This is a genomic window from Arcicella aurantiaca (assembly GCF_003148625.1).
GTDB classification, from domain to species: domain Bacteria; phylum Bacteroidota; class Bacteroidia; order Cytophagales; family Spirosomataceae; genus Arcicella; species Arcicella aurantiaca.
Map to the genome: position 1 here is coordinate 1 of NZ_QGGO01000007.1, position 115343 is coordinate 115343.

The 115343-nt window shown below is 35.3% G+C and carries 104 protein-coding genes and 1 pseudogene (1 of these 105 running past the window's edge); 60 read left to right on the top strand and 45 right to left on the bottom strand.

The window, feature by feature from the left end; genetic code table 11:
- The 5 genes from LV89_RS07935 to upp all read right to left on the bottom strand — a co-directional run.
- Nucleotides 1-475 (bottom strand): transposase (locus LV89_RS07935; protein WP_146199048.1); only part of this gene is annotated, 475 nt, incomplete at its 3' end.
- A gap of 93 nt (nucleotides 476-568) precedes the next feature.
- Nucleotides 569-1123 (bottom strand): hypothetical protein, encoded by a 555-nt coding sequence (locus tag LV89_RS07940; protein WP_109742350.1) that lies wholly within the window; start codon nucleotides 1121-1123, stop codon nucleotides 569-571.
- Nucleotides 1124-1363: 240 nt separating this feature from the next.
- A complete protein-coding gene (gene mazG / locus LV89_RS07945; RefSeq protein WP_211321180.1) occupies nucleotides 1364-2182 on the bottom strand; it encodes a nucleoside triphosphate pyrophosphohydrolase in 819 nt (272 codons plus the stop codon).
- A gap of 163 nt (nucleotides 2183-2345) precedes the next feature.
- Nucleotides 2346-4790, bottom strand: coding sequence for a helix-turn-helix domain-containing protein (locus LV89_RS07950; RefSeq protein ID WP_109742351.1), 2445 nt, complete (start codon nucleotides 4788-4790; stop codon nucleotides 2346-2348).
- 204 nt (nucleotides 4791-4994) lie between these two features.
- The gene (gene upp / locus LV89_RS07955; RefSeq protein WP_109742352.1) at nucleotides 4995-5639 is read right to left on the bottom strand and encodes a uracil phosphoribosyltransferase; all 645 of its coding nucleotides are present in this window, start codon (nucleotides 5637-5639) and stop codon (nucleotides 4995-4997) included.
- 147 nt (nucleotides 5640-5786) lie between these two features.
- On the opposite strand from upp, the gene LV89_RS07960 reads away from it, so the two are divergent.
- Nucleotides 5787-6710 carry a CE1 family esterase gene (locus tag LV89_RS07960; protein ID WP_109742353.1) on the top strand — a complete coding sequence of 308 codons (924 nt, stop codon included), beginning with the start codon at nucleotides 5787-5789 and terminating at the stop codon, nucleotides 6708-6710.
- A gap of 34 nt (nucleotides 6711-6744) precedes the next feature.
- Here the strand turns inward: LV89_RS07960 and LV89_RS07965 are convergent, their stop codons facing one another.
- From LV89_RS07965 to LV89_RS07980, 4 genes are all read right to left on the bottom strand, one after another.
- Nucleotides 6745-7281, bottom strand: coding sequence for a hypothetical protein (locus LV89_RS07965; RefSeq protein WP_109742354.1), 537 nt, complete (start codon nucleotides 7279-7281; stop codon nucleotides 6745-6747).
- Nucleotides 7282-7290: 9 nt separating this feature from the next.
- Nucleotides 7291-8631, bottom strand: a complete 1341-nt coding sequence (locus tag LV89_RS07970; RefSeq protein ID WP_109742355.1) for an AAA family ATPase — start codon at nucleotides 8629-8631, stop codon at nucleotides 7291-7293.
- Nucleotides 8632-8710: 79 nt separating this feature from the next.
- Nucleotides 8711-9949 carry a DEAD/DEAH box helicase gene (locus LV89_RS07975; protein WP_229201489.1) on the bottom strand — a complete coding sequence of 413 codons (1239 nt, stop codon included), beginning with the start codon at nucleotides 9947-9949 and terminating at the stop codon, nucleotides 8711-8713.
- A gap of 160 nt (nucleotides 9950-10109) precedes the next feature.
- A complete protein-coding gene (locus tag LV89_RS07980; RefSeq protein ID WP_109742356.1) occupies nucleotides 10110-11171 on the bottom strand; it encodes a PorP/SprF family type IX secretion system membrane protein in 1062 nt (353 codons plus the stop codon).
- A gap of 368 nt (nucleotides 11172-11539) precedes the next feature.
- Here LV89_RS07980 and LV89_RS07985 point away from each other — a divergent pair, with 368 nt between their 5' ends.
- The 3 genes from LV89_RS07985 (at nucleotide 11540) to LV89_RS07995 (ending at nucleotide 17310) form a co-directional block, all read left to right on the top strand.
- Nucleotides 11540-15712: a T9SS type B sorting domain-containing protein gene (locus tag LV89_RS07985; protein ID WP_109742357.1), complete on the top strand. Its 4173-nt coding sequence runs from the start codon at nucleotides 11540-11542 to the stop codon at nucleotides 15710-15712.
- 257 nt (nucleotides 15713-15969) lie between these two features.
- The gene (locus tag LV89_RS07990; RefSeq protein WP_109742358.1) at nucleotides 15970-16422 is read left to right on the top strand and encodes a hypothetical protein; all 453 of its coding nucleotides are present in this window, start codon (nucleotides 15970-15972) and stop codon (nucleotides 16420-16422) included.
- A 6-nt stretch (nucleotides 16423-16428) separates the two neighbouring features.
- A complete protein-coding gene (locus LV89_RS07995) occupies nucleotides 16429-17310 on the top strand; it encodes a winged helix-turn-helix domain-containing protein (RefSeq protein ID WP_229201490.1) in 882 nt (293 codons plus the stop codon).
- A 415-nt stretch (nucleotides 17311-17725) separates the two neighbouring features.
- On the opposite strand, the gene LV89_RS08000 is transcribed toward LV89_RS07995, so the two are convergent.
- The 5 genes from LV89_RS08000 to LV89_RS08020 all read right to left on the bottom strand — a co-directional run bounded on the left by LV89_RS08000 (nucleotide 17726) and on the right by LV89_RS08020 (nucleotide 20276).
- The gene (locus LV89_RS08000; protein ID WP_109742360.1) at nucleotides 17726-18091 is read right to left on the bottom strand and encodes a DoxX family protein; all 366 of its coding nucleotides are present in this window, start codon (nucleotides 18089-18091) and stop codon (nucleotides 17726-17728) included.
- Nucleotides 18092-18093: 2 nt separating this feature from the next.
- Entirely contained in the window at nucleotides 18094-18486 is a 393-nt protein-coding gene (locus LV89_RS08005) for an iron chaperone (protein ID WP_109742361.1), read from the bottom strand.
- 119 nt (nucleotides 18487-18605) lie between these two features.
- On the bottom strand, nucleotides 18606-19028 hold the full coding sequence (locus LV89_RS08010) for a VOC family protein (protein WP_109742362.1): 423 nt from the start codon (nucleotides 19026-19028) through the stop codon (nucleotides 18606-18608).
- A gap of 2 nt (nucleotides 19029-19030) precedes the next feature.
- The gene (locus LV89_RS08015) at nucleotides 19031-19855 is read right to left on the bottom strand and encodes a VOC family protein (protein WP_109742363.1); all 825 of its coding nucleotides are present in this window, start codon (nucleotides 19853-19855) and stop codon (nucleotides 19031-19033) included.
- 4 nt (nucleotides 19856-19859) lie between these two features.
- Nucleotides 19860-20276 (bottom strand): SRPBCC family protein, encoded by a 417-nt coding sequence (locus tag LV89_RS08020; protein WP_109742364.1) that lies wholly within the window; start codon nucleotides 20274-20276, stop codon nucleotides 19860-19862.
- A 156-nt stretch (nucleotides 20277-20432) separates the two neighbouring features.
- Here LV89_RS08020 and LV89_RS25095 point away from each other — a divergent pair, with 156 nt between their 5' ends.
- The 14 genes from LV89_RS25095 (at nucleotide 20433) to LV89_RS08090 (ending at nucleotide 32227) form a co-directional block, all read left to right on the top strand.
- On the top strand, nucleotides 20433-20603 hold the full coding sequence (locus LV89_RS25095; RefSeq protein WP_158279537.1) for a hypothetical protein: 171 nt from the start codon (nucleotides 20433-20435) through the stop codon (nucleotides 20601-20603).
- Nucleotides 20604-21139: 536 nt separating this feature from the next.
- Nucleotides 21140-22294: an acetyltransferase domain-containing protein gene (locus tag LV89_RS08030; protein WP_109742365.1), complete on the top strand. Its 1155-nt coding sequence runs from the start codon at nucleotides 21140-21142 to the stop codon at nucleotides 22292-22294.
- Nucleotides 22295-22661: 367 nt separating this feature from the next.
- The gene (aspS, locus tag LV89_RS08035; RefSeq protein ID WP_109742366.1) at nucleotides 22662-24425 is read left to right on the top strand and encodes an aspartate--tRNA ligase; all 1764 of its coding nucleotides are present in this window, start codon (nucleotides 22662-22664) and stop codon (nucleotides 24423-24425) included.
- A 758-nt stretch (nucleotides 24426-25183) separates the two neighbouring features.
- Nucleotides 25184-25705 carry a class I SAM-dependent methyltransferase gene (locus LV89_RS08040; RefSeq protein WP_109742367.1) on the top strand — a complete coding sequence of 174 codons (522 nt, stop codon included), beginning with the start codon at nucleotides 25184-25186 and terminating at the stop codon, nucleotides 25703-25705.
- Nucleotides 25695-26639, top strand: a complete 945-nt coding sequence (locus tag LV89_RS08045; RefSeq protein ID WP_146199103.1) for a hypothetical protein — start codon at nucleotides 25695-25697, stop codon at nucleotides 26637-26639. Before LV89_RS08040 ends, LV89_RS08045 begins: the two co-directional genes overlap by 11 nt.
- Nucleotides 26640-26864: 225 nt before the next feature.
- Complete coding sequence (locus LV89_RS08050) at nucleotides 26865-27671, top strand: crotonase/enoyl-CoA hydratase family protein (protein ID WP_109742369.1); 807 nt, start codon at nucleotides 26865-26867, stop codon at nucleotides 27669-27671.
- 162 nt (nucleotides 27672-27833) lie between these two features.
- Entirely contained in the window at nucleotides 27834-28061 is a 228-nt protein-coding gene (locus LV89_RS08055) for a hypothetical protein (RefSeq protein ID WP_109742370.1), read from the top strand.
- Nucleotides 28062-28134: 73 nt separating this feature from the next.
- On the top strand, nucleotides 28135-28353 hold the full coding sequence (locus LV89_RS08060; protein ID WP_109742371.1) for a hypothetical protein: 219 nt from the start codon (nucleotides 28135-28137) through the stop codon (nucleotides 28351-28353).
- A 1-nt stretch (nucleotide 28354) separates the two neighbouring features.
- The gene (gene recN, locus LV89_RS08065; protein ID WP_109742372.1) at nucleotides 28355-30043 is read left to right on the top strand and encodes a DNA repair protein RecN; all 1689 of its coding nucleotides are present in this window, start codon (nucleotides 28355-28357) and stop codon (nucleotides 30041-30043) included.
- 2 nt (nucleotides 30044-30045) lie between these two features.
- Nucleotides 30046-30285 carry a DUF433 domain-containing protein gene (locus LV89_RS08070; RefSeq protein ID WP_109742373.1) on the top strand — a complete coding sequence of 80 codons (240 nt, stop codon included), beginning with the start codon at nucleotides 30046-30048 and terminating at the stop codon, nucleotides 30283-30285.
- Complete coding sequence (locus LV89_RS08075) at nucleotides 30286-30642, top strand: DUF5615 family PIN-like protein (RefSeq protein WP_109742374.1); 357 nt, start codon at nucleotides 30286-30288, stop codon at nucleotides 30640-30642. It begins immediately after the preceding gene.
- Between the two features lie 5 nt (nucleotides 30643-30647).
- The gene (locus LV89_RS08080) at nucleotides 30648-31043 is read left to right on the top strand and encodes a lipoprotein (RefSeq protein WP_109742375.1); all 396 of its coding nucleotides are present in this window, start codon (nucleotides 30648-30650) and stop codon (nucleotides 31041-31043) included.
- 71 nt (nucleotides 31044-31114) lie between these two features.
- Complete coding sequence (locus LV89_RS08085) at nucleotides 31115-31753, top strand: SCO family protein (RefSeq protein WP_109742376.1); 639 nt, start codon at nucleotides 31115-31117, stop codon at nucleotides 31751-31753.
- A gap of 57 nt (nucleotides 31754-31810) precedes the next feature.
- Nucleotides 31811-32227: a c-type cytochrome gene (locus LV89_RS08090; RefSeq protein ID WP_109742377.1), complete on the top strand. Its 417-nt coding sequence runs from the start codon at nucleotides 31811-31813 to the stop codon at nucleotides 32225-32227.
- A 48-nt stretch (nucleotides 32228-32275) separates the two neighbouring features.
- Here LV89_RS08090 and lptC read toward each other — a convergent pair whose 3' ends face one another.
- The 4 genes from lptC to LV89_RS08110 all read right to left on the bottom strand — a co-directional run bounded on the left by lptC (nucleotide 32276) and on the right by LV89_RS08110 (nucleotide 36424).
- Entirely contained in the window at nucleotides 32276-32773 is a 498-nt protein-coding gene (gene lptC / locus LV89_RS08095; RefSeq protein WP_158279539.1) for an LPS export ABC transporter periplasmic protein LptC, read from the bottom strand.
- Nucleotides 32774-33004: 231 nt separating this feature from the next.
- Complete coding sequence (gene bamG, locus LV89_RS08100; protein ID WP_109742379.1) at nucleotides 33005-34366, bottom strand: BamG family beta-barrel-assembly machinery protein; 1362 nt, start codon at nucleotides 34364-34366, stop codon at nucleotides 33005-33007.
- Complete coding sequence (locus LV89_RS08105) at nucleotides 34356-35075, bottom strand: type III pantothenate kinase (protein WP_109742380.1); 720 nt, start codon at nucleotides 35073-35075, stop codon at nucleotides 34356-34358. The genes bamG and LV89_RS08105 overlap by 11 nt, the downstream gene beginning before the upstream one ends.
- Before the next feature lie 98 nt (nucleotides 35076-35173).
- Complete coding sequence (locus LV89_RS08110) at nucleotides 35174-36424, bottom strand: MFS transporter (RefSeq protein ID WP_109742381.1); 1251 nt, start codon at nucleotides 36422-36424, stop codon at nucleotides 35174-35176.
- Nucleotides 36425-36548: 124 nt separating this feature from the next.
- On the opposite strand from LV89_RS08110, the gene LV89_RS08115 reads away from it, so the two are divergent.
- From LV89_RS08115 to LV89_RS08125, 3 genes are all read left to right on the top strand, one after another.
- Nucleotides 36549-37643 (top strand): mechanosensitive ion channel family protein, encoded by a 1095-nt coding sequence (locus LV89_RS08115; RefSeq protein WP_109742382.1) that lies wholly within the window; start codon nucleotides 36549-36551, stop codon nucleotides 37641-37643.
- 4 nt (nucleotides 37644-37647) lie between these two features.
- The gene (locus LV89_RS08120; protein ID WP_109742383.1) at nucleotides 37648-38658 is read left to right on the top strand and encodes an SMP-30/gluconolactonase/LRE family protein; all 1011 of its coding nucleotides are present in this window, start codon (nucleotides 37648-37650) and stop codon (nucleotides 38656-38658) included.
- 76 nt (nucleotides 38659-38734) lie between these two features.
- Nucleotides 38735-39106, top strand: coding sequence for a DMT family protein (locus LV89_RS08125; RefSeq protein WP_109742384.1), 372 nt, complete (start codon nucleotides 38735-38737; stop codon nucleotides 39104-39106).
- A 43-nt stretch (nucleotides 39107-39149) separates the two neighbouring features.
- Here the strand turns inward: LV89_RS08125 and LV89_RS08130 are convergent, their stop codons facing one another.
- Together LV89_RS08130 and LV89_RS08135 are read right to left on the bottom strand one after the other, a co-directional pair.
- Nucleotides 39150-39482: a type II toxin-antitoxin system RelE/ParE family toxin gene (locus LV89_RS08130; RefSeq protein WP_109742385.1), complete on the bottom strand. Its 333-nt coding sequence runs from the start codon at nucleotides 39480-39482 to the stop codon at nucleotides 39150-39152.
- Complete coding sequence (locus tag LV89_RS08135) at nucleotides 39472-39687, bottom strand: hypothetical protein (protein ID WP_109742386.1); 216 nt, start codon at nucleotides 39685-39687, stop codon at nucleotides 39472-39474. Before LV89_RS08135 ends, LV89_RS08130 begins: the two co-directional genes overlap by 11 nt.
- A gap of 220 nt (nucleotides 39688-39907) precedes the next feature.
- On the opposite strand from LV89_RS08135, the gene bioB reads away from it, so the two are divergent.
- From bioB to LV89_RS08190, 11 genes are all read left to right on the top strand, one after another.
- Nucleotides 39908-40927: a biotin synthase BioB gene (gene bioB / locus LV89_RS08140; protein ID WP_109742387.1), complete on the top strand. Its 1020-nt coding sequence runs from the start codon at nucleotides 39908-39910 to the stop codon at nucleotides 40925-40927.
- 78 nt (nucleotides 40928-41005) lie between these two features.
- Nucleotides 41006-41473: a redoxin domain-containing protein gene (locus LV89_RS08145; RefSeq protein ID WP_109742388.1), complete on the top strand. Its 468-nt coding sequence runs from the start codon at nucleotides 41006-41008 to the stop codon at nucleotides 41471-41473.
- A gap of 487 nt (nucleotides 41474-41960) precedes the next feature.
- On the top strand, nucleotides 41961-43793 hold the full coding sequence (locus LV89_RS08150) for a 3-keto-disaccharide hydrolase (RefSeq protein ID WP_109742389.1): 1833 nt from the start codon (nucleotides 41961-41963) through the stop codon (nucleotides 43791-43793).
- A gap of 239 nt (nucleotides 43794-44032) precedes the next feature.
- Entirely contained in the window at nucleotides 44033-45931 is a 1899-nt protein-coding gene (locus LV89_RS08155) for a hypothetical protein (RefSeq protein WP_109742390.1), read from the top strand.
- Nucleotides 45932-46125: 194 nt separating this feature from the next.
- Nucleotides 46126-46791 carry a hypothetical protein gene (locus LV89_RS08160; RefSeq protein WP_109742391.1) on the top strand — a complete coding sequence of 222 codons (666 nt, stop codon included), beginning with the start codon at nucleotides 46126-46128 and terminating at the stop codon, nucleotides 46789-46791.
- Between the two features lie 179 nt (nucleotides 46792-46970).
- The gene (rpsF, locus tag LV89_RS08165) at nucleotides 46971-47336 is read left to right on the top strand and encodes a 30S ribosomal protein S6 (protein WP_109742392.1); all 366 of its coding nucleotides are present in this window, start codon (nucleotides 46971-46973) and stop codon (nucleotides 47334-47336) included.
- Between the two features lie 27 nt (nucleotides 47337-47363).
- Nucleotides 47364-47615 (top strand): 30S ribosomal protein S18, encoded by a 252-nt coding sequence (gene rpsR / locus LV89_RS08170; protein WP_109742393.1) that lies wholly within the window; start codon nucleotides 47364-47366, stop codon nucleotides 47613-47615.
- A gap of 85 nt (nucleotides 47616-47700) precedes the next feature.
- Nucleotides 47701-48144 carry a 50S ribosomal protein L9 gene (gene rplI, locus LV89_RS08175; protein WP_109742394.1) on the top strand — a complete coding sequence of 148 codons (444 nt, stop codon included), beginning with the start codon at nucleotides 47701-47703 and terminating at the stop codon, nucleotides 48142-48144.
- 303 nt (nucleotides 48145-48447) lie between these two features.
- A complete protein-coding gene (locus LV89_RS08180; protein ID WP_109742395.1) occupies nucleotides 48448-51195 on the top strand; it encodes a T9SS type A sorting domain-containing protein in 2748 nt (915 codons plus the stop codon).
- A gap of 78 nt (nucleotides 51196-51273) precedes the next feature.
- Complete coding sequence (locus LV89_RS08185; RefSeq protein WP_109742396.1) at nucleotides 51274-54150, top strand: T9SS type A sorting domain-containing protein; 2877 nt, start codon at nucleotides 51274-51276, stop codon at nucleotides 54148-54150.
- 143 nt (nucleotides 54151-54293) lie between these two features.
- Nucleotides 54294-54707: a DUF983 domain-containing protein gene (locus LV89_RS08190; RefSeq protein WP_109742397.1), complete on the top strand. Its 414-nt coding sequence runs from the start codon at nucleotides 54294-54296 to the stop codon at nucleotides 54705-54707.
- On the opposite strand, the gene LV89_RS08195 is transcribed toward LV89_RS08190, so the two are convergent.
- The gene (locus LV89_RS08195) at nucleotides 54704-54913 is read right to left on the bottom strand and encodes a hypothetical protein (protein WP_109742398.1); all 210 of its coding nucleotides are present in this window, start codon (nucleotides 54911-54913) and stop codon (nucleotides 54704-54706) included. The two genes, LV89_RS08190 and LV89_RS08195, sit on opposite strands and share 4 nt — an antisense overlap.
- Nucleotides 54914-55043: 130 nt before the next feature.
- A complete protein-coding gene (gene ileS / locus LV89_RS08200; RefSeq protein ID WP_109742399.1) occupies nucleotides 55044-58433 on the bottom strand; it encodes an isoleucine--tRNA ligase in 3390 nt (1129 codons plus the stop codon).
- A gap of 266 nt (nucleotides 58434-58699) precedes the next feature.
- Here ileS and LV89_RS08205 point away from each other — a divergent pair, with 266 nt between their 5' ends.
- The 3 genes from LV89_RS08205 (at nucleotide 58700) to LV89_RS08215 (ending at nucleotide 66203) form a co-directional block, all read left to right on the top strand.
- Nucleotides 58700-63958, top strand: a complete 5259-nt coding sequence (locus LV89_RS08205) for a T9SS type A sorting domain-containing protein (RefSeq protein WP_109742400.1) — start codon at nucleotides 58700-58702, stop codon at nucleotides 63956-63958.
- A 130-nt stretch (nucleotides 63959-64088) separates the two neighbouring features.
- Nucleotides 64089-64523, top strand: coding sequence for a hypothetical protein (locus LV89_RS08210; RefSeq protein WP_109742401.1), 435 nt, complete (start codon nucleotides 64089-64091; stop codon nucleotides 64521-64523).
- Nucleotides 64524-64625: 102 nt separating this feature from the next.
- Complete coding sequence (locus LV89_RS08215) at nucleotides 64626-66203, top strand: glycerol-3-phosphate dehydrogenase/oxidase (protein ID WP_109742402.1); 1578 nt, start codon at nucleotides 64626-64628, stop codon at nucleotides 66201-66203.
- A gap of 108 nt (nucleotides 66204-66311) precedes the next feature.
- On the opposite strand, the gene LV89_RS08220 is transcribed toward LV89_RS08215, so the two are convergent.
- The gene (locus LV89_RS08220; RefSeq protein WP_109742403.1) at nucleotides 66312-66449 is read right to left on the bottom strand and encodes a DUF2256 domain-containing protein; all 138 of its coding nucleotides are present in this window, start codon (nucleotides 66447-66449) and stop codon (nucleotides 66312-66314) included.
- Between the two features lie 151 nt (nucleotides 66450-66600).
- On the opposite strand from LV89_RS08220, the gene LV89_RS08225 reads away from it, so the two are divergent.
- From LV89_RS08225 to LV89_RS08240, 4 genes are all read left to right on the top strand, one after another.
- Nucleotides 66601-67023, top strand: coding sequence for an acyl-CoA thioesterase (locus tag LV89_RS08225; protein WP_109742404.1), 423 nt, complete (start codon nucleotides 66601-66603; stop codon nucleotides 67021-67023).
- A 43-nt stretch (nucleotides 67024-67066) separates the two neighbouring features.
- Nucleotides 67067-69385: a T9SS type B sorting domain-containing protein gene (locus LV89_RS08230; RefSeq protein WP_109742405.1), complete on the top strand. Its 2319-nt coding sequence runs from the start codon at nucleotides 67067-67069 to the stop codon at nucleotides 69383-69385.
- Between the two features lie 110 nt (nucleotides 69386-69495).
- On the top strand, nucleotides 69496-69843 hold the full coding sequence (locus LV89_RS08235) for a LytR/AlgR family response regulator transcription factor (protein ID WP_109742406.1): 348 nt from the start codon (nucleotides 69496-69498) through the stop codon (nucleotides 69841-69843).
- A gap of 147 nt (nucleotides 69844-69990) precedes the next feature.
- A complete protein-coding gene (locus tag LV89_RS08240; RefSeq protein WP_109742407.1) occupies nucleotides 69991-70950 on the top strand; it encodes an AAA family ATPase in 960 nt (319 codons plus the stop codon).
- Nucleotides 70951-71272: 322 nt separating this feature from the next.
- On the opposite strand, the gene ribH is transcribed toward LV89_RS08240, so the two are convergent.
- The 5 genes from ribH to LV89_RS08270 form a co-directional block, all read right to left on the bottom strand.
- A complete protein-coding gene (gene ribH, locus LV89_RS08250; RefSeq protein ID WP_109742408.1) occupies nucleotides 71273-71749 on the bottom strand; it encodes a 6,7-dimethyl-8-ribityllumazine synthase in 477 nt (158 codons plus the stop codon).
- A 127-nt stretch (nucleotides 71750-71876) separates the two neighbouring features.
- Nucleotides 71877-72560, bottom strand: a complete 684-nt coding sequence (locus LV89_RS08255) for a tetratricopeptide repeat protein (RefSeq protein WP_109742409.1) — start codon at nucleotides 72558-72560, stop codon at nucleotides 71877-71879.
- 532 nt (nucleotides 72561-73092) lie between these two features.
- Nucleotides 73093-74325 carry a murein hydrolase activator EnvC family protein gene (locus LV89_RS08260; RefSeq protein WP_109742410.1) on the bottom strand — a complete coding sequence of 411 codons (1233 nt, stop codon included), beginning with the start codon at nucleotides 74323-74325 and terminating at the stop codon, nucleotides 73093-73095.
- 108 nt (nucleotides 74326-74433) lie between these two features.
- Nucleotides 74434-75288, bottom strand: a complete 855-nt coding sequence (gene lolB1 / locus LV89_RS08265) for a lipoprotein insertase outer membrane protein LolB1 (protein ID WP_109742411.1) — start codon at nucleotides 75286-75288, stop codon at nucleotides 74434-74436.
- A 64-nt stretch (nucleotides 75289-75352) separates the two neighbouring features.
- Complete coding sequence (locus tag LV89_RS08270) at nucleotides 75353-77092, bottom strand: tetratricopeptide repeat protein (RefSeq protein ID WP_109742412.1); 1740 nt, start codon at nucleotides 77090-77092, stop codon at nucleotides 75353-75355.
- Nucleotides 77093-77455: 363 nt separating this feature from the next.
- Between LV89_RS08270 and LV89_RS08275 the strand changes: the two genes are divergently transcribed.
- The 9 genes and pseudogenes from LV89_RS08275 to LV89_RS08315 all read left to right on the top strand — a co-directional run bounded on the left by LV89_RS08275 (nucleotide 77456) and on the right by LV89_RS08315 (nucleotide 84150).
- Complete coding sequence (locus LV89_RS08275) at nucleotides 77456-78919, top strand: aldehyde dehydrogenase (NADP(+)) (RefSeq protein WP_109742413.1); 1464 nt, start codon at nucleotides 77456-77458, stop codon at nucleotides 78917-78919.
- 194 nt (nucleotides 78920-79113) lie between these two features.
- Entirely contained in the window at nucleotides 79114-79662 is a 549-nt protein-coding gene (locus LV89_RS08280; RefSeq protein WP_109742414.1) for a hypothetical protein, read from the top strand.
- Nucleotides 79659-79910: a hypothetical protein gene (locus LV89_RS08285; RefSeq protein WP_109742415.1), complete on the top strand. Its 252-nt coding sequence runs from the start codon at nucleotides 79659-79661 to the stop codon at nucleotides 79908-79910. The genes LV89_RS08280 and LV89_RS08285 overlap by 4 nt, the downstream gene beginning before the upstream one ends.
- The gene (locus tag LV89_RS08290) at nucleotides 79907-80236 is read left to right on the top strand and encodes a type II toxin-antitoxin system RelE/ParE family toxin (RefSeq protein ID WP_109742416.1); all 330 of its coding nucleotides are present in this window, start codon (nucleotides 79907-79909) and stop codon (nucleotides 80234-80236) included. Before LV89_RS08285 ends, LV89_RS08290 begins: the two co-directional genes overlap by 4 nt.
- 11 nt (nucleotides 80237-80247) lie before the next feature.
- Entirely contained in the window at nucleotides 80248-81399 is a 1152-nt protein-coding gene (locus tag LV89_RS08295) for a 1-deoxy-D-xylulose-5-phosphate reductoisomerase (RefSeq protein WP_109742417.1), read from the top strand.
- Nucleotides 81400-81436: 37 nt separating this feature from the next.
- Entirely contained in the window at nucleotides 81437-81697 is a 261-nt protein-coding gene (locus LV89_RS08300) for a hypothetical protein (RefSeq protein ID WP_109742418.1), read from the top strand.
- Nucleotides 81698-81746: 49 nt separating this feature from the next.
- Nucleotides 81747-82070, top strand: a pseudogene (locus LV89_RS08305) (type II toxin-antitoxin system PemK/MazF family toxin); the annotation flags it as partial.
- A gap of 87 nt (nucleotides 82071-82157) precedes the next feature.
- Entirely contained in the window at nucleotides 82158-83504 is a 1347-nt protein-coding gene (gene rseP, locus LV89_RS08310) for an RIP metalloprotease RseP (RefSeq protein WP_109742420.1), read from the top strand.
- A 157-nt stretch (nucleotides 83505-83661) separates the two neighbouring features.
- The gene (locus tag LV89_RS08315) at nucleotides 83662-84150 is read left to right on the top strand and encodes a DUF6702 family protein (protein ID WP_146199104.1); all 489 of its coding nucleotides are present in this window, start codon (nucleotides 83662-83664) and stop codon (nucleotides 84148-84150) included.
- 115 nt (nucleotides 84151-84265) lie between these two features.
- Here the strand turns inward: LV89_RS08315 and LV89_RS08320 are convergent, their stop codons facing one another.
- The 10 genes from LV89_RS08320 to LV89_RS08365 form a co-directional block, all read right to left on the bottom strand.
- Nucleotides 84266-85273: a 5-methylcytosine restriction system specificity protein McrC gene (locus LV89_RS08320; RefSeq protein WP_109742422.1), complete on the bottom strand. Its 1008-nt coding sequence runs from the start codon at nucleotides 85271-85273 to the stop codon at nucleotides 84266-84268.
- Between the two features lie 14 nt (nucleotides 85274-85287).
- On the bottom strand, nucleotides 85288-86619 hold the full coding sequence (locus tag LV89_RS08325) for an AAA family ATPase (protein WP_109742423.1): 1332 nt from the start codon (nucleotides 86617-86619) through the stop codon (nucleotides 85288-85290).
- 122 nt (nucleotides 86620-86741) lie between these two features.
- The gene (locus tag LV89_RS25105) at nucleotides 86742-86924 is read right to left on the bottom strand and encodes a hypothetical protein (protein ID WP_109742424.1); all 183 of its coding nucleotides are present in this window, start codon (nucleotides 86922-86924) and stop codon (nucleotides 86742-86744) included.
- Nucleotides 86925-87062: 138 nt separating this feature from the next.
- Nucleotides 87063-87287: a PG1828 family lipoprotein gene (locus tag LV89_RS08335; protein WP_146199105.1), complete on the bottom strand. Its 225-nt coding sequence runs from the start codon at nucleotides 87285-87287 to the stop codon at nucleotides 87063-87065.
- A 246-nt stretch (nucleotides 87288-87533) separates the two neighbouring features.
- Nucleotides 87534-88022: a GtrA family protein gene (locus tag LV89_RS08340; RefSeq protein WP_109742426.1), complete on the bottom strand. Its 489-nt coding sequence runs from the start codon at nucleotides 88020-88022 to the stop codon at nucleotides 87534-87536.
- Between the two features lie 4 nt (nucleotides 88023-88026).
- Nucleotides 88027-89442, bottom strand: a complete 1416-nt coding sequence (locus tag LV89_RS08345) for an NADH-quinone oxidoreductase subunit N (protein ID WP_109742427.1) — start codon at nucleotides 89440-89442, stop codon at nucleotides 88027-88029.
- 148 nt (nucleotides 89443-89590) lie between these two features.
- Nucleotides 89591-91045 (bottom strand): complex I subunit 4 family protein, encoded by a 1455-nt coding sequence (locus tag LV89_RS08350; RefSeq protein WP_109742428.1) that lies wholly within the window; start codon nucleotides 91043-91045, stop codon nucleotides 89591-89593.
- Between the two features lie 14 nt (nucleotides 91046-91059).
- Entirely contained in the window at nucleotides 91060-92961 is a 1902-nt protein-coding gene (nuoL, locus tag LV89_RS08355) for an NADH-quinone oxidoreductase subunit L (protein ID WP_109742429.1), read from the bottom strand.
- 169 nt (nucleotides 92962-93130) lie between these two features.
- Nucleotides 93131-93457 (bottom strand): NADH-quinone oxidoreductase subunit NuoK, encoded by a 327-nt coding sequence (gene nuoK, locus LV89_RS08360; protein WP_109742430.1) that lies wholly within the window; start codon nucleotides 93455-93457, stop codon nucleotides 93131-93133.
- A gap of 66 nt (nucleotides 93458-93523) precedes the next feature.
- The gene (locus LV89_RS08365; protein ID WP_109742431.1) at nucleotides 93524-94339 is read right to left on the bottom strand and encodes a 3'-5' exonuclease; all 816 of its coding nucleotides are present in this window, start codon (nucleotides 94337-94339) and stop codon (nucleotides 93524-93526) included.
- 215 nt (nucleotides 94340-94554) lie between these two features.
- Here LV89_RS08365 and LV89_RS08370 point away from each other — a divergent pair, with 215 nt between their 5' ends.
- A complete protein-coding gene (locus tag LV89_RS08370; protein WP_109742432.1) occupies nucleotides 94555-95526 on the top strand; it encodes a polyprenyl synthetase family protein in 972 nt (323 codons plus the stop codon).
- 47 nt (nucleotides 95527-95573) lie between these two features.
- Nucleotides 95574-96200: a rhomboid family intramembrane serine protease gene (locus LV89_RS08375; protein WP_109742433.1), complete on the top strand. Its 627-nt coding sequence runs from the start codon at nucleotides 95574-95576 to the stop codon at nucleotides 96198-96200.
- 56 nt (nucleotides 96201-96256) lie between these two features.
- Here the strand turns inward: LV89_RS08375 and LV89_RS08380 are convergent, their stop codons facing one another.
- The gene (locus LV89_RS08380; RefSeq protein ID WP_109742434.1) at nucleotides 96257-97006 is read right to left on the bottom strand and encodes a copper homeostasis protein CutC; all 750 of its coding nucleotides are present in this window, start codon (nucleotides 97004-97006) and stop codon (nucleotides 96257-96259) included.
- A gap of 207 nt (nucleotides 97007-97213) precedes the next feature.
- On the opposite strand from LV89_RS08380, the gene LV89_RS08385 reads away from it, so the two are divergent.
- The 3 genes from LV89_RS08385 (at nucleotide 97214) to LV89_RS08395 (ending at nucleotide 100415) form a co-directional block, all read left to right on the top strand.
- Nucleotides 97214-97435: a DUF2795 domain-containing protein gene (locus LV89_RS08385; RefSeq protein ID WP_026997867.1), complete on the top strand. Its 222-nt coding sequence runs from the start codon at nucleotides 97214-97216 to the stop codon at nucleotides 97433-97435.
- A gap of 149 nt (nucleotides 97436-97584) precedes the next feature.
- On the top strand, nucleotides 97585-99036 hold the full coding sequence (locus LV89_RS08390; protein ID WP_109742435.1) for a leucyl aminopeptidase family protein: 1452 nt from the start codon (nucleotides 97585-97587) through the stop codon (nucleotides 99034-99036).
- Nucleotides 99037-99200: 164 nt separating this feature from the next.
- On the top strand, nucleotides 99201-100415 hold the full coding sequence (locus LV89_RS08395) for an ATP-grasp domain-containing protein (protein WP_109742436.1): 1215 nt from the start codon (nucleotides 99201-99203) through the stop codon (nucleotides 100413-100415).
- Here the strand turns inward: LV89_RS08395 and LV89_RS08400 are convergent.
- Nucleotides 100412-100789, bottom strand: coding sequence for a LytR/AlgR family response regulator transcription factor (locus LV89_RS08400; RefSeq protein ID WP_109742437.1), 378 nt, complete (start codon nucleotides 100787-100789; stop codon nucleotides 100412-100414). The two genes, LV89_RS08395 and LV89_RS08400, sit on opposite strands and share 4 nt — an antisense overlap.
- A 189-nt stretch (nucleotides 100790-100978) precedes the next feature.
- On the opposite strand from LV89_RS08400, the gene LV89_RS08405 reads away from it, so the two are divergent.
- Entirely contained in the window at nucleotides 100979-101830 is an 852-nt protein-coding gene (locus LV89_RS08405) for a hypothetical protein (RefSeq protein ID WP_109742438.1), read from the top strand.
- Nucleotides 101831-102017: 187 nt separating this feature from the next.
- On the opposite strand, the gene LV89_RS08410 is transcribed toward LV89_RS08405, so the two are convergent.
- From LV89_RS08410 to mutY, 4 genes are all read right to left on the bottom strand, one after another.
- Nucleotides 102018-102905 (bottom strand): hypothetical protein, encoded by an 888-nt coding sequence (locus tag LV89_RS08410; protein ID WP_109742439.1) that lies wholly within the window; start codon nucleotides 102903-102905, stop codon nucleotides 102018-102020.
- 10 nt (nucleotides 102906-102915) lie between these two features.
- Nucleotides 102916-104283, bottom strand: coding sequence for a gliding motility-associated protein GldE (gldE, locus tag LV89_RS08415; protein ID WP_109742440.1), 1368 nt, complete (start codon nucleotides 104281-104283; stop codon nucleotides 102916-102918).
- Between the two features lie 109 nt (nucleotides 104284-104392).
- A complete protein-coding gene (locus LV89_RS08420) occupies nucleotides 104393-104857 on the bottom strand; it encodes a single-stranded DNA-binding protein (protein ID WP_109742441.1) in 465 nt (154 codons plus the stop codon).
- A 45-nt stretch (nucleotides 104858-104902) separates the two neighbouring features.
- The gene (gene mutY / locus LV89_RS08425) at nucleotides 104903-105967 is read right to left on the bottom strand and encodes an A/G-specific adenine glycosylase (protein ID WP_109742442.1); all 1065 of its coding nucleotides are present in this window, start codon (nucleotides 105965-105967) and stop codon (nucleotides 104903-104905) included.
- A 361-nt stretch (nucleotides 105968-106328) separates the two neighbouring features.
- Between mutY and LV89_RS08430 the strand changes: the two genes are divergently transcribed.
- The 3 genes from LV89_RS08430 to LV89_RS08440 all read left to right on the top strand — a co-directional run bounded on the left by LV89_RS08430 (nucleotide 106329) and on the right by LV89_RS08440 (nucleotide 109991).
- Nucleotides 106329-106616 (top strand): HU family DNA-binding protein, encoded by a 288-nt coding sequence (locus tag LV89_RS08430; RefSeq protein ID WP_109742443.1) that lies wholly within the window; start codon nucleotides 106329-106331, stop codon nucleotides 106614-106616.
- Between the two features lie 125 nt (nucleotides 106617-106741).
- Nucleotides 106742-107596 (top strand): tetratricopeptide repeat protein, encoded by an 855-nt coding sequence (locus LV89_RS08435; protein ID WP_109742444.1) that lies wholly within the window; start codon nucleotides 106742-106744, stop codon nucleotides 107594-107596.
- A gap of 838 nt (nucleotides 107597-108434) precedes the next feature.
- Complete coding sequence (locus LV89_RS08440; RefSeq protein WP_109742554.1) at nucleotides 108435-109991, top strand: Rne/Rng family ribonuclease; 1557 nt, start codon at nucleotides 108435-108437, stop codon at nucleotides 109989-109991.
- Nucleotides 109992-110051: 60 nt separating this feature from the next.
- Here LV89_RS08440 and LV89_RS08445 read toward each other — a convergent pair whose 3' ends face one another.
- On the bottom strand, nucleotides 110052-110957 hold the full coding sequence (locus LV89_RS08445; RefSeq protein ID WP_109742445.1) for an Rpn family recombination-promoting nuclease/putative transposase: 906 nt from the start codon (nucleotides 110955-110957) through the stop codon (nucleotides 110052-110054).
- Nucleotides 110958-111080: 123 nt separating this feature from the next.
- On the opposite strand from LV89_RS08445, the gene LV89_RS08450 reads away from it, so the two are divergent.
- The 3 genes from LV89_RS08450 to porV form a co-directional block, all read left to right on the top strand.
- Nucleotides 111081-111686 (top strand): SprT-like domain-containing protein, encoded by a 606-nt coding sequence (locus tag LV89_RS08450; RefSeq protein WP_109742446.1) that lies wholly within the window; start codon nucleotides 111081-111083, stop codon nucleotides 111684-111686.
- 68 nt (nucleotides 111687-111754) lie between these two features.
- On the top strand, nucleotides 111755-115171 hold the full coding sequence (gene porU, locus LV89_RS08455; RefSeq protein ID WP_158279541.1) for a type IX secretion system sortase PorU: 3417 nt from the start codon (nucleotides 111755-111757) through the stop codon (nucleotides 115169-115171).
- Nucleotides 115172-115313: 142 nt separating this feature from the next.
- Nucleotides 115314-115343, top strand: partial view of a type IX secretion system outer membrane channel protein PorV gene (gene porV, locus LV89_RS08460; protein ID WP_109742448.1) — the beginning only. The gene runs 1152 nt beyond the window's last position; the window shows 30 of its 1182 coding nt (coding positions 1-30); the start codon lies at nucleotides 115314-115316; its stop codon lies off the right edge, out of view.

Below are 115343 nucleotides of genomic sequence, written 5' to 3' on the forward strand. Positions count from 1 at the left end.
GGTTGGCATTGGCTTCCCATTTAGAACCATCTATGTACAAAGTATCTAAATCAATATAGCCCAGTTCCAACAACATCAATAACACTTCTTTGAAAACCGTATCGACCATCGTTTCCATTTTATTACTCCGAAAATCACATAAAGTCTTGAAACAGGGGTGTTGATTACCTGATAACCAAATGAAATTTACGTTCTCTCGCAGGGCTTTGCATAATCTACGACTCGTATAAATACGCTCACAATAACCATATATCCATATCTTTATCATCATCTTGGGATGAAAAGCGGGACAACCAAAATTGCTGTAATAGTCCTCAAAATACGACATATCTAATTTTTCGATACAATCGTTTACAATTCTGACCAAATGACACGCTGGAATCAGCTTATCTATTTCAAGCGGTACTCGTAAAACCTGTAATTGGTCATAAGTCTTAAACCGTAGTATCGGTTTTTTTACTATATTTGTTCCCATGAGCGTCTGTTCCAACTTTTGTTTTCCAAATACAAAGTACAGAATTTTCGCTCATATTTCTTTTTATGGACTTTTTACACAACCCCAGCGAGATTATCTATTTGATTGTATTTTTTCCCTACAAATTTTCTCAACTTTTGAGATTGTATCAGGATTTTCTAAGATGTAAAGCATATATGGAACAACATATTTTGTCTTATATTTACCAACAAAGGTTCGACCTGATTTTAGTTGTAGGCTAAGTTCTCCCTTTGTTAGATTGGTTTCAATAATCCCAGAGAATTCACTCCAATGATAAGATTTTACTACTCCACCGAAATAATAAATAAGTCTGCTTGGCGTTCCGACAAAATATCCTCCTTTCTGATTCTTTAAATAAAAACCCAATATTGCCATTAATATTCCGCCTAAAAACGGGATGAATAACAGAAATAAAGTAAGTGTATCCAATACTTCGTCTTGCGATAGAGAGACAATCGAGTTAATGATGAAAAAAGAAGATATTGGTGCGATTATCATCATTATAGAAATGCCAAACACAAAATATGTTTTATGTGGAGGTCTATGTTTTGTAGAAATAACCGAAAATTCAATGGGTTCTTGATCAATAGTAGAGCGTAATTCTGATGGTAATAATATGTTGTTCATAGTAGATATGTGTTAAATAGTTAATCTGATTTAAAATGGTTCAAGTTTAACTGAACAATTTGTCGGTATAGGCTTAACAATTGCACCAGTTGAGGGTAAAAAAGCCATAGGCTTGACCAATTTTGTAGCGATGAGTTTCAACCCATCGATGAAAATATATCGTTTCCCAACGGATTAGAAATCCGTTGCTACAAAATCGGTCGAGCCTATGGCTCTTGTGGTATTTAAGCGTATAATCCCCTACAACCGCTTCGCCTCTTCCCAATACACATCCATTTCTGCCAAAGTCATTTTGGGAAGAGTTTTGCCTAATTCTTTGGCTCTTGATTCTAAATGATTGAAGCGTTTGATGAATTTTTTATTGGTGCGTTCCAAAGCCGTTTCTACGTTGATGTTGATAAAACGGGCATAATTAACCAATGAAAATAGTAAATCGCCAAATTCTCCTTCGGCTTTTTCTACATTGATAGCTTCATTTTCAACTACATTAAATTCATTTTTGAATTCTTCCATTTCTTCCTCTACTTTTTCCCAAACTTGCGTTTTTTCTTCCCAATCAAAACCCGCACCACGAGCTTTTTCTTGAATACGCATGGCTTTTACCAAAGCTGGTAACGAAGCAGGTACACCACCCAAAACCGATTTATTACCACCGCCTTCTTTCAGTTTAATGGCTTCCCAATTTTGTTTCACTTCTTGTTCGTTTTCCACTTTCACATCGCCGTATATGTGCGGGTGGCGGTGAATGAGTTTTTCGCAAATACCATTTAATACATCAGCAACGTCAAAAGTATTTGTCTCCGAAGCAATCTTTGAATAAAATACCAAATGAAGCATAATATCGCCAATTTCCTTCTTGATTTCCTGCATATCGCCTTCCATAATGGCATCCGAAAGCTCGTAAGTTTCTTCAATGGTCAGGTGTCTTAGACTTTCGATGGTCTGTTTTTTATCCCAAGGACATTGCTCACGGAGTTCATCCATGATGGTCAGAAGGCGGTCAAAAGCCATTAATTGAGACTGGCGTTTTTCGGGTAAATTATTGAAAGTTTCGTTCATTTTCTTGTTGAATATGCTGTTTGATTTTTATCCTAAAATGTTTGATTGGAGAACTTCCCAAAAGTTATAAACCCCTAACGGAGTTATTTCGGGAAGTTGAAAATTTATTAAACAGCTTGAATGTTATTTCACAAAGATAAAGCTAAAAATCAAGCATCTAAACTCAGTCAGCGTTGATTGAAGCACCCACCAAACGGATTTCTCCATAGCTATAATCTGCCCCCAAAGCCTCTTTTAAAGCAGAGCCTTTCAAGTCGGGATTTTCTAACATAAATTCTCTGATAATTTTAATTTTCTGAGCATCCATAATATCGCTCACTTCTAAAAGCCCTTTTTTTACGAATTCGCCAAGGTGTCCTTCAATCGTGGAAGCGGATAAATTCCGTATTTCGGCAATTTCTGTAATGGTTTTGCCTTCTTTAAAATAATTGAAACTCATCTCATGCGTCGAGCCTTTTACCAGAGCTTTTTTGACGGGTTTATTTTCTCGGATAATATTGTTTGTTTCAATGCCGTTTGTCTCACAAAACTCGTTGATGATGTCTAAAATTTCATCACCAAATTGTTGCACTTTGATTTTTCCCAAACCGCTAATTTTAGCTAAATCAGCTTTGTTTCGAGGCATTTCATCTGCTAAACTTTGCAGGGCTTTTTGTGCCAAAACCATATATTTTTCAATGTTTTTGTCGTTGGCAACGCTATCTCGCCAAACTCTCAATTGATTGAATAAATCGGTACTGCTTCCACTTGTTTCTGATGTTTTTTGTGCTTTAAATAATCTTGTTTTTTCAGTTTCAAAATCAAGAGAAATGTTGGCTTTTGTGGTTAGATAAACGGTTGAATCAAAGCCCTGTTGGTTACTTTTCAAAAGCATTAATTTTTCAAAAGTATTCTTTAAACTTTGCTCCCAAAGTTTGGCAATGTTATTTCTTGTTTCTTTATTGTCGCAAGCTAAGTCAATGTTTTTGAGAATGTTATAGACCGATTCTTGTAATTTATTGGCAATGTAAACGCTTCCTTTTTTAATTCTTTCTTGTAATTCTTCGTTTTCTTCGGGCAAGTCAGTTTGTGAAATTAATGATTCTAATTGCCTTCTGAATTTTTCAATGATTGTATCTATTTCAGTGTTATAATTTTCTAAAATAATAGCGATATTTTCAAAAGTGCTACTGGCAAATTGGTCTTGAATAGGTTCAAGATTTTGGTGAAGATAATGCAAGCCGATTTTAACAAATTTGAAATCAAATAAATCTAAAATCCAGTCGCCTTGTGTACGTTTTTTTGCTTCTAATAAAGCCAAATCGGATAAATCCTGTTTCTCTGCTTCTTGGTCGAAAACGGCAATGGTATTATCTGATTTTACGCTTTCGGACGTGATGGGCGTGCTGAGAACCAAACCTTCAAAGGTTTTGCAACGACTCAAAGCCACGTAAACTTGTCCGTGTGCAAATGACGAAGCAGCATCAATAATGGCTCTGTCGAAGGTTAAACCCTGACTTTTATGAATGGTAATTGCCCATGCGGTTTTGATAGGAAATTGACTAAATGTGCCAATGGTGTGTTCCTGCATAGTTTTGGAATCGTCCAAAATGTATTTGATATTGTCCCAACTGACTCTGGAAACGATGATTTGTTCTTTTTCATTGGGACATTTTACCCAAATTAATTCTTCATCAATATCTGTTATTTCGCCTAATTTTCCGTTGAAATATCGTTTTTCAAGGTTTGAATCATTTTTTACAAACATGACTTGAGCACCCACTTTTAGCTCTAAATTCAGTTCGTTAGGATACATACTTTCGGGGAAATCGTCGGTGATTTCAGCCGTGAAAGTGTATGTTTTCCCCTTCAATTCACCCAATTTTATGGCATTGATATTAGCTGCGGCTCGGTTGTGACTGGTCAGGGTAATGTATTTTTCATCGTCTGGATATTGAAAATTTGGAATGTACCGAGAGTTTAATAAACGGGTACTTTCGGCATCTAATTTCTTATCACGAACTTTATTGAGGAGGTTGATAAATTGCTCATCGGCTTGTCGGAAGATATGCGTTAGCTCAATGGTAATAAACTGACTTTGTGCAAGTGCCTTACTTTCAAAGAAATATACGCTTTGATAATAAGGGCGGAGCAAATCCCATTCGTCTTCTTTTATCACGGGCGAAAGTTGGTGCAAGTCGCCAATCATCAATAATTGAACGCCACCGAAGGGCAAACTACGGTTTCTATAACGCCGAAGCACTTCATCAATGGCATCCAAAACGTCGGCTCGCACCATACTGATTTCGTCAATCACCAAAAGGTCGATGGCTTTTATCGCTTTGATTTTTTCATTGCTAATTCTTCTTTCGGCGGGTTTATTATCGGGAATATTTGGACCAAAAGAAAGTTGAAAAAACGAGTGAATCGTTACGCCTCCCGCATTAATTGCCGCCACGCCCGTTGGGGCAACAATGACGATTCGTTTCGGGGATTTTGCCTTAACATTTTTAAGGAAGGTCGTTTTGCCAGTTCCTGCTTTACCCGTCAGAAATACATTTTTGTTGGTAAAACGGACGTACTGGTCGGCAAGTTCAAGGCGAGAATTGGATTGAAATGTGGTTTTCATTTTTTTGTTTTTAGATGTATGTGGAAAAGTAACACAGACTTCAGTCTGTAAGTAATTAAAGTACAAACTGAAGTTTAATGTCGTTTAGTCAAGCTGATTAACTTCCCGAAAGTTTAAAACTTTCGGGAAGTTTGTCCATAAAGAACAACTTAATTAATACATTCCTTAATGAAACGACATTATAATTCTGAAGTCTGTGTTACGTTATAATTTCTCTCCATAAGCCAAATCGCCAGCATCTCCCAAACCTGGAACGATGTAAAATTTGTTATTTAGTTTTTCGTCGATTGTGCCAAGAAATAATTCAGCATCGGGTAAATTTTCTTGCAAAAAAGCAATCCCTTCTGGAGCCGCAATTGCCGAAACGATGATAGTTCGGGCAGGTTTTCCATGAGCCAATAATGCTTCGTAGGATTTTAAAAGTGATTTTCCCGTTGCCAACATAGGGTCAATCATAATGATAATTTTATCGTTTAAATCTGGACAGGCTAAATAATCCATTTGTATATCAAAAGTTTCATCTGCACGGTGTTTGCCACGATACGCTCCGATAAAAGCATTTTCTGCTTTATCAAAAACATTCAAAAATCCTTGATGAAAAGGTAAACTTGCTCGTAAAATAGTTACCAAAACAGGTTGCTGGCTCAACAAATACGTGTGGGCAAGTGCCAAAGGTGTTTGTATCGTTGCGGATTGATATGGAAGTGATTTTGAGATTTCATAAGCTAAAACTTCACCCAAACGCTCCATATTCTTACGGAAACGCATAGAGTCATTTTGAATAGTTACATCTCGCAATTCTGCTATAAAATGGTTAGCTATTGAGTTGGTTTCGGTAAGTACAAACATACAGAGAAGGTTTATGATTATAATTACAAATATACAATTTGGCTTTTACTATTATGTTTTGATTTTTGTAACTATATAAATTTTTTGTCGGAATAAACTTTTTGTTGAAACTACGGTCTAACTCGCTCAAAATCTTATTAAACTCCCATGAAAAAATTAACCCTATTCATTTTTTGCCTTACCATTTTTGTGGTTGGCTGTAATAAAATTAACACTACGAATCCTACGCCAACAGTTTTACGAGTGGAAGGAACTATGACCGTTGATGGACGAAGCCGTACTTATTTACTCAATTTACCGCCTAATTATGACGATGCTACGGGCTTTTCGTTGGTACTTGCTTTACACGGTGGGGGAGGGAAAGCCTCGCAAATGGAAGCAGATTATTTATTGACTGAAAAAGCGAACAGTGCCAAATTTGTGATTGTTTATCCAGAAGGTGTGTCAAGTGATGGTATTTTAGGAGCAAAAACTTGGAATGCAGGTACTTGTTGCGACTATGCAGTCGAGAAAAATATTGACGATGTAAAATTTATCAGTCTTTTAATTGATGAATTATTGAAGAAATATCCTAAAATTAATGCGAAGAAAGTGTATGCCACAGGTATGTCCAATGGGGCGATGATGTCTTACCGTTTAGCTTGTGAACTTTCTAATAAAATTGCGGCTATTGCTCCAGTTGCAGGAACGCTTTTGACAACTCAGCCTTGTAAACCTTCAAGACCTGTTCCGATTTTGGCAATTCATTCAAAATTAGATGAAAAAGTGCCAATGGGTGGCGGTGTGGGTATTTTTGGGTATTATTTTCCACCTGTACAGAATGGACTAAATACTTGGATTGCCAATAATGGATGTAGTTCTACGACAAAAACAACTACCAATTTTACTAATTATTCGGTAACAAAATGGACGAGTTGTAACAACAGCAGTATTGAGTTTTATATTACCAATGACGGTGGGCATTCATGGCCTGGAGGTGTAAAAAGTCGTGCAGCGGCTGACGACCCCTCAACCGCAATTAATGCCAATGACTTAATCTGGGGCTTTTTCCAGAAATATCAATTACCGTAAATTTGAATGGCGTAAAAGTCTTTGAATGATTAATTTATGTCAATAACTTTTCGAGTCTGATTCTATCGGGAAAACCAGGTGATTTTATTTCAATTGATTTTCCACATTTATCAGAAGTGGAAATATCTTGGAGTTTTTTAGAAGAAGTAAATGTGATGTTATATTTTGGACTCAACAATATTCTTTTGAAACTAAAACAATCACTTGATTTATTGATATAATTGGATAATTCATTGCAATATTTTATAAAAATCTCAGAAGCAACAAACTGATTTACATAATCCTTTTCCTTTGGCTTCATTGATTTTAATTCAAAAAGAATTATTGTTTGTTGCGAAGGAATTATCAAACAGTAGTCACATCCTTTATGGATAATTGGCGTTTCTCGCTTCAAATACATTGATTTACGCTTATACTCTTTCTTATCAATGTCCAATTTTAATAGGATTGCATCATCAGGTATTCCACCAATCGAAATTTCTTGATTAGTGTCTTCTTCCTTCAATTTCATTATATGATTTATTTGGTCGAAACTTTGAATTACTTCGACATCGCAGAAAATATCTTTCATAGGTAGATACTAATCAATTAAATAATCTAAATCTGATGCAATTGAAAATAAATGATTGATTTCTTCATCAAAAAATGGTATTTCAATACCTTTATTTGTTACAACTAAGTTTTCTAATTTTCCATCTTTGGCTTGATAAACAGAAACTTTCTTAAATTCAATTTTATCTTTTTCTGAATAGCTTTTTTTGTTTTTATTTAACCAACTATCTTTACCTTCAAAAGAATTTGAGAGCAAAATTAAATTATTTAACTCTTTGATTAAAAAATCACTATGGGTTGTAATAAATACTTTTATTTTTGAGTTTATGAGAGAAACCAATAATTTAGCCATTAAGCGTTGGTTTTTCAATGTCAAATGGCTTTCTGGTTCATCTATAATTAAAATATCCCCCTCTTTCGCTTGATGATTTAAGTAGAAATAAATATCTACAATACATCTGGCAGATGATGAAGCTAAATAAAGTGGAATATCAAATTTGTTATTTTTTTTATTTTTAGTGTAAAAGCGAATATCTTGTTTATTATCCTTTTTAAAATCTGCCCCTAATATATCCTTAATAATTTCCATTGAATAACTTGTATCAATATTGGATGTATATTTTTTTATTTTTTCAATATTTCTGGTGAATGAAATATGGTCTCGAATAGGGGTTGCATAGTAGGCTGTCATTGACATCAAAAGTTCAAATGGATGAATATCTTCATCTTTTTCCAGTTTCTGTAAACCATCAATAAGTGATGTTCTTTTTTCATCTAACTCTTTATAAAATAGTGAAATACCCAATCTTTCAGCAGTAATAATAACAGGTTCTGGGAATATATCATCAAATACTAAACTTGAAAAAATATCCCCAATTACTCGTTTGAATAATCTGTCATCCAGTTCATTATCACCTTGTTTGGTATAACTTATTGATAAAGAATTATCTTGCAATTTCCCTTCAATTACTATGCTTTTCCCTATTTGAACTTTCCTTTCAGAATTTTTGAAATCCGTTGGTTTATCAAACTCTAATTTTACTTTTGCATTACTAAACTGTCCTTCCTTATCATTAAACAAATCCTTAATTCGTTCTTGGAATTTCTCGCTTTCAGAAACAATACTTTCAGTCACTAAGACTATGATATCTTCTTTATTTAATGTAATTTGACCATTCCTCTTAAGCTTTGTTTCGATTAGCCCAAAACTATTATAATTTATAAAATCCTTCCAATTGTTAAGCAAGCCATATATACTGTAGGTAATATAAGTTTTTCCAGCGTTGTTATCTCCAACAAGCAGAGTTAGTTCATTAAGCTCAAGCTCACTATGGTCTATTTTGCCTAAATTGTTTATTGTTAATTTCATTAATTTAGTGTTATATAGAAGATTGTTCAAATGAGATAATTTTTTATGTTGCTATTTCAGAAAAATCTATCTTGTAATTTTAACTCTTCTTCGGATTATTCGTACCTGTTTTCTTCTTGTGATACGTTTTTTTCTTGTTAATGACACCAGAACTTACCCTTTTTTGGGGTTGATACGTTGGAGCATCGCCCATGCCTGCGGGAAGTGACAATTTTGGAATTTCTCTTTCAATTAAATCCTCAATTGCTAAAAACTTGCGTTGGTCTTTATCATTAATAAAAGTAATGGCAGTTCCTGTGGTTTCGGCTCTGGCAGTTCTTCCGATACGGTGAATATAATCTTCAGGGTCGTGAGGAGTATTATAATTAATAACCAAACTAATGCCTTCTACGTCAATTCCACGAGAAAGAATATCCGTTCCTATCAAAATTTGAAGAGATTTTGCTTTAAAATCTCTCATAATTTCTTCTCTTTCTTTTTGGTCTAAATCTGAGTGAAAAGCCTTCGTTTTCAAGCCAACTTTATGCAATTCTGTATCTAATTTCTTGACATATTCTTTTGTAGAAGCAAAAATGATAACGCTTCCCCAATCATTCGATTTCAAAATATGTGTCAATAAGGCAATTTTTTGCGTATCATAAACCAAATAAGCCTGTTGTAAAATTCCTGCGGAAGGTTTGGAAATAGCAATATTTAATTGTTCTGGTTCGATAAGAATAGAATGTGCTAATTTTCTAATTTTAGGAGGCATCGTTGCCGAAAAAAGTAGCGTTTGGCGTTGAAGCGGTAAATGTTTTATGATTTTGAGAATATCGTCATAAAAACCCATATCCAACATTCGGTCGGCTTCATCAAGAATTAAATGTTGAAGTTGCGAAAAATCAATCGCTCCCATTTGCAAAATCGCAATTAAGCGTCCAGGAGTTGCAATAATGATTTCTGCTCCTTCTTCTAATGCTTTTCTTTGCTGATTCCACGCAGCTCCGTCGCCACCACCATAAATTGAAATAGAACTAACGCCAATAAAATAGCCTAAACCTTCTACTTGATTGTCAATTTGAGTGGCTAATTCACGAGTTGGAGAAATAATAAGGGTATTCAAACGCCTTTTATCTTCGGGCGTATTGATGATTTTATCGAGGATAGGTAATAAAAAAGCCGCTGTCTTACCCGTACCCGTTTGGGCACACGCAATGAGGTCTTTTCCTGTTTGTATTAATGGAATAGCTTGTGATTGAATAGGCGTTGGTTTGCTATAACCCATTGAATCTAAGCCATCTAAAAGTTTTTCGTTGAAATTAAAATCTTGAAAAGTCAATTCGTGGTTGTTTTAAAAGTTTGAGTAAGGGAAAGTAATCTAAACAAATTTAGCGATTTAAAGACATTTTTCAAAGTTGAAAAAAGGATAAAAAGAAAGGGAGGAAGAAGAATGGGTTAACCCTTTTCTTCTTCCTCCCTTTTTTGATTCTCTATTTTTCTTAAAACTTCGGACATTTCAATTCTCCCTTGCGTGAGCGTGGGGCTTTTCGTGGCTCTATCCAGTCTGAAAATGTATAAGAAAGTGATAATTCATGAGCCCCACCTGTTGACCCTAATCTTGAAATGGTGGCGTCGTAACTATAACCAATAGAAAAATTATCTTGTCTGTAACCTATTAAAAATACCGCTGCATCGTGACTAATAATGCTGACATCGTTTTTGGTGTAAGTTTTTAAAGGAATACCTCTATACCAAGCTCCCAAAACAAGAGGAGAATAAGTCAAGTAAGCCCCCACATCTAATTGGTCTGACGCACCCTGACGTTTGTAATGAATCACAGGGGTAATGCTTTTTTCACGTTCGATAGCATCTCCCAAATTATTACCAATCATATAATCTGCCAAAGGGATTCTATATCCTGCTTGCACCCCAATTTTCACAGGCAAACGAGCGTCTTTGTCGTTGAATGATTGTGAAGGCTGATTGATATGATGTAAAGATGCTCCGACCCAAAACTGTTCAGAATAAACCAAGGCACCCGTTGAAAAATCCCAGTATTTTAATTGTGGCGTTACGTTATTTCCTCCTTGTAAAATTTGGTCAGTTGAAATTCTTGGATAAGTACCTGTACTCAAATAAGTATTAATTTGGTCGCCAAAGGTATAATCTGCAAAATTAATTCCACGAGTTACATACGAACCTTGAACACCTAACTTTGCCGTCAGATTATCACTAATTTTTAAATGATATGAATAAACAGCTCCAATATCGGTAGTGGTTAAATTAGTAAACTGTCTATCAGTTGTCAATAAAATACCGACTCCACTTTTGAATTTATCAAAATACATATCGGCTGAAATTGAGGAAGTTACAAAGTTTGCACTCAATGATGGCCACTGATTTCGATGATTAAAATTTACACGAGGAGACATTGCCGAACCCGCAAAAGCTGGATTCAGATACAATGGAGCAGCATAAAATTGAGAATATTGCGGGTCTTGGGCTTGTGCAAAACTCCAAGAGATTACGCTAATAAACAGTAAAAATCCTTTTTTCAACATGGTATTAGGAACGCTTTAGGTATGTACCTTATGTTAAAGTTAACATTTAGAACCTAAAATCGGTTTAATTTTTGACGTAAACTACTCAGGAATGTACTTATTCAACTTAAAATAGTATAATTTAATAACCTTTAAAAATTTTTACGCTTAAATTACGTTAATTTCAGAGATTTATTAGACTTTTTTAAGAACATTAAAACGTAAAACAAGCAAATTTAATGCCACTTAACATCAGACAATACAACCATTTAATTAAACGTATTGTCTTATTGGAAAGAATAGATATTGAGGCTTTAGAAATGAAGTGAAATCTAAAATACTTAATGTCTAATTTCTGACATCTAAAACCTTTTTTAGTAAACGAAAAAATGATAAGATTTAGTAGCATACAACGATATTTTTTGATTTTCTCCGTGATGTTCTTATCGTGGGGATTGTCAAGCAATGTTTATGCTCAGGAGTTTTTTAAAGTTAGAAAAACTTGTATTTCTGAATGTTCAGATACAACTGCGGCTACTATATTTCGGGATACTTTATTGACTCCTGCAACGGCTTGGAAATGGGAATTTGGCGACCCTACAAGTGGCATTAAAAATACCTCAACACTCAAAAACCCTGCACACTTGTACTCAACCGCAGGTGTAAAAACGGTTACACTTACTCGTACAGAAGGTGGCATTCCAAAGGTTTATACCCAAACAATTACCATCAATAACCCGCCAACGGCATTTTATTTAGGAAACGCTCCTTCTCAGCAAGATACTACTATTTGTAAAGGTGATTTCCTGACGCTCGACCCTTACAAAAATGGTGGAGCTGACCCAAAATACAAGTATATCTGGTATCCAAAAGGTGACTCTACGCAAACACTGCGGGCAGATACTACCAGTTGTTATTCTGTGCAAGTTACGGATACTACAACGGGCTGTTCGGCTCAAAATAAAATCAATGTAAAACTTTGCGTCCCTCCGCCACCAAAACCTGCCGAAAATTATTGGTATTTCGGAAATAATGCAGGGATAAAGTTCTCTTCAGGAACGCCTACGGCAGACGATAAAGGGAAAATTAATACAACAGAAGGAGTGTCTTCTATTGCCGACCCCAACGGAAATTTACTTTTTTATACCGACGGACGAAAGATTTATGATAAAGATGGTAAAGAAATGGCTTCGCTGAAACCTGATATTTTAGCGGGAAGTGCCACCTCTACGCAATCGGCGGTTATTGTGCCACAACCCAGTTGCCAAGGGTGTCAATCTATCTATTATGTTTTTACTACAACCGATATTAACGGAACTAAACAGTTGAGTTACAGTGTAGTTGATATTCGTCAGAATAAAGGAAAAGGAAAGGTTATTGAGAAAAATGTGGTTTTAGACGATGTACCTTCTACCGAACAATTGATTTCTCATTTCGTGAAAAAAGACTCTACTTATTGGGTCATTTCACATGATTATGGAACGGATACGATTCGTTTACGTAGAGTGACTAAAAATGGGGTTTCGATTTCAAAAATTGTTCAAGTAGGAGCAAGAATTGACAGTGCCGCTAAAGGGGAAGGTTATATGAAAGTTTCGCAAGACGGAACGAAGTTTGCCATTGCCATTCCCGGAGGAGCAAGAAATTTAATTGAGGTTTATGATTTTGTGGATTCCACAGGAGAATTAAGAAATAAGAAAACAATTGATTTAGGCCCAGCCCCTCCAACCGTTTATGGGGTTGAATTTTCACCAGATAGCAAAACGCTTTTTGCTACCATGAAAGCCGATACCATTAAAAATCCTACTTCGTATTCGTCACTGTTACGGTTTGATTTAACCGATGGAGATTCAACGGTAATTGCCAAGTCAAAAGTGCTTATTGATTCTTCCCGAAAAGAATATTATGGGTCGGTGCAGTTAGCTCCAGATGGAAAGATTTACCTTGCCGTACAGGGGAGTACAACGTTGGGGGTTATCAAACTTCCGAATGATACCATTTCTACAAAAAGTTTAAGTACAGATTATTATGAGCGAAAAGGCTTTGACCTCAATGGTAAAATTAGTCAGTTGGGTTTGCCTACAACTTACAATGTTATCAATGAAAATAATGAAGGCGTAGGTATAACGGCTGTGGATACGTGTTTGGGGTCGCCAACTAATTTTCAAACCAGTCATTTATGTGGTGATAAACTCAAAAATACCAAAACAGATTGGCGTTTTTATAGAGGCGAAGTGCCAGCTAATGGACAACCAGTGGGACCTCCTATTGCCACCATTCAAGGTGGAGAAGGAGATAATGGTTTACAAACCTCCTACACTTTTGATGCCCCAGGGAAATATTATGTGGTTGTAAATATGGGTAATCGTTGTAAGCCTGATACTATGCTGCCACCGCAGGCTTTTGAGGTATTACCGTTGCCCAAACCTGATTTAGGCCCAGACCTCAATTTATGTGCAGGAAGTGTGACTATTGATTCAAAAGTAACTTTGGATAGTAGTAATTATTTCTGGTTTCAGAATCGACAATTTTTACCTAAAGATAAACTACGTACTCTCACGGTTACGCAATCAGGGAATTATGCTGTATTGGTTGAAAGTAGGGGTTGTGTCGGGATTGATTCTGTACTGATAACATTGGCTAAGGCAAAGGCTTTAAATTTAGGAGCTGATACACTTATTTGTGCTGGTTCTCCTATTGTTTTAGATGCTTCTAATGCCGCAGGAACAGGCTCAACGTTTTTATGGAGTACAGGGGCGACAACTTCTAAAATTACTGTTTCAACGGCAGGTAATTATTCTGTGACCGTGACCACGCCAATTGGGACAACTACTTGTACAACTACTGATAATGTAATTGTCAGGATTCGTCCGAAAATGTCATTTACTGTCAATAAAACTGCTCCAACGGGTTGTACCGCCAATGATGGTGCTATTAAAATTGTAGGGCTAACTCCGACAGGAACGTACAGTTTTGTTTGGTACAAAGATGGTGTATTAATTGCCAATTCTACTCTCGACGGAATCACGGCTTTGAAAGCAGGAAGCTATAAAGTAACTATTAGAAGTAGTGTAACTTGTGATACTACGGTTTCTATTGTTTTAAATGCTTCGGGTACGCCAAACGCTTTGATTACACTTACGCCAACGCCTGTTACGTGTATCAGTGATGGAGCAATTGCTATCAAAGTGGATACGCTTAGTCCGTTTAGACCAATAAATTTTATTCTTAGAGAAAAAAGTACGAATGAGACAATTATTTCGCAGGGAGTAATGTCCTCTATCTTTGTTTCAAGAGGGCAATATGTCATCAAAGGACTCATTGCAGGGACTTATTATATAGAATTTGTGGATAATAGTGGCTGTAAATTTATCAGTAATAACATCACATTGAATAAAATATCAAGAAGAGATATTTCTCTTTTACCTGCTCCAACAGGCAAATGTGAAGGAGAAAAAATTACATTAAATCCACTCAATTATACCGATGGAAGTATTAGATGGAGTACAGGGGCAACTACCTTGAATATTGACGTTACAAAAACAGGGGTTTATATTGTAACGGTTACTTCAACAGATGGAAAGTGTATTAGTTCAGCCCAAATACCTGTCACTTTTAAGCCATCACCCAAAGTAAATATTACAGCACCAAGTAGATTATGTTTAACGCCCAACCCAACCCAATTAGTTGGTAGTCCAGTTGGAGGAACTTGGCAAGGCTCAAATGTTGATGCCAATGGAATATTTAAAGTTACTTCATTGGGTATTTATGCCGTAAAATATGAAGTTACACAAAATGGCTGTACCACTATTGCTAATAAAGAAATTACGGTATTGGATGCTCCTGTTTTCAATTTAGGGCCTGATAGAAATATTTGTCGAAATAGTGTTACGGATTTGATTGGCGTTAGCACCCCACAAGTGAATGTAACGTATCGTTGGAATAACGGGCAATCAACGCCAACAATTATGCCTGAAAGGTCTGGTACGTATATTTTAATGGCTACTAAAGGACTTTGTCGAGCTTCAGATACTGTTATTGTTAATTTATTGCCGATACCTTTTATTTCATTACGTTCAGAAATTCCCCTTTGTGTGGTATCCACTTTGCCTGTACGAGTTGATGCAGGAGGAGGATTAGGACTTACCTATAAATGGTCGCCAACGGGAGAAACTTCTCGGCAAATTTCTGTAAACACTGTTGGAACATATACTGTAACGGTTACTAACTCTGCGGGATGTCCAGTAGTGGCTCAAACAAATATAATTGACCGTTGCGACCCCAATATTTTAGTGCCTGATATTTTTACGCCTAATGGAGATGGGCTAAATGATAATTTTCAGGTATTCCCAATTTATATAAAAGAATTTGATTTGAAAATATATAATCGTTGGGGTGAATTAATATTTACTTCCAAAAATCCCAACGACCGCTGGGACGGAAAATATAAAGGTACTTTAGTCAAACCAGACTCTTTTGCATGGGTGATAACTTATCTTCCTGAGTATTACCCCAATGAAGGGCTCAAACGAAAAGAAGGGGCGGTGACAGTAGTTTGGTAAAACAGAAGAGGCTGCTCAAAAAGTCGTAAGAAATTATTCCCAAATAATATTCTTTAGATAAGTTCAAGTAAAACTTAAAGACTCATTGACTGTTTTAGACAGCCTCTTTTATGTTAAAACAGCCTCCAAACCAAACTTTTACATTTCATTTACATTGTTTTACAGCTATAATTTTACATTCTATTTCTTCTGAGCCTACATTTACCTTCATAAAAGTACAATTTTGATTATCTCGAAATTTTAAACACAATTGTCTTATGAAAAGAATAAAATTAAGCTTCGTATCAATCGTATTTTCAACGCTATTTACTGTAACAATAGCTGCAAGAGAAAATGAGAAAATAATCTATAATCCTTTATTGATTGATGGTCAGCCCATAAATTATGAACAATTTTCTCTTAGTTCAAAGGGTGTTATCACCATGATAACTGAAAACACCAAAGGCAATGGAACGATGACAATTCCTTTCAAAGTTTACTTGAGACGTGACAATAAAATCGTATATTTAGGTGGTTCGGCTTCAACAAATACTTTGTCGGAAATTGAGATTTCTAAGGTTTTGAAATTCGCCAATTTAGGTGATGAACTTGTCATTGAACCCGTTGATAAAAAATTTCAGACCTCTGGAAGAGTATTCTTTTTAAGAAATAATCTTGTCAAATTTATGAGTAAATTCCTTATTAGTAAAAATCCACAAGATGGTTGCTAAATGTTTATGACAAAATCAAAATGGATATTTATCATCTTATTTTTCAGCCTTTCGATGTTGTCATTCGATAGGCTGATTGACATTACGGATGCTTCAAAGAATAGCCATTTCTCTGAAAAAGTAAATCTTGCTTTACGCCGAACGGCTCATCATTTACTCAAAGCTTCGGGCGATTCTACTTCTCAAATTGAGCCTGTAAAAATGCTTGATGAACGCTCTTTTAAGATTCGTTTGGAAAGAAACTTTACTTATGATTTACTGCCCAAATTATTAGAGGAATCCTTCAAAATACATCAAATTGACAATGTTTACGACGTTTCTGTTTTAGATTGTAATGACGGAGAACTTACATTAGGATACAATTCATTTGATTTTAAGAAAGATAAAAATGTGCCTTGCATTGGAAGGCAACAAGATAAAACTTGCTACGATTTACAGATTACATTTGCCAAAAAGCCAATTCAAAATTCGCCCAAGCCAATGTGGTTAATTCCGCTTTGGGGTTTGTTTATCACAGGATTTATTTTTTGGAATCGGAAAGCTACACAAGTCAAAACGGAGTCGGAAATTATTAATCAAAAAGAAGTTTCTGAATCAATCAGTTTTGGAAATTCTAATTTCGACTTCACCAATCAAACACTTTTTTCAGGCAATGTTCAGCATAATTTGACTTACCGAGAAGCGAAATTATTGAGGCTTTTTGTCAATAATCAGAATCAATTATTAGAAAGAGATTTTATCTTGAAATCAGTTTGGGAAGACGAAGGAATTACCGTCGGAAGAAGTTTAGATGTCTTTGTTTCTCGTTTACGCAAAATGTTATCGTCCGACTCAACAGTTCAGATTGTTACCTTGCATGGGGTTGGGTATAAGCTTGTGAGTTTATGAGTCTATGAGGATTTGAAGATTTGAGGATTTGAAGATTTGAGGATTTGAAGATTTGAGGATTTGAAGATTTGAGGATTTGAGATTTTGAGGATTTGAGATTTTGAAGATTTGAGATTTTGAAGATTTGAGATTTTGAAGATTTGAGGATTTGAAGATTTGAGGTTTTGGGGTTTTGAGATTTTGAAGATTTGAGGGAATGGGAATATGAGTGAAAGACTTTCCAATTCATCACCTTATAAATTCTTAACACTTAACTCATAGACCCATATACTCAAATCCCCATATACTCAAATCTTCAAATCCTCAAATCCTCAAATCCCCATATACTCAAATCTTCAAATCCTCAAATCCCCATATACTCAAATCTTCAAATCCTCAAATCCTCATAATCTCAAATCCTCATAAACCCATAACCTCACTCCTCCTTCAACTTGTGATAATAAATGTAAGAAACCGCTAAAAGTGCGATGAAGAAGAATGGTAAAAAGGTAAAGCCAATAAAGCCGTCCACAAAATAGTAACTTAACGAAGCTCCCAAAAAGTCAATTAAAAAACCTGCATAAGCCCATTCTTTAATACGGCTTGGGACTTGTGGAAGAATCAATGCCAAAGCCCCCGGAACTTTAAACAACAGCAATAATGTACCCATATACACAGGATAGCCCAAATGTTGCATGGCTGCTTTTCCTGCTTCGTCGTTGCGGAAAAGAACAGGCATAACACCCTCAAATAAGAAAATAATGGTAGTGGTTACCCAGAAGATAATTTTGTCTTTTTTCATGGTTATTTTTTTGTTATTTTTTTCTGATTTTTCGCAATTTGCATTTCCTCATTCTGCTTCATTCTAAGTCGGACAATCTTCTCTACCAATTCTTTAGGCAAGGGTTTTTCAAGGGTAAATTGAATTGTTCCTTTTGACGTTTTGTAATCTTTTAACTCCTCTTTCATTTGCTCCGTTAGTCCGCCAGTGCCACCAAAAAGGCTACAATGTTTTTTGTAGGCAGCAAAATATACTAACATTCCCTTATATTTAAAGGCAGGAATTCCGTAACTAATCACTTCTTCTGCTTCGGGAGCAGTATCTCTAATAGTTTGCCGAAGTTCTTCTAAAACAAGTCTTATGTTTTCGGGAAAATTAGACAAATAATCGTCGATATTTTTGATTTGAAGATTCATATTCAATAAATTAAGACATTAATATTTCGGCAAAATATCCGTTTAAACAGCTTCAATTATTTCTTCGGAAGACATAGCTAAACCGTCTGAAATTATTTCATCTGTGTGTTTTCTTGGATTTATTGTTGTTGTTGTGTTTTATCAAAATTCAACAACCATTGAATTCCAAATTTATCCGTCAATCCTCCAAATAATGCTCCCCAAAAAGTATGTTCAAGCGGGTGAGTTGCTTGTCCGTCAGTAGCCAATTTTTGATACGTATTTTGAATGTCGTCTTCGTGACTAAAATTAAGCATTAACGATACATTTGTACCTTTTGTCAATCCTTTGTCGCCCACCATATCCGATGCCATGATGACAAAAGCACTGTTTCTTAAAGTAGAATGTAAAATGCAATCTTTCATCTGAGGAGGCATTTTATCTGCAATCGGAGATTCTCCAATCGTTTGAAAATAAAGTTCGCCACCCAAGCACGATTGATAGAAAGTCATCGCTTCTCGACAATTTCCGTTGAAAGTTAAATAAGAATGAATTTGTTTCATGGTTAAGCATTTATAAGTTTTTCAATATCCATTTTTTTCATTTGCATAATTGCCTGCATCACTTTTTGTGCTTTTTCAGGATTGCTCATCAACGAGCCAATAATGTTTGGAACAATTTGCCAAGAAACCCCAAATTTATCTTTCAACCAACCGCATTGACTTTCCTGACCGCCATCGCTTGTTAATTGATTCCAATAATGGTCAATTTCGTCTTGCGTTTGGCAATCTACCACGATTGAAAATGCTTCGTTGAAAGTATATTCGTGTTTTCCCGGCCCATCCATCGCAATGAATCCATGTTTTTTTAGATTAAATTCTGCATACAAGACATTGTTTGTTTCTGGATAAGGTACTAAAAAATCAATGGCAGAATCTTCAAACACTGAAGTATAAAGATTGATGGCTTCTTGTGCTTTGCCAAATTTTTCATTGACAAATAACATCGAAGGCTTAATTTGTGGTGTAGCCGACGGGTTGACAACGCTAATTTGCCAAGTCAAACCAAATTTATCTTGTAGCCAACCGTATCTTTCGCTCCAATTGTATTTGTCGATGGGCATTAACGCTTTTCCACCTTCAAAGAGTTTATCCCAAACTTCGTTGGTTTCTTCGATGGTTTCAAAAGTGGCAAAAATAGAAATAGCTGGCGTAAATTTGAACATTGGCCCACCATTTAAACCCATGAATTTCTTTCCGTCTAATTCAAAATTGACCACCATCGGTGAAGCCATTGTAACTTTTGAATTCTTGAAAATAGAACAATAAAACTCGGCAGCAGCTTCGGCTTGACCATCGAACCAAAGGCAAGGATAAATTTGATTTGTCATGAGATTATTTCGATTCTGCGTATTTCTTAAAATTATTCAAAATTGCTTGCCAACCGCCTTGTTGTAGCTCAATTGGATTTTCATTTTCTGGATTAAATCTTTCGATAACCTTAACCGTTTCGCCTTCTTCAATAAATTCGATTTTTACTTCACGTTCATCTGCCAATACATATTCAATCTTTTTCATTGGCTCAACTAAGGTATAAATTCCTTCAAAGTCAAAGCCAAAACTACCATCTTTTGCTTCCATGCGGGTTAGGAATTTCCCGCCTGTTTGTAAATCATTGGTTGCGATAGGTGAATGCCAATCGTCTGAGGCAAAAGTCCAGCCTTTTATATGTTCAGGATTTGTCCAACAATCCCAAACTTTGGTTAGTGAAGCATTGATAGAAGATTCAACAGTGATGATTGTTTTGTCCATTTTCTTAGTTTTTTTGATTTGGTTGTTCTATGATTTGGGATATTACGGAAGTCGTCCTTCCAAAAGCTACGGTTTATACACAAGTATTTGAATATCTATTTAGAGCCATAGGCTCGGTTAAATTTTGTAGCGGTGGGTTTTAACCCACCGAAAATGATGCGAAAAGCCATTTTAGAGCCAGATGCTCGCCCCATTTTAAATGCCTCATTCCTACGGAACTCAAAAAATGGTCATTTTCATTTTCGATGGGTTAAAACCCACCGCTACAAAATCGGTCAAGCCTACGGCTTTTTTATTAGACTTCCTGCGAAAGTGTTTTATGATTGAAAAATGGTATATTTCCGAGTGAAAATAGCGAGAATTTTGAAAGCATAGCAGAGAAATGGGGGGATGCCCAATCTTGAAAAATTTTCGCTATTTGTAGCCGAAAAGATGTTGTTTTACGACTTAAAACACTTTCGCAGAAAGTCTATTATATAAATTTGTGTATAAACCGTAGCTTTCCAAAGGACGACTTCCGTGTTCGACAAATTTAACTCCGTGTAAAGTCTATACATTTTTTGTAAGACAAAATTAGAATTAATATTTTATAAAAGAATGGTGTAAAAACGTCATCATTGGGGCTGATTACGACAGACTCTTTGTTTTCTGAAATAAGCCTTTAATATTTGTAAAATATATTTTAAAATCAAAACTTTGGGTATTTGTTAAAATACTTTGTGCTGAAAATTTCTAAAAATAACAAATGTAAGTGTTTGATAATTAGCTTTTGAGAAGCTAATGCCTAAATCCAAACCCCAAACTCCCATTAATGAAACACATTTCTATCTTAGTTCCAGAAACAGCTTAATAAACTCAAAACGATGAAAAGAATCCAAACCATTGATTTTGTAAGAGGGTTAGTGATGCTCATTATGGCAATTGACCATATTCGAGATTTGATGTACATCAGCACAGGTTTACAAGACCCAACTGACCTTACGAAAACCACCGTTGGACTTTTTTTCACCCGTTGGATAACGCATTTATGTGCGGCAACTTTTGTGTTTTTGTCGGGAACATCAGCGTATTTTTCATTTCAAAAACAGCAAAATCTCGCTGAAAGTAAACGCTTTTTATTAACCAGAGGTTTGTGGTTAATCGTTTTGGAATTTACCGTTATCACCTTCGCTATTTGGTTTGATGTTCAGTTTAGAACCTTCCTTTTCCAAGTCATTGCTGCCATTGGGTTTAGCTTTATTATTCTTTCTTTTTTGTTGAAATTATCACCCAAAAAGATTGGCATTATTGGGTTAGTTATCATTTTTGGGCATAATGCTTTGCAGGGAATTTCGTTAGGGCAAAACCCGATTTTAAGTTTCATTGCTTCGCTTTTATTTGGCGGAGGTTTGGCACAATTACCTCATTCAACAATGGTAATTGGCTATCCAATTATTCCTTGGTTGGGTATCATGTTGGCGGGTTTCGGTTTGGGTCAATTTTTGGAACAACCCGACAGACAAAAACGCCTTTGGCAATTAAGTGCAGGAATGATTACACTTTTTATTGTGCTGAGATTCTCGAATATCTACGGCGACCCTGTGAAATGGTCGGAGCAAAAAGATACCATTTTTACGTTTTTATCCTTCATAAATGTTACCAAATATCCGCCTTCTTTGTTGTATGTTTTGCTAATGTTAGGAATCTCTATTTCTGTTTTAGCTCTTACCGAAGGTATGAAAAACAAGTTTATTGATATTGTCACTGTGTATGGAAAAGTGCCTCTGTTTTATTACTTAATTCATTGGTATTCCATTCGATTTATAACGATTGGCTTGATGTTTTTACAAGGTTATTCTTGGAAAGATTTTGTCTTTGGAACATTTGAATTTGGCAAACCCAAAGGGCTTTCGGGCGTAGAATTACCAATGATTTACGCTATTTGGTTTGGACTAATTGTGGCACTTTATCCTTTGTGTAAATGGTACGGTGAATATAAATCTTCGCACCCTGAGAAAAAATGGTTAAGATATTTGTAGCGATAATATAGGTTATAGACTGCGACATAACTTATTGGAATAGGAACTTCCCGAAAGTTTAAAACTTTCGGGAAGTTCCTATTCCAATAAGTTATGTCATGCTCTATATATAGGCAATTAGATTAGACAAATTTCAAAAATTTGTCTAATCTCTGAAGTCTTTCGCTATATTTTTTGAAATAAATAAGGAAGCCCAAACCCCAATCGACCAATCCCCAATTTTCAATAACTCCCCGACTTCTTTAAAAATTTATGAATGTATTGAGCAATTCCGTATTTTTGTGAAAAATTAGACGTAACACAGGCTTTAGCCTGTAATAACTCGTGAATGAGACAGATTTGAAATCTGTCCTACGGTAATAAAAGTATGCTCAGAACACATAATAACGGCGAACTCCGCCTCGCTCATGTAAACCAAACCGTAACATTGTGCGGTTGGGTACAACGCACCCGTGACAAGGGAGGTATGATTTGGATTGACCTTCGTGACCGCTACGGTATCACGCAATTAATGCTCGAAGAAGGCAAAACACCTAAAGAAGTTTTAGACTTAGCTCGTACTTTCGGACGTGAATTTGTTATCTCGGCAACGGGAGTTGTGGTTGAACGTCTTTCAAAGAATGACAAAATCGCTACGGGAGATATTGAAATTAGAGTTTCTGAAATAAGTATTTTAAATCCAGCGAAATTACCGCCATTCTTAATCGAAGATGATACCGACGGTGGAGATGATTTACGTATGAAATATCGCTACCTTGATTTACGCCGTAATCCTGTTCGTGCCAACTTACAGTTACGTCACCAAGTAGCTCGTTTTACTCGTGATTATCTTGATAATCAAGATTTTATCGAGGTGGAAACGCCTGTGTTGATTAAGTCAACGCCCGAAGGAGCAAGAGATTTTGTGGTGCCTTCACGTATGAATCCAGGTGAATTTTACGCTTTGCCACAGTCGCCACAAACGTTCAAGCAATTATTGATGGTTTCTGGTTTCGACCGTTACTATCAAATCGTAAAATGTTTCCGTGACGAAGATTTACGTGCTGACCGTCAGCCAGAATTTACCCAAATTGACTGCGAAATGTCTTTCATCGAACAAGAAGACGTTTTGAATATGTTTGAAGGTTTAATTCGTCATCTTTTCACGAAAGTAAAAGGCATGGATTTAGGCGAAGTTTCACGTATGACTTACGCTCATGCGATGAAATATTACGGTTCAGACAAACCAGATATTCGTTTTGATATGAAGTTTGTTGAGCTAAAAAGCGAAGAAGTTGACTTAGTTTCAGATAAAGATTTCGCCGTTTTTGATGCTGCTAATACGGTTGTGGGTATCAATGCAAAAGGTTGTGCAGAATATACTCGTAAGCAAGTTGATGAATTAACGGAATTTGTAAAACGTCCACAAATTGGAGCGAAAGGATTGATTTACTTCCGTTATAACAACGACGGAACGTTAAAATCATCGGTTGATAAATTCTATTCGGAAGAAGATTTGAAGAAATGGGCTGAGGCTTTCGGAGCAGAAAAAGGAGATTTAATTTTAATTCTTCCGGGTGACGGTGACAAAGTTCGTAAGCAATTGAACGAATTACGTTTAGAAATGGGTAATCGTTTGGGACTTCGTGACCCGAAAAAATACGCTGCTCACTGGGTTATCGACTTCCCGTTATTGGAATATGGCGAAGAAGAAGACCGTTGGTTTGCAATGCACCACCCATTCACGAGTCCGAAACCAGAAGATATTCAATATTTAGAATCGGGAGATTTAGGAAAAATCAGAGCCAATGCTTACGACTTAGTAATCAACGGTGTAGAAGTGGGCGGAGGTTCAATTCGTATTTTCCAAAAAGACTTACAAGCCAAAATGTTTGAAGTGTTAGGATTCTCGGACGAAGAAGCAAAACACCAATTCGGTTTCTTGATGGACGCTTTTGAATACGGAGCTCCACCACACGGAGGTTTGGCATTCGGTTTCGACCGTCTTTGCTCATTATTCGGTGGTTCAGATTCAATTCGTGACTTCATCGCCTTCCCGAAAAACAACTCAGGACGTGACGTAATGATTGATTCACCATCTACCATTGATGACAAGCAATTGAATGAATTGAAAATCAGAACAGTAGTGTAACACAGACTTCAGTCTGTAAGTGTGATAAATAGCACGCAGATGACGCAGATACTTCGTAACGCCGATTTTTACAGATTTTTATCTGCGAAAATTAGCGTTTGAAAATCAGCGTTATCAGCGTGCTATTCTTTTTTGCTTTATTTACAAAGATTGGATAACAGTAGTGTAACACAGACTTCAGTCTGTAAGTGTGATAAATAGCACGCAGATGACGCAGATACTTCGTAACGCCGATTTTTACAGATTTTTATCTGCGAAACTCAGCGTTTGAAAATCAGCGTTATCAGCGTGCTATTCTTTTTTGCATTATTTACAAAGATTGGATAACTTGTTTGAAAAGGGCGTTGCTGTCGCACGATGGCTGGTCGGGAGACACAGCCATGGGACGGAGAGAGGTTTCCAGCTAAGGATAAAGAAATGGCAGTTCGTTATGCTGCCGCAAATTGTTGAGTGTAACACTCGCTACGAATGTAAAAGGATTTATTGGAGTTGGAGTAGTGATAAATACGTGACCGTTTGATAAAAAAACGAGAATTATCTTTGTTTTTTATACATGAAAAGCAACATTTGTAATTAAATGTATTTTAAACTTATCATTTCTGTGAGATTTTTAAGAATATTGAATTGAACAGGTTACAGTAAATATATTTATTTTAGTAAAATTTCAGTAAGCTAAAAGTATTCAAATTATTGGCAGTTTTTTTGTTCAGTAAAATTATTTTCATTGTTTAAACCATTTATTCATAAGAAAGCCATAAATGAGTGAACGTAATACTCTAATAGACGACAAATCATATACTAATTTAGAAATAGGTGCAGGGTGTGGTGATTTTGGAAAAAAGTTCTATCCTAAATGTTATTTGACAGATTACGATGCAAATCTAAGAGAAAGTTGTGAACTGTGTCATATTGATTGGTTCTGTGATGCTCATGAGCTCCCTTGGGGAGATAATAGGTTTGATACTATCATTTTATGTAATCCTTACAATTATGGCTTTAATGATGATGATAGTACAGACAAGTTGATGAAAGAACTTTTGAGAGTGCTTAAAGTAACAAATTCTAAAATTATTTTGATTAGCACTAAAAATAATAAACATTGTAATCCACAAAGAGTATCAACACGTATTTCAGCTTTCTGTAAAAAAAACAATATCAGTAATATGAATGTATCTTCGGAAGAAATAGATTGCAATTCTTTGTATGAAAATTACGTTTTTAAAGAAGTTTTAGGAGATCAAATTTTTCCATCTTGTAAAATCACTATCGATGTCCAATAGCAGTTTAAATATAGATACCTTAAGTAGGGAAATTAATTTACTGTCTCTATCAGATAAAATGAATAGAGGGGGATATGGTGATTTGTTTTATGACCATTTAACTGGATTGACTAAGTTTAAAATGTTAAGTTCTGAAAATAATATTGATGAATTAAAACTTAGTGAAAAAACATATTTTGGTTTAGAACAATACGCAATTGAGCATTCAGAAAATGTAGAATCAGAGAAATCTCAAAATGAAGTTGATTGGGATTTAATAGATGATGCAAAAGAACTACTCAAAATTAAATTAGCAAATTCCCTTGGAATAGGACAGAATTATGAGAGTTCCGAATTAAAACCAATAATAAAATTTACAACAGATAACTACGAAAATTATTTATTGTATAAAATGTTGTACCCTGATTCTATTTCAAACCCTTGGTTACCTACGCATAATATTATTTTGGAGAATGGGTATTTATTAATGGTTTCAGGACAGAAAGACTTTATTAGAGAATATGATAAAAAAATTCTGGATAAAGAAGACGAAAACTCCACTGGTTTATTTGTATTAGCAAAAAGTAATAGTACAAGAGGATTTAGTGGTTTTCCAATTGATACTCGAAGTAATATGCAAGGATTAATTTTTGATTTTTTAAGAAGGGATGCGAGCGGAATGAGAAATGCTATTAAAACTGAAAAAATAGCATCATTCTTAAAAACACAACAAAAAAATTATTCTGAGCAAAACATTAGGGTGATGTTTTTATTACCTTTGAAACGAGCTGGTTTGATAGGATCTACAACAAGCGGTTATTTCTTTATAAACTCACCAGACGATTTGATACATAGCTATAAACATCATAGAGAAAAATTGCGTGGATTACAAAGAACTCTTGATATGTATAAAAATAAGGGAAAACAACTTGGTATTGACTTAGAAACAGTTTAGAATTACAGTATTAAAGAGCTATATTTACCAATATTTGGAAATATAGCTCTTTATTCTTATCCCATCCAATGCTACTGGTCGTAGGTTTAGCGAAGCGTTCCTACGACCTAAAATGTACAGAGCGTCTCGCTCATCATCTACTCATCGGTAAAGCTCTCTCTTTGCTTTATTCAAAAACATTCAATAACTTCATTTCGCACGAAGTATTCACTCAATGTATAAAACATGGAAACGCTAAAATTAGATATTCAGAATCATATTGCCCACGTAACGCTCAATCGTCCTGATAAAATGAATGCCCTCAATCAAACTGCTTGGGATGAAATCACGGAGGTTTTTGAATATCTTGATGAAAATGCAGAAGTGAGAGTAATTGTTTTGGAAGGTGGGGAAAGCAAAAACTTCTGTGCAGGAATTGACTTGAGTTTATTGATGTCCGTTTCGCAAAATCATACTAAATGCGAAGGACGAAAAAGAGAAAAACTTCGTAAAGATGTCTTGAAATTACAAGCTCCAATTAATGCCATTGAAAACTGCTCAAAACCCGTTTTAGCCGCCATTCACGGTGGTTGTATCGGTGGAGGAATAGACTTGGTTTGCGGTTGTGATATGCGTTATTGTACCGACGATGCCTATTTTACCATTAAAGAAATTGACATGGGCATGGTGGCAGATTTAGGAACTTTACAAAGACTCCCCAAACTCATTGGCGACGGTCTCGTGCGTGAAATGGCGTACACAGGGCGTAACGTAGGCGGACAAGAAGCCGAGAAAATTGGCATCGTCAATCGTTCGTATTTAGATAAAGTTACGATGATGGCGGAAGTCATGAAAATTGCCGAAATGATAGCTCAAAAATCTCCATTATCCATCCGAGGAACAAAACATATTTTGCTCCACACTCGTGACCATTCCGTTGCCGACGGACTCAATTACATGGCAACTTGGAACGCCGCCATGTTACTTTCAGCCGATTTACAAGAAGCTTTTGAGGCGAAAATGGGAAAGAGAGAAGGGAAGTTTGAAGGGTGATGTTAAAATGTTACTGATTAGTTATGAATATCAATCACAGCAAACACTTATATTTGTAATCATTAAAAAGGAGAATTGTTTGGTAAGAATTGTAGTAATAATTCTTTCAATAATTTTCTAATTGAGGTAAAAAATAAAAGGTTCAATTAAATCAAACATAGTATGACAACTATCGAATTAAAATCAAACCTTCATTTACTGATTGACCGAATTTCAGATAATAGTGTTTTAGAAGCTTATCATACACTCTTAAAACGAGAAGTAAAAGAGGTTGGTGATTTTTGGGATGACTTAACCAATGCCCAAAAGGAAGATATTAAAGCAGGAATTGACGATTTGAAAGCAGGACGAAAAAAGCCATTGTCAGAAGTAATGAATAAATATTTATGAAAGTATATCAAATATTTATCTCTGAACGTGCTGAACGAAATTTAGAACACATTCTTCAATGCCTTGAAGAAGAGTGGTCAATAAAAGTAAAAAAGGAATTTTAGAAGAATTGAATACTAATTTTGATAGAATAAGTGTGATGCCTTTTTTATTTCCGAAATCTGATAAATTTGAAAATTTACATAAAGGTCTTATTACTAAACACGCTCATATTTTCTATCAGGTCTTTGAAGATTACATAGATATTGTAACGATTCAAGATACTCGCCAAAACCCTGATTTTTTGAAATAAAATGTTACAAAATCTAATCATAAAAAATTACGCTCTTATTGAGCATCTTGACTTTGCCCCTGACCGTTCTCTGAATATCATTACGGGTGAAACAGGTGCGGGAAAGTCAATTATGTTAGGAGCAATCGGGTTGTTATTGGGTAATCGTGCTGATACCAAAACGCTTTATAATCCGTCTGAAAAATGTGTAATTGAGGGAGAATTTAATATTTCTGGATACATTATCAAGAATATTTTTGAGGAGGAAGAGTTAGATTATGAAGAGCATTGTATCATTCGCCGAGAGATTTCTCCGCAAGGAAAAACTCGTGCATTTATCAATGATACGCCCGTAAATTTGGAAACGCTTCGCAGAATCACCTCTCAATTAATGGATGTGCATTCTCAGCATGATAATTTACTTTTGGGGGCAAATGAGTATCAACTCCAAATTGTAGATACGTTTGCTCAGAATAGCGAGATTTTAGACAAATATAAGGCTGATTATCAACTATATAATAAGGCTAATCAGGCGTATCAGCAACTTTTGGTTGATGCCAAAGAAAGCAAAAAAGAGTTTGATTATAATTCTTTTTTGTTAGATGAATTGCAAAAAGTTAAATTAAAGAAAGGCGAATTAGAGGTTTTGGAACAAGACCTTAATAAACTTGAAAATGCAGAAGATGTCAAATCAAAATTAACGGCAGCTGCCTTGTATTTGAATGCTCCTGACCAATCTATTATTTCATTTTTGAGTGCCACCGTCGTTAATCTGAACAGTATTAGTAATTACGGCGAGCAGTATAATCAGTTAAGAAATCGTTTGCAAAGTTGTTTAATTGAGCTGAAAGATGTAGCTGATGAGGTAGAAAGTGAAGCGGAAGAAGTAGAATTAGACAATGAAAAAATCTCGACAATTCAGCAGAGATTAGATTTATTGTACAATCTTTTGCAAAAACACCAAGTCAAAACCGACCAAGAATTAATGGATATTCAGAAAGACTTGGAAGCCAAAGTGGGTAAGGTTTTGAACATTGATGAAGCCTTAGAGAAGGCAAAAATGCAGGTTGAAAAAACCGAGAAAGTATTACAGAAAAGTGCCGAAGCATTGTCAAAATCACGTGTGGCGGTGTTACCAGTAATGGAGAAACAGCTCGCTGACCTTCTCAAAGATTTAGGAATGCCTAATGCCAGTTTGAAAATTGAAAATGAACAGGTAAAGCCAACCAATACAGGCACTAACATTATCAATTTACTGTTTTCTGCGAATAAGGGCATTAAACCACAACCAATCAAAAATGTGGCTTCGGGCGGTGAATTTAGCCGTTTGATGTTGGCGATAAAGTATATTTTAGCTAATAAAAGGGCTTTGCCAACCATTATTTTTGATGAAATTGATACAGGTATTTCGGGGGAAGTATCTATAAAAGTGGGGAATATGATGCGTGAAATGTCACGTAGTCACCAAATTATTGCCATTACGCATTTGCATCAAATTGCAGCACAAGGTTCGGCACATTATTTTGTTTATAAAGATAATTCTTCAGCAAGAACTGTTTCTCGAATTAGAAAACTAACTAATGAAGAACGAGTAATGGAAATTGCCCAAATGATTGGCGGACAAAATCCTTCAAAAGCTATTGTAGATAATGCCCGTGAGATTTTGAGTAAGCATTTAGTAGAATTGACAAATTATAAATTGGATTTGTAAATATGGAAACATCATCTTTGCTTGATAGAATCACGATAAACCCATTGGTTTGTCATGGTAAACCAACAATTCGTAATAAACGATATATGGTTGAATCTATGTTAGAATATCTTTCAGCAGGAGATTCGATTGAAGAATTATTGATAGAATTTCCAGATTTGGAAAGAGAAGATTTCTTAGCGTGTATTCAATTTGCAACAAAAGCCTTGAAAACGAAGACTTATCACTTAGCCGTAGCCTAAATGAAATTTTTATTGGATGCACATTTACCTCCTTCCTTGAAAAAAGTGTTTCTTGATAGGGGTTTTGACACAATTCATACATTGGATTTGCCCCTCCAAAATGATACAGATGATTCTACAATTAATAGAATTGTTACAGAACAAGAAAGAATTTTGATAACAAAAGATGATGATTTTTATGATACTTTCATCATTAAACAAATTCCTGTAAAATTAGTATTGGTTAAAACAGGGAATATCAGTAAAAATGATTTAAAAGAACTATTTGAAGTAAACTTAGATAGGATTATTACGCTTTTAGATGATAATGATTTACTTATTTTGACCAAAAAAACGCTTTTCGGATACAATCAATAACAATTATGAAAAAAATATTTTTAGCAATTTCAATAATTACAACATTGGCGGCTTGTCAAAAAAATGGAGAAGATAAACAAAAAGTAATGATTGATGAAGTGATGGCGATTCATGATGAAGTAATGCCTAAGATGGACGATATTATGACTTTGAAAAGTAGCTTAGATTCTGCCATTAAAGTTTCTCCTGATTCTGCAAAAGCCAAACAATTATATTCTGCTTTGGATTCAGCCGATAATCAAATGATGGACTGGATGCAGGCGTATAATCCTGACCAAGTAAAAGGAAAATCGGAAGAAGAAGTCACTAAATATTACGCTGATGAAAAAGCTAAAATTTCAAGTGTAAAAGAATTGACGAATAAAAGCATTGAAGAGGCAAAGGGATTTTTAGGGAAGTAAACCGATAAATATTGACCTCAGTCTTAGATTGGGGTCATTTCATTTTGAGGTCATTTTTAATTTATTATGCAATGAACAAAACCACATTATTATATATTTATGCTGTTGCATTTTTCCTTTCAGCGTGCGATTCACAGCCCCAAAAACTTCCAATTCTTGGTAATCGTGAGGCGGTTACAAAAACAGTTAATGGCAAAGAAGTGACCGACACCCTTTATCATCAAATTCCTGATTTTGAGTTTATTAATCAAGATTCTGTAAAAGTTACTCAGAAGGATTTTGCAGGGAAAATATACATTGCAGACTTCTTTTTTACGACTTGCCCAACGATTTGTCCGAAGATGAAAACCCAAATGTTACGGATTTATGAGAAATATAAAAACAATCCGAAAGTTGGAATTCTCTCTCATTCAATTGACCCACGCCATGACACGCCCGCAGTTTTACGTGAGTTTATGAATAATTTGGGTATAAAGTCGAAAATGTGGCAAATGGTAACGGGCGACAAAGCTAAAATCTATGAAATCGGACAGAAAAGTTATATGGTTTCTGCTACCGATGACCCAACTCAACCAGGAGGAATTGTTCATAGTGGAGCGTTTATTTTAGTAGATAAAAATCGTCATATCAGAGGAATTTATGATGGAACTGAACCTGCAAAAGTTGATAGACTGATGATTGATATGGAAATACTTTTGAATGAATTGTAATACGAACAGCCTTGTTCGTAAAAATGAAAACTGCTGATAGAATTGTCAGTAAAAAATATGAAAATTACTTATTGCTTATTACTTACTGCTTACTGTTTCCTGCTCGCTGCGTGTAGCGAAAAGGACATTAAACTAAAACAATATTATATCGACGGACAGGCTCTTTATAAATTACATTGTGCCAATTGTCACCAAGAAAATGGACAAGGCTTAGCAGGACTTTATCCGCCCATTGCTGGCTCCGATTTTTTGGAAAAGAATAAAGAATTAATCCTTTGTTCAATGAGAAATGGTTTGCAGGATACTATTGTTGTGAATGGAAAATCGTTTCACCAAGCCATGCCAGCTAATACGCAATTACAAGCTTTGGACGTTGCCGAAATCGCTACTTATATTTACAATGAATGGGGAAATGAAAAGGAAATTACGGAGGTGAAATACGTGCAGAAGGTGTTAGAAAATTGTAAAAAATAGTGTTTTGATATGCGATGTTAGAGAAACCAACATCGCATATCAAAAAAATTATTGTGGTAAGCTTTTAACACTTACTACTCCATTCACTCTACGAATGGTATATTCTGTAAAATCTTGATTAGAGTCCATTCCCATACCGTGAATAACTTGGTCGGGGGTTTTGATGTCAACGGCTTTGTTTGAATAAATTTTCTTAGTATCAGGACTCCAAAATAATTCGTCCGTTGCCAATGTTTCGTTCTTTACCTGATTATTTATTTCTACCCTTCCCATTACTCGATAAAGATTATTTGCTTTCAAATAAATAGCAGAATCTCCTCTTAATTTGGTGGTATTGTTCCCCATTTTGTCAAAAAAGAAAACACGTACTTCTTTAGGGTATTTTTTGTCTTCATTTGCCATTGTTAATTGAGCTTCTGTTGACATTCTCACGACTAACCTTGCTGAGTCTGTATAACTCATATTGATGCCATAAACCTCAGAAATTGGACCTTTATAATCTTCTCGTTTAAAATCCTTTTTGTCTTCTTCGCAAGAAATAAGCACGATTATAGAGAATAGAGAACAGAGAATAGATTTACTTGAATTGGAAAAAGGTAACATTTGCTTATAAAGAAAACGTACCACAGATGTTAACACCTGTGGTACTGTTTTAATCAATATTTTTATTTGATACATAATGAAAATAGTTCAATAAATCATTTGTATAAACTTTGTATTTAAGCATTAAATCTTACATTCTTAATGCCTAAATCCCAACCCCTAACACCTAAAAAATTAATCAACTTTTGGTTTACGGAACCAATAGAAGTCTCCTAATGAGAAGCCAACTACGATTTTGTTATAAACTTCTTCAATTCCATTAGTTGCTAAAACGCCTCTTTTACCACGTACATACGCAATATTTATGTAAGAAATAGTTCTAAGCGGAAGTGAAACACCTGCTGAGAAACTCATGTCGTTAGCTACATCTTTTCCGTTGAAAGCATAAGGAGAAGTGGTATAATTTGCTCCAACACGATACATTACATGGTTAAAGTATCCATTAAGTGCATCGAATTTTGGAATATATTCCGCTCCAAAAGCAATGGTGTGTGCGTCTCTAAGATTTTCAGAAGAACCACTAAGATTTTGAAAACCAGACCATTTTGTCATTGAATAGTCAAGAGAAACTAACAATTTTGCAGGTTTTTCTAAACTAACACCAAATCTGTAAGTAGCAGGAAGAGAAATTTTTCCGTCTGTTTGTTTCAGGGTATCGGCATTGATTAATGATAATCCTGTTGCGTTGCTGATGGTAAATCTTTTTAATGATTTCGCTCCAAGATTTTGCCCAAAGTCTGCTGTTGCTCCAATATTTAAGAAATATTCTTTGTTTAATTTTGGTCGCCAAGCCCAACCTAATTTGAAATGTGTTCCAGAATAGTTAGTTCTATCGGCTAAATTAATCTGATAATTTTGAGAGTCGCTTAAATTTTGAGTTATTACATCTCTGTTAATTACCCCAAATAAGTACGAAAACTCTAAACCTACATACATTTCTTTTGTAATTCTAACGCCATTACCAATTACAGCTTTATTTAGTCCGCCGTTTCCGTTGTAAGTGTATGTTACACTGTCAGTTCCGACGATACTAAGTTTTTGAGATGAAAACGTTTTGTAGTCAACGGTACTGTATGGAGTTAAGCCTAAGGATAAAGTCCATCTTGGAGAAGCAGGTAATGCTAACATGATTGGTCCAACAGTTCCATTGTATGTGTTAGAACGTTGTCTTGTATTTTGCATTGATTTTGCCTCCGTATTGGCACCCATTTCAAAAACCGTATAGCGGTTACGAGCTAAAAGTGCAGGGTTTAGCGTATTGATGTAAATCCCGTTTGAATTGGCAACTCCTAAACCTCCCATCATTGAGTTTATTGCTGTTCCTCCATTGTAAACTTCACCAACGCCCCAGTATGAAAAAGGCGAGTTGGTTTCCTGAGCGTGAGTTTTTGCAATAGGTAGTAAGGAGTAAGTAGCAAGCAGTATGCAAAATACTACTTTTGACAAAAATGAATTGGAGACGTTTTGTTGAGATTTTGAAAACAATCTTCTAAAAGTTGGCGTCTGTAAACTATGACCTTTTTTGTTATTTGACATTATATTCTAAAATTCGATTAAGTCCAATCAGCACTAATTCTGGGATTACAAAGTTCGGGTATTTTATGCGGTTTGCAAAGTTTGAAGCATCGCCACCACAGAAAATGACGTTAATATTTGTTAAAACCTTGTTATACTCTTCAATAAAGCCGTTTATTTCTGCTAATAATCCGTTCATTACGCCACTTTGCATAGCGTGCTTTGTACTTTTTCCAATGAGTGTTGGTATTCCATCTGGTTCTAATAACGGTAAACGTTGGGTAAAAGTGTTCATGGCTTTGAATCTCATTCTAACCCCCGGAGAAATAATCCCTCCATGAAAATTGTCATCAATATCTACCAAATCGTAGGTAATACACGTACCCATGTCTATCACAACGCAGTTATTTTCAGGATATAAAACCCTTGCTCCAATAGTCGCCGCCACACGGTCAGCACCGAGCGTTTCGGGTGTGTCGTAGCGTTTTGTGAGAGGAACAGGCGTTGTATTTTTAAGTAAATAAATCTCAGAAGTTATCTCAGAAAATTGTTCTTTTAATTGTTCTTCAGAATAACTTACAGATGAAACCATAATTCGCTGAGGACGAATGGTTTCTACATAATTGACCAATTCTTCATAAGATAATTTCCAATTAGTTTCAATCAGTTTTCCTGCTTCAAAAAGCCCTGTTTTAGCGTAAGTATTTCCTAAATCTATGGTTAGGTTCATGAGTAATTTTTGTAGTGGCGAATAGCATTTGCCAGTGTTGTAAAGGTAGTTTCGGTAGCGGCGAATAGCATTCGCCGATTGTCAGTAATTGGCGAATACTATTCGCCACTACTAATTTGTAAATCCTTATTCGGGTCAATTTTCAACCACATTAAAGCACTAACCACCAAACAACCCGAAATCAAAATTAATGGATAATTGAAATTGTGGGTTTGTTCTACAATAATTCCAAAAATGATGGTGATGAAAAAACCGCCTAATTGTCCCGCAAAGTTCATTGTTCCTGCAACCGTTCCCGAATATTTTTTGCCAATATCAACGCAAGTAGCAAAAGCGACAGGAAGTGCTAAATCCTTTGTTAGCACACATAGAGCTAATAAATAGCCGACTAAATCATTATTTTCGGTAAGTCCTGCCGAGAGAAATAAAATGCTTGAAAGTCCTAAACCGCCCATCGCAACGGCTTTTCTTCCAAAAGATAAACCGTATCTTTTTACCAAGAAATCACTTAAAAAACCACCTACAATACAACCGATTGCTCCTAAAACGTAAGATAATGAAATGAAGTTTTTAGATTGGTCTTCGGTCATGCCACGTCCTTCAATGAAATAGGTATTTGACCAATTGGTGAAGAAATACGAAGCATAAAAGAACAAATGGCACATCAACATCAACGCCCAAATGTTGGGATTTTTGATGATAGTTTGCCAACTAAAATGGTGTTCTGAAACTTTAATTTTACGTTGATTTTCGATTTCCTCAATTTCTTCCTGACTAATATTTTTCATTTCGGAAGGCGTATCTCTGTACCAATTGTACCAACCAATTGCCCAACAAACGCCTACTAAACCCAAAGCCACAAAAGCCATTTGCCAACCCAAACGATGTACTAAAGGAATGACTAAAAAAGGCGTTAAAGCACCGCCCAAACGTCCTGCCGCCCAAATAACGGCTTGAGCCCGTGCTACTTCTACCGCAGGAAACCAACGAGCAATTACGATTGAAGCGTTTGGATATGCTCCTGCTTCGCCTGCTCCAAAGAAAAAACGAATGATTACCAGATAGACATAATTATAACCAACTGCCGTCAAAGCCGTAAAACCAGACCACCATAAAACCACCCGAGTCAATACTTTTCTTGGACCAATACGGTCGCCCATTGCCCCCGTAGGAATCTCAAAAAGGGCATAAGCCAGTGAAAATGCTCCTAAAATATAACCAAATTGTTGATTATTGATGGATAAATCTTCTTTGATATATTTACTGACCACATTCATACAAACACGGTCGAGGTAAGTGATGATGGATAATAAAAATAGGGCTGATAAAACCTTATGCCGAGTTTTCATGATGTGTTGGTTAGGAATGAGAAATAAGTCGTCTATCGTAAAATTACCGTTTCTTTCATTAAATTAAGCAACAATCAGCATAACTTTACCGCTGAAAATTACTCATTCATCAAATTTTTACCCAATGCAATATTTATCTACCGAAATCCTCGAAAATAAAGTAACTGATATTTTGATATTGGTTGGTATTTTGGGTTTTGGACTTTTGTTCCGACGCTATTTAACTGATAACTTCAGTAAAATTCTTTATCGTTTTATCAAACACGATAAAATCCCGATTCACACTTGTGTAGCGATGCTTCGCCAGCCTGTTCGTCTATTTATTTCTTTGATTTTTCTGTACGTTGCCTTTTCGTTTGTGCATTTTCCTTCGTCATGGCGGATTCCGTCAGAGGAAGTTTTTGGTATCAGAATGATTTTATTGAAAAGTTTTCAAACAGGTTTTATCTTTTCAATTTCATGGATTTTAGTCCGAATTACTAAATTTATTGCCCTAATTTTTCAAGAAAGAGCAACCTTGACAGAATCGAAATTAGACGACCAATTTATCCCATTTTTTAGGGATTTAGTGGTGGTGGGTATTTCTATTTTGACGTTCTTTGTGATGTTGGGCGTTGTTTTCAAAGTAGATGTTGTGGCTTTGGTAACAGGTTTAGGAATCGGTGGACTTGCTATTGCTTTGGCGGCTCGTGAAACCTTAGAAAATCTGTTTGCTTCCTTTACGCTTTTTCTGGATTTACCTTTTGTGGTGGGCGATAATATTCAATCGGATAAAGTTTCGGGAGACGTTGAAAAAATAGGTTTTCGTAGTACCCGCCTACGTACAGGAGAGGGAAGTTTAATTGCCATTCCGAATAGACTTTTGACTGCTCAGGCTCTGGAAAACCAAACGCAAAGACCATTTAGACGGGCGAGATACTTGTTGAAATTAGAAATGGTAACGCCAATTGAGAAAATCCAAAAAGTTGTTTCTGAGATTAATAATTACGTTTTGAATCATGCAATGATTTATCGTCCCGACTCAAGTATCACTCGGTTTGATGGTTTTGGGGATAATTCGTTAGATATTTTGGTGTCATATCACATCGCCACTTTCGATGCTGCAGTTATGCGACGAGTAAAAGAAGAAATTAACTACCAAATCATGGTAATAATTCAACAAAATGAGGTGAAATTTGCTTCTCCAACCTTGAAAATTTCCCAAGAATTAGAGCCATAATCAGATGAAAACAATCTTATCAATCATTCTAATAACATCTTGTATGTCAGTGATTTCAGCCCAAACCAATTATCCAACTTTAGGAAAAGTTGTCAAACTCGACGCTTCACTTGACGCACTTATTGCTCCTGATGCTAAAATTGAAATTTTATCGTCTGGATACAAATGGTCGGAAGGACCTGTTTGGGTGAAAAATGGGAAGTATTTACTTTTCTCAGATGTTCCTGCCAATACCATTTATCGTTGGCAAGAAGGAGATAGAGCCGCAATGCCTTTCTTGAAACCTTCTGGATATACAGGTTTGGGAGAATACAGCGATGAACCGGGAAGCAATGGTTTGATTATCAATCAAAAAGGTGAATTAGTCGCTTGTGAACACGGCGACCGTAGAGTTTCTGCTTTGCCTTTAACAGTAGGAGGGAAGAGAACTTTGGCTGATAATTTTCAAGCAAAAAGATTTAATAGTCCGAATGACGTAGTTCAACATTCAAGTGGAGCCTATTATTTCACCGACCCGCCTTATGGTTTGATGAAAAAAGAAAATGACCCAACTCGTGAAACCAATTTATTTGGCGTTTATCGTATCGGAACGGACGGAAAAGTAAGCATTGTGGTGAGTGATTTACAGCGACCAAATGGTTTAGCATTTTCACCCGATGAAAAGATTTTATACGTGGCACAATCAGACCCAAATCGTGCCGTAATTATGGCATATCCCGTTAATATCGACGGGAGTGTAGGACTTGGAAAAGTATTTTATGATGCCACTCCAGCCGTAAAAGAAGGATTAAAAGGGTTACCAGATGGTTTGAAAATAGATAAAAAAGGAAATATATTTTCAACAGGACCGGGAGGCGTTTTAGTGATTTCGCCAAATGGGAAATTATTAGGCAGAATTGATACTAACGAACCAACTGCCAATTGTGCTTGGGGTGATGATGGCTCAACCTTGTATATTACATCAAATATGCACGTGTGTAGAATCAAAACTTTAACAACGGGAATTGGGTTTTAATGTATCTCGATGCTTCTGCATCGGATAATAATATAAAATTTCAGCTGATGTGGAAGCATCGGGATACACACAATGAATGAAATCAATTTATACAGTTGGGCTATTAATTCTGTCCAATATCTTCATGACTTTAGCTTGGTATGGTCATTTGCAATTTAAGAATTTTACTTCACTCAAAAGTTTAGGATTGTTCTCTATCGTGCTGATTAGTTGGGGATTAGCATTTTTTGAGTACATTTTTCAAGTCCCTGCTAACAAATTAGGATTTAAAGAAAATGGAGGACCTTTTTCGATGTTTGAACTCAAAACTATTCAGGAAGCCATTTCATTGATTGTTTTTGCGTTGATGACCACCTTCGTTTTCAAAACTGAAAAAATGGCGTGGAATCATCTTGTGGGCTTTTTATTGATAGTTTTAGCCGTTTTTGTGATTTTTAAGAAGTGGTAGAACAGGAATCTTTCCTGTTTGAGATATGCGTTATATGTTTTTATTACTCTTCTGATAAAATATCAATTAATTGTTCAAGTTCCTTTCCTGAGATATTTGCCTGTTCAGACTTATCGTAAATATCCATCAAAAAGACTGTCTCTCGCACAAAACGTACATAAGTTATCAATCTTGCTCCGCCACTTTTGCCTTTACCTTTACTCGTAATAGCAACTCTGATTTTATAACAGTCTTTACCAATTGGAACACCCAATGTAGGGTTCTCAGATAATTCATCAAATAAGGTGCTTAAATCTGCTGAGAGGGATTTGTATTTTTTCGCTAATCGTTTTAGTTTCCGTTCAAATGGTTCAGTAGCAATAACATCAAAGTTCATTTAATAAGTCTTTAGCTGATTTTAGTTTCTTTTTCCCTTGTTCATACTTTTTTACATCATCAAATGCTTCTGCTAAATCAGTTATAAACTGACTTTTATGTTCGTCTTGAACTTGTTTTACAATATTTACGTATTTTAAACTTTTCAAGAGTTCCATAAAAAAGGGGATTCTACTGTCTTCTTTTATATCTAATATTATAGTCATTTTAGTTTATTTTAATGATTGAAAATAATCAGTTGATACACAGTTCTCACTACGTGTGTAACGTCTTTGTTGATAGTAAATTTGCATTAAAAAATATTCAATTACAATTGAGTTTAGTATAAATTTAAAATTACCTTTTTATATCCCAAATTTGCCAAACCCAAAAAGCATGGTTAATTTTAAAGGTTTAAAATGATTTTTCTGAAAAACGAATATAGCAATGATAAGAAATAACTGGACAAGAGAAGAAGTAGAAGCAATTTATAATTTGCCATTTATGGAATTGGTCTATCAGGCGGCAACTGTTCACCGTCAGTATAATGACCCACAAGAAGTACAAATCAGTACTTTGTTGTCAATCAAAACGGGTGGTTGTCCAGAAGATTGCTCGTACTGTTCACAGGCAGCTCGTTATCATACCGACGTAAAAGTGCAGAAATTAATGGAAACGCCAGAAGTTTTAGCAGCAGCTCAACGTGCTAAAGATGCAGGTTCGTCTCGTTTTTGTATGGGTGCTGCATGGCGTGAAGTGCGTGATAACAAAGATTTTGATAAAGTTTTGGACATGGTGAAAGGCGTAAATGAATTAGGTCTTGAAGTATGTTGCACGCTCGGAATGTTGTCAGAATCGCAAGCTGAAAAACTGAAAGATGCAGGTTTATATGCCTACAATCATAACATAGATACCAGCGAAGAAAACTACGAAGATGTTATTTCAACTCGTACTTTCTCCGACCGTTTGAATACCATTGATAATGTTCGTAAAGCGAAATTGTCAGTTTGTTCGGGAGGAATTATCGGTTTAGGAGAAGGAGATGCAGACCGTATGGGAATGTTGAAAACGCTTGCAAATATGCCTCAACATCCTGATTCTGTGCCAATTAATAACCTTGTGCCTATTAAAGGTACGCCACTTGGAGAGCAAGAACCTGCTTCTATTTGGGATATGGTGAGAACTATTGCAACGGCAAGAATCTTAATGCCAAAATCAATGGTGAGACTTTCGGCAGGACGTTTGGATATGTCTTACGAAGGACAAACGCTGTGTTTTATGGCAGGTGCAAACTCTATTTTCTCAGGAGATGTTCTTTTGACAACACCAAACCCAGCGGTTTCAAATGATAAAGAATTATTCCAAATTCTAAGCATTAAACCACGTGAGGCTTTCAAAGAGAAAAAACAAGCCGCAGAAGTGAATTTTATTCCAAGTGTAGCTGAAGCAATGGCTGAGATTTTGTAATTATAGTATGGGAATCTTTCCCGTGAAAAAATCAACTTACACATAGGAAAGATTCCTGTGTTACTAAACTTCAATAAAATGGCATTACAAGTAGGCGAAAAAGCCCCAGATTTTAAATTATTCAATTCTGAAAAACAAGAAGTTAGCCTTTCAGATTTCAAAGGAAAAAACGTGGTTGTTTTATTTTTTCCATTAGCATTTACAGGCGTTTGTACGGCTGAATTATGCGAAATGCGTGATAATATCGCAACGTATGCTAAGCTAAATGCTGAGATTTTAGGTATTTCGGTTGATTCTCTTTTCACTTTAGAGAAATTCAAAGCAGAACAAAAATTGCCTTTCAACTTATTATCTGACTTCAACAAAGACGTTTCTTCGGCTTATGGTTCATTGTACGAAAACTTTGTTTTGGGCATGAAAGGTGTTTCAAAACGTTCAGCTTTCGTGATTGACGCAGAAGGAACAATCCAATATGCTGAAGTATTGGAAGATGCAGGAAAAACACCAAGTTTTGAGGCAGTTCAATCAGCTTTAGCGAGTTTGTAGTAATCTTTAACGTAGTCAGCGTTCTGAACGCTGACTACGTTGCTTTTACGAGATAAAATAATACACCATTTTGATATTTTATAAATCATCAAACTTACGGCAATCGCAATTCTCCAATCGTCATTATAATTACATCTCTCCAATTTCTTCTTTCACGATATTTGTTTAAAAATCCTCTTACAATTAAGTATAAACCCTAATAGAAACTTGTCGTTTTTAGCTTAATTTCGAATTCTAATATTTGGAAAAAATATGGAAATCCTTGAATGTCATATATTTAATAAAAAGTATGATTTTTTATTGGTTGAAGTGTTTTAATTAAATAACTTTGAACATATCTATTGAAAAGCAGCAAACACTGCTTGTTTTTTTATACTAAGTGTTCTATGGTGTTATATATAGAATTTAATAAGGTAAAATGACAAATTAATAATGTGATTTACCGTTAATGTGTAAGTGATAATTAAACTTGAATCCTAAAAAACGAATGTTAAAGAAATTATTATTCCTACTTTTTCCCCTTGCAGGAATGGCACAAAATCAGATTCCTCTGAATGATTTGAGTGTTTTCAACAACCCAAGTGCCAACTGGACTATCGAAGGTGGCGTGACGATTGGGACAAATCCTTCTGCATTTGCAACTACGACAGGCAAAGGTGTTTTAGTATGCACTTTACGAGGAGCAAAATATCAATTGACGGATGATTTATTCTCGAAATTGGAACATGGAGATTTAAAAATGTCTTTCGATTTTATGATTCCTAAAGGCTCAAATTCTGGATTTTATTTACAAGGTCGTTATGAAGTCCAAATTTTAGATTCTTGGTTGAAGAAATATCCAAATGATAGCGATTGTGGAGCTATTTATCATCGTTGGGATGAAACTCGTGGTAAAGGAAATGAAGGTTATCAAGGACACCCGCCACGCCAAAATGCCAGTAAAGCTCCCGGACTTTGGAATCATATCGAAATTGATTTTAAAGCTCCAACTTTCGATGCTTCTGGAAAGAAATTGACCAATGCCCGCATCAATTCTGTGTATTTGAATGGACTTTTAGTGCATGAAAATGTTGAATTATTAGGTGTTACTCGTGGAGCAGTTTCTCAACAAGAAGTAGCCAAAGCACCTTTCAGAATTCAAGGTGACCACGGAGCGGTTGCGTTTAAGAACTTCTCTTATGAAATTTTTGAAAAAAGCGACATTAGCTTCACGCCTGTAAAATACGAATATTACGACGGTGTTGTTACCAATTTTAAACCTGCCAATAGCACTCCAACTGCAACAGGAACATTGCCACAACCAACCCAAAAAGTAATTAGTAAAAAGAGAGACTTTTTACTAAAATTTGACGGAAAATTTACCACCAAAGTAGCTGATAATTATACATTTATTGGTCAATGGGAGGCAATGGGAGCTATTATCGTTGATAACGACACAGTTGTAACAGGTTGGCATTTACCCGCTGAGTACGCAAAAGGTAAAAAGAAATTATCTGCTGGCGAACATAGCTATACCATTCTTTATACCAAAGATTATCATTGGAGACCAAACTCTTTGGGCATTTTTATTCAAAAAGATTCTTGGGAAAAACAGGCCATTACTGAACGTACTTCTTTGTTAGATATGATTCCTGTACCTTTAATTGATGTACAACCAAGCGATGTGCCAGCTATTCAACGTTCGTTTATTATGTACGGAGATAAGAAAATTACGCATGGAATAAATGTTGGAATGCCAAGTGGATTAAATTTCTCTTATGACTTAAATCAAGGTGGATTTTTACAATTATGGAGAGGAAAATTCTTGAATGCAACTGATATGTGGCTCGACCGTGGAGAACCACAAACTTCTGCTCCGATGGGATTGACGATTAATGCAAACGATAAATTTCCATTAGCCTATTTAACAAGTGCTGATGCTGATTTTCCTGAAAATTTAACAAAAGAAGATTTATTTTACAAAGGTTATAAACTTGAAAAATTGGCAATCGGAAATGGTTACCCAACTTTCAACTATGATTACAAAGGGCTAAAAGTAAAAGACTCAACTACGCCTTTAGACAAAGCAGAAGGATTGAGCCGTCATTTAACTTTTGAAGGAGAAATCGCAGCAGGAAAACAATTGTATGCACTCATTGCAGAAGGAACAAGCATTGCAGAAATAGCTCCAAACCGATACGCCATAGATAATCAAAACTATTATGTTGAAGTTGTACCAACAGCAACTAACAAGGCAATTGTGCGTGAAAGCAAGGGCAAAAAGCAAATTCTAATGCCTTTAGCTGGCTTGAAAGAAGTTTCATACAATATTATTTTTTAAATAAGTTTAGGGGCAATATAGTTTAGTTAAGCCGATTAACTTCCCGAAAGTTTAAAACTTTCGGGAAGTTTGTATCAAATAAATTTCTTAAAAAACGACATTGGGTTTAGGGGTTGGCTGTTAGATATTAGTATTTCCAACGGAGACTTAATCATTCAGCTTTTGGCTGCAATAAAATAACTGAAAATTTAACAAATGCGATGTTCGCTTTTCGCAAATCGCTTTTTCGCACATTATACATGAAAAACTATAAATATTTATTCATTATTCTGCTTGGTTTGGCAACACAACAAACCTTTGCTCAGACAAAACCAAAACCTCTGACTGAGGAGGATTTTTACGAAATCAAAACGGTAACGATTCCCGAAGGAATAAAATTAGAAGTTGGTGGCGTTGCTCCCATGCCCGACGGTCGTGTGGCAGTGTGTACTCGTCGTGGAGAAGTTTGGATTATCGAAAATCCATATATGCCAGATGGTTCGCAACCAAGTTATACTTTATTTGCGAGTGGTTTGCACGAATCTTTAGGTTTGACTTACCATGAAGGGTCTTTTTATTGTACGCAAAGAGGAGAACTTACTAAATTGACAGATACAGACGGAGACGACAAAGCTGATATTTATGAATCAGTAGCCAATTGGGATTTATCAGGAAATTATCATGAATACTCTTATGGTCCAGAATTTGATAAAAACGGAGATATGTATTTGACTTTCAATGTAGCTTGGGTAGGTTACGGCGAAGGTAAATTGGCAAAATGGAGAGGTTGGTTAGTAAAAGTTAAAAAAGACGGAACACTTGAGCCAGTTGCTACGGGTTTACGCTCGCCCGCAGGATTTACAGTTAACTCAAACGGAGACGTATTGTATGGTGAAAACCAAGGTGACTGGGTTGGTTCAGGAAGAATTACGCATCTTGAAAAAGGAGATTTTGCAGGAAATGCAGGTGGACTTTGGTGGACAAAAGAACCTGATTCTCCATTAAAACCCACAACAGTAAAAGACGTTCCAGATACAGGTGAACCCATGTATGAAGCGGCAAAAAAGATGAAATCATTGAAATTGCCAGCCGTTTGGTTTCCTCATGCTATCATGGGAATTTCAACAGCAGATATGATTGAAGACCAAACAGGCGGAAAATTTGGACCATTTCAAGGACAATATTTTGTGTATGACCAAGGACAGTCAAAAGCTATGCGTATGAGCTTAGAGAAAGTAAACGGAAAATATCAAGGTGCTTGTTATCCATTTCGTGAAGGTTTTCAGTCGGGAACAATTCGTGCCAGATGGGGAAATGATGGCTCAATGTTCGTGGGAATGACTTCAAGAGGTTGGGGTTCAACAGGTAAAGAACTTTATGGTTTACAACGTTTGGTTTGGAACGGTCGTATGCCTTTTGAAATGAAAACCGTTTCAGCTCGTCCAGATGGTTTTGAAATTGAATTTACACAACCAATCAATAAAGCAACGGCTGAAAATTTAAGTAATTACGAATTGAAAAGTTTTACTTACAAATATCAACATCAATACGGAAGTCCAATTATCAACCAAGAAGCAACGCCTTTGCGTGGTGTAATCGTTTCGGAAGACCGTACAAAAGTTCGTTTGGTAATCGACAATTTGCGTTTAGGTTATATTCACCAAATCACAATAAACGGAATTTTGAACGACCAAGCACAACCACTTTTACATGATTTGGCTTTTTATACGCTCAATGCTATTCCAGAAGGAGAATTAGCCAAAGTTTCTCCACGTTCAACCACAACGCCAATTGTAGCTTCGACAAAGGAAACAAAAACTCCTGTTAAAAAAGAAGCTCCAAAAGCCGCAAAAGAAATGGTTGATAGCAAACAAGTAGCACTTTTACTGAAAAAATATACTTGCTCTGCTTGTCATAATGAGAATACAAAACTCGTTGGTCCAGCATTTACAGAAGTTGCCAAGAGAAACTATACTAATGAACAAATCTTAGAATTGGTTTACAAACCAAAACCAGAAAACTGGCCTGATTTTGCTACTGAAATGGCACCAATGTCGCACGTTCCGAAAGCAGATGTTTTAAAAATTGCCGCTTGGATTAATTCTTTAGGCGTAAAAAAATCAAAAACAGATTTGAATAAAATTGAAAATCACGATTAGACAATAATTTTGATTTTTTTAGAAACGTCGGTGAGTAGTTCTAATTTAGAGCTATTTGCCGACGTTTTTGTTTATACATTCCATTTATTAAACAATTGTTCCCATTTATAAAAGCTAAGACTTCACAAACGTATTTTTTGCTAAATTTACAAAACCCTTGAAAATCAAGGCATAAACTTTAAATCTCAAATCCCATGAAATCTTTTCTGACATTCATTTTCGTATTATTTATTCTTAACACTTCATTCGGTCAACTTGCCAATAACAATACTTTTAGTGTACAAATAGATGGAAAAGACTTTGTAACACAACCCCGCCGAATCAAGATTGGTTCTTATTGGTGGATAACCGCTAACGCCATTAAACCCGACAAATCACTCAGAATGTGGTTATATAATTGGAATAGAGACAAAGATGCGTCTCTTGAAGCAGGAACATATTTGGTGGTAGATGCAGATAAACCTGATACAAAGGAAAACAAAAAGAAAGTAGAAGATTTAGGTAAGTATAAAGGCATTGTAGTGATAAAATACGTAGAAGAAACCCGTGAGCCAAGAATGGAATACCACGTAGGAAAGTCTCAAAATAACGATGAAACAGTAGAGGTAAAAATTGCCGCCGACGGTTCAATTGAAGCTACTTTCAACGGTACATTAGCAGGTTCATATTGGAAGGAAAAAGCGACTGCAACCGTTTTTGGAGGTTTAGGAAGAATTGTAAATAAAATGGAAGATAAAGCCAAAACTTCCGCCACAGGTTATGATTCAGACATTGACCCAGAAGGAAATGGCTACAAAAAACAAGATAAGACCGATAAAATTGTACTTACAAATGGGAAATTCAAGTTGCAAATAAAATAAAAGATACATTTTGTAAGTATATGAGAGGTCAAATTATCATATTAAGTTGGGAAAACTCAGTATGATAATTTGACCTCTTTTTCTTCAACCACTTGAATTTCAAAACTTTCTCCTCTTTTTTTGATTTTTCAAATGAAAACTGTACCTTTGCAGTCCAATTTTAAAAATCAATATACATAATGGAATTACGTAATTATGAAACGGTATTCATCTTAACTCCCGTTTTGTCAGAACAGCAGACAAAGGATACCGTTGAAAAGTTTAAAAAAATCCTAACGGATAACAATGCGGAAATCATTAACGAAGACGCATGGGGCATACGTAAGCTGGCGTATCCTATTCAAAACAAACAAACAGGTTATTATTACATCATCGAATTCAAAGCTGAAGGTACTCTAATTGCTAAATTGGAACTTGAATACAAGCGTGACGAAAAAGTAATCCGTTTCTTGACAACTGTGTTGGATAAGCACGCAGTAGCTTATAACGAGCGTAAGCAAAAGGGTTTAATCGGAAAAAAACCAGCTGAAGCTAAAGCAGAGTAAGAACATTCAAACTTAATTTTTGAAATCATGACATTAGTAAACGAACCAATTGACAAAAGCGTAGTACGCAAAAAATATTGCCGTTTCAAAAAATCTGGCATTAAATATATTGACTATAAAAACCCAGATTTCTTATTGAAATTAGTGAACGAACAAGGAAAAATTCTTCCACGTCGTCTTACTGGGACTTCGTTGAAATTTCAACGTAAAGTAGCTACTTCTATCAAACGTGCAAGACACTTGGCATTAATGCCTTACGTGGCTGATGGCTTGAAGTAGTTAATCGTTATTAGTTAATAGTTATTGGGGAACAGAATACAGAAAGTTTTTCTAAATTCTTTAACCTTAAAATTATATAAAAAACATGGAAATCATCTTAAAGACTGACATCGCAGGTCTTGGTTATAAAAATGACGTAGTTGCTGTAAAACCTGGTTATGGTCGCAACTATTTGATTCCACAAGGATTCGCTGTAATGGCGACGGGGTCAAACAAAAAAATTCTTGCTGAAAACATTAAGCAAGTTGCTCACAAAGCAGAAAAATTGAAATTAGATGCTACTGCTTTAGCTGAGTCAATCGGTGATATTACACTTGATATTCCTGCAAAAGTAGGTGAAAGTGGTAAAATCTTCGGTCGTGTTACAACTACTCAAATTTCTGAAGTATTGAAAGAAAAAGGATTTGATGTTGACAGAAAGAAAATTGCATTAGATTCAGAAGTTAAATTCGTAGGAGAATACACTGCAACACTTGATTTACACAAAGAAGTGAAGCACAAAGTGAAATTCAACGTTGTAGCTGACTAATTTAATTGATAAAAAGCTAATAGTTAATCTCAAATGTAAGTTCTTGTATCGCAAGTATTTACGCCAATTATATTAGCTATATAGGTTTTTATTAGAGAGAATATCCTTTAAAATCGTTACCACTTAATAGATTTTAGAGAAAAATATAGAAAGCATCTCAGTTTCTGAGGTGCTTTTTGTATTTTTGTAGGACTTTTCTAAGTTTAGGCTTGGTTTTTGTAATTGCTAACGCAACGTTTATACAATCCAAACCGTCTTTGTTATAGTATGTTAAATACTTAACCCACTCCAAAAATTGTTGATATGTTCAAGAAATTATTATTAATATTTTTATTTTTAAGCACTACTAATTTTTTATATAGTCAAATCACGATTTCTTCACCAGTTATTCGACAGATTTTTCAGCGTGACCTTAATAATCAGGCAACTGTCACTATTACAGGGAGTTATTCTCAACCTGTTGATACTATTCAGGTGCGTTTTACACCCGTAAAGGCTGGACAAGGAACGGCTATTGATTGGACTGTGATAAAATCTGCTCCTTTAGGAGGACTTTTTAAAGGAAGTATAGTGGTTAAAGGAGGTTGGTACACCATGGATGTTAGAGGGCTTCTAAAAGGAAAGCAAGTGGGAAATATCTCAACCATTGAACGTGTTGGTGTGGGTGAGGTTTTTGTTATTGCAGGACAGTCTAATGCGGGAGGAAGTAGCTTATTAGAAGCTAACGAAACTGCCGCTACTGATGATAGGGTAAATTGTGCGAATTTTATTAGCCCAAGAACATATTACTCTGATTATCCTTTTAGACATGCTGATTTGTCTCAATTTTCAATCATTGAATTTGCTCAATTAACAAAAACATCTGCTATTGGTCCAACTGGATTAGGCCCATATTATTGGGGTAAAGTTGGAGATGCTTTAAGTGCAAAATTAAATGTACCCATCATGTTTTTTAATGCAGGTTGGGCAGGAGCGTCTGTAAGAGTATGGCGTGAAAGTGCTGAAAATCCGACCAAGGGAGTTCCAAGTGATTTTCAGTCTGATAATCCCAATGACCCTATAAGATATTATGAAGTTGGTACACCGTATTCAAATTTGAGTGCAACTTTACGATATTATGGAATTAACTTAGGAGTAAGAGCTGTATTGTGGATGGAAGGGGAGACACAAAACCTTCTTAATCTTTCTGCAGCACGTAATAATAAGCCTCAACCTGTAACTGAGGCGAGTTATTTGGATAACCTTCAGCGTCTAATCAAAAAGACAAGACAAGATTTGGGAACAAATAAATTAGCTTGGGTTGTTGCCAGAACTTCATATTCGGGAGATTTAGATTGTAAAAGTAATACAATTCCGTTACCACCACCACCTGCACCTTCTCCAATTATTGTTTCTGCTCAAAATAAAGCAATTGCTGACCCTACACTTTTCCCAATGTATCCTGGTCCTTTTTCTGATACAATTCAGGTTGCAAAACTTAGAGAGAGGGATCAATGTGTACACTTTACAGGAAAAGGATTGGACAATATTGCATCAGCTTGGATTAAAGCTTTAACAGAAGATAACAAGAACTTTTTTCAAACAGTAGAGCCGATTTTAGCAGATACTATTCCAAGTGTTTCTTTGGATTGTATTTCTTCGGGAGCATTAAAATTAAGTCTTCCGAGTGGTTATGCAGGTTATGAATGGGTAAATACTGGTAATAATACAATAGTTGGAACGACTCAGAGCGTCACTGTTGGAAGTGGTACTTACATTGCTCGTGCAACTCGTAGCAACGGTAATATTATTCAAGTGCCACAGTTTACCGTAAAAGCAAATACACCTCCTTTAGCACCAACGGTAAAGGCTTTGAGTGATGTTAATTTTTGCTTGGGTACAAGTGTAGCCTTACAAAGTACTACCGAAGCAGATAATCCTATTTATGAATGGGTAAGTTCTCCTGCCATTACTAATTTACCACGTACAAAAGATATTTCCGCAACTCGTGAGGGAGCTTACAAATTGCGTGTTATTGATAAAAATGCTTGTGCTTCTTCATATTCTACTGAGGTAAAATTGGTTGCCAAGCCTCGTCCAGAAAAGCCATTTATCGCTACTTCTGGCAGTACAGCACTTTGTCAGGGACAAACACTTACTTTGACATCAACTAATGTTGGTGCATCAAGTTATTTATGGAGTAATGGAGAAAAAACACAAGCAATTTCAGTCAAAAATGCAGGAACTTATAATGTTCAAACGGTTGGTTCAAATGGATGTTTATCTCCATCATCAACTGATAATATTGCGGTGATTGTAAACTCGCTTCCATCAACTCCACAAATTAGAGCTTTAAGTGATACCGTATTTTGCGACGGAGCGTCTGTTTCATTGGTATTAACGCCAAGCGATAACAGTACAAAATTTGGATGGAATAGAAATAATAGTGTTAACAATGCTGATAATTCTACGACTATTAAAATATCTGGAACAGAATTAGTGAAAGGTTTTGTAGTAGATACAAAAGGGTGTCAGTCTTTATTATCAAATGCCATTCAAGTGGTTAAAAAGGATAATCCCCAGACATTATCAATTGTTCCTAAAAGCACTTATTCATTTGTAGCACGTGCAAGTAATAAAGTGGATGAATATGTTTGGAAATTGGATGGTAAAATATTGTCAGCAAAAGATTCTTTGATTAGAACAGTTGATAAAGGTACATATACTGTTTTAGGGAAAAATATTTATAAAGTAAAATCATCATCATTACCATTAATTTGTTCGTCGGCAGAAAGCGAAAAGTATGATTTTAATCCTTATGATGACAAAGGTCTTTCTGTATATCCTAATCCATCAAGTGGTACATTTACGTTAGAAAGTCGTTATGATTTAGATAAAGTAATCATTAGTGTTTGGACAATGGACGGAAGAGCTGTTTATAAAAGTGATGTAATCAATACTTTTAATTCACCAAGAAAAATTGATGTTAGTGCTTTGTCAGAAGGAATGTATATTCTGAAAATTGAAAGCACAACCTTCAAATTGACGAAATTTATCAGTATTGTTCGATAAATAATTACCAATCAAACTCGTTTAGTATCTAACCACGCTCATACATAAATTAACTCATAAAGTTCAAAACAAACTTGCATGATAGCGGTCAAAAAATTATTACTTATCTCTATTTTTATTTGTTTAAATAATTTACTCTATAGCCAAATAAAACTAACATCTCCCTTAAACCGTGCGGTTTACCAACGTGATGGTGCTGGGTTTTCAAAAGTTACTGTGGCTGGGTCATATCAGCAACAAGTTGATAAGATTGAAGCCCGTTTTATTCCCGTTGCGGAAGGTCAAGGACAAGCTACTGATTGGGAAACAATCAAATTAACACCTTTAAATGGTAACTTCAGTGTTGTAAGAAGTGTAAGACAAGGTTGGTATAGGTTGGAAGTAAGAGGAAGTTTAAACGGACAAATGATAGGTGGTGTTACTACTGTGGATAGAGTTGGAGTTGGAGAAGTTTTCATTATTGCGGGACAATCTAATGCGGAAGGAGTTTCATATATTCAAGGAATTGGAGCTAATGACGACCGAGTAAATTGTTTTGGAACAGGAAATGACTTGGCAGAAGGAGGCTCTTCATATATTTCTTTGTCTCCATTTTCTCATGTTGACCAAAATACCCGTATTGCACCGAGAGGAGCAAACGGTTGGTGTTGGGGTAGAGTTGGCGATATATTAGCCAGTCGTTTGAATGTGCCTATTATGTTTTTTAATGTTGCATTTAACGGAACAACAATAAATGCTTGGGCAAATACGGCTAAAGGAGGTTATGCCATTAATCCATATATTGGTGGAGTTTATCCTAATAAAATGCCTTATCAAAATATGTCAGATGTACTGAAATATTTTGTTCCACAACTCGGAGTTAGAGCCGTTTTATGGTGCCAAGGGGAAGCTGATAACTATTTAGGAAGTACTAAACAAAATACCAGTCCTGTAACTTATAAATCTCAATTACAAACGGTAATAAATCAGACTCGTTCAGAATCTGGAAAAAATATAACATGGGTTGTTGCTCTTACCTCTGCTTCAGTATATTGTCCAGAGTGTATAGCTGCTCCTTTTGCCTCTTCAGATAACAATGTGCTTGAAGGTCAGAGAACAACAATTTTGGAGACCCCTAATGTTTTTAAAGGCCCAGAAACTGATGGTATTCAAAACCCCGGAAGACGAGATGGCGCACACTTTACGAGTAGCTTGCCTCAATTAGCAGAGTCTTGGAGTAATGCTCTAAATGATTTTTTCTTTCAATATTCCACATCATCATTACCAACCGTTATTCCTGATATAAACTATGTATGTGGTGATAACAGAGTAGAAGTGTCATTGCCTGAACGTGATGCGAGTGGCAGTACTCTTAATAACTACGAATGGTCAAATAATGGGTTGTTATTTGATGCAGGGAAGTTTTCAAGTGAGCGGAAGGTTGTTTTAAATGTAGAAGGTGGAAGACAATATTTTGCTCGTTATCGTGATATTTACGGAAACGTTACTCAAGTACCAGCTATCGCATTTGCAGGTAGTAATGTACCAAACTCTACTATTATAGCCGAAGGAGCAACTGATTTTTGTGAAGGAAATAAAGCAATTCTAAAAGCCAATAACACTTCTAATAATGCCATAATTTATGAATGGAATAATGGCTCAAAATCACAAGAACTTACCGTAACGACTTCAGGGTCATATTCTGTAAAAACAATTAGCCAATTTGGATGTCAATCAGATTTTTCAACACCTGTTGTCATCGTAGCGAAACCAGGCCCTCCTCAGCCTGTTATTTCTGCCAATGCTTCAACTGTTTTTTGTGCAGATACCAATGTTGTACTGACCTCATCTAACCAAGATGCTGTGAGCTATATTTGGAGTAATGGAACAACTAATAGAGCTTTGAAAGTAAATACAACAGGAAGTTTTAAGGTGAAATCAGTGAATAGTCAAGGATGTACTTCTATTGAATCTAACGAAGTAAAAGTAACCGTAAACCCATTGCCTGCCACACCGAGTATTGTGCCAAATGGCTCAACAACTTTTTGTGCAGATACAAGTGTTGTACTTACTTCTTCTAATCAAGATGCAGTATCTTACCGTTGGAATACAGGATTGCTAACAAGAAGTATTACGGTTAAAAATGCAGGAGATTATAGTGTAAAGACCATTGATAAAAATGGTTGTGTATCCAAATCATCCATTTTAACAAATATTAAAGTAAACGCTTTGCCTCCTGTACCAACCATTTCAAGTACCAAAGACACTGTACTTTGTCAGGGAGATAATACTATTCTGCAAATGAATTTAGTAAATGGAGGTTTCCCTTCATGGTTTGCACATCAAGATGGAACAACGACCAGATACAATTTTCAAAGCCTAAATGTGAATAAATCGGGTTCTTTTCAAGCATTCCAGACTGATGCAAATGGTTGTAAGTCGGCGGTGTCATCAAAAATGTATGTTTCGTTAAAACCTGTTCCTGCAAAAATTCAGACGATTTCAAGAATTAGCCCTTATACAATTGGTTTTAATGCTACTCAGGCTACCACTTATATTTGGCAATTTAATGGAACCCTCAGAACAGATGTAAACGGAAATGTCATTAGAATTGATGAAGCAGGGAAGTATAATGTAACCGCTAAAAACGTTTACAAGACTTTGTTTTATGGTGATAAAGTATGTTTATCTCCTGTTTCAGACGACTTTTCGTTTGAACTTTACAATGACAATGGAATGTCTATTTATCCAAACCCAACTAAAGGGGAGATAAATATTGATTCAAAAATAGATTGGAGAAACTCATCAATTGAAATATTTAATTTATCAGGTGCTTTTATTAAAAAAGGATTTGTATCAATTTTTGATGATGTAAAGAAATTAGATTTATCGGATTTACCAGAAGGTGAATATATGTTGAGAATCAAAACCGATAATTTTTATACGATTACCAAGCGAATTATCATTAATCGTTAAAATGACATACTAATAGCCAAATGCTTAAATGCTTAATAATTGTAAGTAATAGGACAAAGTAAAGTGTCATTCTGATATTTCATAAATAATTGATAATTAAGCTCATGATAATATCCTAATACCTAAATCCCAATTCCTACTTAATGGAAGATACCACGAATTTAAAATTAGACGTAAAACGCTCGAAATTTCAAGCGATGGGTGAGGCAAGATGCCCGCAATGTAGAGAAGGAAAAATGTTTAAATATCCTTTTTGGCGAGTAGATAAATTCTCGGAAATGAATAAAAACTGCCCAGTTTGTGATTTGAAGTTTGAGGTTGAACCGGGTTTTTGGTATGGAGCAATGTTTGTGAGTTATGCCAATACAGTGGCTTTATTGGTAGTTTTGGGTGTGGCAGTTTTCTATATTTTCAATGACCCTCCCGTCATGTATTATATCTTACCGATTACAGTTTTATCGGTAGCTATTGTACCTTTTAATTTTAGAATTTCGAGAGCCGTTTTTTTACATTTATTTGGCTTCATAAAATATAAACCAGATAGCAAAAACGCTTAGTCTGCGATTTCCAAAATGGCTATTACTGTTTCAGAAACGGCATGAATGTCTTTGATTGTTTCAATTTCATTTCCGTTTAAAGTGACATAGTAATAGCCATTTTTTAGATGAAATACCTTCACTTTCCCTTTTTCATTCTTGAAAATTACTTTATCTCCTTCTGTTAAAGTTTGTAAGCTATTCTTGATATTTTGTTGAGTAAGCATATTTTCGCTTAGTATAATATAATTTTATCCTTCAAAAATAATCCCACAATAAACGTATTATTGTGGGATTGGTAATTTTTTATAATTGACGATTGGTAACCATTAACTAATCACCAATCACCAGTAATTTTTACACAACTGCAATTTTAGCGACTAAAGTCAATTCTTCAAACTCAATCTCCTGACCGTCTGATAATTCTGATACGATTTCCAAAGACAATGCTTGAACTTCTTGACTGATAAAGTCTTTAAATTCCCTCACACCTTCCGAAACCTCTGCATCGGTATCTAATAATTGGATACTGATTTTATCCGTCACCTCAAAACCTGAGTCTTTACGTAAATTTTGAATACGATTTACAAAATCACGTGCGATACCCTCTTGCTTCAATTCAGGCGTGATGGTAATGTCCAAAGCTACCGTAATGTCATTATCTTTTGCAGATAAATAACCCGGTAAATCTTCTGTCAAAATTTCAACCTCTGCCTTCGTGATTTGGTATGAAGTATCTGGAATTAAGTATGAATCGGTTTGTTCTAATTGAGCAATTGCTTCGTTGGTCATTGCCAAAATTCCATCAGCAACGGCTTTCATTTCTTTTCCAAATTTTGGTCCTAAAGCCTTGAAATTTGGTTTCACTTTCTTCGATAATACACCCGAAGCATCATCTAAATACTCAATCGCTTTGATGTTTACTTCTGTTTTAATCAAATCTTCTACCGAACGGATTTGCTCACGAGTTTTTTCGCTTAAAATAGGAATCAAAATCTTACTCAATGGCTGACGAACCTTGATTCTATTGGTTTTACGGATTGAGTGAACCAATGAACAAATGCGTTGAGCCAAGTCCATTGAAGTTTCTAAATCAAGATTAATCCAAGCTTCTTGGGCTTTCGGGAAGTCCGTTAAATGAACAGATTGATTAGTATCTTCTGTCAAATTTCTGAATAACCAATCGCCATAAAACGGAGCAACTGGCGACATCAATTGAGCAACGGTTTTCAAACAATAAGCCAATGTTTCATAAGCTGATTGTTTGTCTGGCGTAACTTCTCCTTGCCAGAAACGTCTTCTGCCCAAACGCACATACCAGTTAGAAAGATGGTCGCAAACAAAATCTTGGATAGCTCGTCCTGCTTTGGTTGGTTCGTAGGTTTCATAAGACTCGTCCACTTCTTTTATCAAAGTCTGTAATTTTGATAAAATCCATTTGTCCAATTCCGTTGCGATGCTCAAATCAATATTTCCTGTTGGCGTATAGCCATCAAGATTAGCGTATAAAGCAAAGAAATTGTAAGTATTCGTCAATGTTCCGAAGAACTTATTTCTAACCTCTGTGATGCCCGCCAAATCAAATTTGAGATTATCCCAAGGCTGTGCATTCGTAATCATGTACCAACGAGTTGGGTCAGCACCGTATTTCTTCAAGGTATCGAATGGGTCAATGGCATTGCCCAAACGTTTAGACATTTTGTTACCATTTTTGTCCAAAACCAATCCCGTAGAAACTACGTTTTTGAAGGCAACCGAATCAGCAACCATCGTAGAAATAGCATGAAGGGTAAAGAACCAACCACGAGTTTGGTCAACGCCTTCCGAGATAAAATCGGCTGGATATGATTGGTGAAAAACCTCCTGATTTTCAAATGGATAATGCCACTGTGCAAAAGGCATTGCACCAGAGTCAAACCAAACGTCAATCAGGTCTAATTCACGAGTCATCAATTGTCCAGAAGCTGAAACCATGTAAACTTCATCAACATAAGGACGGTGTAAATCATGATTTCCAGATTCAACTTTTGCGATAAACGCTTCGTTTTTAGTACGTTGTTCAGCAGATAAAACATCATCTTTCAAAGCGTGTTTTACCGCATTTACTAATTCTTCAACTGAACCAATACAAATTTCTTCGTCTCCATTTTCAGTTCTCCAAATTGGCAATGGCGTTCCCCAGTATCTTGAACGAGATAAATTCCAGTCCACCAAGTTTTCTAACCAGTTGCCAAAACGCCCCGTTCCCGTTGATTCTGGTTTCCAGTTGATGGTATTATTTAAAGCAATTAATTTATCTTTAACGGCTGTTGTACGGATAAACCAAGAGTCTAAGGGATAGTATAAAACGGGCTTATCAGTTCTCCAGCAATGTGGATAAGGGTGGTCAAATTTCTGCACATTGAAAGCACGGTTTTCCGTTTTCAATTTGATAGAAATTCTTTCATCAACCGATAAATATTTGTCTCTATTTTGTTTTTCACGCTCAACCTCTTTCTCTTCGTCAGTCAAGTACGCTTCTTTTACATATTCAAGAGCAAAATCTGTAACCTCCGCCACAAAACGACCTCTACGGTCAACCAAAGGCATTTCTTTACCACTTTCGTCTTTTACTAAGATTGCAGGAATACCATTTTGAGCAGCAACACGGAAGTCGTCCGCACCAAAAGTAGGAGCAGTATGAACAACGCCTGTACCGTCTTCTGTGGTAACGAAATCACCAATAATTACTCTGAATGCGGCACTTTCTGGCTGAACATAAGGCATTAATTGCTCATATTCAATTCCTTCTAAATGTGAACCTTTACAAGTAGAAAGGATTGTCCAAGGAATGATTTTATCACCATCTTTATAAGTGGCAAAATCACCATCTTTTCCTTTTTCGTTGAAATATTTACCAATTAAGTCTTTGGCAAGAATAACATTTACAGGTAAAAAAGTATATGGATTGTACGTTTTTACGAGTGCGTATTCAATGTTTTTACCAACGGTTAAAGCAGTATTTGATGGTAAAGTCCAAGGCGTAGTCGTCCAAGCTAAGATAAATAACTCGGCAGCATCACTTTGTAAATCATCAAATAAAAAGGCAGATTTTCCTGTATGTTTCACCTTAAACTGAGCCGTCATCGAAGTATCTTTTACCTCACGATAACAACCCGGTTGGTTTAGTTCGTGAGATGAAAGTCCAGTTCCCGCTGCTGGCGAATATGGCTGAATGGTATAACCTTTATACAATAATCCTTTTTTGTATAATTGTTGTAAAAGATGCCAAACCGACTCAATATAGTTGTTTTCGTAAGTGATGTACGGATTCTCTAAGTCCACCCAATAGCCCATTTTTTCTGTTAAATCATTCCACTGGTCAGTGAATTTCATGACAGTCTCACGGCATTTTTGGTTGTACTCTTCAACGGTAATTTTCTTACCAATGTCTTCTTTGGTAATTCCTAATTCTTTTTCAACCTGTAATTCTACGGGTAGTCCGTGCGTATCCCAACCGCCTTTGCGTTTTACTTGCTTGCCTTTTAAGGTTTGGTAACGGCAAAAAATATCCTTGATAGCACGAGCCATCACGTGGTGAATACCGGGTGTTCCGTTGGCTGATGGTGGCCCTTCGTAGAAAGTAAAAGTAGGATTTCCCTCACGGGTTTCGATAGATTTTTGGAAGACATTTTCGTCCTGCCAAAATTTCAAGATTTCGTCTGCAACTTGAGCGTAATCAAGGTTTTTATATTCTTTAAAATTCACGATTTATCAGTTATCAGTAAATAGTTTCAAATTCTACATTTTCAATAAAAAAGCATTTATTAAAAATGACTGCAAAATTACGATAAACCAAGGGATTTGGAAAGAAATGAATCAAGAAAAGGAAAATCACTTAGCTTTAGTTGATTTGCTTACGTATTAAAATTCAGGTTTTTACTACCGTTTAATAAATGCGTTTGAGTGTTATGCGTGCTATTTCTTTTTCTTTGTACTTATAATTCTTTATTGTTCAGAAAATTAATAACTCCATGCTTAAACGTCTATTGTTATTCTTACCCTTGTTAATACTTTTTTGTCACACTGTTGTATCTCAAAGTATTTCTTCTAATTCTCCATTATGTACCGATAACTCTCCAACGCTTGAGCTAAAAGCATCGGGAGGAAGTACATACGCTTGGTCGGGACCCAATAATTTCACTTCTAATCTGCAAAATCCAACGATTAGCAAGGCAACAGCTTTAAATGCTGGTACTTATACTTGCTTGGTAGATGGGAAAACTACCTTGACTACGGTGGTTAAGGTTGGGAAATATCCCTTTGCGTGGTATGCTTATGGGTATGTTTATGGTTCTGTTCTCAATGTTTATACTTACACGGATGGCTCTTATGAATCCAATTTATTTTCATTTAATTGGACGGGACCAAATGGTTTTACAAGTAAAAATTCGTATAATAATCTTACCAATGCTAACAAAAATATGCAGGGGACTTATACGATTAATGTGAAGGACGAATTTGGTTGTAGTAGTGCTGCCAGCTATAATGTACAATTTAGTAATCCTGAATGTCCTTATATTCCTTATATAGCGGCTGTTTCAAACACAACAACAAATACTTGGAGTACAACATCAACAGGAACAACGATGATTGATGTTTGTGAAGGTTCATTAATGACGATGAAAACTGATACTTTAGGTTGGGGGAAAGTCTCAATACAATGGTATAAAGATGATAAAGCCATAGCGAATGCCAACACTTTAAATCTAAATGCTAATTCAGAAGGGGTGTATTATGTCAATATTGTAAAAGGAACTTGTTCTTACAACAGTTATAAGGTTCAGATAAAATATACTTCTCCATCATTGTATATCTCATCTCGTTCAGGAAATGCAAGTGAAAATAGTATTTGTAAAAATGATGGATATACCAATCTTTATGCAAGTTTGAACCGTAGCTTTCATGCTGATAGTCAAACATATCAGTGGTATAAAGATGGTGTAGCTTTAGGAAATGGAAGACAAAATAATTTATTAGCTTCTGAAGAGGGTGTATATGTAGTAAAGACTAAAATGGCACAATGTGAGGCTATATCAGCACCATTTACGGTAAAGAAAGTGGATAAAATCGCCAATATGTTTTCCTTTAATGGATTTGCTACAGCTCCTAAAACCTTAAAACTGTGCAGTGAAAACTCTCAAAACATTAGTTTATATGGAGGTGGAGATGGTTCGCACAAATTATATAAAAATGGTCAGTTGTATGCTACATTTTCTAATTTTACAAACTCATTCAATGTTACTCAACAACCTGGAACGTATGTTTTAGAAACAACACAGGGAGCTTGTTCTGCGTTTGATACCCTAAAATTGGAGTATGGAAAAACCCTAACACTTTTTACACAGAATAGCAGTTATTTCTCATCTTGTAGCAGACCTGTCCAACCTTATTATTACGTAAACTCTATTAGTGGCACACAGAATAATTATTTAAAATGGGAAAAAGATGGAGGAGTATTTTCAATAGGTTCAAGTTATGTATATCCTAATGTCAATGGTGTGTATCAATTAAAATACAATAACCCAACAACAGGTTGTACTGGAGAGTCTGAAAAAATAGCTGTAACAGTACCGCCTTCTACTGAAAGAAAAGCGTTACAACTTTATAATGTTGCCAAAAAAATACAACTATGTAAGAATATAAAGGGAACTGCTACTATTCAAGCAACTACTTCTTATACGAATGCAGTATGGAGAAAAGATGGGAAAATATTTAGTAGTGGAAATTATCTAATAAATGTATCGGAAGCAGGTAAGTATTGGTATGAATACAACAATGGCGGATGTACTATTTACTCTGATACAGTGGAGGTTACAGTAGTTGAAATTCCTAAAATAACCATAACACAAACTTGTAATAAGGATAATACTGTTCAACTTTCTGTAAATAGTATAAGTGATGTAAAATATAACTGGTATAATAATGGTATTCCTTTGAGTAGTGGAAAAGATACAGTATTTACCACAAAACAAGCAGGGAAATATACAGTTGAAGCGATTAAAAATACTTGTTATGCTACCTCAAACGAAGCTAACGTTGGTATTTCTTTACCAGAAGCACTTTCGCTTTGTAACGGAGATTCATTGAAGTTGAACCCTACGGGAGATGTTCAAAAGTCTTATGCTTGGTCAGGGCCAAATGGATTTACAAGTAATTTACAAAACCCAATCATTGCCAAAACAATCAAGAAAAATCAGGGAATTTATACTTTAGAAGCAATAGATAAATTAGGGTGCAGTTTTAAATCGCAAACAAAAGTAATTCTTGATGACGCCCCAGCCTTTACATACCCGTCAACCGTGACATTATGTGCAGGGTCCGATTTTATCTTTAATTCATACCTAACGTCTTTACCATTAACCGATACCACAGAAACAGTAGGTTATTACAATACCGTAACTCCCAATAAATATACATTTGGAGGAAATTTTGGCTTGTACAATGTATCAACGAAAGAAGCAGGAGTATATAATTTAACCGTTAGTAGTTCTCAGGGAGCCTGTACGGTGAAAAAACCTTTTGAAATAATTATTAGTACATCTCCAGAATGTAAGAGTATATCTTTAGCCTCGACGAGCAGTATAAAAGCCTGTCAGGGACAAGTAATAGAAATCCCATTTAGAACCACAGGCGTTTTTGTAACGGGGACTAATTTTAAAGCCTATTATATGGAGAATTACAATACTACGGATGGTATAAAAAGTAGAAAGGTAATTTTAGGAACAAGCAAGCAGAGCCCTGTAAAAATAACGATACCTTATTTATTTGATAGAGGATTTAGTATTTTGGTTGAGTCAGAAGATGGTATATCTTCTCCAACGAGTATATATGCGTACACCCAATATGTCAATAGCAACAGCATTGTGGATGTTAGTGGTTATAACCGTAATTCAGAATGTACTTCATTACCGTTATCCGTAAATTACGGTTATCCATATAATGATATCCAATGGTCATTTAATGGAGAAAAACTTGATAAACAAAATAGTCGTACAATCACTGCGACGAAAACGGGAACTTATACATTTAATGCACAAGACGTTTATTCTGGTTGTAACGTGTCATTTAGCAAAGAAGTAACAATTGGTAAGTTAGATAAACCGCAGATTACAAATTACTCAAATGAATTAAGTTGCTTTAATGAATCTGTTTATATGTATGTAAATGGTGTGTCAAACGCTTCTTATATTTGGCGACGCAATGGAATTTTACAGGCAGGAAATTCTTATTCTATTAATGCCCTAACAGCAGGAAAATATACGGTTGAAGTTACGAAGGAAACTTGTAAGGCAAATTCTGATACCATAGTGGTTACACAAAAGTCGGACACAAAATTGGATATTAAAATTGGCAGTTATACCAGTTCTCGCAATAATGAAGTACAGACTTACATTTATCCCTATTTAGAAAAATCAGGGTCTTCGTTTTCACTTTACAAATTGTATAAAGATAATCAACTGTATGCCGAAGGAAGTGGAAGTGAGGTAGAGATTAAGGGAACAGGAAAATATTTCTTTAAAGTATCTAAAGGCAATTGTGAAGCACTATCTTCTGTTTTTGACTACAAAGGCGTAAAAAATGATACGATTCTAAATGATAGATATTTATATTATGGTAATGGAAATTACGATTTTTCAAGCCGAAAAATACAAATATGTGATACCTCGATAGTTAGATATTTTTATAGTTATCTACAGTCAGACTATAACACATCAATTGTGCGAAGAAAATTAACCGCTTATAAAGACGGAAAAGTGCTACCTGTTTATAATGGAAATGCTCCTGTTTATCCTTCTATACGCTATATACCAAATGAATCTCAGTTTAATCTGTATTTTAGAGGTCAAGGAAGTTATTATGTAGTGGAAGAAATAACTTTTGCAGATAGTTCCAAGTATAAATATACCTATGGAAAAATTGACGTGAGTGTGAGTAACATGATTAGCTTGGGTTCACAAAATAACATTTCAACCTGTGCCGATTCTACTTCTATTTATGGCTCTTATTATTCGCAAGGACAACGCCCAATTTTATTTACTTGGAAAAAAGATGGCGTCGTTTATAAAAAAACAACAGATTACAACAATATAAATTTAATCGTAAAACAGTCTGGTAATTATGCTTTAGAAACAACCTTCAAAGGTGGATGTATGGCTGTATCTTCCACTAATAAAGTTGTACTAAATAAAATGTTGATAAGTGTTGATACCACTTCTCGTTTTTTATGTGACGGAACATCAATCTCTTTATTAAATTCATATCCGATTGGTTATCTAAGTGATACCGCTAAAATTAGCTATCAATGGATGAAAGACGGAAAGGATATTGCTCTGGCAAATGGCAAAATCATACCTAATAACTATATCCCCGTTTTTTCTTTGAAAGAAGCAGGTGTTTATTCGGTAAAAACTCTGCAAGGTAAATGTGAAGGAGTATCATCAAATATTAATGTCAAGATAGAAACAGTTCCAAATAACATTAATTACGTCGATTCAGTACGTTTCTGCCAAACTCAAACCATTGATTTGAAAACTACTGATAATGCAAGTTTGTCATATTTATGGGAGCGTGATGGCGATTTCTTGAAAGATGCCAATAAAGCAACTCTAAATATCAATCAGGGAGGTGTTTATCGTGTGTTAAATAGAAAAGGAAGTTGTTGGAACTATACGCCTAAAGTTAGAGCGAAGGTCTTAGAAAATATTTTACCAACTGCAGTTATTTCTGGTAGTAAAGACCTGAATTATGCTGATACTGCTAAGGTGTCAATTGCCTTTACATCACACGCCCCGTGGACGTTCAAATTGTCGGATGGAAAAGAATACACCGCTACCAAGTCGCCGTTTGAAGTGTCATTAAGACCACAATTTTCAACAAATTATACGCTTTCTGAAGTTAAAAATGTTTGTGGTGTAGGTACTGTATCGGGCGAAGCCAATATTAAAATTTTAATACTTGCTTCAGAACCAGAGGAGGGTGTTAGCTTAAATGTATTTCCTGTGCCAACGCAAGAAGATGTGACGATTCAATTAATGACAGACAAGCCAGAAGTAATGGAATGGACGCTTTCAAACTTATCAGGAGGTATCGTTCAGCGTGAAGTAAGTGTAAATAGAAGTTCAAAACATGAAGCCAATATTTCACTCAAAGAACTTCCAGAAGGCACCTATTTATTACGAATTCAAGCAGGAGAAAAGAGTTTATATCGTAAAATCATGAAAACTCATTAAAATGAATTTAGGCGTTATTAACGGTAGGTTCTGTTAATAACGCCTAATAACTATTTATCAAAAAGAAATTATTAAACGATTTCCAACGTTTTGAGAATAGCAGGTGTCTTTAAAGAAAATATTTACAATTATGAAAGCAATCGCAATTTTCTTCTCAATCCTTTTGGTAGCGTGTACTTCAAAAGAAGACTCTCTTTTATTGTCAGAAAGTAGTCTTAATGTATCTATTGTTGGTAAATGGGCTCCAACTTATTTTACCCAAACAAAAAACGCAGATGGTACTTTTGGCGAATGGCATCGTATCAATACTTTCGTGGCTTTGCCTGTATATGAATTTACAAGTGACGGACAATTTTTAACTGATGGAAAGCCTGCGGCAAACTGTTGTTTTGCAGGAAATAAGTATAGCGTTGCAGTGAATAAAATTTCTTTTACAGAAACAAAAAATTGCCCAGAAGCTCTTTGTATGGCTTGTCCTTCCAGTTGGACTATCAGCGAAATCAAGGGTGATACCTTAATTTTAGAAGAATGTATGGCAAGAAATAAATTTGTAAAAACAAAATAATTGCCAATTAATATGATTATTTAAAGTATAAATTGTAATAATAAAATTTATTAGTATTTGATTAGATTATTTTCAATAATTTGCTATTGAAAACAATAATCTATGAATCGTCAAGAACAACTCAAAAAGTTACAAACCACTACTGAATTTGATATTTGCATAATTGGAGGAGGAGCAACAGGGGCAGGAATTGCCCTCGATGCCGTGATGAGAGGATTAAAAGTAATGCTTATTGATAAAAATGATTTTGCTGCTCAAACTTCTTCTAAATCAACGAAATTGATTCACGGAGGAGTTCGATACTTGGAGCAAGCGGTCAAAAAATTAGATTGGGAGCAGTATAAAATGGTACGAAAAGCCCTGCGTGAACGTGAAATTTTACTCCAAAATGCCCCACATTTATCCCGTCCGTTGGCATTACTTACGCCATGTTTTAATTTCATAGAAGGAGTTTATTATACCATTGGCATGAAAATGTACGAGTGGATTGCGGGTTCGCAAAACATTGCTAAAAGCGAATGGCTTTCAAAGAAAACGGCTTTAAAATTGATTCCTGAATTGAAATCAAAAAAAATGAGTTCAGCAGTTTTGTATTATGATGGTCAGTTGGATGATGCTCGTTATTGTTTGGCACTCCTCCAAACTGCTGAAGACAAAGGGGCTACTATTTTGAATTATACCCAAGCGATAAAATTTAATAAAAACGAAGATACTGGTCGTCTCAAATCATTAATTGTTAAAGATTTAATTAATCAAACTGATTTGACAATCAATGCAAAAGTATTCATTAATGCCACAGGGCCTTTTGCGGATAGCATCAGAACGATGGCGAGTTCAAAGCTAAAACCACGTATCAAAGTTAGTCGTGGGGCTCATATTGTGTTGCCTCGTAGCGTAATGCAAGGAGATACCGCCATTCTTGTACCTAAAACTGACGACGGACGTGTAATTTTTATGATTCCTTGGCAAGACCAAGTGTTGGTAGGAACGACCGACGAAGCCGATGAACTTTCTGAAACGCCAAAATTAGAAGATTACGAAAAAACATATTTATTGGAATATGTCAATCGTTATCTTGATAAAAACGTTACGCCTGACCAAGTAAAAAGTGGTTTTGCGGGACTCAGACCGCTTTTACAGGCTCAGTTACAATCGGCTATGAATTCAGATACAAAATCTTTAGTGCGTGACCATGAAGTAGAAATTGACCGTCGTTCTAAATTAGTAAGCATCATGGGCGGAAAATGGACAACTTACCGAATCATGGCAAAAGATACTTTGGATGAAGTTTATAGAGAAGTCTTCAAAAAAGAAACGGTAAAATGTACAACGGAGCATCAAGTGCTTTTTGGCGGAGAAAATTATCGTTTTGAAGACTGGCAAAATTTAGTAAATCAATATCAAATTTCAGAAATTGTTGCGAAGCATTTACTGAAAAAATATGGGGTGAATGCTAAAAAAGTGCTTGAATTGACAGTGAATCAACCTGTTTTAAAAGAATTGCTAAATCCTGAACACCCATTTATTAAGGCAGAAATTAAGTACGTTATTCAGTCGGAAATGGCTCAAACTATTGATGATGTTTTAGAAAGAAGATTGGGTTTCCGTTTACGTGATGAATCAGCTTCAAAAGCCGTTGAACCGTATGTGAAGGAGATTTTAGGCGAGAATTTCAATTAACTCTTAGTACACTGTTTTATAAGTTATTTCAACTTCCCGAAAGTTTTAGAACTTTCGGGAAGTTCCCCAATCAAAGGTTTTGGGATAAAAATTATTCGAACCAATGATTTACTTCTCATTTCTACATCTGTCCGAGCAGTATTTTACTTCTTCCCAAACCTTTTCCCATTTTTTTCGCCACGTAAATGGTCGCCCGCAAGTGATGCAGACTTTATTGGGCAAATCAGACTTTTTACGCATTTTCATGATATAAAATAATTTTCATAATGTTGATTTTAGATTTGTTAATTCTTCAAGATTTGACAAATCTTCATTTGGTTCTAAATAAATAAAGGAATCAACTTATCTTCGGTAAAATAATCAACCATTAAATCGAAAGATTGTTTACTAAAATCAAATGTCAGATTTACTAAAAGATTACCCTTGTATTATTTCTCAGCAAGTTCAATGGGGCGATATGGACGCCGCCAATCACGTCAATAACACCGTTTATTTACGTTATTTTGAATCGGCTCGTGTTGACTTTTTCAATAGCATTGACTTTATGGATTTTACAGGAGAAGAAAGCGTTGGTCCAATTTTAGCAGAGACAAATTGCAAATACAAAGCTCCTTTAACCTTTCCAGATAATATCAAAATCACGGCACGAATATTGCCCGATTCTATCACGGAATACGGCTTTACTATGCAACACGTTGTTTACAGTGAAAAACTCCAAAGAATTGCCGCCGAAGGTACTTCTCGGATTGTTTGTTATGATTATAAAAATAAACGCAAAGCCTTGATTCCGAGTAATTTGTTAGATAAACTGAGGGTTTAGTTTTTGTAAAACCAATATCCTAAATTCTCACAAAATATAGACAATGAACCGCCATTCATTCGTAAAATTATTTTGTAGGAAGTCATTTCTACTGCTTTTCCTGTATGCACTCTTGCACGTGTGTATATCTACCCATGCTCAAACGACTCCACCTTCCATTCTTTGGAAAAAAACATTAGGTGGAACGCTCAACGAAACACTCAATTCAACTTACGAAACAACCGATGGAGGTTACATTTTGGGAGGACAAACGTCTTCTTCTGATGGAGACGTTCAGGGAAGCCGAAAAGGTCTTTTAGATGCTTGGGTCGTGAAAATTAATGCCACAGGAACAATTGAATGGCAAAAGGATTTTGGAGGCTCACGAGATGACGTTGTTACGTCGGTCAAAGAAACTTCTGACCAAGGATTTATCGTGGAGGGCTATACGGCATCAACTGATGGAGATTTTTCTACCAATCATGGAGGAACGGATATTTTCGTAATAAAACTTTCAAAAACGGGTTTTGTTGAATGGACAAAGTGTTTTGGGGGTACATTAGACGAAAAAAGTGGAGAAATTGTCGTGAGTTCAGAAGGTGGATATTTGTTTACAGGAAGTGCAAAATCTTTCAATGGAGACCTCACAGGGCAGTCGCCATCTGATGCAGACGCATGGGTCATGAAAATTAGTAGTACAGGCACAATTCAATGGCAAAGATTATTCAATGGCCCATATACAGACATTTGCAAAGCTGCCAAACAATTACCAGATAAAAATTATGTTTTGGTGAATAACACAGGGACGGTAGCAGGAACGAATCAACGAGAAGATATTTTTGTGTCGATTGTTAAACCTAACGGAAATGTGTCATCACAAGCAAGTTATGGTGGTAGTCGGCAAGAATTTGCTTCATGCTTGGAACTTACGCCCGATGGCGGTTTTGTAATTTTGGGTAAAACAAATTCAAATAATGGCTCAGTGACCCAAAATCAAGGAGATTTTGATGTTTGGATTTTGAAAATGAATGCTTCAGCAAGTTTACAATGGAAAAAAACTTTTGGTGGGAGTAGAGTTGACGGCGGTGTTTCAACGGAAGCTTGGGGCAGTATTCATGCAACTGATGATGATGGGTATATTTTTACGAGTAGTACCAATTCAACCGATGGTGATGTTGCTATACCAACAACTGCTTGGAGTGGCTCACAAGCACGTGTCTGGGTCGTGAAATTGAATTGTAAGCAAAATATTCAATGGCAACAAGTTTTAGGAGGAAATGCAGGAGATTATGGCATATTTGCCAAACAAAATTCTGACCGTAGTTATTTTATCACTGCCAATGCAACCTCTAACGATGGTGATGTTACAGGTAATAAAGGAAGTCGAGATTTTTGGCTAATTAAAACCAATCCCGAACCTAAATTAAAACCCAATTTGGCAGTTTCAGGTTCTATTCCATTTTGCGAAGGCAATTCTATTAAGCTAAATGGAGATTTAGGTCCTCTGTACAATTACCAATGGCAAAAAGATGATGTTGACATTCTTGGAGAAACATCAACAAGGTTAACCGTTAGTCAATCAGGGACTTATAAAATAGTTGCGAAGTCAAAAGATTGTCCAAAACCACAAGCTGATACATCTATAATTGTAGTTGTTACCCCAAAACCAGTCCTTGTTTTACCAAAAGATACTACTTTTTGTACTACGCCCATGAAATTGATTGTAGGCACAACCACTCCTGTAAGTGGAGCCACCTATGCTTGGTCTTCGGGTGAAACTACCTCTGCAATTACACCAACAGCAAACGGAAAATATGAAGTAACGGTATCTGCTGGTGGTTGTGTGGTAAAGACAGCATCAAACGTGAAAAAAGGCACATTACCCCTTGTCAATTTACCAACTCAAATTGAAGATTGTTTTGATGTAAGCACCCCTTATATTTTGAGTGCAGGAACTGATGCCACTTGGAAATATCGATGGTTGCCCAATAATGAAACTTCCAATAACATAAATATCTCTCAAGCAGGCACTTATAAAGTAAAAGTTACCAATGCGGATAATTGTTCGGTGGAAAAGACCGTGCAAATGATTTTGAAATGTGTTTCCAAAATTTATGCTCCTAATATTTTTACCCCCAATGCCGATGGTAACAATGATGCTTTCTTGATTGTAGCACAAGATGTAACTGATTTTGAACTAAAAATTTACGACCGTTGGGGTGAATTAGTTTTTATGACTATCTCTCAAACAGATGGTTGGGATGGTGTTTATCGTGGTCAAAATGCACCAGAAGGCACTTACACTTGGCAAATGAAATATAAAAATAGTAATCAGCCATTTGAGATACTCACAAAATCAGGAACTGTGATGTTAACAAGATAAATAAGAAGTTAAAACTTAACACTTTCTTAAAAGGAATAAAATTTGCATTCAATAGTTTTGCTTGAAATTTGTATCATCAAATCAGCACAACTAACTCATCAACGAAAAATATGCAAGTTTTTAAAAATAAGAGAGATAACCTCTTAATTATTGACCAAAAGAAGAAAAAAACGCTTGACATTAGCCAGATTATTATGCTCAGAGGCTTTGTTAACTATACCTGTTTTTATCTCCAAAATGGAAAACAAAGCGTTTCTGCCCGTACCCTAAAACATTATGAAGGATTGTTGAATGATAAGGGCTTTATCCGAATTCATCGTGGCTTTTTAGTCAATCAAAAGTGTATTCTAAAACATAATGTAGCAACTTCTCAATTAATTTTAGTGGAAGGTCATGAAGCTGAAATTTCCCGCCGACGAAAAAATGAGTATTTGAAAGGTCTTGAAAATCTGAGTTAAAGGTTTCTACATTCTTCTTCTTTCAATAAATGGAGGTTGTTCTTCCCGTTTTTTTTGCGTAAAATTGTTATCTTAAATAGGGATAAATCAGAAGGAGAAAGCCTTTAATGAAACTCTTTCTGAAAATAACAATCCGAAATTCAAAAGATGACTTCACGAGAAAAAATAAAATTAGTTTTTGATGAAATGGGGAAGGTCGTTGTTGGTCATGAAAAACTGACTAATCGACTTTTAATTGGACTTTTTACGGGTGGTCACGTGCTTTTGGAAGGAGTTCCGGGATTGGCTAAGACATTGGCAGTCAATACTTTGTCTAAAATTCTCGCCTTGCATTTTCACCGTATTCAATTTACGCCTGATTTACTTCCTGCCGACCTTATCGGGACAATGATTTATAGCCGTAAATCAGATGATTTTGAGGTAAAAAAAGGACCAATTTTTGCCAATATCATCCTTGCCGATGAAATAAATAGAGCTCCAGCTAAAGTACAATCTGCATTGTTGGAAGCCATGCAAGAAAAACAAGTTACCATCGGTGACGAAACTTATCCTCTTGATAAACCATTTTTGGTATTAGCGACTCAAAATCCCGTTGAACAGGAGGGAACATTCCCATTGCCCGAAGCACAAGTGGATAGATTTATGCTCAAGGTTTTTGTGGATTATCTGAATAAAGAGCAAGAATTGGAAGTGATGCGAAAAATGTCAAATATGGAGTTTAGCTATCAGCCAAAAGCCATTTTGAGTAAAGAAGATATTTTTGAAATTCGTAAAGAAATTAATAATATCACCATTTCTGAAACCTTAGAAAAATATATTATTGAGTTGATTTTTGCCACTCGTAAACCTGCCGACTATGGAATGCGAGAAGAAGGTCGTTATGTTCAGTTTGGGGCATCGCCACGGGCGAGTATCAACATGAATTTGGCTTCTAAAGTATTGGCGTATTTAGATGGTAGAGATTACGTTTTGCCAGAAGATATTAAAGAAATTGCTCCAGATGTTCTAAATCATAGAATTATGCTCAATTACGAAGCCGAAGCCGATGGAATTACCACCATGCAAGTAATTGACACTATTTTGAGACGTGTCGCTATTGGAAGGTAGATTGGTTACTGGTTATTAGTAGATTGGTTACTGGTTACTGGTTATTAGTAGATTGGTTACTGGATATTGGTAGATTGGTTACTGGATATTGGTAGATTGGTTATTGGTTACTGGATATTGGTAGATTGGTTATTGGATATTGGTAGATTGGTTACTGGATATTGGTAGATTGGTTACTGGATATTGGTTACTGGATATTGGTTACTGGTAGATTGGTTATTGGTAGATTGGTTATTGGGGAGTTTTATACAATACTTCACCAATTAACTAATTCTCCAATAACCAATAACCAATATCCAATAACCAATAACTAATAACTAATCTAAAACGCTAACATTTTTACGGCTGTAATGGCTGCTTCATCACCTTTATTGCCATGAATTCCTCCCGCACGGTCAAGTGCTTGTTGTTCCGTATTGGGCGTTAATACCCCAAAAATTACAGGTTTATCGTATTTTAAACTCACGTTTGTCAATCCCTGAGCCACGGCGTGATTGATATAATCATTGTGTTTTGTTTCTCCCTGAATTACGCAACCAATGCAAATAACGGCATCAATGTCATTTTTTTGAGCCATTTTCTGAGCTGCAAAAGTCAACTCATAACTACCCGGAACATTTGCTCTAACGATATTTTCTGGTTTTGCTCCGTACTCCAAAAGCGTTTTTGCTGCACCTTGTGCAAGAGCTTCTGTTACTTGTTCATTCCATTCTGCTACTACTAATGCAAAACGTTTTTCACTAATATCTGGAAGATTATCCGTTGAAAAGATACTTAAATTTTTATGTGCTGAAGACATGATTTTAATTAAAATTAACAAGTGATAATTGATAACCGAAAAAAGAAAAAGGAATAGAACGTGAGTCCGATTCCTTTTTCAATGTTGATAATTTAATTGTCAACTATTCATTATCAATTGTAAATTATTACTCAGCTCCTTCTAAAACAGCCTTGAATTTTTTTGCATTGATAGCTTCTGAAGATTCAGCATATTTTTCAACTACTTCGTTATAAATAGCTAATGCCTCTTTTTGCTCTTTGTTAGCTTCGTAAGCAGCCGCTAATTTCATCATATAAGTAGGCGTGAAAAACTTATTTGCCTTATATTCAGATGCTTTTTTGTAATAATCAATAGCGTCGCTGTATGCTTTCTTTTCAGAATAAGCGTCGCCAATTAATGAATAAGCACGAGCTTGAACCAATAAATCAGAACTACTGAAAGATTTTAATTGTTCGATAGCTTTATCGAATTTACCTTCTTTCAAGTTAGCAACACCTGCATAAAAATTAGCTAAATTTCCAGTGTTTCCACCGAAATCAGAAGCAATTTTTTCCATGTCTTTGGCTGCAACTTTATTTGAATCTGCTTCAAATTTATAAACTGCACCAAACAATTTAGCTTGTCCTTCCTCATCTTGTGAAGAAGTATAATATTTGTAACCGAAATAGCCAAATAGCCCTATTACTAAAGCACCTACTACGCCATAGATTATAGTTTTATTTTTTTCTACAGTAGTCTGAACTACATTTATTTCATGCTGTAATTCGTGTTGTAAGCCCTCAGCACTTTCTAAAAATTCAAGTGGTGATTTTTCTTCTTTCTTTGCCATTTGTTGGTTTATTGTTATTGTTAATGGTTAATCGTCTTTGTAAGGAATTGAAAATGAGTTTAAAAGACAATTAACTTATTGAAAGTTCCTGATTGAAAATCGGACTGCAAAATTATGAAAAGTCTTGGAATATTCCACGTTTGGACTGAATCTTTTAAAGGGTAAGTCAAAAAGAATGCCAATGTCTGTTTAGAGAATAGAGAATAGAGTTTAGATTATAGAGAGTAGAGTTTAGATTATAGAGAGTAGAGTTTAGAGAATAGATGTTAGAGTATTTTCATTCAACTGTGTCAAGTATTTTTAAAAGTGGTCTCATTGCCTTGAAATAAACATTTTTGAAACCAAAAGTAGAAATTGACACAGTTTGATGAAAAGACCCAGATGTTAAAGTAAATAGTGATGTTTTTTCTCTAACCTCTAATCTCTGTAATCTGTTCTCTAACCTCTAATCTCTGTAATCTAATATCTATTCTCTAATCTCTGTAATCTATTCTCTAAACTCTAACCTCTAATATCTATTCTCTAAAAAAAATCATCTTCCTCGAAGCCAATTCTCTGGATTGATTTTGTCAAAATTCTTCCAAACCTGAAAATTGATTTCTGATGTTCCGTCATTATCGGTGGCAACTACGCCAATTTTTTGCCCTGAATGAATTTTTTGTCCTGTCGAAACATTTACGTTTGATAACTTACTATAAACCGTAAAGTAATCTCCATGTTGAACCGCCACAATCATATTTGCCCCGGGAATTGAAACTACTGATTGTACAATTCCATCATAAACCACTTTTACGTCATTTCCAGCACTCGTCTGAATATCCACGCCATTGTTGTTGGTTTTGATGCCTTTCAAGACTGGGTGACGATGAACCCCAAAATGGTCTGAAATAAAGCCAGAACCGACAGGCCAAGGCATTCGTCCACGCAAAGCAGAAAATGATGTTGCCAATTTACTTTCTTCGGCATTCATGGCAATTGATTTATTAGAAGATTCTGCTTTGTTTGATTTGTTGGCATCGTTTGCCCTACTATTGCGTTCACGTTCTTGCGAGCGTTTAATTTCTCGTTCTACAATGCGGGCAATCATATTTTCCAATCGTTCAACGGCTTGTTTGTTACTTGCCAATTGATTTTTGAGCACTCTTTCTTTTTGATTTAACTGAGAAACTACGTCTGATTGTTTCCCTTTCAAAACCTGCAAACTTTGTGTTTCCGTGATTTTTTCCCGTAATACAGAAGCCTGTTCTTGTTTTTTCTGTAAAACTTTTACTTGCTCGGCTAATAATTCTGTTCTTACTTTTTGGATAAGAACAGCTTGTTTTTCACGTGCTTCCGAATATTGTTGAAGATATTTGTAGCGTCTTACTAATTGATTGAAATTGGCTGACGAAAACAAGAAACTCAATTTATTGAATTTATTACTTGTTTTGGCAGAAGCGAAAATCATTTTGGCATATTCTGCTTTCAGTTTTTCTAAATTGCCAGATAATTCTGTTGTTACTCTGGTAAGTTCTTGTGCCTCATTTTCAAGGAGTTGCTGATTTTCAGAAATGATGTCAATTTGTCGAGACTGCTTATTGATTCGCTCTCCGATTGCATTTAATTTCCCTACACTTACCTCTTTTTTCTGCTCCGTTTTTTCAATGATTTTGTTGATTTCTTGAATTTTTTGGAGGTTATCACGTTTAGCTGCTTCTAATCTTGCACGTCGATTAGACTTGCGTCTGTTCTGTCCGAAACTGTCAGAAATTGATAAACATAACAAAACAAGAAGCAGTCCTGAAAATAATTTCGGGGCTGCTTTTGTGAATGAGATATGTTGTAAGGAGTTAATAAGTTTACAGTGATTAAGTTTAATTTTTATTCAATAATTTTATTGAAACTTAAAGGGAAATTCCAAAGGAGTATCCGACAATTCTACTTTTGTGTGTTTCAACTGAATTAAAGTCTGATAAAATTTTTGGTCGTCTGGCGACTGTACATCCAATGTCAGCACACTTGTATAAGGGAAAAGATACTGATTCAAAGTGGTAAAATCTTCAAAATCAAGCGTCATTTTTCGCTGTGTTGGTAATTGGTCTTCAAGCATGACTTTTTTCAATTTTCGGTCAAACTCTCCAACATAATTATCAACCGTAACTTTGCCCTCTTTTTGTTTTAAAAGAAAGAATCCTTTTTCTTTTGAAACTTTATATTTCTTTTTAATGGGTTGACTTCCAATTATTGCAGATTGAATGATATTAAAATTTAAGTTGAAGTTAAAATCCTTACTTAAATCATCAAAGCTATATTTATGATATTCTTTTTTTAATGTTTTTTTATTGAATTGATACAAAAAAATTGAATCAGGCTTAATATATGCCCTTACAACTTCGCCCACGATTCCCCACGAGACAGATAGCCAAATTATACTGTCTTTTTGTATTCTAATATTTGCACTGGCATCAAAATTATCATTTGCTGTTTTCAATAATACTTTTGACTTCGCTTTCAAATATTTAAAGTCAATTTCATCAATTTTTACTTTTTCTTCCTCCATTTCTCCTGCTTTTACGGGATTGTTGGGCGATGTGACAACTTGGACAGAATCTTTAACAATGGAAGGTGTATTGACTACTTGAAGGGAATCTTTAACTTCTGGTAAAGCAGTAGTTTGATTTATCTGCTGACGTTTACAAGAGGCAAAAAAAAGTATTGATGCAAGAAGGAATAAAATGGATTTGTTCATTTTTAGGGTTATTTATGAAGTAGCACAGGTTTTAACCTGTTTGGAATATAGATAATGTGCTACTTTATTCAATAAGCTTCATTTCAGCTATTTTTTGATTGATTAAAGTGCTGGTTGTGCCAACAATTTTTGCTTTTTTCCATTGTTCAACGGCTTTATCTCTTTCGCCTAATTGAAATAAAACATCGCCATAATGTTCTACAATCACACCACTTTTATTTTTTTTCTGGTCATTCAGTTCAACGGCTCTTTCCAAAAATGGCTTTGCTTTTTTGTAGTCTTTCATCACATACAACACCCATGCGTAAGTGTCTAAATAGGTGGCATCGTCTGGATGTTTTTCTACTAATAATTCTGCCAATTGAGAGGCACGCACTAATTTTTCTTTCCTTAAAGATAAAAAGTAACTATAATTATTAAGAACATGGTCGTTTGAAGGATTTTCTTTCAAAGCTGCTTCGTAGGCATCGTCCGACTTTTCATGTTTGTTCAAACTATTATAAGTATCGCCCAATAAAGCGTAAATATGTTGAGTCAAATCTGAACCTTCAGGGGCAAGTCGGCGGGCTTCTTCCAACGACTCCACCGCTTTTGCATGATTACGCTTTTGATAATATGCCGAACCATTTAAGTACCAAAATGCTGATTGATTTGGGAAAACCTCAATGGCTTCTTCGCTATGGACAATGGCACTATCAACCTGTTTCAATCTGAAATCCATATTGATGATATTTCCCCAAACCTCATTGACTGATTTATCCAAACGGGCAGCTTTCACATATTCGTCTCTTGCACCTTTTTCGTCTCCTTTTTGAAGTAACAAATCACCATAAATGGCATGAGATTTTGGGTCGTTTGGATTTTGTTTTACCAACGATTTTACCAGATTAAAAGCAGTTTCTCTTGATTTTTCATCTTTTACCATGCTCATGTATCCCATCAAAATTCTGGCTTTGGTAGTAGCGTCTAAATTATTATCAGCAAATGCTAATTCTAATTCACGATTACACTTTTCCATATCGCCTTTTTCTTGATACAATTGTGCCAACATTACGTGAGCTTGGGCGTTATCAGGATTAAGTTTTAGAATTTTCTCAAGGTATGGAATGGCTTTTTCGCTTTGCTTATTAGACATCAATAATTCAGCTTGGTCGATGCTAAATTCAATTTCTTCTGGGTCAGACGAAACCAATTTCTCACCTTCCTTCACGGCATCATCAACCTTGCCAATTTTCATCAAAACCATTTGTTTCTGACGAGTCACTTCTTCATTTACACCCATGATTCGTTCAGCACGGTCATAAGATTTTAAGGCTTCGTCGTACTGATTATCAAAAATATAAACCGCCGCTTGCTCAACGTGGTATTCTGCTTTTGAAGGATTTTGGGCAATTAAATTTTGATAAACTTTCGCTGCTTCTTCGTATTTGTGCTTGCGGACGTACAAATCCGCTAATAATTCACCGTAGTTAGCATTTTCTGGGTCTTGTTGAACCGCCTTTTCGGCAAAAAGAATGGCTTTATCTTCCTCTTTTAATTTTTGGTAATTATTAGACAATGCGTAAAAAATACCACTATTATCAGGGGTAATTTCAAGGGCTTTTTGGTATGATGGAACAGCTCTTTCATAGTCTTCCATCATATAAAACTTCATTCCTTCCGTAAAATAGGCTTCAGCTTCTTGAAGTTGAGAAGAAGTGTATTCTCCTTTTTTCTTTGAATCTTTCTTTTGAGAAAAGGATAATTGGCTGAATACCAGAAGAGTAAACAGGAGGGTGGATATATTTTTATAATTAAATATCATCGAAAAATTACCAGTAAATATAGAAACACTTAAAATATCAAAAAACACTCAAAATCTACTCACTTTAAAATTCAATATTATCGTGTCTTATATCGCTATTTAATAGATATGCTAAGAAAAAAGGTTTTCAAGAAATTATAAATTTATCAATAAATCATAATTTCTTGCAATTTAATAAAAATACGGCTAATAGATTGTATTACAGTATTTCCAGCGAAAATATTTGCAATATTTATACCATACATAACGAAAAACATTGATTCTTGGTATTTTATTATTTTTTTGAAAATTGCTTTCCATAAATCTTTGAAAGCCTGTTAAAAACAAGTGTATTTTTGTACTAAAATTTACTCAAAACCAATCATGCAACAGGTCAATGACATAATGCTTCAAGCGGCAGAAGCGTTCAAAAAATATCGTAAAATTTCGGGAAAAGAAAAGGCAGTTTTTCTAAGAACAATTGCTGATGAAATTGAGGCTTTGGGAATGGAATTAATCCAAACTGCCATGGAAGAAACAAATTTGCCAGAAGCTCGTTTACTTGGAGAACGTGGACGCACGATTTTTCAGCTAAATACTTTTGCCAATTTGTTGGAAGAAGGCTCTTGGGTAGCAGCTCGCATTGATACGGCAGACCCTCATCGTCAGCCAATTCCTAAAGTGGATTTACGTAAAATGTTAGTTCCCATTGGTACGGTTGCCGTTTTTGGAGCGAGTAATTTTCCATTTGCTTATTCAACGGCGGGTGGCGATACGGCTTCGGCTTTAGCTGCTGGTTGTCCTGTGGTGGTAAAAGGTCATCCTGCCCACGCACGCACGTCAGCGATGGTTGCAAAGGCAGTTTTAAACGCTGTTGAGCGTACAAATATGCCCGAAGGCGTATTTGCACATTTGGAAAGTGGCGATGGATTTGAGGTTGGAAGAGCCTTAGTGATGCACCCAGAAACAAAAGCAGTTGGTTTTACGGGTTCGTTCGCAGGAGGAAAAGCTTTGTTTGATATGGCAAATCAAAGGAAAGAGCCAATCCCTGTTTTTTCAGAAATGGGCAGTGTAAATCCAGTTATTTTGATGCCCGAAAAAATGGCTAATGATGCCGAAAATGTAGCTTTTATTTATGCCAATTCAATTACTTTGGGTGTTGGTCAATTTTGTACAAATCCGGGATTGATTATTGGCATTGAGAATGAAAATCTTGAAAAATTCATGGATGTTTTGTCAGATGAAATTGAGAAAGTTGTTCCTGCTACCATGTTAAATACAGGAATTTATAAGAATTTTGAAGCGAAGAAATCACTTGCTTTGGCTCAAGATGGTGTTATTACGGAGTCTGTTTCCAAAATTGAAAAAACCGTTGAAATTCAAGGAACAGCCACGATTGCCTCCGTTTCGGCAGATGTTTTCTTAAAAAATCCAACCTTGCATCAAGAGGTTTTTGGCCCTTTTTCTTTAGTAGTAAAATGTAAAGATTTAGCTCAATTAACGGAGGTTTTAGGACATTTGGAAGGACAACTTACCGCAACTTTAATGGCGACAGAATCGGAACTCCAAACCAATGAAGAAATTGTTGATATTTTAAGAAATATATCTGGAAGATTAAACTTTAATAATGTGCCAACAGGCGTTGAAGTTTGTTTTGCCATGCAACACGGAGGACCCTTTCCAGCTTCTACCGACGGACGTTTTACTTCGGTTGGACCAGACGCTATTAAACGATTTGTGCGTCCAGCCAGCTATCAAAGTTTTCCAGATAGTTTACTACCCGATGAATTGAAACAGAATAATCCATTGAATATCTGGCGAATGGTGGATAATGAGTGGACGAAGTAAGGATAAATATCGTATGGTAAGGTTTGTCAATTTTTAAACCTTAAATTTGTGTTGGTTTATGCCACAAAGTGATGAACTCCTAAACGTTGTTAACCATCAAAACGCTGACAACGTTATTATCTTATTGAAATAAAGTCTTCGTGACTTAGTGGCGAGAAAAAGACCCATAATTACAATCAGTAGAAAATTAAGAAATGAGTGTAGAAATAAAATATTTGAGTAAATTAAGAGATGACAAAACCTTCGTATATATTTACACAGACAGTTATAGCGAAGCCGATTATGGCTTTATTATTGATTTCAATGAAGAGTTTTTAGTCCTTAAAAAGTTTAATGATGAAAGTTTATTTGATGGAATTTCAATTCTGAGAAGAGATAATATTACTCGAATCAACTGGGGAGGAAATGATATTGAAAATACCTTCAAATTGATTTTCAAGAAAGAATACGAATCGGAAGTAAAAAATATCAATTTGGAGTCTATTGAAACTATTATAAAATCCGCTTTTGATAATTTTAATCATCTAACCGTCCGAATCCAAGACCTTGACAGTAGCGTTTATATTATCGGTCAATTGGAAGATATTGACGAAGAAACGTTGGTAATTAATGCTTTCGGAACAAAATCAACCTTAGATAGAAGTTTTCTAATGGTTTCCCTTGAAAATATTACCAGAGTAGATGCAGGTGGAATTTATGAAAGAAACTTACAGATATTATTTGATAAAAAAGCACAATCATGAGACAATTAACAATTTCAATACCTGATAATCACGCTTCTTTTTTTCTAAAAGTGGTTAAAGCCTTTGATTTCGCAAAGGTTGAAAAAAATATTAAGGTAGAAGAACCTTCTTTATCGGCTGAACAAAAGCGGATTCTTGATGGAATTTCAGAGGCTGTAAATGAAATAAACCTACATAAACAAGGAAAAATAAAATTACAATCAGGCGATGAATTTTTGAACGAATTAAAGAGGGAGGGATATTTATGACAGAATTAATTGTTACAAATTATTTTAGTCGTGAAGCTAAACCTTTGGCTAAAAAGTATCGCTCACTTGCTTCTGAAATAGTCTTACTTTTTGAATCACTCAAAACAGACCCAATTCAAGGAGATGCTTTACCGTTAGGTTGCTACAAAATTCGTCTCGCTATTGAATCCAAAGGAAAGGGGAAAAGAGGTGGTGCAAGAGTGATTACACATTTTCATATAAAAGATGATGAAATTTACCTCATCTCAATTTATGATAAATCAGAACAAGAAGACATTTCAGATAAAGAATTATTGAGACGTTTAAAAGCCTTAGATTTGGCGTGAACGTAAATTATATGCAAAAAAGAAGAATAGCCATTCTTGGCTCAACGGGTTCGATTGGCACACAGGCATTAGAAGTCATTGAAGCGAATCCAGATAGTTTTGAAGTAGAAATTTTAACGGCTCAAAACAACGCCGATTTATTGATTGAACAAAGTATTAAGTTCAATCCAAATTGTGTAGTTATTACCAACGAAACCCTTTATGACAAAGTTTTTACGGCTCTTTCGCATACCGACGTGAAGGTTTACGCAGGTATGAAAGCTGTTGAGGATGTTGTGCAAATGGAAACTGTTGATATGGTTTTGACCTCAATGGTTGGTTACGCAGGACTTTTACCAACGATTAAAGCCATTGAAGCAGGTAAACACATTGCCCTTGCTAATAAAGAAACGTTAGTAGTCGCAGGTGAAATTATTACGAAACTTGCAGAAGAAAAAGGCGTAAATATCTACCCCGTTGATTCTGAACATTCGGCTATTTTTCAATGTTTGGTCGGAGAATTTCATAATCCCATTGAAAAGATAATTTTGACGGCTTCGGGTGGTCCTTTTCGTGGAAAACAACGAGCGGAGTTAGAAACTGTAACGAAAGCTCAGGCATTAAAACATCCAAATTGGGTAATGGGAGCAAAAATTACCATTGATTCTGCCAGTTTGATGAATAAAGGTTTGGAGGTGATTGAAGCAAAATGGCTTTTTGGTTTACAAGCCTCTCAAATTGAAGTCGTAGTGCATCCGCAGTCAATCATTCATTCATTAGTTCAGTTTGAAGACGGTTCGATGAAGGCACAAATGGGTTTGCCCGATATGAAATTACCGATTCAGTTTGCCTTGGGTTTCCCCAACAGACTAAAATCAGATTTTCCACGTTTTGACTTCACAAAATATCCGTCTCTCACATTTGAACAGCCCGATAAAAAAACATTTCGTAACTTGCAATTAGCTTTTGACGCAATGGAAAAAGGCGGAAATTTACCTTGTATCATGAATGCCGCCAACGAAGTAGCCGTAGAAGCATTTTTACAAGACAAAATAGGGTTCTTAGCCATGTCAGATTTCATTGAAACTTGTATGAACAAAGTAACGTTTATTCAAAAACCAAGCATTGATGATTACGTGCAAACGGATGAGGAGACAAGACGATTTGCGAGGGAGTTATTGTAATTTTGATTACCCATTTCATAAAATACTATCAATTTTTATGACAATACAAGCATCATCTCAGACACAGGCACTTATTTTGTTATTCAAAACAATGCCAGAACAGACTCAAAAAGAGTTTACTGAATGGATTGTTGAACACCCAAAAACTTGGGAGCATTCAACCGAAGAAGAAAATAGCAACTTTTGGTTAGCTGCTTCGTCAGATGCTTTGGAGCAACTTTGGGATGACCCCGCAGAAGATGTTTGGGACGAAATCTATAAAAAACAGAAAGCGGATGGCAGATTACAAGCAATTTGATATTATTTGGGTGTAATTTCCGTTTTCAGATAAACCAAATACATCCAAGAAACGACCCGCAATAATTGTTAGTAATGAAGAGAGTAACCTTTTAGATAATGATTTATTGGTTTGTCCAATTACCTCAAAGATTAGAGAAGATAGCTTTGCTGTATTACTAACAAAAGAAATGCTTTCAAGTTCATTAGAAATAGAAAGTGAAGTTCGTTGTAATAAGGTAACAACAATAAGAAATAATTTGATAATTTCTAAAATTGGAGAGTTATTACCAGAATATTACGATAAAATTTTGGAAAAAATTAAGAGTGCTTTTGATAATTTTTCAATAGATTTAAGTGAAAAGTCCATTAAAGCAAAACATATCGACAGTTAAAAAATAATATTTAATAAATTTCATTAAGTGAAGATTGAAATATTGGGATAAAACTCACAATTCACTCATTCACAATTCACTCAATACATGGAAGGTTTAGTAATGGCGGGACAGTTGATTTTAGCACTGTCAATTTTAGTTAGTTTACACGAATTTGGGCATTATATCACAGCAAAGTGGTTCAAAATGCGAGTAGATAAATTTTATCTTTTCTTCGATTTTTTATTCCCTGTTCCTACGGTTTTAAATTTTGCTTTGTTTAAAAAGAAAGTTGGCGAAACTGAATATGGTATCGGTTGGTTTCCGTTGGGTGGTTACGTTTCTATTGCAGGAATGATTGACGAAACGCAAGATGCGTCTAAATTAGCCACTGTTCCAGAACCTTGGGAATTTAGAGGCAAACCTGCTTGGCAACGTCTTATCGTAATGTTGGGTGGTATCATTGTTAATATTATTTTAGGAATCCTTATTTTCTGGGGTATTCGTTATCATTCTGGAAATAATTATGTAACGCTTTCTGAAGTAAACAAGCAAGGTATTTTTGCAGGAAAAATTGCAGAAGAAGTTGGCTTCAAAACTGGCGATAAGATTTTAAAAGTAAATGGCAATGTTCCCGTGCGTTTTGATGAAGTTACCAAACTAATCATGGAAGATGATGCCAAATATACCATCGAACGCAATGGCGAAACCAAAGAAATAACCTTACCAAAAGGCTTTTTAGATAAATTAGCTGATGGGAAAAAAGGAGAATTTATCCAAGAAGGTTTACCATTTGACATTAAAGAAGTTGCCGAAAATGAAGGCGGTGGCGGTGCTTTTAAAGCAGGTTTGAAAACAGGAGATAAATTTGTGAATGTTGCAGGAAAGCCTGTAAAATTCTATCAAGAATTAGCTCCAATCTTGATGGATAACAAAGGCAAAACTGTCTCAGCTATCATCGACAGAAAAGGTGCTTTAGATACTTTGAAAATTAGTGTTTCGAGTGAAGGTAAAATTGGTATCAGACCAAATTCATTGTTGAAAGATACTCACGAAGATTATACCATTGGACAAGCATTCAACGCTGGTTTTGTAGAAGCATTTGCCGTTGTTGGAACAAATTTGAAAGGTTTTAAAAAGATTTTCAAAGGAGAAGTTTCTGCTTCAAATGCCGTGAGTGGTCCAGTGGGAATTGCAAAGATTTTTGGTGGAAAATGGGATTGGGCTAATTTCTGGTTTTTAACTGGGTTATTATCCATGTCATTAGCATTTATGAATGCACTTCCAATTCCTGCTTTAGATGGTGGACATGCTCTTTTCTTGATTTGGGAAATGATTACGGGTAAAACGCCTTCAATCAGAGTGCAAGAAATTGCACAACAAGTGGGAACGGTGATTCTTTTAGGATTAATGGTTTTTGCTTTCGGAAACGATATTTTCAAGATTTTTAAGTAATCGTAACTCGATGTTTTCGCATCGAAATTGAATGATTTTTTTGCAAAGAAATAACAAGAGTAGTTTCAACTTCCCGAAAGTTTTAAACTTTCGGGAAGTCACTAAATCAATAAAACCTGCAAGTCTCAAAAACACTTGCAGGTTTTTGGTTTTAGGAATGATTCTAATCCTACAAACTTCTTTTACACCTTCTTCTCATAACCTGAATACGCATGATTTCCATACAAGCTTGACTGAAATGCGTTATAATGCCAAGTCAAAATCCTTTGAAATTAGCCTTAGACTTTTTACCGATGACCTGCAAAAAGCTATTTCTGCCAATAATCAAAATCGGAAAATTGTGATTGAAAATACCGATAAAAATGATGCTCTGGTTGAAGCTTATGTACGCAAATATTTTACGATAATCAATCCTAAAAATCAAAGAATTGCTTTTCAGTATGTCGGAAAAGAAAATGAAGGAGAAGCTACTTGGGTGTATTTGGAAATGCCTGTAAATGAATCGCTTAATGGTTCAAGAATTCAAAATATTGTTTTGTTTGATATGTTTGACGACCAAACAAATATCGTAAATCTGTTCTTTCAAAATCAGAAGAAATCGTATTTGTTTAATTCAAAAAATAAGGTTTTTACGATTGAAATTTAATAAAGAATGCACAGCGACGATTTAAGCGAACTATCCATTAGATGTTAGTTTATTATTGTATTTCACAATACCTTTATGAAATTATAACGCTACGCTAAGACCTAACCACTGAAAACTAACCCCTAATTATAGCCAATAAATCGGCTTTAATTCCTTGCCAATCTTGGTTCAAATTTAGTGTTTCAACCCTGATTGTGTGTCCTTCGTGCGTATAGGACAAACTCAACGACTTTTCAATAGTTGGATAAATCAAAATCCCCTCAGCTTGTGTATCTTCTTGATTTTTCAAATAAGCAAAAAGTTGATACAAATGTGGCGAATGGATTTTTTCTGAATGATAGTATTGCTGTAAAGTCTGGGTATAATATTTAGCATCAATTATCAGTTTTTTACCATTCAATTTCATGGAAATATCAGTTTGCATTTTTGGTAAAAAATGAGCGTTTTCTCCCGCCATTTTCCAATGTAAATCTTCTCGGTAAACTTTGGCTTCGGGAACTTCAATTTTATAAAAATTACGAATAAACTCTTCAAAAACCTTCGCCATTTGCCTTTCATTTTGTACAAAATCCCTAAAAGTAAATCGTCCTTCTATTTGGTTAGGTATTAAATTTTGATAGATTAACTCGCTGATATTCAATAGAAAACGGTATAGTATGTTACTTTTGGGTGTATTAATATGTCTGAAAATACCTTCTGAAATCTTAATTTCACTTACTTCATTCATTCGCCACAAAATTGACTTGATTTCATGTCTTAATTTTATGTCTAATTCCTCCGTTCTGTAAAGATTTACGAATGTTGTTTTCAGTATTTGATTAGGTAAAATGTCAATCGAAAGTTCATCATATTCACAAACAGCAAGTCCTTTTACAAATAAATTCCTTTTGAAAGATTGACTAATATCTAATTTACCTTTTATACCCTGATAGGTTTCCGTTTGCAATAAATATTGTTGTTCTAAACCTCTTTTTAATAATGTTTTTGAACCACTTAGAAATATTTTTGTCAATAAATTGAGTAAATCAGGCGATTCATCGCTTGAAATTTCAATTAAATCTCTTTCCTCCAACCTGTTCCAAGCGTAGCAAAGTAAATAATATATGTTTTGAATTGGAATCAATTATTGGGAGATAGTCAAATTTTTTCAATCAACTTATTAATTTCTACTTTGGCTTTTTCTTCATTATCAAACCAATATTCTCCTAAAAGTGGAGCAATTTCCAAATTGATAATTCTTTTATACCATTTTTGTGGATTATCATTTTCATTAAAATTGGAGAAATAACTATGTCCAATTTGAAAACCCTTTCCAAGATTTCTATCATTCAAAATCTTATAGTTCAAAGCCGAAATGCGTAAGGTTATTTCTTCGGCAAATGATGCTGAAATGCCTTTCGCCATCAAAAAATCAATAAATTTTTGATTAAATAATGGTTCAAGAGCGATGAACGCAAACCTACGGCGTAAAGCGTAATCTATTATTGCCAAAGAACGGTCTGCGGTGTTCATTGTACCAATAATGTGTAGATTATCGGGTACATAAAATGGTTCAGAGTCTTTATCGCCATAAGTTAGAGGCATTTCATTGGCTCGTCCACGTTTATCAGACTCTATCAGTAGCAGTAATTCTCCAAAAATCTTACTCAAATTTCCTCGATTAATTTCATCAATAATAAAGAAATGGTCAATTCCAGAATTACGTTGAGCTTGCCGACAAAAATCATAAAAAATACCATTTTTTAGCTTAAAACCTCCATTATCATCTGGTCTTAAACCTTGAATAAAATCTTCATAAGAGTACGATTGATGAAATTGTACCATTTTAATTCTATTATCGTCCTGTGTGCCAATTAAAGTGTATGCCAAGCGTTTGGCTATAAAAGTTTTTCCGACACCGGGAGGTCCTTGTAAAATGATGTTTTTCTTATATTTGAGGGTATCAACAATGTCATCAAATTTATCATCTTCAATAAAAAGGTCGTTTAAGGCTTCCTTTTTTTCATAAGGAAGTAAAATGTCTTCATGTTGTAATGACTCCTTCTGTGCATCAATCATCGCTTGAATCGCCTCAAATTCATCTTCTGTTAACTTGAATAAACTTCCTTGATTGTTTTTAAGAATTTCAGAACCTTTAAAGAAATGGATAGCTTTTAATTCCGACCAATCTATCGGTTCTGGGATTTTGTCTATCAATTTAAACGAAATAACTTCATCATGTTTTGAGTCTCGATGGAGTGGCTCTGTGATTTCAAAAATGGCTTTTACTTGCTTAACCGGTGTAGATTCATACCCGATAAGCCAATCGCCTTTTTGCACCATTTCAAAGTTTTTATAGATTCTTCGTTTATTCCCGAATTCATTATAAGAGGTATAATGCAAAATTTGGTCAACCTTTAATGAATTGATTGTCCAGATTCGAGGATTAGCGTTTAGCCACCAATAGTTTCGAGTTTTTCTATCTTGCATTTATTTGAATTTTGGAGGATAACAAATATAGTCAAAAGAGTTTTACATTAGTCATAAAAAAAGAGCCTTGACATTGTCAAGACTCCCTTGTGTTTTCTTTCGAAAGAAACTTTTGGTACTAATTACTTAGCAGCAGCAGTATCAGCAGCCATAGCAGCAGCAGTATCAACAACAGCAGCAGTATCAACAGCAACAGTAGTATCAACAGTTACTGAATCAGTTGCAGTAGTTTCAGCTTTTTTCTCAGAACAAGCAGCTAATGACATCATTGAAGCTACTAATGCGAATGCAAAGAATTTTTTCATTTTTATTGTTAAGTTATTGTAATAATTTCTCAAATATTGTTTTTCTAAAGAAGGAGAATTTTAAATCTTAAAGCATAAAAGTCCTGACTGTGTCAAGACTTTTATATGTTCTCTTTCGAAAGAAACTATTGGCTCTAATTACTTAGCAGCAGCAGCAGTATCAACAGCAGCAGCAGTATCAACAACAGCAGCAGTATCAACAGCAACAGTAGTATCAACAGTTACTGAATCAGTTGCAGTAGTTTCAGCTTTTTTCTCAGAACAAGCAGCTAATGACATCATTGAAGCTACTAATGCGAATGCAAAGAATTTTTTCATTTCTGTGGTGAATTTGGGTTTGATTTGATACAAATTTATGTACAAGTTTTATTCTGTGCAAGAAATCTTAATGAAATTTTAATAATTCTTAAAAGTTCTTTCTTTTTGATTGGTTTTTCTAAAAAAAGTACAAATTTTTTCTTAAAACTACCTTAAACTTAAGGGTATTTTCACCTTTTGAAGATATTTGAAGATGTTTTTTGACTACTTAAATCTTGGATAAGTAATATTTATGATTTTTTTTCATCAAAAAAGGCTTTCGCTAAAACGAAAGCCTCTTAAATTTCATGCTTATGAAACTAATTTTTTCAATCTATCATAAAAGCCTGTACTCCTAAAAGTAAATGTTTTATGTAAAATATAATTAAATACAAAACTGACGCCCATTCCAACTATCTGACAGCCTAACTCGTTTAAGTTCATTGGCTTTTCTGAAAATGGTAGTATTATCGTGTTTTTACCTAATGTTGATTCTACAAATTTGAGAGATGTAACAGAGAAAAAAACCGTTATTCCCCAAGAACCAACTGCTACCATCATAAACTTGAGCATCTCCCTGCGAGTTTGATTGGTATTTCGAGCATCAAAAGCGAACATTTTAGTCAAAACAAAACCAACAATGAACGATATAAGATAAGCCAACGATACGGCAGAACTGTATGAAAAATGAAATGTGTTCCGAAGAATACTTCCAGCTATCAGTTGAACTGCTGCTCCCGTTCCTGCTACTAAAAAATAGGCAATAAGGTCTTTTTTATTGATTAAGTTTGATTTCGGCAATGTGTTAGAAAAGTTTTTTGACTAAGTCTGGAGCAATTCCCAAAATGATAGTCAAGGCTGTTGTTAAGATTAGAGTATATTTATAAATGGGTGAAATTTCGATTTTTTCAGTATCTCCATTTCTCATGTATGCTGCGATAATTGGCTTGAAATAGTAATAAATACCAATTGCTGACATTAAAATTGCGATTACCAATAAACCTTTAAATAATATTGATGGATTAGCAAAAGCATCAGTAAAGATAAAGAATTTACCGAAAAATCCTGCCGTTAAAGGAATTCCTGCCAATGACAACATTGAAACTGTTAATACAAATGCCAAGAATGGATTGTTTTTCGCTAAACCGTTTAAAGCATCAAAACTTTCATCTGCTTTTCCTGCTTTTGCTTTCGCTTCTGAAACTACAATTAATACAGCAAATGCTGAAATGGTAGCAATCGAATATGCCAATGAGTAAAATAATATTGATGAGTTTGTTTCAGGGCGTTTTGCCAATACTGTAATTAATAAATATCCTGCGTGAGAGATACTTGAGTATGCCAACATACGCTTGAAGCTTTGTTGATAAACTGCTGTAATATTACCGATGATTAATGTTAAACCTGTAATATATACTAATGGATTTCCCCAAAGACCGTACATTCCTGGAAATGAAGTAGATAATAAACGGTATGTTGCGGCAACACCTGCTGTTTTCACAACTGTTGACATGAAGGCTGTAAAAATGGTTGGAGCTCCGTCATAAACGTCTGGTGTCCAGAAGTGAAAAGGTGCGGCTGAGATTTTAAATAACAAACCTACCATTATCAAAATGGTACCTGCCATCAAGATTGGACCATATTGTCCGCCCATTTGTGCTTTTGCTTCGTTTACTGCCGCTCCAATTCCATGAATTTGGAATGAACCAGTAGCTCCGTAAACTAATGCTACACCAAAAAGTAAAATACCTGTTGCGAATGAACCCATCAAAAAATACTTCAATGCTGCTTCATTTGAACGTAAATTACGCTTATCAGAACCTGTAAGTACATACATGGATACCGAAAGAATCTCTAAACCTACAAAAAGCATGATTAAGTTTTCGTAAGTTACCATCATGATTGCCCCAACAACTGAGAAAAGCATAATGGCGTAGTATTCAGCAGGGTGAGAATGTTCTTCATCATCGCCAAAGTGTCTTGAAATTGCAACGACTAAAAGTGCTGCAACTAAGATTACGGTACTAAAATTGATGGATAAATTATCGGTTTTTAGCATACCGTTGAACCAAAAATACTCATGATTCCAGTCTGCAAAATTTAGCCCCAAAGCAATGAGGATAAAAATTAAGGTTGCAGGTAATAAGATTTTACGGTTGTTTAAAAACCCTAAAAACAAACTACTTATTCCAAAAAGTGATAATGCTATAATTGCGTTCATAATATCAGTGATTAGGGGTTAGGGGTTAGGGGTTAGGGGTTAGTACAAGTTAGTAGTTATCGGTTTGGTACAATTATTTGTATAAATGTTCGACCGAAATTCTATATCTTGATTTCTAAAACCTAAAACCAAATACCTAAAACCTCTATTACTTAATGATTGATAATAATTGAATAACGGCTGGTTCTGTTAATTTTAAGAACATATTAGGAGCAAGTCCTAAGGCAATAACCATAAATGACAAAGGAAATAATACTGCTTTTTCTGAGAAAGTTAAGTCTGTAAATCCTTCAGTGATTTTTGAGGTTATTCCAAACATTGATTTCTGAACCATTCTCAACATATACACTGCACCCAAAATGATTGTTAATCCTGCTATTGCTCCAACCCATGCGTTGTAAGCGTAAACTCCTTTCAATAATAAAAATTCACCCACAAAACCATTCGTTAATGGAAGTGCAACCGAACCTAACATTAAAATGATGAAGTAAACCGTTAAGTTTGGCGTTGTTTGCGTGATACCACCTAAACGAGCTAATTCACGAGAATTTGTACGTTGTTGGATAATTTCAACGATGAAGAAAAGACCTACTACGTTGATACCGTGAGCCAACATTTGAATTAAGGCTCCTTGAATACCGTCAATATTTCCACTGAAAATACCTGCCGACATCAAACCTACGTGTGCAAATGATGAATACGCAATTAAACGTTTCATGTCTTTTTGCTGAATGGCGATGATTGAACCGTACACAATACCGATTACTGAAAGAATAACGGCAATCATTCCGTACTTATCAACCGCTGCTGGAACGATTGGCAACACAAAGCGAATCAAACCGTAAGTACCCATTTTCAACATGATACCTGACAATAACATCGTACCAGCCGTTGGAGCTTCTACGTAAGTATCTGGTTGCCAAGTGTGGAACGGGAACAATGGCATTTTGATAGCAAAAGCAATAAAGAATGCTCCAAAAATATAGCTTTGTTGCGTAATATCTAACATTTTCGCTGCCTCATAGATTGAAGCAAAGTCTGATTTATGAGCAATACCTGGTGTTTGAAGATACAAATAAACCAAAGCCAACAACATAAATAACGACCCGAAAATGGTGTAAACAAAGAATTTGAAAGTAACCTTAATACGGTTTTCACCTCCCCAAATAGCAGCGATGAAATACACTGGAATTAGGGCTGCTTCAAAGAAGAAATAGAATAAGAAAATATCTCTTGCGGTAAATACACCAATCAATGCCGCTTGCATAAACAAGATTAGAGCATAGAAAGTTGGAGCATTTTTGTAATCATTCCCGTAAGTAGAAAGAATGATAAATGGAACCATCAAAGTGGTAAGACAAACCAGAATTAAGCTGATTCCGTCGATACCTACTGAGAATTTAATTCCCGCTGAATGAATCCAGTCAAAACTTGTAGCAAATTGCGTAGTTGCATCAGGTACAAATGAGCCATAAATGAATAGGCCCAAAGCTAATTCTGCAAATGCAAAAGCAGCAGCAACTTTTTTAGTATTTTCCCCTTTTGTCGTGAGGGTGATAAGCCCTGCAATGATGGGTAGGAGAATTAGTGAAATTGTTAGCATCTTTATATTTTATATTACCCTAAAATAAAACTTTTCAAACTATAGATAATGATGATGGCGATTGACAATACCATGGCAAAAATGTAGTAACCCGTAGTGCCATTTTGTAATAAACGAGCTTCTGCCGATAATGCTTTTACCAATTTGCCTATGCCTTCTACAATTAAATCTATTACTAAGAATTCAAATACAGAAGAGAAGAAATTAGACAATGCCGTGATGGGTTTCACAAATACTTTATCATAAAGTTCGTCGATATAGTATTTATTGTAAACAACTTTCTGGAATCCAGATACTTGTTCGTCAGCCACAGGAATGGTCTTTTTACCTACATAAATTACATAAGCTAAACCTGCTGAAACCAAAGCGGCAATTACAGAAACAATCATTAACGTTTTTTCCAATGATTCATCAACTGCGGCGTGTTCTACATTAGAATGGGCAAAAAGTGGAGCCATAAATTCAGCTAAACTTGCGTGTCCTCCAAAAATATGTGGCAAATTGAAGAATCCACCCGCTGCCGAAAGCACTGCCAAAATCATTAATGGAGCAGTCATCGTAATTGGTGATTCGTGTAAATGATGTTCTTGTTCGTGCGTTCCTCTGAATTCTCCGAAGAATGTCAAGAATAACAAACGGAACATATAGAATGAAGTCATCATTGAACCAAATACTGCAAAACCCCACATAACTTTGTCATGTTCGAAAACGTGAGCTAAAATTTCGTCTTTCGAGAAGAAACCTGCAAATGGAGGAATACCTGAAATGGCAATAGTTGCAATTAAGAACGTAATAAATGTGATTGGTAACGCTTTACGCAAACCTCCCATTTTACGAATATCTTGCTCGTCTGACATAGCATGAATCACAGAACCTGCTCCCAAGAATAATAATGCTTTGAAGAAGGCGTGAGTCATTACGTGGAAGAATGACGAAGAATAAGCCATTACACCCAAGCCCATAAACATATATCCCAATTGAGAAACCGTTGAGTAAGCCAATACTTTTTTAATATCGTTTTGGAATAAACCAATTGAAGCTGCTAAAATTGCCGTTGCAGTACCAACCCAAGCCACAATGTGTAAGGTATCTGGTGCAAGCGAATACATGAAGTTTGAACGGATAATCATGTAAATACCCGCTGTTACCATTGTAGCTGCGTGGATAAGTGCAGATACTGGCGTTGGACCTGCCATCGCATCTGGTAACCATGTATATAATGGAATTTGAGCTGATTTCCCCATTGCTCCTACAAACAATAAAATTGTAATGTAGAATAAAGTTTTATCGCCCGAAGCATATCCACCGTCAGTTACTCTTTCTAATACGTCTGCATATTCAACAGAACCGAAATGCGTGATGATTAAGAAAATACCTAACAAAAAGCCTAAGTCACCGATACGGTTCATAATAAAGGCTTTACGAGCAGCATTTCCGTAGTTGTTGTTTTTGTTCCAGAATCCAATTAATAGATAAGAACATAAACCTACGCCTTCCCAACCAATGAACATTACCACGTAATTTGACCCCATTACTAAAAGTAGCATGAAGAATAAAAAAAGGTTTAGGAAAGCGAAAAACTTACCGAAACCTTCGTCGTGGCTCATGTAGCCGATTGAATAAATATGAATTAATGAACCAACTCCCGTGATGATTAACAACATCAATAAAGATAATTGGTCAATAAGGAATGACATTGAGATATTCAATTTTCCGACGGTAATCCAATCGAAAACTGAAACTATTTGTGGTTTTCCGTCAAAACCAAAGAATAAAGACAACACACAAGCAAAAGATGCTAAGGCTGCTCCCGTACTAATGATTCCTGCCAATGACTTGGGTACATGGCGAAACCCGATTCCATTAATAAGGAAACCAAGGAGAGGAAGAAGTGGAATTAGTGTAATTAAAGACATATTTTTTAGCTATGAGTGATGAGCTATGAGTTATAAATTTGTGAAGTGCTTATCTCCATAATAACTAATTAACTCAATTCTAAGTATCTGTAAAGAATTAGTTTAAGATTTAGCATTAGTGTTATTTTCTGAACACTAACCCCTAATTTCTAAAACCTAACCCCTAACATTACCATTTCAATTTATTCAACAAGCCAACATCAATAGTTTGGATATTTCTGTAAATCATAACGATAATTGCCAGACCAACTGCTACTTCCGCAGCCGCTACAGCCATGATGAAAAATACAAAAATTTGCCCAGATGGGTCAGACTTGTACGATGAAAATGCTGCTAAGAGAAGATTCACAGAGTTGAGCATTAACTCAACAGACATGAAAATGATAATGGCATTTCGGCGAGTCAATACGCCGATGATTCCGATGCAAAAAAGTGCTGTACTGAACCAAATGTAGTAGTTCAAAGGAATTTGTCGGATAATGTCAGGTATTTGCATAATGCTTGGTTTACGTAATAAGATGCAAAAATACGGTTTTGCCTTTAAAATTGAAACGATTATTTTCTACTTATTGTTAAAAGCTCTCAACTTTATTTCTGTTAATTTTCTTTTGGTGTCCATCGGGAAATCTCCTTTCATCATCCAATCATAATAAGATGGCTCTTCTTTTAAGACTTGTAAGACGGGTTTGCCTGCGTGTTTCCCAAAATTAATTACTTCAATGCCATCTTTGTTATAGGTTATTCTTTGGGCAAAATCGACTATTTTTGAAGCAGTTATCTCATGTAAAGCATCCATGTCGTTCTTTACAGGTTCAATTTCTTCACCTTGTGCATTCTTGATTTTTACGCCTGCATAATGTTGAACTTGAGCGTTAAGAACTTCTAAAGTAGCGATAGTATCGGCTTCGGCAGAGTGGGCGTCAATTAATTCTTTTTGACAATAAAATTTATAAGCAGCTCCCAGATTACGAGGTTCCATCAAATGGAAAATACGTTGAGCGTCAATCAAACGACGATTTTTTACGTCGAAATCAACGTCATTTCTTAGGAATTCTTCCACTAACATTGGCACATCAAAGCGATTAGAATTGAAACCCGCCAAGTCACAACCTTCCAAAAACTGAGCCATTGATTTGGCAATTTGTTTGAAATTTGGCTCGTTTGCTACGTCTTCGTCATAGATTCCGTGTACTAAAGACGACTCCAAAGGAATGGGCATTCCCGGATTTACTCTTCTGGTTTTTACCGTAACAGTTCCATCAATATTAGCTTTGGCGATACTGATTTCTACAATACGGTCTTTAATCATATTGATACCCGTAGTTTCTAAATCGAAAACTGCGAGTGGCTTACGGAGTTTTAATTGATGAGTTAACATTATGCTTGTTTACAGTTTGGGAATTTTAATGTAAAGTTCCTTCGACCGCAAAGTTAGCCAAAATAAATCTGAAACGAGTAAGGGGTTTAAATTCTTCTTTCTAAATTTGGTGGAATTTAATGTTTGCAAAAACATGAGTTCGGTTTTTTAGTTGAATTAAAAATGGGTAATCCACTCATTCATTTAGAAATTCATTTTACAAATATCATTTTTTGATGACTACCAAAAACTTCCAACAAGCTCTCAACGAAGAATTTTCTCAACAGACTTACGGTGAAAATCCTCCAGAATTATACGAACCAATCCGTTATTTGATGTCATTAGGTGGCAAACGATTACGTCCAATGATGACTTTAATGGCAACTGCTTTATTCACAGACGATTGGCAAAAAGCCGTGAAACCTGCTTCTGCGGTTGAGGTGTTTCATAATTTCACTTTGATGCACGACGATATTATGGATAATGCTCCGCTTCGTCGTGGAAAACCAACGGTTCATGAAAAATGGAATGCTAATATTGCCATTCTTTCGGGTGATGTAATGCTCGTGCAGGCGTATGAATTATTGATGGAAGTGGAAGATAGTCGTTTCAAAAAAGCCATGAAACGCTTTAATCGCACGGCGGCTGAGGTTTGCGAAGGTCAGCAATTGGATATGAATTTCGAGAGTCGTGAAAACGTAACCGAAGCCGAATATTTGGAAATGATTAAGCTAAAAACTTCCGTTTTATTAGGTTATGCCTTAGAATTAGGCGGAATTATTGGCGGAGCAAGTGATAAATCATGTGAATTATTATACGAAGTTGGTATTAATATCGGCTTAGGATTTCAATTAAAAGATGATTTATTGGACGTTTACGGTGACCCTGAGAAATTTGGAAAGCAAGTGGGAGGCGATATTATTTCTAACAAAAAAACCTATATGCTCATCGAAGCCATTGAAAAAGCAACGGGCGAAACCAAAGAATCTTTAAATTATTGGTTAAATGCCAAGGAATTTGACAATGCCGAGAAAGTAAAAGCCGTTACTGAAATCTATGATAAATTGGGTATCAAACAATTAGCCGAAGCCAAAATCAATGCGTATTTTGATAAAGGTTTGGAATGTCTTGCCAAATTGAAAGTTGAAGACGAACGAAAAACCGAACTAAAAGCATTTGCTGAAATGTTGATTGACAGAGAAGTATAATCAGTGAACAATTAACAGATAACAGTTAACATTTTTAAAAGAAGCCCATGTCATTAACTTTCATTTTTATAGGAATTACCGTTGTTTTGAGTCTTTACGCTTGGAACAATTACAGTATTATGCACAAATGGATAATGAATCCATATTCAGTGCAGAGAAATCAAGAATATTACCGTTTTCTAACGTCGGGTTTTCTTCATGCAGATTATGGACATTTGTTTTTTAATATGTTGAGTTTATACTTTTTTGGAGCGAATGTAGAGTATTACTTTTCTGTTTTATTCGGCGAAAGTACAGGAAGTCTTTTATACGCTGCTTTATATTTAATAGGAATTATTGTTGCCAATTATCCTGATTTTGCAAAATATAAAAATAATAGCGGATATAATGCACTTGGGGCATCTGGAGGGGTTTCTGCCGTTGTTTTTTCGGCAATTTTATTTAATCCAACTGATACAATTTTGATTTACTTTATTCCAATGCCAGCCTTTATGTATGCGGTACTTTATTCGTTTTATTCATATTATATGTCAAAACGAAATTTGGATAATATCGGACACTCGGCTCACCTTTACGGGGCGGGTTTTGGAGTTGTGTTTACCTTATTATTAAAACCTGCTTTAGCTTTGAGTTGTATGGCTCAGATAACGGAATATTTACAGCGGTTTTTATAGTAACACAGACTTCAGTCTGTCTGTAACGATTAACGGACAGACTGAAGTTTGTGTTACTATAATAAATCCACCACCGCCCGAATTTTATCCGCATCTGAATAAACAATATCATATTCTGGAACTTCCGATAGTCCTCCCATTGCAATTCCTTCTTTTCTAAAAACCATTTCAGAATCTCTACTTGATTTTCCTGTTAGGTGTAAGGCATTTACGCCTGTACTCGCAAGGGTTTGTGCATTTTGTACATTTACGCCACTTCCTGCCATGATTTGAATCCTTCCATCGGCACGTTTTACCAATTCTGTAAGGTCTTCAATTCCTTCCATTACCGTATTTTTTTGTCCAGAGGTTAAAATTCTATGACAACCCGCTTCAATAATATCTTCGAGGGCTTCAAAATAATCACGAGCCATATCAATAGCTCGGTGAAAAGTAACTTGTAGTGGTTTTGCTAATTCAACCAATTCTTTTGTTTGAGCAATATTTACCCGACCATCTTTTTGTAAAACTCCCAAAACGATGCCGTCGCATCCCAGCGATTTTACAACTTGAATGTCAGCTTTCATAACTTCAATTTCGTCATCAGCATAACAAAAATCACCCCCACGTGGGCGAATCATGGCATGAATTTCGATAGAAGTTTGTTGTTTAGCTAAAGAGATTAAACCTGCTGATGGTGTTGTGCCACCTTCGTACATGGCAGCACAAAGTTCAATACGTTTTGCTCCCCCTTTTTCGGCAGCAAGGCACGATTCGAGCGAGAAAGCACACACCTCAATGACAGGTGAAAACTTAGTAAGAGTCATAGAAATAAAATTTATTTTAGGCAAAATATAATGTTTTCAGAAAATTTGTGTTATTTGGAAGTAATAATTTTTAAATGGAAACAGTTTTTCATAAGGAAAAAAATTATACTTTTGCAATCCTAAGAAAAAAAGCGAAAAATACGAAGTATAATAAACTTATTTTCAGGGTTTTAAATTAGTAATTAATCGTAACCAAATTCATAGATTATGTACTGGACACTTGAATTGGCATCATACCTTGAAGATGCACCATGGCCTGCAACCAAAGATGAACTTATTGACTACGCTATCCGTACAGGGTCGCCATTAGAAGTAGTTGAAAACCTACAAGAACTTGAAGACGACGGTCAACCGTATGAAAGCATCGAAGAAATTTGGCCAGATTATCCGACCAAAGACGATTTCTTCTTTAATGAAGACGAATATTGACAATACAAGAATGCCACCCGCAAGGTGGCATTTTTTGTTTATTTTGTAGGGCAGGTTTCCAACCTGTCCAGAACGAATCAATGATAGACAGGGAGCAATCTGTTCAAATATATAAATGACTCACAGGTTGGAAACCTGTGGTACAAAACATGAAAATCAACCATATTACTCAATTAAATGCTGACTCAAAGGTTATCGTTCAGTCTTTTTTACAAGATGGAAACTTTGATGGTAAACTTCAAAAATCGTGTGCTGATTATGCTCTTAATTTTGATTTAGTAAATCAGGATTTCAAAGCTGATTTGAAGGAATTTCAAATCTTTTATAATGCTGAAAATCAGAAAATTATATTTTTAGGTTTAGGTAAGAAACCTAATTCGTTAGATATTATTAAAGCCTTTAGAACGCTATTCTTAAAACAAAAAACGAAACTTCCTGATGGCGTAACGATTGATGTTCAGAATCTACCTAATGAATGGATTGAATACGCCGTGATTGGCTCAATGTTGGGCGGTTATGATTTGGATTTATACAAAACTGATAGAAAAGGGACATCGCCAATTTTTCAGAAAAATGGGATTTTAAATATCCTTTCATCTCTTGAAAATACGAATGATATTATCTCAAGAGCAAAAGCCATTGCCAAAACGCAAATGCAGATTTTTGACTTGATGAATGCACCTGCCAATAAAAAAACGCCTCAAACGTTGGCAGATTGGGCATTGAATTCGGGTAAAAAGTTTGGATATTCTGTCAATATTTTAGAAAAACAACAACTGAAATCACAGAAATTAGAAGCTCTTTTAGCCGTTGGGCAAGGTAGCGAACATTCCCCTGTTTTGATTGTGATGGAATATAAATCGCCAGAAGCGAAACAAAAAGTAGGTTTAGTTGGGAAAGGCGTAACGTTTGATACGGGCGGAATTTCGATAAAATCTTCGACTAATATGCACCTAATGAAGTCGGATATGGGCGGAGCAGCCGCAGTGTTGGGAACGATAGAATTGGCGGCAAAATTACAATTACCAGTTCATTTAATTGGCGTAATTCCTGCCTGTGAAAATGCTGTTGATGGAAAATCTTTCAAACCAAGCGATGTAATTGGTTCATATTCTGGAAAAACCATTGAAATAATTGATACCGATGCCGAAGGTCGTTTGATTTTAGCAGATGGTTTAAATTATCTTGTGAAAAATTATCAACCCGATACCATGATTGACTTGGCAACGCTCACGGGTAGTTGTGTGGCGACGTTGGGGTATCATGCAGCAGGTTTATTTACAAATAATGATGAATTAGCCCAAAAACTTGCCCAAGCAGGCGACCAAACAGGAGAACGATTGTGGCGTTTACCACTTTGGGACGTTTATAAAGAAGATATTACCTCAGACGTTGCCGATGTCCGTAATTATTCGGGTAAACCAATGGCGGGGGCAATTTCAGCCACTAAGTTTTTAGAGGTTTTTACCGAAAATCACCAAAATTGGGCTCATCTTGATATTGCAGGAACAGCTTTTGGAGATATTGAATTTGCTCCACAAAGAGCAGGAACAGCCTTTGGAGTTAGGTTGTTGTTGGAGTTTTTGGAGAAGATGGTTTAGGCTATTGATTTTCAGGAAATTAATGACTAATTTAAACCGTATGGAACATAGAACACGGATTTTACAGATTGGACACTGATTCATAATATGTAAATATCATTTTAAAAATAAAATCCGTGTCTAATCTGTAAAATCTGTGTTCCGTTTAAAATTCTAAAATCAAGATGACTCAATCGCTCTCTTTCCTCTGTATTTCAACTTTTTTTAAAGGCAACGAATTTTTACGCTCATGCAAGCAAGCGGGGAATACTGTTTATCTTTTGACCAATAAAAAATTAGAACATAAACCTTGGGCTCGTGAATTTATTGACGAAGTTTTTTATCTGGAAGAAAAACCTGACGGCTCATTTTCTATGGATGAAATCATTGCGGGTTTGGCATACATGATGCGGTCGAAAAAAGTGGATAGAATTGTGGCTTTGGATGATTTTGATGTTGAAAAAGCGGCTCATTTACGGGAACATTTTCGTATAGCAGGAATGGGACAAACCACCAGCCGACATTTTAGAGATAAATTGGCTATGCGAATGAAAGCTCAAGAAGCAGGTGTAAAAGTGCCGATGTTCACAAGTCTATTTAATGACCATGATATTTTTGAATTTACTCAAAAAGTAACTTTTCCTTGTGTTGTCAAACCACGTTCTGAAGCTTCTGCAACAGGTATTAAGAAGGTATATAATTCAGAACAATTATGGGAAGTGGTTCATCATCTGGGTGACAAACGACATGAATATTTAGTAGAACAATTCCGACCTGGTGACGTTTTTCATGTAGATTCGCTTTCGGTAGATGGTAAATTTGTTTTTACTCGTTGTAGTCAATATCTATCAACGCCAATGGAAGTGGCTCATGGTGGAGGAATTTTTCGCTCTGTAACAGTTCCATTTGGCTCAAAAGATGATAAAGCCTTACAGAAAGCCAATACGCAGGTAATGAAAGCATTTGGTATGAAATATTCGGCAAGTCATTCTGAATTTATCAAAGACCATGAAACGGGTGAAATTATCTTTTTAGAGACTGCTTCGAGAGTAGGAGGGGCAAATTTAGCCGAAATGGTTGAGGCTTCTTCTGGAATAAATCTTTGGCGTGAATGGGCAAAAATAGAAACAGCCATGGCAAAAGGTGAAGACTATACTTTGCCAGCGGTTGAAAATAACTATTCGGGGATTATTATCTCCTTGTCAAATCAGCAACACCCTAATACTGAAAGTTTCAATGACTCTGAAATCTATTGGCGGATAGACTTAGAGTACCACATTGGATTTATTGTAAAGTCAAATAGTCGAGAAAAAGTAGTCGAATTATTAGACAATTATGCACAAAAAATCTATGATAATTTTCACGCTTCTGCTCCAATACCTGATAAATCCGCACATTAAGAAATAAGGGCTTTGATTGATGTAAGCGAAGCCCGATTCATTTGTTTTTCAAAAAACTCCTTCTTTCTTCGGGACGTCGAAACGGTATAGTCATTCGTCAAACGAGCTTGTCCTAAAGTTGAATCATACGCTTGTAAGTGTTCAGAATTAATCAGAAATGCTCTGTGAATTCTGTAAAAGCGGTAATTCAGTAATAATTCCTCAAAAGATTTCAAGGTTTTAGAAACCATCATCTTCTTGCCATTTTTCAAATAAATAATAGTATAATTTACCTGAGCTTCGAGCATAATAATGTTTGAAATATCAATTTGTATTTTGCTTTTATACACATATAAATTGAGTTTAGATATGCTTAAATCATTTACGGTGTTCATGTTTATGGGGAATTTGGAGGCTTGACAATTTAGTTTTTTGTTTAGTTCAGTAAGATATACGACTGAGAATGAACAAAATGGCTATTTTAAATTTCCCAAATTTAATTTCAATGATTATTTTTTGAAGCAAATTACTTTCCTATTTTTTCCCTTATATTTACTTTAAGAAATAAACACTACCAAAAATTTATGAAAAGTTCCCGTTTTATTACCGAAACCTTCCCTTTAGCCTTTCTCAATAAAGATTTTGACTTTAAAACCTTGCGAGATGACATCAAAAAACGTTATTTTTTTTATAATCAATTGGATACAGACCGATTTCCAATTTTTGAATATAATACCAATAGAAAAAATTATGAATCATTGAAAGAAGCCTTTGAAGAAGAGTTTTTTGTTCAAAGAGGAATTAGTAGAACAAAGAATAATTTACATATCCCAAGCACAAATACGTTGGCTCTGCTTTTTACCGATAATAATTATACACCAAGCCAAAAGATTTTAAATACTTGTCGCTCATTTGCAAAAGAAAGTGGTAATAAAACGAATTTTGTACTTGAAGATGAACGTGTAAACTCATTGCCAAAATCCACGCCTACAAAGAGTATGTTTACATTAAGTAGAATATTACTTTTTTTAGGTATTACGCTGCTTTTGAGTTTTGTTTTTTATCAATTATTTATTCATAAACATGAAAGACTATACATTAAAAGTCCTTCTACAAATACTATCGTTCCCCGTATTGTATCTATTGAAGGTACAGCAGAAAAGGCAAGTGAAGTTTGGGTCGTTGTGAAATCTAAAAGTACAAACAAGTATTATGTTCAACAGCCAATAGAAATCCAAAATGGAAAAGATTGGGTTGGAAGAGTTATCATTGGTAGTGTAAGTAGCGAAGATGTAGGGCAGGCCTTTGAAATTAAAGCCTTTTTGAATCCTGCAAAGAAACTAAAAAAAGGAGATGAATTGCCTGCATGGCCAGCCTCGGAAGTATCCACAGAAGGTATTGAAGTTATTCGTGGTTCAAAGCTTACAGAAGAATAGTATTTCAAACAGCATACATATTTGCCATTTTCGCCCAATCGTGATTATTGAAGTGTTGGTAATATTATTTTGTTAGTTGTTCATTAGGATTTTCTTTTTAACTGTTAAAGTAGTTTTAACAGGATAATAAGGATATAATGACGGTTAAAAGAATGATTTTTAGTGTTTTAATCAATTCTGAAATCCCCTACTTTCTACTATAATAATATAGTTTGATAGGCATTTTATTAGGACCTTCCTCGCTAATGGTATAATATCCTGCTCCGTCTTGACCAAAGCAAATTCCTTCACCTTGTGCTTCGGCATTATAAGGAAGCATCGTTGGCGTGCGTTTCAATGCTTCTGGAACGCTCTCATTACTGCCACGTCTCCAATGAAAAATTTGAAGGTAATTTTTGATAATAATTTCTTGATTATCTGCTGAAATATTACCGTCAGTAATGAAAAGTGGTGTGGCAGTTCCAGTTGAAAATGCTAATTCTTGGACAAATTCTGCTGTCATCGTTGTAGTATATGACTGCGGATATGGCAAACGATAAAGGCGTTTTAAATTATCTCTTTTACTAACAATATAAATGTCTTTTGAAACTTGGTCAACTAAAAAACATTCAACGTCTCTTGCTCCATCAGGATATTTATACGTTATTTTTTGTACGTTTTTTAAAGTATTGGTCTGCGGAGTTGCACTGGTAATAGTTGGCTCAGGTACACGATAAATGGCAGAGGTAGCGTATTCTGCATTATTATCCCCAATTTCACCGATGTATAAATATGAGCCTTCTGTAAATTTGGCAATCGCAATTGCCTCCCAGTCACGATTAGTAGCTCCTTCTAAATAAAACTCACGAGTGCCTTTACCGTTAACATCTATCGAAAAAATACGATTGTTATCTCCGCTGTCATTGTGCGTCCAAAGTAAGCCTTTGTTCTGATAACTCGACACAATGCCTGATGCCTCCTTTATCTGCGTATTTTCAATGATTCCTAAATCTTGAGCATCATTGAAATTATCCGAAGGGGAAACTGCTTTTTGACATGATAGCAGAGGCAAAAGGAATAAGAGGTATTTTTTCATGATTTTTGTCTTACGAAAGCTCTTTACTGACTTCGTCAATTTCCAGCTTAGGAGTTACTTTCACTTTTTTAATTCTTCGAGTATCTACCGAAGCAATTCTAAATTTGTATTTTTCGTATTCAATTTCTTCGCCAGCATGAGGCAAGCGAGTAAACAATTCTATAATAAGTCCGCCTAATGATTCGCTATCGCCTCTGACTTTATCAAAATAATCGTTGTCAACATCTAACGCACGACATACATCATTTAGTGCAACTTTTCCTTCAAATTCAAAAGAACCATCAGGCAATTTTACGTAACCTAAATCTTCAACGTCTGATTCATCATGAATATCTCCAACAATTTCCTCAATAATATCTTCCATCGTTACGAGTCCTTCGGTTTCGCCGTATTCATTTACAACGAGTGCCATGTGAACTCTTTTCTCTTGAAAATCATAAAGTAAATCATCAATTTTTTTACTTTCAGGAATAAAAAATGGTTGACGAATTAATTCTTGCCAAACATAATGCTCGTCTTTTTCAAGATGTGGAAGTAAGTCTTTGATATAAAGAACACCCTCAATTTTATCAATGGTTTCTTTGTAAACAGGTACACGTGAATATCCAGATTTATTGATTTTATCCATCAACTCATGGAAATCGTAAGTAATATCAAATGCTGTAATATCTCTTCTCGAACGCATCACACTTTTGGCAGAAATACTTCCAAAATTGACAATGCCTTTCAAAATATCTTTTTCTTGTTCTGAAGTATCTTTTCCTGTGGTTATTTCCAAGGCGTGATTCAATTCATCAGCCGTGATGGTATAGCCTTTTCGTTCAACACGTTTTTCAATGATATTACTGATTCCTAATAATAATGACGAAAGTGGCTGGAAAATGGTTGTAGCAATGCTAATTAAGGGAGCAGTTATTCTGGCAAAACGTAAATTATTTTGTTGAGCCCATACTTTTGGAATTAATTCTCCGAAAAAGGTAATGATAAAAGTTACGCCTACTAATAGAATTAAAGTAGCGACTAAGCCTTCTTTTTGCTCTTCGCCCACAATTTGTTCAGTAACATACGTTGAAATGGTGATGAAGGTAATATTTACTAAATTGATGAAAATCAGTAAAGTTGCCAGTAATAATTGAGGTTTATCTAATAATTTGGCAATAGTTCTTTCACTGCTACTTTCACTTTCACGACAAGCAGAACGTTCTTCGGCAGAAAGAGAAAAGAAGGCAACCTCAGAGCCTGCCAACATCGCAGAAAGTAAAAGCAAACCAATTAAAACAAGTGCGTTGATTCCATAAACGCTGTATGAAGAGGTGCTTTCAACTTGTGCCAAAAGCACCCAAATCGGGTGAGGTTCGTCGGATAATCGTGTTTCCAATGGAAATTGTGTTGAAGTTTTAGTTTTTAGGGGTAGGTTTTAGAAATTAGGTATTGATTTTACTCCCTAACAGATTCCTAAAACCTAACCTCTAAAACCTTAAAATAACTTAAAATGGTAAATCGTCACTACCTTCTCCGCCAGCATTTGTATTGAATTCTGGAGTAGGAGGTGTTGTTTGTACTGGAGCTGGGCGTGGAGCTTGTGGTGCAGGTGCTGAACCGCCACCCTCTTGATTATCTCTACGTCCACCCACCAAAGTCATCGCAGTTCCTCTGATTTTGGTAACTCTGCGATTGATATTATCTTTATCCGTATATTCTTCGGTACGGATTTTACCTTCTACATAAACTGAATCCCCCTTGTGAAGATATTGTTCAGCGATATTCGCCAAATTATCCCACAGTTCAATTCTGTGCCATTCGGTTTGTTCTACCCTAACACCGTCTTTGTTGTTGTAAGCTTCAGATGTAGCAATGTTGAATGTAGCCACTTTAGAGCCACTCGGTAGAGAACGAATCTCAGGGTCAGCCCCAAGATTTCCTAATAAAATTACTTTGTTTACGCCAGCCATATCTATGGTTTTTGTTTAAATTTTTATGAATTTACTGAAAATAGATTAAAATACGAAGTCAATTAAGTAATTATTCACTAAGGTAGATTTGGGTAAATTATCAACTTCATCAAGGGAAAACCATTTTAAATCTGAAGGCAAATTTATAAGAAAATCATCATTGATTACTAAATGCCAAAATTTTGTATGGATTCTTTGATGCGTCAAAACGTGAGTATAAGTTTTGGATTCTCTTTTCACAACTGAGTTTTTCAAAACGTTATGTAAAAAGGTATCCTCCCCAATAATGTCGTCAAACGCTTGAATATTTTCCGCAAATTCCTTTAGGTAAAAATCATACATACCCGACCATACATCCTTGTGTGTACGCTCGTGCATGGCAAAATTACGATTTTGTTCAATCACAAAATAATTAAAAAAACGTTCTCTAACTTTTACCTTTTTAGATTTTACAGGTAAAATACCCACTTTTCCTGTTGCATTGGCTACACATTCAAACGTTAAAGGACAAAACATACAGTTAGGTGAAGCAGGCGTACATTGCATTGCTCCAAATTCCATGATGGCTTGATTGTGAATATCTATATTTTTTTCTGGGAGAACGGCTTCTGCTAACTTTGTAAAAACCTTTTTAGCTTCATTACTCGCAATGTCTGTTTCCTCTCCAAAAACTCTTGAAAGTACCCGATAAACATTTCCATCTAAAACAGCAACCTTTTCACCAAAGGCAAACGAAGCAATAGCAGCAGCCGTATAAGTACCAATACCTTTTAGTTTTAATAATTCAGAATAAGTATTTGGAAATTCGCCACCATAATTTTCTATCACCATTTTAGCGGTTGTATGTAAATTTCTGGCTCTTGAATAATAGCCTAAACCTTGCCAAAGTCGTAACACATCCTTTTCATCTGCCGTCGCCAAATCCTGTACAGTTGGGAAAGCCTCAATAAATTTATAATAATAAGGCATTCCTTGCACCACCCGAGTTTGTTGAAGAATAACCTCCGAAAGCCAAATAAAATAAGGGTTGTGAATGTCTCGCCAAGGTAAATTTCTTTTGTTTTGATGATACCAAGTGGTTATTTTTTGGGAAAATATATGGTCTTGCATTGGTTGATTTTGCGGATAAATAGAATACTTTTTAAACAATATTTAGGAGTGAATATATCCACAAGTTACAATCTTCTTTTACAAACATAATAAAATGAAAATAATCAAATAGATAAGTTTAATTATCATTTGTACGCTCAAATGTCTAACAATTAAGCATTTACAAAAAAAAAGTTATGACAATTATTTTCTGTTTCTTTCATAATTAAAAGCAAAACCGTACCTTTGTGTCCCCTAATGCTAAAGGGTTTACAAAAATGGTGATATTGGTTCATGAAAATTGAGCTAAAGTCTTCATTATCAGCTAAAAAGGAAGCAACCATTATTGTTTAATATATTTTTAACTTAAAATTTTCAACAAGTGACTAAGGCAGACGTAATCGTAGAAATCGCAGACAAGACTGGCATCGACAAAGCAGATGTTTCAAGTGCAATTGAGTCTTTTTTCTCAGTAATTAAGGACAATCTCGCAAATGGAGAGGCTGTATATGTAAGAGGGTTCGGTAGCTTCGTGAACAAGAAGAGAGCTCATAAAATTGCTCGTAATATCTCAAAAAATACAACAATCGAGATTCCTGAACATTTTATCCCAAGTTTCAAACCTGCAAAAACATTTGTTGAGCAAGTAAAATCTAACGCAAAGTTGTAATTTAGTTAATAGTTATTGGTTATTAGTTTACAAATTTTTGTCTGAAACTATTAATTATTACAATAGGTTTGATAATTATTCCCAACTAATAACTAATAACCTACAACAACTAACTATCTTTATAGATGCAAAAGTCTTTTATAGTAATCATTGGTATCGCACTTGCCACAGTTGGCGGATTATATAGTTTGCCAAAAGTAGTCGTGAACGATGAAAAAAAGACCTTAGAACAACCCAATAAAGAAACTACTACTGGTTCAGCCAATCGTGATAAAGGTGTAAAAGAGGAAACTCCACAAGTTACTGAAAGCCACACAGAGTCATTGTCGAAAGAACAACAAACAGTAATAGATAATTTGAAGGGAGTTTACACGAAAGCAAGTGGTAAGGGCAAAATAAAGCCAGCCGAAGATTTAATTAATCAGTTTGTAAAATATACTCGTTACGATAGTGCGGCTTATTATGCAGACGAAATTGTTAAAATTGACCCTTCGGAAAACAATTTGATGAAAGCGGGTGGTTTATATTATGAAGCCTTCACTTATGCTCTCCAAAGCGACAAGACAGTAAAGATGGGAGAGAAGGCTCGTGAGGTTTATCAAAAAGTTTTGGATAAAAACCCTAATAATCTCTTGGCAAAAACCAATATGGCAATGACATATACCGCAACTCAAACGCCAATGCAAGGAATTACGATGTTGAGAGAAGTTATTGCTAAAGAGCCAGATTATGAGCCAGCCTTGTTTAGTTTAGGAATCTTATCGATACGGTCAAACCAATTTGGAAAAGCCGTTGACCGTTTCAAGCAAATACTGAAGAACAATCCCGCAAATTCAAAGGCGGCATTAAATTTGGGATATTGCTTAGCAGAGTTAGATAGAAAAGAAGAAGCCACGCAGATTTTAGAAAAAGTCTTGAAAAATAGCCAAGACCCACAAGAAAAAGCTGCTGCCAACGATATTTTATCAAAGTTACATTAGAGTTCAAATTGCAGAGAATAGATTGTAGAGTAAAGATTATATAGAAAAGAAGTTATATTCAGTATATTATGCTCAATGATTACAAACTTGGTTTCTATCATCTAATCTCTAAACTCTATCATCTAATCAAATATTTTTTTAACATTTAAAACCTTTTACAATCATGCCTTGCGGAAAGAAAAGAAAGAGACATAAGATCTCAACGCACAAAAGAAAGAAGCGTCTTAGAAAGAATAGACATAAGAAGAAATAGTTTAGGGATTAGAGGTTAGACTTAGTGTTTTTTAATTTATTAATAGACCTAATCCCCAACCCCTGAACCCTTTATAAAAACAGGCAAAATTCATACAATGGAATTTGCCTGTTTTTGTCGTTTTGTGAGATTGTTGTCTTGAAAAATAATTTAGTTACTTAATGTTTTCATTTTCAGGCATTTATGTAATTATCGGTTATGACATTTGGTAAAGATTGGTATTCGGTCGTCGGTATTTAGGCTTTTCATTAAACGCCCAAATCTGTACAATTACTCTTCTTTCTTCTATAAAACCAAGCACGTCACCCACATTTAAAAGTCGAACTAAGAAAAATATTATAGACAAAATTTTATTAATTATTGATTAAGAGGTGTGAGTATTGAGCCATGAGTTCGTTAAAATACACAGATACACGCCTGACAGTTGGATACAACGTCAATGATTTCCCTGATTTAGAAATCGTATTTCTTTTTCTCAACAGGCTCGAACATATCTATAATTTATTGATTATTAGAGGCTTACCTAAGAACACTCACGACGCATATTTTCTTCTCATTTTGTCAATCTAAATGCTAAATTCACCTGTGAGTAACGAATTAATTATCAATTCGACTCCCAAAGGTGACCGCATCGCTCTGTTGCAAGACAAGCGTATTGTGGAGTATCACTTAGAGGAGTCCGAGCCACACTTTTCTGTTGGAGATATTTATCTCGGAACGGTCAAGAAGATGGTTACGGGATTAAATGCTGCCTTTATTGACATTGGTTATGAGAAAGACGCCTTTCTTCACTACCACGATTTAGGCCCAAACGTTAATTCCCTAAACAAGTTTACGAAAGAAGTTATTGCTGAAAGAATAAAATCTGGACGTTTAGATAATTTCAAGTTAGAGCCAGAAATTGACAAACACGATAAAATTGATAAGGTGTTGAGTAAAAACACGCCAATTTTAGTGCAGGTTGTCAAAGAACCTATTTCAACAAAAGGACCACGTTTGTCTTGCGATATTTCTATCGCTGGACGTTATACTGTGTTAGTACCTTTTTCAAATGGGGTAAATATCTCGAAAAAAATTACAGCAAAAACCGAACGTCAACGTCTGCAAAGATTAATGTCGTCGATTAAACCTGCCAATTTCGGGGTAATTGTTAGAACAGTCGCAGAAGGCAAAGAAGTAGAGGAATTGGATAAAGACCTCCGTGAATCAATTGCCAAATGGGATGCGGGTATGAAAGCTCTGAAAAGTGCTAAACCCCGTGATAAAATAATCGGAGAGATGAGTCGAGCAACATCAATGTTGAGAGACTTATTGAATGAAAACTTCGATAGCGTTGTTGTTGATACGCCCGAATTATACCAAGAAGCTCGTAATTATGTACTAAATATTGCTCCTGAAAAAGAGAAAATTGTTAAGTTACATCAAGGAAAAACGAAAGTTTTTGAGCAATTAGGTATTGAAAAACAATTGAAAATGTTGTTTGGACGTTCGGTAAGTTTGCCACAAGGCGGTTATTTGATAGTTGAACACACAGAGGCATTACACGTAATTGACGTCAATTCGGGAAATAAATCTAATAGTGAAGAAGACCAAGAAGCTACCGCATTAAGCGTAAACCGAGAAGCAGCAAAAGAGATTGCTCGTCAGTTGAGATTGCGAGATATGGGCGGAATCATCGTTATTGACTTTATTGATATGAAGAAAGCTGAAAACAAAAAGCTGATTCAAGACATCATGAAGGAAGAAATGAAATCTGACCGTTCTAAGTTCACAATTTTACCATTGACGAAGTTTGGCTTGATGCAGATTACTCGCCAGCGTGTACGTCCAGAAATGAATGTTATCACGGCAGAAAATTGTCCTGCTTGTGGAGGAACTGGAAAAATTACAGCAAGTATTGCTATTTCAGATATTATCGAACATCATTTAGAGCATATTCTGGAAAAGCAAAACGAGAAAAAACCAACCATTATCTTGCATCCGTTCTTGCACGCATACTTTACCAAAGGTTTTCCGTCGAGACGAATGAAATGGTTTTTCAAGTATAAAACTTGGGTAAATCTAATTCAAGATACTTCATTTGGTATTACTGATTTCAAATTTTTGAATGACCACAGTGAGCCAATTGAATTGATGGGATAAAATAAAAAAGCCTGATTATTGAAAAATAGTCAGGCTTTTTTATTTTGAAATATGTGTTTTCTAATGAGAAGAATTCTTTATTTTTTGTATAATTTCTTCTACTTTTTGCAAAGGAAGTTCAAATGACTTAGCGATAATTTCTGCCGAAAAACCATTTTTAATTAAGCCTTTTATGTGGTTTAAAGTAGTTTTTTCAGTAGCTTCCAATGTAATTTCTTCTGCGATAGTCATGGCGATATTTGTTACAGTTTTTGAAACTTTAGTAAAGATAATAATTAAGTCATTTGATGTCAAGTTGATACCGTTATCAATATATTTAAAGACAGAGTGAATAAATTCAACTTCATGGGCTGCATCTAAAGCATTGAGTTTTTCTACCCAAAAAGATTCTAATTGAAGAAATTTTTCCTTTTCATCTCGACTATGTTTTAAAAGCATTGCTGCTGTGCTGAGAAATGTATTCTTAAAATTGGCGATTTGATAATCTTCCCAATTATTCAATGAAAAAAGTAGATAATCAAACTCAGGTAGAAATTGCTGAAGGTCAATGTGGATTTTACTAAAATAGCTTTTCATCGTAGTTTTCTTCCAAAGGGTCGTACCATGATGAATGATAATTGGAATAACAATAGAAGGTTTTTTATCTTGTTTTTCTTCCTCTTTCCAAATATTCAACATATACTGTAAAAGTTGCCAATGAGGATGTTTTTCAGAATATGATTTATGTTCAAAAAGCAAGGTTATTAGAATATCTTGTCCAGCAAATTCTGTTTGATAAGCCAAATCAGCAAAGTGTTCCGATAAATCGGCTTCAGTGAAAGACGAATTTGTTAGTTGAAGTTTTCCAAGATTAATTCTTTCACGTAGATTTATGGGGAAAACTTCTTCAATAAAACTTTGAACAACCTCTAAGCGAGAGAACGATTCTTTGAAGAATTTGTCGTGAGGATTATTAATATTAATCATTTTGTAGAGATAAATTATTTAGTTTTCTCAAAGATACTGGTTTCATTATTCTAATCAAATGACACTTTAAATAACGCCAAACCAAAGAATTTTCTATCTTTGTATAAAGTCATACCAACCAAAATGAATAACGATTTAGCCATTTTTCAAAAATATTTTCCAGAAACTACTACCGAATATTGCTACAAACTTTGGAAGGAATATCAGTTTAAATTCAAGATAACTCGCCCACGTCAATCTAAATTGGGAGATTATTGCTACCGTCGTGACCGAGGACATCAAATTACCGTTAATGCCAATCTTAATCCATATTCATTTTTGGTAACTTACATTCATGAAGTGGCTCATTTGCAGACTTTTAAAAAGTATGGAAATAAACCCGAACCGCACGGAAAAGAATGGAAACGCTATTTTAGAGAAACCTTTCAACCTTTACTACAACCCGCAATTTTGCCTATTGAATTATTGAATCCTCTCATTGATTATCTCAAAAATCCAGCAGCTACTACGCAAGGTGCTAAGCCTTTAATGATAGCTCTGAGGCAATTTGATACCAATATTGAAGAAGGAACAATTGTGCTTACAAGTTTGCAAGCAGGAGAAAACTTTGAACTCAACGGACGTATTTTTACAAAAGGAGAATTGCGTAGAACCCGATTTTTATGTACCGACCACAAAAATGGAAAACGCTATGTTGTTTCTTCAAATGCTTTGGTGAAAAAGGTGTAAATCTTGTCTATTCTTAATAATTTTAATTCCTTCGCATCGTTAACTTTTAGTAGAAATTAATTAGCATCTTGAAACTAAAACTACCATATACCATCCTTATTTTCTTTGTTTTTTCACTTCCAAAATCGTTGGCTCAAAACTCGGTTTTAGCAAAAGGGGATTGGGTGAAAATTGGTGTCGCTAATGCTGGAATCTATAAATTAGATGCTTCGTTTTTCCAAAAGGTAGGTTTTAATATTGCTCAAATTAATCCTCAAAATATAAAAATTTATGGAAACGGAGGTGGAATGTTGCCTCAAGCAAATAATATATCCCGCCCAAAAGATTTAATTGAAAATGCCATTGCAGTTGAAGGAGAAACCGATGAAAAGTTTGATAATCAAGATTTTGTGTTGTTTTATGGGCAAAGTCCTCATAAAATTATGTATGATTCATTGAGCAAATCATTTAGTCATCAGTTCAATCTTTATGCCGATACAACATTCTACTTTTTGACAGTTTCAGAAACGAAAGGGTTAAGAATCAAAGACCAAAATTCCATATCGGCTACACAAGAAATTTCCACTTTTGATGATTATGATTTTCATGAAGTTGACCGAAAAAATATTCTTGCTCAAGCTCCTTTTGCAGGTTCTGGACGTGAGTGGGTAGGGGAAGAGTTTAGTGGTAATTTGGAACAAATTTTTACTTTCAATCAAACGGGAATTATAGTTAACTCCCCTCTGAAAATTATAACTTCGTTAGCCGCATCAGCTTTTGGACAAACTGAATTTGCCGTAAAAGCCAACGGATTGTCTGTGGGAACTACTACGTTAAATGCCATTGGTGAAGACCGTTATGACTATAAAGGCTCTTTCAGTTCAAAATCATTCATAATAAATCCTGATTTTACCAATGCCACGGATTTAAAAATAGGTTTAACCTACAACAGAAAATCTTTAAACGCAGGAGTTGGATATTTGAATTTCTTGGGAGTTCAAACCGTTCGTAATCTTAAACTGTATGGTAATCAGACCGCCTTTAGGTCTCTTGAAAGTCTTAAATATTACAGTGTGAAATTTTCATTAAATGAAACTAATACAAATTTGAAAATTTGGGACATTTCAAATCCTTTTCTACCTCAAAATCAATTATTTACAGTACAAAATCAAAAAATAGTTTTTGGCATAAATTCAACATCTTTAAAGGAATTTATTGTTTACAACAATGCTGGTTTTTTAGAACCTATTTCTTCTCAAAAGATTAAAAACCAGAATTTACAAAATTTAGAAATCCCTGATTTGTTGATTGTTACTTCTGAATCTTTACGAAAACAAGCCAATCGTTTAGCCGATTTCCGAAGACAACATGACAAATTAGTAGTACAAGTGGTTTCAACTCAAGAGATTTATCATGAGTTTTCTTCTGGCAGACAAGATATTTCTGCCATTCGAGATTTTGTGAAAACTTTGTACGAGCGTAATTCAACGAAATTGAAGTATTTGTTACTATTTGGAGACGCTTCGTTTGACTACAAAAAAAGATTGAATGTCATTACAAACGAAACCAAAGAAATTTTAATACCAACTTATCAAAGTAGAGAGTCACTACACCCAATTTATAGTTTTTCGTCGGACGATTATTATGGGTTTTTGAGTAATAATGAAGGAACTTGGGAAGAAAATGGCAGTGGAAACCATACTTTAGAAATAGGAATTGGGCGTTTACCCGTAAAAAGTGTGCAGGAAGCTGACGACATTGTCAATAAACTTATTCATTATAGTGCTGATAAAACCACTGTTGGCGACTGGAGAAGCAAACTCGCTTTTATTGCCGATAATGGAGATGGAAATATACATCAAGAAGATGCTGATTCTTTTGCCAAAAAAGTAGATGCTCAAACAGGAGTTTATAAAAAAGAAAAGGTTTATTTAGATGCCTTTCCGTTGGTGTCTTTGCCTGAAGGGCAACGTTCGCCAGAAGCAAAAAAAGCCATTAATCAAGCATTTCAAAACGGTGTGTTGATAATGAACTATAATGGTCATGGAGCGGAGTCTGGGTGGACAGATGAGCAAATTCTAAGCATTAGTGATATTGTTAATTTGACAAATTATAATACGCTTCCCTTGATGTTAACAGCAACTTGTCAATTTGGACGATTTGATGACCCCAACCAAGTTTCGGGAGCAGAACTTTCTTTATTAAATGCAAAAGGTGGAGCTATTGCCTTATTAACCACTACTCGCCCTGTTTTTCAGAATACCAATTTTGTGATAAATCAAGCCTTTTATGAGTCAATTTTTAAGCCAATAAATGGGCAAATGCCACGTTTGGGAGACGTGATGGTTTATACCAAAAATAATAGTTTACAAGGAGTTATCAATAGAAATTTCACCTTACTTGGTGACCCCTCATTACGTTTGAATTATCCAGAAAATGACGTAATCCTTACGAAAATAAATGGTAAAACAATTCTTCAAGGTGATACACTCAAAGCTCTGACAAAAGTTGTTTTGGAAGGAGAAATTGTAACAAGAGATTCAAAAACAAAAAACACTAATTTTAACGGAATCGCTCAGATTACAGTTTACGACAAACAAAAGAATCTTCAAACATTAGGAAATCAAGGAAGTAAATTTGTCTATCAAGATTATCAAAACAAACTTTTTGATGGGCAAGTAAAAGTTCAAAATGGTAGTTTCTTATGTTCATTTGTAGTACCCAAAGATATAAACTACCAATATGGTGAAGGTAAAATATTTGTATATGCTCAAACAACTGATGCAACCTCTGACGGCTTGGGTTCGTCTAAACTAATAGTAGGTGGTGCAAACAATCAAAGTTTAATTGACAATCAACCTCCTAAAATTAAAATGTTTCTCAATGATGAAACCTTTGTTGATGGCGGACAAACCAATAATAGTCCTGTTTTAATAGCAAAAATTTCGGATGAAAACGGTATAAATATTGCAACAGATGGCTTAGGACATCAACTCCTTTTAACGATTGATGATACAAGTAAAGTGTTTGTTAATCAGCATTTTACAAATAGTTTAGACGATTATACATCAGGTCAAATTCAATATAATTTTACCAATTTACCAATAGGAAAACATAAGCTGAAATTAAAAATTTGGGATAATTACAATAATTCAACAGAATCTACGTTAAGGTTTGAGGTAAATAGTGCTAAAAATAATTTACTTAAAAGCGTATTTTGTTATCCTAATCCTTTTATCCAAACAACTAATTTTAGTTTCGAGCATGAAAGAGTAGGCGAAGACTTTAATGTAATCATCGAAATATATGATAGTTATGGTCGATTAATAAAGCAGATTAGTGAAAATGTGTACCAAATAAGTAGTCCATTTGATAAAATTTCGTGGAATCTTGCAGAAGATTCCGTTCCGATTGTTACAGGTAACTACTTTTATCGTATTTTTGCAAAATCACTAACAACAAGTTACCAAGCCTCAGGAAGTGGTAAAATAGTGTCCGTTAAATAATTTACTATTGTGAATTTAACAGTAAGTTTTGCTTAGAAAAGGTTTATTGATTACTTTTGAGAATACCCAACGGATTTCTGTTAGTTGATATTTTACAATGCGTTATTAAGCCTCGTTTCGAGAAACTTTAACCTTAAAGACAATGATTAAAAATGTTACTAACGCTCTTAGA

Bases quoted from the DNA above. Each gene is read 5' to 3' on its own strand.
- LV89_RS08215 (WP_109742402.1), top strand. From the start codon at position 64,626: ATGAATCGTCAAGAACAACTCAAAAAGTTACAAACCACTACTGAATTT.
- LV89_RS08350 (WP_109742428.1), bottom strand. From the start codon at position 91,045: ATGCTAACAATTTCACTAATTCTCCTACCCATCATTGCAGGGCTTATC.
- LV89_RS08365 (WP_109742431.1), bottom strand. From the start codon at position 94,339: ATGTTAACTCATCAATTAAAACTCCGTAAGCCACTCGCAGTTTTCGAT.
- LV89_RS08180 (WP_109742395.1), top strand. From the start codon at position 48,448: ATGTTCAAGAAATTATTATTAATATTTTTATTTTTAAGCACTACTAAT.
- LV89_RS08390 (WP_109742435.1), top strand. From the start codon at position 97,585: ATGAAAATCAACCATATTACTCAATTAAATGCTGACTCAAAGGTTATC.
- LV89_RS08435 (WP_109742444.1), top strand. From the start codon at position 106,742: ATGCAAAAGTCTTTTATAGTAATCATTGGTATCGCACTTGCCACAGTT.
- rpsF (WP_109742392.1), top strand. From the start codon at position 46,971: ATGGAATTACGTAATTATGAAACGGTATTCATCTTAACTCCCGTTTTG.
- LV89_RS08410 (WP_109742439.1), bottom strand. From the start codon at position 102,905: ATGAAAAAATACCTCTTATTCCTTTTGCCTCTGCTATCATGTCAAAAA.
- LV89_RS08125 (WP_109742384.1), top strand. From the start codon at position 38,735: ATGAAATCAATTTATACAGTTGGGCTATTAATTCTGTCCAATATCTTC.
- LV89_RS08255 (WP_109742409.1), bottom strand. From the start codon at position 72,560: ATGGCAAAGAAAGAAGAAAAATCACCACTTGAATTTTTAGAAAGTGCT.
- nuoL (WP_109742429.1), bottom strand. From the start codon at position 92,961: ATGTCTTTAATTACACTAATTCCACTTCTTCCTCTCCTTGGTTTCCTT.
- LV89_RS08420 (WP_109742441.1), bottom strand. From the start codon at position 104,857: ATGGCTGGCGTAAACAAAGTAATTTTATTAGGAAATCTTGGGGCTGAC.
- LV89_RS08375 (WP_109742433.1), top strand. From the start codon at position 95,574: ATGTCATTAACTTTCATTTTTATAGGAATTACCGTTGTTTTGAGTCTT.
- LV89_RS08005 (WP_109742361.1), bottom strand. From the start codon at position 18,486: ATGAATCTTCAAATCAAAAATATCGACGATTATTTGTCTAATTTTCCC.
- LV89_RS08045 (WP_146199103.1), top strand. From the start codon at position 25,695: ATGTCCAATAGCAGTTTAAATATAGATACCTTAAGTAGGGAAATTAAT.
- LV89_RS08055 (WP_109742370.1), top strand. From the start codon at position 27,834: ATGACAACTATCGAATTAAAATCAAACCTTCATTTACTGATTGACCGA.
- bamG (WP_109742379.1), bottom strand. From the start codon at position 34,366: ATGTCAAATAACAAAAAAGGTCATAGTTTACAGACGCCAACTTTTAGA.
- LV89_RS08040 (WP_109742367.1), top strand. From the start codon at position 25,184: ATGAGTGAACGTAATACTCTAATAGACGACAAATCATATACTAATTTA.
- LV89_RS08345 (WP_109742427.1), bottom strand. From the start codon at position 89,442: ATGAACGCAATTATAGCATTATCACTTTTTGGAATAAGTAGTTTGTTT.
- LV89_RS08075 (WP_109742374.1), top strand. From the start codon at position 30,286: ATGAAATTTTTATTGGATGCACATTTACCTCCTTCCTTGAAAAAAGTG.
- LV89_RS07990 (WP_109742358.1), top strand. From the start codon at position 15,970: ATGAAAAGAATAAAATTAAGCTTCGTATCAATCGTATTTTCAACGCTA.
- LV89_RS08120 (WP_109742383.1), top strand. From the start codon at position 37,648: ATGAAAACAATCTTATCAATCATTCTAATAACATCTTGTATGTCAGTG.
- LV89_RS08135 (WP_109742386.1), bottom strand. From the start codon at position 39,687: ATGACTATAATATTAGATATAAAAGAAGACAGTAGAATCCCCTTTTTT.
- LV89_RS08020 (WP_109742364.1), bottom strand. From the start codon at position 20,276: ATGGACAAAACAATCATCACTGTTGAATCTTCTATCAATGCTTCACTA.
- LV89_RS08070 (WP_109742373.1), top strand. From the start codon at position 30,046: ATGGAAACATCATCTTTGCTTGATAGAATCACGATAAACCCATTGGTT.
- LV89_RS08385 (WP_026997867.1), top strand. From the start codon at position 97,214: ATGTACTGGACACTTGAATTGGCATCATACCTTGAAGATGCACCATGG.
- LV89_RS08015 (WP_109742363.1), bottom strand. From the start codon at position 19,855: ATGACAAATCAAATTTATCCTTGCCTTTGGTTCGATGGTCAAGCCGAA.
- rseP (WP_109742420.1), top strand. From the start codon at position 82,158: ATGGAAGGTTTAGTAATGGCGGGACAGTTGATTTTAGCACTGTCAATT.
- LV89_RS07970 (WP_109742355.1), bottom strand. From the start codon at position 8,631: ATGAAATTAACAATAAACAATTTAGGCAAAATAGACCATAGTGAGCTT.
- LV89_RS08230 (WP_109742405.1), top strand. From the start codon at position 67,067: ATGAACCGCCATTCATTCGTAAAATTATTTTGTAGGAAGTCATTTCTA.
- LV89_RS08030 (WP_109742365.1), top strand. From the start codon at position 21,140: ATGAAAAGAATCCAAACCATTGATTTTGTAAGAGGGTTAGTGATGCTC.
- LV89_RS08155 (WP_109742390.1), top strand. From the start codon at position 44,033: ATGAAAAACTATAAATATTTATTCATTATTCTGCTTGGTTTGGCAACA.
- upp (WP_109742352.1), bottom strand. From the start codon at position 5,639: ATGTTTGTACTTACCGAAACCAACTCAATAGCTAACCATTTTATAGCA.
- LV89_RS08050 (WP_109742369.1), top strand. From the start codon at position 26,865: ATGGAAACGCTAAAATTAGATATTCAGAATCATATTGCCCACGTAACG.
- LV89_RS08280 (WP_109742414.1), top strand. From the start codon at position 79,114: ATGAGTGTAGAAATAAAATATTTGAGTAAATTAAGAGATGACAAAACC.
- LV89_RS08195 (WP_109742398.1), bottom strand. From the start codon at position 54,913: ATGCTTACTCAACAAAATATCAAGAATAGCTTACAAACTTTAACAGAA.
- nuoK (WP_109742430.1), bottom strand. From the start codon at position 93,457: ATGCAAATACCTGACATTATCCGACAAATTCCTTTGAACTACTACATT.
- LV89_RS08000 (WP_109742360.1), bottom strand. From the start codon at position 18,091: ATGAAAAAAGACAAAATTATCTTCTGGGTAACCACTACCATTATTTTC.
- recN (WP_109742372.1), top strand. From the start codon at position 28,355: ATGTTACAAAATCTAATCATAAAAAATTACGCTCTTATTGAGCATCTT.
- LV89_RS08300 (WP_109742418.1), top strand. From the start codon at position 81,437: ATGACAATACAAGCATCATCTCAGACACAGGCACTTATTTTGTTATTC.
- LV89_RS08160 (WP_109742391.1), top strand. From the start codon at position 46,126: ATGAAATCTTTTCTGACATTCATTTTCGTATTATTTATTCTTAACACT.
- LV89_RS08185 (WP_109742396.1), top strand. From the start codon at position 51,274: ATGATAGCGGTCAAAAAATTATTACTTATCTCTATTTTTATTTGTTTA.
- LV89_RS08115 (WP_109742382.1), top strand. From the start codon at position 36,549: ATGCAATATTTATCTACCGAAATCCTCGAAAATAAAGTAACTGATATT.
- LV89_RS08130 (WP_109742385.1), bottom strand. From the start codon at position 39,482: ATGAACTTTGATGTTATTGCTACTGAACCATTTGAACGGAAACTAAAA.
- LV89_RS08445 (WP_109742445.1), bottom strand. From the start codon at position 110,957: ATGATTAATATTAATAATCCTCACGACAAATTCTTCAAAGAATCGTTC.
- LV89_RS07995 (WP_229201490.1), top strand. From the start codon at position 16,429: ATGACAAAATCAAAATGGATATTTATCATCTTATTTTTCAGCCTTTCG.
- LV89_RS08290 (WP_109742416.1), top strand. From the start codon at position 79,907: ATGACAGAATTAATTGTTACAAATTATTTTAGTCGTGAAGCTAAACCT.
- LV89_RS07965 (WP_109742354.1), bottom strand. From the start codon at position 7,281: ATGAAAGATATTTTCTGCGATGTCGAAGTAATTCAAAGTTTCGACCAA.
- LV89_RS08105 (WP_109742380.1), bottom strand. From the start codon at position 35,075: ATGAACCTAACCATAGATTTAGGAAATACTTACGCTAAAACAGGGCTT.
- LV89_RS08205 (WP_109742400.1), top strand. From the start codon at position 58,700: ATGCTTAAACGTCTATTGTTATTCTTACCCTTGTTAATACTTTTTTGT.
- ribH (WP_109742408.1), bottom strand. From the start codon at position 71,749: ATGTCTTCAGCACATAAAAATTTAAGTATCTTTTCAACGGATAATCTT.
- LV89_RS08240 (WP_109742407.1), top strand. From the start codon at position 69,991: ATGACTTCACGAGAAAAAATAAAATTAGTTTTTGATGAAATGGGGAAG.
- LV89_RS08220 (WP_109742403.1), bottom strand. From the start codon at position 66,449: ATGAAAATGCGTAAAAAGTCTGATTTGCCCAATAAAGTCTGCATCACT.
- LV89_RS07985 (WP_109742357.1), top strand. From the start codon at position 11,540: ATGATAAGATTTAGTAGCATACAACGATATTTTTTGATTTTCTCCGTG.
- LV89_RS25095 (WP_158279537.1), top strand. From the start codon at position 20,433: ATGCGAAAAGCCATTTTAGAGCCAGATGCTCGCCCCATTTTAAATGCC.
- LV89_RS08370 (WP_109742432.1), top strand. From the start codon at position 94,555: ATGACTACCAAAAACTTCCAACAAGCTCTCAACGAAGAATTTTCTCAA.
- LV89_RS08235 (WP_109742406.1), top strand. From the start codon at position 69,496: ATGCAAGTTTTTAAAAATAAGAGAGATAACCTCTTAATTATTGACCAA.
- LV89_RS08150 (WP_109742389.1), top strand. From the start codon at position 41,961: ATGTTAAAGAAATTATTATTCCTACTTTTTCCCCTTGCAGGAATGGCA.
- LV89_RS08295 (WP_109742417.1), top strand. From the start codon at position 80,248: ATGCAAAAAAGAAGAATAGCCATTCTTGGCTCAACGGGTTCGATTGGC.
- LV89_RS08210 (WP_109742401.1), top strand. From the start codon at position 64,089: ATGAAAGCAATCGCAATTTTCTTCTCAATCCTTTTGGTAGCGTGTACT.
- LV89_RS08090 (WP_109742377.1), top strand. From the start codon at position 31,811: ATGAAAATTACTTATTGCTTATTACTTACTGCTTACTGTTTCCTGCTC.
- LV89_RS08270 (WP_109742412.1), bottom strand. From the start codon at position 77,092: ATGATATTTAATTATAAAAATATATCCACCCTCCTGTTTACTCTTCTG.
- aspS (WP_109742366.1), top strand. From the start codon at position 22,662: ATGCTCAGAACACATAATAACGGCGAACTCCGCCTCGCTCATGTAAAC.
- LV89_RS08225 (WP_109742404.1), top strand. From the start codon at position 66,601: ATGTCAGATTTACTAAAAGATTACCCTTGTATTATTTCTCAGCAAGTT.
- LV89_RS08450 (WP_109742446.1), top strand. From the start codon at position 111,081: ATGAATAACGATTTAGCCATTTTTCAAAAATATTTTCCAGAAACTACT.
- LV89_RS08145 (WP_109742388.1), top strand. From the start codon at position 41,006: ATGGCATTACAAGTAGGCGAAAAAGCCCCAGATTTTAAATTATTCAAT.
- rpsR (WP_109742393.1), top strand. From the start codon at position 47,364: ATGACATTAGTAAACGAACCAATTGACAAAAGCGTAGTACGCAAAAAA.
- LV89_RS08285 (WP_109742415.1), top strand. From the start codon at position 79,659: ATGAGACAATTAACAATTTCAATACCTGATAATCACGCTTCTTTTTTT.
- LV89_RS08010 (WP_109742362.1), bottom strand. From the start codon at position 19,028: ATGAAACAAATTCATTCTTATTTAACTTTCAACGGAAATTGTCGAGAA.
- rplI (WP_109742394.1), top strand. From the start codon at position 47,701: ATGGAAATCATCTTAAAGACTGACATCGCAGGTCTTGGTTATAAAAAT.
- LV89_RS08325 (WP_109742423.1), bottom strand. From the start codon at position 86,619: ATGCAAGATAGAAAAACTCGAAACTATTGGTGGCTAAACGCTAATCCT.
- LV89_RS08400 (WP_109742437.1), bottom strand. From the start codon at position 100,789: ATGAACACCGTAAATGATTTAAGCATATCTAAACTCAATTTATATGTG.
- LV89_RS07960 (WP_109742353.1), top strand. From the start codon at position 5,787: ATGAAAAAATTAACCCTATTCATTTTTTGCCTTACCATTTTTGTGGTT.
- mazG (WP_211321180.1), bottom strand. From the start codon at position 2,182: ATGAACGAAACTTTCAATAATTTACCCGAAAAACGCCAGTCTCAATTA.
- LV89_RS08085 (WP_109742376.1), top strand. From the start codon at position 31,115: ATGAACAAAACCACATTATTATATATTTATGCTGTTGCATTTTTCCTT.
- LV89_RS07940 (WP_109742350.1), bottom strand. From the start codon at position 1,123: ATGAACAACATATTATTACCATCAGAATTACGCTCTACTATTGATCAA.
- LV89_RS25105 (WP_109742424.1), bottom strand. From the start codon at position 86,924: ATGAAAAAATTCTTTGCATTCGCATTAGTAGCTTCAATGATGTCATTA.
- lolB1 (WP_109742411.1), bottom strand. From the start codon at position 75,288: ATGAACAAATCCATTTTATTCCTTCTTGCATCAATACTTTTTTTTGCC.
- mutY (WP_109742442.1), bottom strand. From the start codon at position 105,967: ATGCAAGACCATATATTTTCCCAAAAAATAACCACTTGGTATCATCAA.
- LV89_RS08405 (WP_109742438.1), top strand. From the start codon at position 100,979: ATGAAAAGTTCCCGTTTTATTACCGAAACCTTCCCTTTAGCCTTTCTC.
- LV89_RS07980 (WP_109742356.1), bottom strand. From the start codon at position 11,171: ATGTTGAAAAAAGGATTTTTACTGTTTATTAGCGTAATCTCTTGGAGT.
- LV89_RS07950 (WP_109742351.1), bottom strand. From the start codon at position 4,790: ATGAAAACCACATTTCAATCCAATTCTCGCCTTGAACTTGCCGACCAG.
- LV89_RS08190 (WP_109742397.1), top strand. From the start codon at position 54,294: ATGGAAGATACCACGAATTTAAAATTAGACGTAAAACGCTCGAAATTT.
- LV89_RS08315 (WP_146199104.1), top strand. From the start codon at position 83,662: ATGATTCTAATCCTACAAACTTCTTTTACACCTTCTTCTCATAACCTG.
- LV89_RS08080 (WP_109742375.1), top strand. From the start codon at position 30,648: ATGAAAAAAATATTTTTAGCAATTTCAATAATTACAACATTGGCGGCT.
- LV89_RS08110 (WP_109742381.1), bottom strand. From the start codon at position 36,424: ATGAAAACTCGGCATAAGGTTTTATCAGCCCTATTTTTATTATCCATC.
- LV89_RS08275 (WP_109742413.1), top strand. From the start codon at position 77,456: ATGCAACAGGTCAATGACATAATGCTTCAAGCGGCAGAAGCGTTCAAA.
- LV89_RS08395 (WP_109742436.1), top strand. From the start codon at position 99,201: ATGACTCAATCGCTCTCTTTCCTCTGTATTTCAACTTTTTTTAAAGGC.
- bioB (WP_109742387.1), top strand. From the start codon at position 39,908: ATGATAAGAAATAACTGGACAAGAGAAGAAGTAGAAGCAATTTATAAT.
- LV89_RS08380 (WP_109742434.1), bottom strand. From the start codon at position 97,006: ATGACTCTTACTAAGTTTTCACCTGTCATTGAGGTGTGTGCTTTCTCG.